Source organism: Streptomyces sp. iso_384 (assembly GCF_056172905.1).
The window spans coordinates 7868295-7970327 of record NZ_JBWBTT010000001.1 but is presented as its reverse complement, the minus strand read 5'-3'; the positions used below and the strand labels follow the sequence as shown (position 1 = coordinate 7970327).

94 protein-coding genes, 1 tRNA gene and 1 pseudogene (1 of these 96 cut by a window edge) are annotated in these 102033 nt (G+C 70.2%); 46 read left to right on the top strand and 50 right to left on the bottom strand.

Features of this window, described 5'->3' with window-relative positions:
- Window positions 1-423: 423 nt before the first annotated feature.
- From rpmH to AC0VY3_RS36175, 9 genes are all read left to right on the top strand, one after another.
- Entirely contained in the window at window positions 424-561 is a 138-nt protein-coding gene (rpmH, locus tag AC0VY3_RS36215) for a 50S ribosomal protein L34 (RefSeq protein WP_003967884.1), read from the top strand.
- 19 nt (window positions 562-580) lie between these two features.
- On the top strand, window positions 581-952 hold the full coding sequence (gene rnpA / locus AC0VY3_RS36210) for a ribonuclease P protein component (RefSeq protein WP_078611057.1): 372 nt from the start codon (window positions 581-583) through the stop codon (window positions 950-952).
- Window positions 949-1308, top strand: a complete 360-nt coding sequence (gene yidD / locus AC0VY3_RS36205; RefSeq protein WP_006125986.1) for a membrane protein insertion efficiency factor YidD — start codon at window positions 949-951, stop codon at window positions 1306-1308. Before rnpA ends, yidD begins: the two co-directional genes overlap by 4 nt.
- A gap of 3 nt (window positions 1309-1311) precedes the next feature.
- Entirely contained in the window at window positions 1312-2577 is a 1266-nt protein-coding gene (gene yidC, locus AC0VY3_RS36200) for a membrane protein insertase YidC (protein WP_103509463.1), read from the top strand.
- Between the two features lie 14 nt (window positions 2578-2591).
- Complete coding sequence (locus tag AC0VY3_RS36195) at window positions 2592-3107, top strand: Jag family protein (RefSeq protein ID WP_010060419.1); 516 nt, start codon at window positions 2592-2594, stop codon at window positions 3105-3107.
- Window positions 3108-3216: 109 nt separating this feature from the next.
- Window positions 3217-3933: a 16S rRNA (guanine(527)-N(7))-methyltransferase RsmG gene (gene rsmG / locus AC0VY3_RS36190; protein ID WP_030077245.1), complete on the top strand. Its 717-nt coding sequence runs from the start codon at window positions 3217-3219 to the stop codon at window positions 3931-3933.
- Window positions 3934-4188: 255 nt separating this feature from the next.
- Complete coding sequence (locus AC0VY3_RS36185) at window positions 4189-5265, top strand: ParA family protein (RefSeq protein ID WP_103509464.1); 1077 nt, start codon at window positions 4189-4191, stop codon at window positions 5263-5265.
- On the top strand, window positions 5262-6356 hold the full coding sequence (locus tag AC0VY3_RS36180) for a ParB/RepB/Spo0J family partition protein (RefSeq protein WP_103509466.1): 1095 nt from the start codon (window positions 5262-5264) through the stop codon (window positions 6354-6356). The genes AC0VY3_RS36185 and AC0VY3_RS36180 overlap by 4 nt, the downstream gene beginning before the upstream one ends.
- Window positions 6357-6660: 304 nt before the next feature.
- Entirely contained in the window at window positions 6661-7278 is a 618-nt protein-coding gene (locus AC0VY3_RS36175) for a GNAT family N-acetyltransferase (RefSeq protein ID WP_475551616.1), read from the top strand.
- Window positions 7279-7377: 99 nt separating this feature from the next.
- Here AC0VY3_RS36175 and trxA read toward each other — a convergent pair whose 3' ends face one another.
- From trxA to AC0VY3_RS36140, 7 genes are all read right to left on the bottom strand, one after another.
- Entirely contained in the window at window positions 7378-7710 is a 333-nt protein-coding gene (gene trxA / locus AC0VY3_RS36170; protein ID WP_030077252.1) for a thioredoxin, read from the bottom strand.
- A gap of 45 nt (window positions 7711-7755) precedes the next feature.
- Window positions 7756-8727, bottom strand: a complete 972-nt coding sequence (gene trxB / locus AC0VY3_RS36165) for a thioredoxin-disulfide reductase (protein ID WP_103509469.1) — start codon at window positions 8725-8727, stop codon at window positions 7756-7758.
- A 126-nt stretch (window positions 8728-8853) separates the two neighbouring features.
- A complete protein-coding gene (locus AC0VY3_RS36160; protein WP_475551615.1) occupies window positions 8854-9819 on the bottom strand; it encodes a hypothetical protein in 966 nt (321 codons plus the stop codon).
- A complete protein-coding gene (gene sigM / locus AC0VY3_RS36155; protein WP_475551614.1) occupies window positions 9816-10532 on the bottom strand; it encodes an RNA polymerase sigma factor SigM in 717 nt (238 codons plus the stop codon). Before sigM ends, AC0VY3_RS36160 begins: the two co-directional genes overlap by 4 nt.
- A 162-nt stretch (window positions 10533-10694) precedes the next feature.
- Window positions 10695-12425 (bottom strand): protein kinase family protein, encoded by a 1731-nt coding sequence (locus AC0VY3_RS36150; protein ID WP_475551613.1) that lies wholly within the window; start codon window positions 12423-12425, stop codon window positions 10695-10697.
- 129 nt (window positions 12426-12554) lie between these two features.
- Window positions 12555-14717, bottom strand: a complete 2163-nt coding sequence (murJ, locus tag AC0VY3_RS36145) for a murein biosynthesis integral membrane protein MurJ (RefSeq protein WP_103509474.1) — start codon at window positions 14715-14717, stop codon at window positions 12555-12557.
- 50 nt (window positions 14718-14767) lie between these two features.
- Window positions 14768-17062 carry a DUF6049 family protein gene (locus AC0VY3_RS36140; RefSeq protein ID WP_475551612.1) on the bottom strand — a complete coding sequence of 765 codons (2295 nt, stop codon included), beginning with the start codon at window positions 17060-17062 and terminating at the stop codon, window positions 14768-14770.
- A gap of 180 nt (window positions 17063-17242) precedes the next feature.
- Between AC0VY3_RS36140 and AC0VY3_RS36135 the strand changes: the two genes are divergently transcribed.
- Window positions 17243-18685 carry a CCA tRNA nucleotidyltransferase gene (locus AC0VY3_RS36135; RefSeq protein WP_103509477.1) on the top strand — a complete coding sequence of 481 codons (1443 nt, stop codon included), beginning with the start codon at window positions 17243-17245 and terminating at the stop codon, window positions 18683-18685.
- A 99-nt stretch (window positions 18686-18784) separates the two neighbouring features.
- Here the strand turns inward: AC0VY3_RS36135 and AC0VY3_RS36130 are convergent, their stop codons facing one another.
- The 3 genes from AC0VY3_RS36130 to AC0VY3_RS36120 all read right to left on the bottom strand — a co-directional run bounded on the left by AC0VY3_RS36130 (window position 18785) and on the right by AC0VY3_RS36120 (window position 22028).
- Window positions 18785-20053: an MFS transporter gene (locus tag AC0VY3_RS36130; protein WP_103509478.1), complete on the bottom strand. Its 1269-nt coding sequence runs from the start codon at window positions 20051-20053 to the stop codon at window positions 18785-18787.
- 125 nt (window positions 20054-20178) lie between these two features.
- Window positions 20179-21261 (bottom strand): inositol-3-phosphate synthase, encoded by a 1083-nt coding sequence (locus AC0VY3_RS36125; RefSeq protein ID WP_103509480.1) that lies wholly within the window; start codon window positions 21259-21261, stop codon window positions 20179-20181.
- Between the two features lie 59 nt (window positions 21262-21320).
- Window positions 21321-22028 (bottom strand): PadR family transcriptional regulator, encoded by a 708-nt coding sequence (locus AC0VY3_RS36120; RefSeq protein ID WP_475551611.1) that lies wholly within the window; start codon window positions 22026-22028, stop codon window positions 21321-21323.
- Between the two features lie 400 nt (window positions 22029-22428).
- Between AC0VY3_RS36120 and AC0VY3_RS36115 the strand changes: the two genes are divergently transcribed.
- Both AC0VY3_RS36115 and AC0VY3_RS36110 read left to right on the top strand, forming a co-directional pair.
- Complete coding sequence (locus tag AC0VY3_RS36115; protein WP_475551610.1) at window positions 22429-25191, top strand: transglycosylase domain-containing protein; 2763 nt, start codon at window positions 22429-22431, stop codon at window positions 25189-25191.
- A 136-nt stretch (window positions 25192-25327) separates the two neighbouring features.
- Complete coding sequence (locus tag AC0VY3_RS36110; RefSeq protein WP_181010841.1) at window positions 25328-26842, top strand: glycosyltransferase family 87 protein; 1515 nt, start codon at window positions 25328-25330, stop codon at window positions 26840-26842.
- Between the two features lie 30 nt (window positions 26843-26872).
- Here the strand turns inward: AC0VY3_RS36110 and AC0VY3_RS36105 are convergent, their stop codons facing one another.
- The 3 genes from AC0VY3_RS36105 to AC0VY3_RS36095 all read right to left on the bottom strand — a co-directional run bounded on the left by AC0VY3_RS36105 (window position 26873) and on the right by AC0VY3_RS36095 (window position 29583).
- Window positions 26873-27904: an alanine racemase gene (locus AC0VY3_RS36105; protein ID WP_003967862.1), complete on the bottom strand. Its 1032-nt coding sequence runs from the start codon at window positions 27902-27904 to the stop codon at window positions 26873-26875.
- A 77-nt stretch (window positions 27905-27981) separates the two neighbouring features.
- Window positions 27982-29100: a lipid II:glycine glycyltransferase FemX gene (locus tag AC0VY3_RS36100; protein WP_030077277.1), complete on the bottom strand. Its 1119-nt coding sequence runs from the start codon at window positions 29098-29100 to the stop codon at window positions 27982-27984.
- Between the two features lie 171 nt (window positions 29101-29271).
- Window positions 29272-29583, bottom strand: a complete 312-nt coding sequence (locus AC0VY3_RS36095; protein WP_164612388.1) for a hypothetical protein — start codon at window positions 29581-29583, stop codon at window positions 29272-29274.
- A gap of 329 nt (window positions 29584-29912) precedes the next feature.
- Between AC0VY3_RS36095 and rpsF the strand changes: the two genes are divergently transcribed.
- The 4 genes from rpsF (at window position 29913) to rplI (ending at window position 31650) form a co-directional block, all read left to right on the top strand.
- Window positions 29913-30203, top strand: coding sequence for a 30S ribosomal protein S6 (gene rpsF, locus AC0VY3_RS36090; RefSeq protein ID WP_018957345.1), 291 nt, complete (start codon window positions 29913-29915; stop codon window positions 30201-30203).
- Window positions 30204-30278: 75 nt separating this feature from the next.
- On the top strand, window positions 30279-30905 hold the full coding sequence (locus AC0VY3_RS36085; RefSeq protein WP_018957346.1) for a single-stranded DNA-binding protein: 627 nt from the start codon (window positions 30279-30281) through the stop codon (window positions 30903-30905).
- A gap of 43 nt (window positions 30906-30948) precedes the next feature.
- Window positions 30949-31185, top strand: a complete 237-nt coding sequence (gene rpsR / locus AC0VY3_RS36080; RefSeq protein ID WP_003967857.1) for a 30S ribosomal protein S18 — start codon at window positions 30949-30951, stop codon at window positions 31183-31185.
- 18 nt (window positions 31186-31203) lie between these two features.
- Window positions 31204-31650 carry a 50S ribosomal protein L9 gene (gene rplI / locus AC0VY3_RS36075; protein ID WP_475551609.1) on the top strand — a complete coding sequence of 149 codons (447 nt, stop codon included), beginning with the start codon at window positions 31204-31206 and terminating at the stop codon, window positions 31648-31650.
- A 162-nt stretch (window positions 31651-31812) separates the two neighbouring features.
- Here rplI and AC0VY3_RS36070 read toward each other — a convergent pair whose 3' ends face one another.
- Entirely contained in the window at window positions 31813-33150 is a 1338-nt protein-coding gene (locus AC0VY3_RS36070; RefSeq protein ID WP_475551608.1) for an MATE family efflux transporter, read from the bottom strand.
- Between the two features lie 458 nt (window positions 33151-33608).
- On the opposite strand from AC0VY3_RS36070, the gene dnaB reads away from it, so the two are divergent.
- Window positions 33609-35084 (top strand): replicative DNA helicase, encoded by a 1476-nt coding sequence (dnaB, locus tag AC0VY3_RS36065; protein ID WP_026290418.1) that lies wholly within the window; start codon window positions 33609-33611, stop codon window positions 35082-35084.
- 41 nt (window positions 35085-35125) lie between these two features.
- On the opposite strand, the gene AC0VY3_RS36060 is transcribed toward dnaB, so the two are convergent.
- Window positions 35126-35845 (bottom strand): dienelactone hydrolase family protein, encoded by a 720-nt coding sequence (locus tag AC0VY3_RS36060; protein WP_475551607.1) that lies wholly within the window; start codon window positions 35843-35845, stop codon window positions 35126-35128.
- A gap of 157 nt (window positions 35846-36002) precedes the next feature.
- On the opposite strand from AC0VY3_RS36060, the gene AC0VY3_RS36055 reads away from it, so the two are divergent.
- Entirely contained in the window at window positions 36003-36485 is a 483-nt protein-coding gene (locus tag AC0VY3_RS36055; protein ID WP_475551606.1) for a MarR family winged helix-turn-helix transcriptional regulator, read from the top strand.
- A gap of 548 nt (window positions 36486-37033) precedes the next feature.
- Window positions 37034-38410, top strand: coding sequence for a serine hydrolase domain-containing protein (locus AC0VY3_RS36050; protein ID WP_103508844.1), 1377 nt, complete (start codon window positions 37034-37036; stop codon window positions 38408-38410).
- A 97-nt stretch (window positions 38411-38507) separates the two neighbouring features.
- Here the strand turns inward: AC0VY3_RS36050 and AC0VY3_RS36045 are convergent, their stop codons facing one another.
- A complete protein-coding gene (locus tag AC0VY3_RS36045; RefSeq protein ID WP_475551605.1) occupies window positions 38508-38960 on the bottom strand; it encodes an N-acetyltransferase family protein in 453 nt (150 codons plus the stop codon).
- 53 nt (window positions 38961-39013) lie between these two features.
- Window positions 39014-39472, bottom strand: a complete 459-nt coding sequence (locus AC0VY3_RS36040; protein WP_103508842.1) for a MarR family winged helix-turn-helix transcriptional regulator — start codon at window positions 39470-39472, stop codon at window positions 39014-39016.
- Window positions 39473-39611: 139 nt separating this feature from the next.
- Between AC0VY3_RS36040 and AC0VY3_RS36035 the strand changes: the two genes are divergently transcribed.
- Window positions 39612-40823 carry an MFS transporter gene (locus AC0VY3_RS36035; RefSeq protein ID WP_475551604.1) on the top strand — a complete coding sequence of 404 codons (1212 nt, stop codon included), beginning with the start codon at window positions 39612-39614 and terminating at the stop codon, window positions 40821-40823.
- Window positions 40824-40933: 110 nt separating this feature from the next.
- Here the strand turns inward: AC0VY3_RS36035 and AC0VY3_RS36030 are convergent, their stop codons facing one another.
- From AC0VY3_RS36030 to AC0VY3_RS36010, 5 genes are all read right to left on the bottom strand, one after another.
- A complete protein-coding gene (locus tag AC0VY3_RS36030; RefSeq protein ID WP_475551603.1) occupies window positions 40934-41827 on the bottom strand; it encodes a GNAT family N-acetyltransferase in 894 nt (297 codons plus the stop codon).
- A 4-nt stretch (window positions 41828-41831) separates the two neighbouring features.
- Window positions 41832-42359 (bottom strand): DUF2269 domain-containing protein, encoded by a 528-nt coding sequence (locus AC0VY3_RS36025; RefSeq protein WP_475551602.1) that lies wholly within the window; start codon window positions 42357-42359, stop codon window positions 41832-41834.
- 119 nt (window positions 42360-42478) lie between these two features.
- Window positions 42479-42958 (bottom strand): NUDIX domain-containing protein, encoded by a 480-nt coding sequence (locus AC0VY3_RS36020; RefSeq protein ID WP_010060465.1) that lies wholly within the window; start codon window positions 42956-42958, stop codon window positions 42479-42481.
- A 44-nt stretch (window positions 42959-43002) separates the two neighbouring features.
- Window positions 43003-44127: a cystathionine gamma-lyase gene (locus tag AC0VY3_RS36015; RefSeq protein WP_475551601.1), complete on the bottom strand. Its 1125-nt coding sequence runs from the start codon at window positions 44125-44127 to the stop codon at window positions 43003-43005.
- A 109-nt stretch (window positions 44128-44236) separates the two neighbouring features.
- Window positions 44237-44614 (bottom strand): phage holin family protein, encoded by a 378-nt coding sequence (locus AC0VY3_RS36010; protein WP_030077304.1) that lies wholly within the window; start codon window positions 44612-44614, stop codon window positions 44237-44239.
- Between the two features lie 87 nt (window positions 44615-44701).
- Here AC0VY3_RS36010 and AC0VY3_RS36005 point away from each other — a divergent pair, with 87 nt between their 5' ends.
- From AC0VY3_RS36005 to AC0VY3_RS35990, 4 genes are all read left to right on the top strand, one after another.
- Window positions 44702-45019: a cupin domain-containing protein gene (locus AC0VY3_RS36005; RefSeq protein WP_030077305.1), complete on the top strand. Its 318-nt coding sequence runs from the start codon at window positions 44702-44704 to the stop codon at window positions 45017-45019.
- A gap of 159 nt (window positions 45020-45178) precedes the next feature.
- A complete protein-coding gene (locus AC0VY3_RS36000; protein WP_030077306.1) occupies window positions 45179-45391 on the top strand; it encodes a DUF5326 family protein in 213 nt (70 codons plus the stop codon).
- A gap of 441 nt (window positions 45392-45832) precedes the next feature.
- Complete coding sequence (locus tag AC0VY3_RS35995) at window positions 45833-46609, top strand: IclR family transcriptional regulator (protein ID WP_281727703.1); 777 nt, start codon at window positions 45833-45835, stop codon at window positions 46607-46609.
- Between the two features lie 101 nt (window positions 46610-46710).
- Window positions 46711-47148 carry an SsgA family sporulation/cell division regulator gene (locus tag AC0VY3_RS35990; RefSeq protein WP_030077310.1) on the top strand — a complete coding sequence of 146 codons (438 nt, stop codon included), beginning with the start codon at window positions 46711-46713 and terminating at the stop codon, window positions 47146-47148.
- A 51-nt stretch (window positions 47149-47199) separates the two neighbouring features.
- Here AC0VY3_RS35990 and AC0VY3_RS35985 read toward each other — a convergent pair whose 3' ends face one another.
- On the bottom strand, window positions 47200-48549 hold the full coding sequence (locus tag AC0VY3_RS35985; RefSeq protein ID WP_475551600.1) for a YibE/F family protein: 1350 nt from the start codon (window positions 48547-48549) through the stop codon (window positions 47200-47202).
- Between the two features lie 196 nt (window positions 48550-48745).
- Here AC0VY3_RS35985 and thiC point away from each other — a divergent pair, with 196 nt between their 5' ends.
- Window positions 48746-50536, top strand: coding sequence for a phosphomethylpyrimidine synthase ThiC (thiC, locus tag AC0VY3_RS35980; protein WP_242743292.1), 1791 nt, complete (start codon window positions 48746-48748; stop codon window positions 50534-50536).
- A gap of 319 nt (window positions 50537-50855) precedes the next feature.
- Window positions 50856-51212 carry a DUF805 domain-containing protein gene (locus AC0VY3_RS35975; protein WP_103508834.1) on the top strand — a complete coding sequence of 119 codons (357 nt, stop codon included), beginning with the start codon at window positions 50856-50858 and terminating at the stop codon, window positions 51210-51212.
- A gap of 166 nt (window positions 51213-51378) precedes the next feature.
- Here AC0VY3_RS35975 and AC0VY3_RS35970 read toward each other — a convergent pair whose 3' ends face one another.
- The 3 genes from AC0VY3_RS35970 to AC0VY3_RS35960 all read right to left on the bottom strand — a co-directional run bounded on the left by AC0VY3_RS35970 (window position 51379) and on the right by AC0VY3_RS35960 (window position 54902).
- Window positions 51379-52209: a hypothetical protein gene (locus AC0VY3_RS35970; RefSeq protein ID WP_103508833.1), complete on the bottom strand. Its 831-nt coding sequence runs from the start codon at window positions 52207-52209 to the stop codon at window positions 51379-51381.
- Between the two features lie 203 nt (window positions 52210-52412).
- On the bottom strand, window positions 52413-53615 hold the full coding sequence (locus tag AC0VY3_RS35965; protein WP_475551599.1) for a metallophosphoesterase: 1203 nt from the start codon (window positions 53613-53615) through the stop codon (window positions 52413-52415).
- A gap of 174 nt (window positions 53616-53789) precedes the next feature.
- On the bottom strand, window positions 53790-54902 hold the full coding sequence (locus AC0VY3_RS35960) for a LacI family DNA-binding transcriptional regulator (RefSeq protein WP_103508832.1): 1113 nt from the start codon (window positions 54900-54902) through the stop codon (window positions 53790-53792).
- 406 nt (window positions 54903-55308) lie between these two features.
- Here AC0VY3_RS35960 and hisC point away from each other — a divergent pair, with 406 nt between their 5' ends.
- The 5 genes from hisC (at window position 55309) to AC0VY3_RS35935 (ending at window position 64622) form a co-directional block, all read left to right on the top strand.
- On the top strand, window positions 55309-56388 hold the full coding sequence (hisC, locus tag AC0VY3_RS35955) for a histidinol-phosphate transaminase (RefSeq protein ID WP_475551598.1): 1080 nt from the start codon (window positions 55309-55311) through the stop codon (window positions 56386-56388).
- 286 nt (window positions 56389-56674) lie between these two features.
- The gene (locus AC0VY3_RS35950; RefSeq protein WP_103508830.1) at window positions 56675-58186 is read left to right on the top strand and encodes a cytochrome ubiquinol oxidase subunit I; all 1512 of its coding nucleotides are present in this window, start codon (window positions 56675-56677) and stop codon (window positions 58184-58186) included.
- A gap of 16 nt (window positions 58187-58202) precedes the next feature.
- A complete protein-coding gene (cydB, locus tag AC0VY3_RS35945; protein ID WP_103508829.1) occupies window positions 58203-59204 on the top strand; it encodes a cytochrome d ubiquinol oxidase subunit II in 1002 nt (333 codons plus the stop codon).
- 85 nt (window positions 59205-59289) lie between these two features.
- Window positions 59290-62814 carry a thiol reductant ABC exporter subunit CydD gene (gene cydD / locus AC0VY3_RS35940; protein ID WP_475551597.1) on the top strand — a complete coding sequence of 1175 codons (3525 nt, stop codon included), beginning with the start codon at window positions 59290-59292 and terminating at the stop codon, window positions 62812-62814.
- Window positions 62815-62915: 101 nt separating this feature from the next.
- Window positions 62916-64622, top strand: coding sequence for a GAF domain-containing sensor histidine kinase (locus AC0VY3_RS35935; protein WP_103508913.1), 1707 nt, complete (start codon window positions 62916-62918; stop codon window positions 64620-64622).
- Window positions 64623-64678: 56 nt separating this feature from the next.
- Here AC0VY3_RS35935 and AC0VY3_RS35930 read toward each other — a convergent pair whose 3' ends face one another.
- Window positions 64679-65536 (bottom strand): HAD hydrolase family protein, encoded by an 858-nt coding sequence (locus AC0VY3_RS35930; protein WP_103508930.1) that lies wholly within the window; start codon window positions 65534-65536, stop codon window positions 64679-64681.
- Between the two features lie 149 nt (window positions 65537-65685).
- Between AC0VY3_RS35930 and AC0VY3_RS35925 the strand changes: the two are divergent.
- Window positions 65686-65931: pseudogene (locus tag AC0VY3_RS35925) on the top strand (LLM class flavin-dependent oxidoreductase); the annotation flags it as partial.
- A 53-nt stretch (window positions 65932-65984) separates the two neighbouring features.
- On the opposite strand, the gene AC0VY3_RS35920 reads toward AC0VY3_RS35925, so the two are convergent.
- From AC0VY3_RS35920 to AC0VY3_RS35905, 4 genes are read right to left on the bottom strand one after another with little or no spacing between them, the layout of a single operon-like run.
- Window positions 65985-66377, bottom strand: coding sequence for a PIN domain-containing protein (locus tag AC0VY3_RS35920; RefSeq protein WP_103508915.1), 393 nt, complete (start codon window positions 66375-66377; stop codon window positions 65985-65987).
- Window positions 66374-66652, bottom strand: coding sequence for a hypothetical protein (locus tag AC0VY3_RS35915; protein WP_258047135.1), 279 nt, complete (start codon window positions 66650-66652; stop codon window positions 66374-66376). Before AC0VY3_RS35915 ends, AC0VY3_RS35920 begins: the two co-directional genes overlap by 4 nt.
- Before the next feature lie 49 nt (window positions 66653-66701).
- Complete coding sequence (locus AC0VY3_RS35910; protein WP_258047136.1) at window positions 66702-67907, bottom strand: hypothetical protein; 1206 nt, start codon at window positions 67905-67907, stop codon at window positions 66702-66704.
- Between the two features lie 52 nt (window positions 67908-67959).
- Complete coding sequence (locus tag AC0VY3_RS35905) at window positions 67960-68271, bottom strand: hypothetical protein (RefSeq protein ID WP_475551596.1); 312 nt, start codon at window positions 68269-68271, stop codon at window positions 67960-67962.
- A gap of 100 nt (window positions 68272-68371) precedes the next feature.
- Here AC0VY3_RS35905 and AC0VY3_RS35900 point away from each other — a divergent pair, with 100 nt between their 5' ends.
- On the top strand, window positions 68372-69265 hold the full coding sequence (locus AC0VY3_RS35900) for an LLM class flavin-dependent oxidoreductase (protein WP_103508917.1): 894 nt from the start codon (window positions 68372-68374) through the stop codon (window positions 69263-69265).
- 27 nt (window positions 69266-69292) lie between these two features.
- On the opposite strand, the gene AC0VY3_RS35895 is transcribed toward AC0VY3_RS35900, so the two are convergent.
- From AC0VY3_RS35895 to AC0VY3_RS35880, 4 genes are all read right to left on the bottom strand, one after another.
- Window positions 69293-69859 (bottom strand): RNA 2'-phosphotransferase, encoded by a 567-nt coding sequence (locus AC0VY3_RS35895; RefSeq protein WP_103508918.1) that lies wholly within the window; start codon window positions 69857-69859, stop codon window positions 69293-69295.
- A gap of 215 nt (window positions 69860-70074) precedes the next feature.
- Complete coding sequence (locus AC0VY3_RS35890; RefSeq protein ID WP_103508919.1) at window positions 70075-71016, bottom strand: MerR family transcriptional regulator; 942 nt, start codon at window positions 71014-71016, stop codon at window positions 70075-70077.
- The gene (locus AC0VY3_RS35885; protein ID WP_475551595.1) at window positions 71013-72785 is read right to left on the bottom strand and encodes an SDR family oxidoreductase; all 1773 of its coding nucleotides are present in this window, start codon (window positions 72783-72785) and stop codon (window positions 71013-71015) included. The genes AC0VY3_RS35890 and AC0VY3_RS35885 overlap by 4 nt, the downstream gene beginning before the upstream one ends.
- Window positions 72782-73651, bottom strand: coding sequence for a M24 family metallopeptidase (locus tag AC0VY3_RS35880; protein ID WP_103508921.1), 870 nt, complete (start codon window positions 73649-73651; stop codon window positions 72782-72784). The genes AC0VY3_RS35885 and AC0VY3_RS35880 overlap by 4 nt, the downstream gene beginning before the upstream one ends.
- A gap of 292 nt (window positions 73652-73943) precedes the next feature.
- On the opposite strand from AC0VY3_RS35880, the gene AC0VY3_RS35875 reads away from it, so the two are divergent.
- From AC0VY3_RS35875 to AC0VY3_RS35855, 5 genes are all read left to right on the top strand, one after another.
- Window positions 73944-74984, top strand: coding sequence for an ABC transporter ATP-binding protein (locus AC0VY3_RS35875; RefSeq protein WP_475551796.1), 1041 nt, complete (start codon window positions 73944-73946; stop codon window positions 74982-74984).
- Window positions 74974-75882 (top strand): ABC transporter permease, encoded by a 909-nt coding sequence (locus tag AC0VY3_RS35870; RefSeq protein WP_103508922.1) that lies wholly within the window; start codon window positions 74974-74976, stop codon window positions 75880-75882. Before AC0VY3_RS35875 ends, AC0VY3_RS35870 begins: the two co-directional genes overlap by 11 nt.
- A complete protein-coding gene (locus AC0VY3_RS35865) occupies window positions 75879-76790 on the top strand; it encodes an ABC transporter ATP-binding protein (protein ID WP_030077348.1) in 912 nt (303 codons plus the stop codon). The genes AC0VY3_RS35870 and AC0VY3_RS35865 overlap by 4 nt, the downstream gene beginning before the upstream one ends.
- Window positions 76791-76820: 30 nt before the next feature.
- Complete coding sequence (locus AC0VY3_RS35860) at window positions 76821-77540, top strand: ABC transporter permease (protein ID WP_103508923.1); 720 nt, start codon at window positions 76821-76823, stop codon at window positions 77538-77540.
- A gap of 335 nt (window positions 77541-77875) precedes the next feature.
- On the top strand, window positions 77876-78580 hold the full coding sequence (locus tag AC0VY3_RS35855) for a hypothetical protein (protein ID WP_242743306.1): 705 nt from the start codon (window positions 77876-77878) through the stop codon (window positions 78578-78580).
- A gap of 74 nt (window positions 78581-78654) precedes the next feature.
- On the opposite strand, the gene AC0VY3_RS35850 is transcribed toward AC0VY3_RS35855, so the two are convergent.
- The 9 genes from AC0VY3_RS35850 to AC0VY3_RS35810 all read right to left on the bottom strand — a co-directional run bounded on the left by AC0VY3_RS35850 (window position 78655) and on the right by AC0VY3_RS35810 (window position 88686).
- Complete coding sequence (locus AC0VY3_RS35850; protein ID WP_103508926.1) at window positions 78655-79470, bottom strand: HAD family hydrolase; 816 nt, start codon at window positions 79468-79470, stop codon at window positions 78655-78657.
- Complete coding sequence (serS, locus tag AC0VY3_RS35845; RefSeq protein ID WP_103508927.1) at window positions 79467-80744, bottom strand: serine--tRNA ligase; 1278 nt, start codon at window positions 80742-80744, stop codon at window positions 79467-79469. Before serS ends, AC0VY3_RS35850 begins: the two co-directional genes overlap by 4 nt.
- A gap of 636 nt (window positions 80745-81380) precedes the next feature.
- Window positions 81381-82316, bottom strand: a complete 936-nt coding sequence (gene pheA / locus AC0VY3_RS35840; RefSeq protein ID WP_103508928.1) for a prephenate dehydratase — start codon at window positions 82314-82316, stop codon at window positions 81381-81383.
- Window positions 82317-82506: 190 nt separating this feature from the next.
- A complete protein-coding gene (gene efeB / locus AC0VY3_RS35835) occupies window positions 82507-83832 on the bottom strand; it encodes an iron uptake transporter deferrochelatase/peroxidase subunit (RefSeq protein ID WP_475551594.1) in 1326 nt (441 codons plus the stop codon).
- 5 nt (window positions 83833-83837) lie between these two features.
- Window positions 83838-85748: a copper resistance CopC/CopD family protein gene (locus AC0VY3_RS35830; protein ID WP_475551593.1), complete on the bottom strand. Its 1911-nt coding sequence runs from the start codon at window positions 85746-85748 to the stop codon at window positions 83838-83840.
- A gap of 12 nt (window positions 85749-85760) precedes the next feature.
- Window positions 85761-86222, bottom strand: coding sequence for a copper chaperone PCu(A)C (locus AC0VY3_RS35825; protein WP_103511464.1), 462 nt, complete (start codon window positions 86220-86222; stop codon window positions 85761-85763).
- Window positions 86219-86878, bottom strand: coding sequence for an SCO family protein (locus AC0VY3_RS35820; RefSeq protein ID WP_103511463.1), 660 nt, complete (start codon window positions 86876-86878; stop codon window positions 86219-86221). The genes AC0VY3_RS35825 and AC0VY3_RS35820 overlap by 4 nt, the downstream gene beginning before the upstream one ends.
- A 44-nt stretch (window positions 86879-86922) precedes the next feature.
- Complete coding sequence (locus tag AC0VY3_RS35815) at window positions 86923-87669, bottom strand: YcnI family copper-binding membrane protein (RefSeq protein WP_475551592.1); 747 nt, start codon at window positions 87667-87669, stop codon at window positions 86923-86925.
- Window positions 87670-87819: 150 nt separating this feature from the next.
- Window positions 87820-88686, bottom strand: a complete 867-nt coding sequence (locus tag AC0VY3_RS35810) for a hypothetical protein (protein ID WP_475551591.1) — start codon at window positions 88684-88686, stop codon at window positions 87820-87822.
- 318 nt (window positions 88687-89004) lie between these two features.
- Between AC0VY3_RS35810 and AC0VY3_RS35805 the strand changes: the two genes are divergently transcribed.
- Window positions 89005-89493 (top strand): ATP-binding protein, encoded by a 489-nt coding sequence (locus tag AC0VY3_RS35805; RefSeq protein ID WP_103511460.1) that lies wholly within the window; start codon window positions 89005-89007, stop codon window positions 89491-89493.
- A gap of 49 nt (window positions 89494-89542) precedes the next feature.
- On the opposite strand, the gene AC0VY3_RS35800 is transcribed toward AC0VY3_RS35805, so the two are convergent.
- Both AC0VY3_RS35800 and AC0VY3_RS35795 read right to left on the bottom strand, forming a co-directional pair.
- Window positions 89543-91024: an aminopeptidase P family protein gene (locus AC0VY3_RS35800; RefSeq protein WP_103511459.1), complete on the bottom strand. Its 1482-nt coding sequence runs from the start codon at window positions 91022-91024 to the stop codon at window positions 89543-89545.
- 146 nt (window positions 91025-91170) lie between these two features.
- A complete protein-coding gene (locus AC0VY3_RS35795; protein WP_475551590.1) occupies window positions 91171-92658 on the bottom strand; it encodes a PP2C family protein-serine/threonine phosphatase in 1488 nt (495 codons plus the stop codon).
- Window positions 92659-93307: 649 nt separating this feature from the next.
- Between AC0VY3_RS35795 and AC0VY3_RS35790 the strand changes: the two genes are divergently transcribed.
- On the top strand, window positions 93308-94051 hold the full coding sequence (locus AC0VY3_RS35790; RefSeq protein WP_103511457.1) for a bifunctional DNA primase/polymerase: 744 nt from the start codon (window positions 93308-93310) through the stop codon (window positions 94049-94051).
- Between the two features lie 405 nt (window positions 94052-94456).
- Window positions 94457-94852: a hypothetical protein gene (locus tag AC0VY3_RS35785; RefSeq protein WP_475551589.1), complete on the top strand. Its 396-nt coding sequence runs from the start codon at window positions 94457-94459 to the stop codon at window positions 94850-94852.
- A 253-nt stretch (window positions 94853-95105) separates the two neighbouring features.
- Here the strand turns inward: AC0VY3_RS35785 and AC0VY3_RS35780 are convergent, their stop codons facing one another.
- The 3 genes from AC0VY3_RS35780 to AC0VY3_RS35770 all read right to left on the bottom strand — a co-directional run bounded on the left by AC0VY3_RS35780 (window position 95106) and on the right by AC0VY3_RS35770 (window position 97792).
- On the bottom strand, window positions 95106-96071 hold the full coding sequence (locus AC0VY3_RS35780; protein ID WP_103511455.1) for a DUF5926 family protein: 966 nt from the start codon (window positions 96069-96071) through the stop codon (window positions 95106-95108).
- A 116-nt stretch (window positions 96072-96187) separates the two neighbouring features.
- Window positions 96188-96865: an ATP-binding protein gene (locus AC0VY3_RS35775; RefSeq protein WP_475551588.1), complete on the bottom strand. Its 678-nt coding sequence runs from the start codon at window positions 96863-96865 to the stop codon at window positions 96188-96190.
- An 84-nt stretch (window positions 96866-96949) separates the two neighbouring features.
- Window positions 96950-97792: a glycerophosphodiester phosphodiesterase gene (locus tag AC0VY3_RS35770; RefSeq protein WP_181011029.1), complete on the bottom strand. Its 843-nt coding sequence runs from the start codon at window positions 97790-97792 to the stop codon at window positions 96950-96952.
- A gap of 201 nt (window positions 97793-97993) precedes the next feature.
- Between AC0VY3_RS35770 and AC0VY3_RS35765 the strand changes: the two genes are divergently transcribed.
- On the top strand, window positions 97994-99736 hold the full coding sequence (locus AC0VY3_RS35765) for a S1C family serine protease (protein WP_475551587.1): 1743 nt from the start codon (window positions 97994-97996) through the stop codon (window positions 99734-99736).
- An 85-nt stretch (window positions 99737-99821) separates the two neighbouring features.
- A tRNA-Ser gene (locus AC0VY3_RS35760) sits at window positions 99822-99908 on the top strand.
- A 163-nt stretch (window positions 99909-100071) separates the two neighbouring features.
- On the opposite strand, the gene AC0VY3_RS35755 is transcribed toward AC0VY3_RS35760, so the two are convergent.
- Window positions 100072-100827, bottom strand: coding sequence for a GntR family transcriptional regulator (locus AC0VY3_RS35755; RefSeq protein ID WP_475551586.1), 756 nt, complete (start codon window positions 100825-100827; stop codon window positions 100072-100074).
- A gap of 78 nt (window positions 100828-100905) precedes the next feature.
- Between AC0VY3_RS35755 and AC0VY3_RS35750 the strand changes: the two genes are divergently transcribed.
- The 3 genes from AC0VY3_RS35750 to AC0VY3_RS35740 all read left to right on the top strand — a co-directional run.
- Complete coding sequence (locus AC0VY3_RS35750; RefSeq protein WP_475551585.1) at window positions 100906-101184, top strand: hypothetical protein; 279 nt, start codon at window positions 100906-100908, stop codon at window positions 101182-101184.
- A 526-nt stretch (window positions 101185-101710) separates the two neighbouring features.
- Window positions 101711-101935 carry a hypothetical protein gene (locus AC0VY3_RS35745; protein WP_475551584.1) on the top strand — a complete coding sequence of 75 codons (225 nt, stop codon included), beginning with the start codon at window positions 101711-101713 and terminating at the stop codon, window positions 101933-101935.
- Window positions 101932-102033 carry the start of a GntR family transcriptional regulator gene (locus AC0VY3_RS35740; protein ID WP_475551583.1) on the top strand. Its footprint extends 642 nt past the window's final position, so 102 of the gene's 744 nt are visible here — the first part of the coding sequence; its start codon is at window positions 101932-101934; its stop codon lies beyond the right edge, outside the window. The genes AC0VY3_RS35745 and AC0VY3_RS35740 overlap by 4 nt, the downstream gene beginning before the upstream one ends.

Sequence of the window (102033 nt, the reverse complement as noted above, 5' to 3'; positions counted from 1 at the left end):
TCGCGGCCACACTGCGGCAAGATCGGCAGGTACATCAGCCACAAGGCACGCTCTCTCGCATGTCCCACGAATGTGTGGTTCTCGGGACGGGATGGGTCGGGTCGGGTGAGGCCCGGCAGTCGGGAAGGAAAAGAACCGGAGTTCAGCCACGGTAGTCAGGCCGACCCGCACGGTTCAAGTTGTTGTCCACAGGCTGTGCACAATGGGGGGTCGCGCGGAGCCGGTTTGACCGGATGGCGTAGCCGCGCGTACCGTGACCAGGTCGAGTTGTCGATGGCTGCTGCCGCCTGCCTCCGATGGGCAAAGATCACGATCTGTGATTGTGAAGCGGTGCACTAGGGCGTTTACGCGAGTTCCTCGTGGGCGCACGGTGACAGCCAGGCGATGTCCCGCCAAGACACGAATCATTTCTGGAGCCCCCGAGTGAGCAAGCGCACCTTCCAGCCGAACAACCGCCGTCGCGCCAAGACCCACGGCTTCCGTCTGCGCATGCGTACCCGTGCCGGCCGTGCGATCCTCGCGAACCGCCGCGGCAAGGGCCGCAGCAGCCTGTCCGCCTGATCGCTTACAGGTCCATGACGTGCTGCCTACCGAGAATCGGCTGAGGCGGCGCGAGGACTTCGCGATCGCGGTACGACGAGGACGCCGAGCCGGGCGTCCGCTACTCGTCGTCCATCTACGCAGCGGTGAAACGGACCCGCACGTGACGGGGGAGACTCTTCCCGCGCCGCGTGCGGGTTTCGTTGTCAGCAAGGCCGTGGGGGGCGCCGTCGTGCGTACCGCGGTGAAGCGGAAGCTTCGCCACCTGGTTCGCGACCGGCTGGCTCAGCTGCCCCCCGGTAGCCTTGTTGTCGTACGGGCGCTGCCCGGTGCGGGCGACGCCGACCATGCACAGCTGGCCCGAGACCTGGACGCCGCGCTGCAGCGGCTGCTGGGAGGGGGCGCGCGATGAAGTACCCGCTGCTTGCTCTCATCAAGCTGTACCAGTGGACGATCAGTCCACTCCTCGGGCCTGTCTGCCGTTATTACCCGTCGTGTTCCCACTATGGATATACGTCGATCGACAGGCACGGAGCCATCAAGGGAACCGCGCTGACAGCCTGGCGCATCCTGCGGTGCAATCCGTGGTCACCCGGCGGTGTGGATCATGTTCCGCCACGCAAGCGTCCGCGGTGGCACGAGCTGCTGCGCAATGCCCTGCGCGGCGAAAAGGGCGGGGAGTCCGCCGCTGATGTGCCGTCCGGGGGGTCGGTCTCCGAACCTCCGAGCCCGGCCGCAGAGACCTCGCCCAATGCTCAAGGAGCCTGATTAGTGGACACGATTGCCAGTCTGTTCAGCTTTATCACCACGCCTGTCTCATGGGTCATCGTTCAGTTCCACAAGGTCTATGGGGCGCTCTTCGGTGACGACTCCGGCTGGGCCTGGGGTCTGTCGATCGTGTCCCTGGTGGTGCTGATCCGGATCTGCCTGATCCCGCTCTTCGTGAAGCAGATCAAGTCGACCCGCAACATGCAGGTGCTCCAGCCGAAGATGAAGGCGATCCAGGAGCGCTACAAGAACGACAAGCAGCGCCAGTCCGAAGAGATGATGAAGCTGTACAAGGAGACGGGCACCAACCCGCTCTCCTCGTGTCTTCCCATCCTGGCGCAGTCTCCGTTCTTCTTCGCCCTCTACCACGTGCTGTCTTCCATCGCCTCGGGCAAGAAGATCGGCGCGATCAACCAGGATCTGCTGGACAGCGCGCGTCAGGCGCACATCTTCGGCGCCCCGCTGGCCGCGAAGTTCACGGACAGCGTCGAGAAGGTCACCTCGCTCGACGCTTCCCTGACGGACGTCCGGATCGTCACCGCGATCATGATCGTGCTGATGTCGGCCTCGCAGTTCTTCACCCAGCGCCAGCTGATGACGAAGAACGTCGACCTGACGGTGAAGACCCCGTACATGCAGCAGCAGAAGATGCTGATGTACATCTTCCCGGTCATCTTCGCCGTGATGGGTATCAACTTCCCCGTCGGTGTCCTCGTCTACTGGCTGACCACCAACGTCTGGACCATGGGTCAGCAGATGTACGTGATCAACCAGAACCCGACTCCGGGCAGCAAGGCGCAGGACGCCTACCTCCAGCGACTCCTCAAGAGCGTCACCTCCCACGGCGAGGTGCGCGGCCGCACCCGGCGCAAGATGGTCAAGGCGATCGTCGCCAAGGGGACGGACCGCAACGACATCGAGCGCAAGTTCGTCACCGGTCTCGGCAAGCTGGGTCTCGCGCCCCAGGAGGACGGCACGGTGGCGAAGAGCGAGACCGCCACGGCCGATGCCGAGGGCGGCCACGCGCACAAGCGTCAGCAGCCCAAGCGCCAGACCAAGGCGAAGCGCCAGACGACCGGTCACGCGACTGCGGTAGCCAAGGACACGGAGTCCGAGGCAGCCGGTTCCAAGACCTCGCTCGAGAAGCAGGACGCACCGCAGGACGACAAGCCGAAGTCGGCGGGCAAGCCCGCCTCCGGCTCCTCACGCCAAGCCAAGTCCGGACAGCGCAAGGGCCCGCAGCGGCCCAAGCACCCGTCCAAGAAGTAAGAAGGAGTCCATCCGTGACGGAAGGCACCACTTCCACGGCCGCCGCTGAGGCCGGCAGCGACACCCTGACCCGCCTGGAGCAGGAGGGCGAGATCGCGGCCGACTACCTTGAGGGACTGCTCGACATCGCCGACCTCGACGGCGACATCGACATGGACGTCGAGGCGGACCGGGCCGCGGTGTCGATCATCAGCGAATCGGCGCGCGACCTCCAGAAGCTCGTGGGCCGCGACGGTGAGGTCCTGGAGGCGCTCCAGGAGCTGACGCGGCTGGCCGTCCACCGGGAGACCGGCGACCGCAGCCGTCTGATGCTGGACATCGGCGGTTTCCGGGCCAAGAAGCGCGCGGTCCTCGCGGAGCTGGGTGCCAAGGCTGCGAACGAGGTCAAGAGCACGGGCGAGCCGGTGAAGCTGGACCCGATGACGCCGTTCGAGCGCAAGGTCGTGCACGACGCGATCGCCGCGGCCGGTCTCCGGAGCGAGTCGGAGGGCGAGGAGCCGCAGCGCTTCGTCGTCGTTCTCCCGGCCTGACCGGATCCTTGTACTGTCGGCCCCGTCTGTTCGCAGGCGGGGCCGATCTTTGTCAGCCTGATAGTCAGCCACCCACAGTGCGCTAGTGCGGTATGGAAGGACGGTCCCCGTGACGGAGGCAGCAGAGCTCCCCCAGGCACCTGCGGAGGCGCAGGCGGTGTTCGGAGAGCTCTTCCCGGAGGCTGTCCGGTACGCGGAGCTTCTTGCGGATGCCGGGGTCAAGCGAGGCCTGATCGGGCCGCGTGAGGTCCCCCGGCTGTGGGAGCGGCACCTGCTGAACTGCGCGGTGCTCTCCGAGGTCGTGCCCGAAGGCGTCACCGTGTGCGATGTGGGCTCGGGCGCGGGTCTGCCCGGGATCCCGCTGGCGCTGGTACGCCCCGATCTCAAGATCACCCTGCTGGAGCCGCTGCTGCGGCGGACGAACTTCCTCCAGGAGGTCGTCGATCTGCTCGGCCTGGACCATGTGACGGTCGTACGCGGCCGGGCCGAGGAAGTCCTCGGGACGCTTCAGCCGGTCCAGGTGGTGACCGCCCGTGCGGTGGCGCCGCTGGACCGGCTGGCGGGCTGGGGTGTGCCCCTGCTGAAGCCGTACGGGGAGATGCTGGCACTCAAGGGCGACACCGCCGAGGAGGAGCTCAACGGCGCCAGGGCAGCGCTCAGCAAGCTCGGCGTGCTGGAGACCGAGGTGCTCCATGTCGGCGAAGGTGTGGTCGATCCGCTCTCCACCGTGGTCCGTGTCGTGGTGGGCGAGAGCCCGGGCGGTGTGAGGTTCGCCGCAAAGAGGGCCAAGGCCGCTCGCACGGGGCGCACACGCAGGCGTCGCTGAGGAGCGCCGCGAACGGCGTCGCCGTCCGGTCGGGCGCTCCGGACGGTCGGCGTGCGGAGTGTCGTGGCCTGGTAGTTGCTCCGCAGGGGCATCGTGTTTCACGTGAAACGTCGCTCTCTGCTGCAGGGAATCATCGGCCGCGGTCGTGCGGCTGCCACGCCGCGCGACCGCAAGCCCGGACGGGTTGCCGAGTTGTCCACACGCACGGATTCATCCACAGAACAGCGGGCCTCGCTGGTTCACGACCCCGAAAGCATGGCAGGCTCTGTTCATTGCGAGCCTGAAGCCGAGGAGAGTGAATCCTTGCGGTCCGACGCCAACATCGCGGGACCGATGACCGACCCGGTCCCCGGTCCCCGAACCGAGTCCGTGGGTGAGGGTGTTTCACGTGAAACACCGCCGCCGATGGACGACACACCCATCGGCCGTGCCGCTCAGCTGGCGGTCGAGGCCCTCGGCCGCGCCGGCGAAGGGCTGCCCCGCCCTGACCGCACCCGCGTCATGGTGGTGGCCAACCAGAAGGGCGGGGTCGGTAAGACGACCACGACGGTCAACCTTGCCGCCTCGCTGGCCCTGCACGGTGCGCGCGTTCTGGTGGTCGACCTCGACCCGCAGGGCAACGCCTCCACGGCTCTGGGCATCGATCACCATGCCGATGTTCCCTCGATCTACGACGTCCTGGTGGAGAGCCGCCCGCTCTCCGAGGTGGTCCAGCCCGTACCGGACGTCGAGGGGCTCTTCTGCGCGCCCGCCACCATCGATCTCGCCGGTGCGGAGATCGAGCTGGTCTCGCTGGTGGCACGGGAGAGCCGCCTCCAGCGGGCCATCCAGGCGTACGAGCAGCCGCTGGACTACATCCTCATCGACTGCCCGCCCTCGCTCGGCCTGCTGACGGTGAACGCGCTGGTGGCCGGGGCCGAGGTGCTGATCCCCATTCAGTGTGAGTACTACGCGCTGGAAGGCCTGGGGCAGCTCCTGCGCAACGTCGACCTGGTGCGAGGCCATCTGAACCCGGATCTGCATGTCTCGACGATCCTGTTGACGATGTACGACGGCCGGACGAGGCTCGCCTCCCAGGTCGCCGAGGAGGTCCGTACCCACTTCGGCAAGGAGGTGCTGCGGACGAGCATCCCGCGGTCGGTGCGCATCTCGGAGGCGCCGAGCTACGGGCAGACCGTGCTGACCTACGACCCGGGGTCCAGCGGTTCGCTCTCGTACCTCGAAGCCGCCCGGGAGATCGCCCTGCGGGGCGTCGGAGTGCATTACGAGGCTCAGCACGCCCACACGAGCAGTCAGAACAGCCAGCAGAACGTTTCGGAGGGCATTCAGTGAGTGAGCGTCGTAGAGGGCTGGGGCGTGGGCTCGGTGCGCTGATCCCCGCCGCTCCCCAGGAGAAGCAGGTGTCGGCGCCCGGAGGCGGCCCGGCCGCGTCCGGTGCGGGTCCGGTGCTGACGGCGGAGCGGGGGGTGGCCGCGGCGAAGGTGACCGCGCTGCCGTCCGTCCCGGTGGTGCCGGAGCCGGCGTCCGCCCCGGAGGACCGGTCCGAGCAGGAGGCCGGAACGTCCGGCGCGTACTTCGCCGAGCTGCCGATCGGGGAGATCACCCCGAACCCCCGCCAGCCCCGTGAGGTCTTCGACGAGGACGCGCTGGCCGAGCTGGTCGTCTCCATCAAGGAGGTCGGCCTTCTCCAGCCGGTCGTCGTCCGGAAGGTGGGCCCGGGCTCCTACGAGCTCATCATGGGTGAGCGTCGGTGGAGGGCCTGCCGTGAGGCTGGCCTGGAGCGGATTCCCACCATCGTCCGCGCCACGGACGACGAGAAGCTGCTGCTGGACGCGCTGCTGGAGAACCTTCACCGGGCTCAGCTGAACCCGCTGGAGGAGGCGGCTGCGTACGACCAGTTGCTCAAGGACTTCAAGTGCACCCATGACCAGCTGGCCGACCGGATCGGCCGCTCCCGTCCGCAGGTGACGAACACGCTGAGGCTCCTGCGGCTCTCGCCGCCGGTGCAGCGCCGGGTCGCCGCGGGCGTTCTCTCGGCCGGCCACGCGCGTGCCCTGCTGTCGGTGGACGACTCCGAGGAGCAGGACCGGCTGGCCCACCGCATCGTGGCCGAGGGGCTTTCGGTGCGCGCGGTCGAGGAGATCGTGACGCTGATGGGCTCGCGTCCCGCGAGCTCTCCGAAGCCCAAGGGACCGAGGGCCGGCGGCCGTCTGTCCCCCGCCCTGACGGACCTGGCGACGCGTCTTTCGGACCGCTTCGAGACCCGGGTGAAGGTCGACCTGGGGCAGAAGAAGGGCAAGATCGTCGTCGAGTTCGCCTCGATGGAGGATCTGGACCGGATCCTCGGCAGCCTCGCCCCGGGCGAGGGCCGGGTGCTGGAGCGTCGGCTCGCCGAGACGTCCGAGGAGGACGACGAGGGCTGACCGGCGGGACCCGTGGAAGGGCGGGCCGTTGTTCCGGTGCTTACCGGAACGCGGTCCGCCCTTTGCTCTCTCTCGGTGTCCGCATCACCTCTGGGTGGATACGATGCGTTCTGGGACGGCGCATCCACGATGATCGACCTCAGAGGAGGGCGGAGGCCTTGCGAAGAGTGAGCCGCAGTCGGCTCGTCACGGTCGGTCTCGGCCTGGGCGCCGTCGGGGGATTCGTCGGCAGTCTGTTCCAGGAGCGGAGCGCGCTGGCAGCCGCACGTGATGCGGCGGGCGAAGGAAATGAGGGATCGCCGTCATGGGACGTCGGCTCGTACCACTCACCCTGGACAACCTTCCGGATCTCCCCGAGCGCTGCCGCTCGTGTGTCTTCTGGGAGCTTGACCCGGTCAGTGGGGAAGCCGCGGTAAAGGCGGGCAAGCCGGAGCTGGAGAAGGAAGCCTGGATCTCCGCGGTTCTCCTGGAGTGGGGGTCCTGCGGCCGGGTGGTCTATGTGGACGACGTTCCGGTCGGCTTCGTGCTCTACGCCCCGCCCGCGTACGTCCCCCGCTCGACGGCTTTCCCGACCAGTCCGGTCTCCCCCGATGCCGTCCAGCTGATCACCGGGCTGATCGTTCCCGAGTACCGGGGCCAGGGGTTGGGCCGTGTCATGGTGCAGACGGTGGCGAAGGACGTGCTGCGCAGAGGCTTCAAGGCGATCGAGGCGTTCGGAGACGCGCGCTCCGAGCGGGCGACATGCGTACTTCCCGCGGGTCATCTGCTGGCCGTCGGCTTCAAGACCGTGCGGCCGCATCCCGTGTACCCACGGTTGAGGCTGAATCTGCGGACGACGCTCTCCTGGAAGGAAGACGTGGAGATGGCGCTCGACAGGCTTCTGGGGGTGGTCCAGAAGGAACCGGTGTTGCGGCCGCTGTGAGGCCGGGTCGCTGTCGGCCGTGATGCGAAAACGGGCCCACCCCTTGCCAGGGGTGGGCCCGTTTCACGTGAAACATCGCGCCGGGGCGCTGCTGCTCGGTCAGGCGCTGATGAAGCCTTCGAGGTCGCGGAGGATCGCGGCCTTCGGCTTGGCGCCGACAATGGTCTTGGCGACCTCGCCGCCCTGGTACACGTTCAGGGTCGGGATGGACATCACGCCGTACTTGGCGGCGGTGGCCGGGTTCTCGTCGATGTTGAGCTTGACGATCTCGATCTGGTCGCCGTGCTCTGCCGCGATCGCCTCCAGTGAGGGGGCGATCTGGCGGCACGGGCCGCACCAGGCTGCCCAGAAGTCCACCAGAACAGGCTTGTCGCTCTTGAGGACGACGTCGTCGAAGTTGTCGTCCGTAACGTGCTTCAGGTCGCCGGCCACGGCGGCCTCCTTAGTCTTCTCGGGGTGGTGGGGTGTGGAGGAGGTTCAGACGGCCGGGGTCTTCTCCGGCTCGGCGGACTCGGCGTCGGTCAGGGCCGCGAGGAAGCGCTCGGCGTCCAGGGCGGCGGAGCAGCCGGTGCCCGCTGCCGTGATGGCCTGACGGTAGGTGTGGTCGACCACGTCTCCGGCGCCGAACACGCCGGCCAGGTTGGTGCGCGTCGAGGGCGCCTCCACCTTCAGGTAGCCCTCGTCGTCGAGCTCCAGCTGACCCTTGAAGAGTTCGGTGCGCGGGTCGTGGCCGACGGCGATGAACAGCCCGGTCACGGGGAGCTCGGACGTCTCGCCGGTCTTGGTGTTGCGCAGGGTCAGACCGGAAAGCTTCTGGTCGCCCTTGACCTCGGCGACCTCGCTGTCCCAGGCGAACTTGATCTTCGGGTCGGCGAAGGCGCGATCCTGCATGGCCTTGGAGGCACGCAGGGTGTCACGACGGTGAACGATGGTGACCGACTTCGCGAAGCGGGAGAGGAAGGTCGCCTCCTCCATCGCGGTGTCGCCGCCACCGATCACGGCGATGTCGTGGTCCTTGAAGAAGAAGCCGTCGCAGGTGGCGCACCAGGAGACGCCGCGTCCGGAGAGAGCGTCCTCGTTGGGCAGTCCGAGCTTGCGGTGCTGGGAGCCGGTCGTGACGATGACCGACTTGGCGCGGTGGACGGTGCCCGCGGTGTCGGTGACGGTCTTGATGTCACCGGTGAGGTCGACCGCGACCACGTCGTCGGGGATCAGCTCGGCGCCGAAGCGCTCGGCCTGGGCCCGCATATTGTCCATGAGCTCGGGGCCCATGATGCCGTCCTGGAAACCGGGGAAGTTCTCCACGTCGGTGGTGTTCATCAGCGCACCGCCGGCCGTGACGGCGCCCTCGAAGACCAACGGGTTCAGCGAGGCGCGGGCGGTGTACAGCGCGGCGGTGTACCCGGCCGGTCCGGAGCCGATGATGATCACATTACGGACGTCGCTCACGGGTTTCTTCCTCGTTTCTGCAGACTGCCTAACTGCCTACGGGGGTCGGTCAACGACTCTCACCCCACCCAACGGATCCTACGGCTGATGCATTCCCGAACATGCCGCGGCGGTCGCGGACGGTCTTCAGGGGCGTTTGTAGGCGCGGGTGAGCAGCAGCTGCCCGGTGGACTCCGGGGCGGCGTCCACGCAGGCAGCGGCCACGAGGTAGGCCTGTACGCGGGAGGGGTCACTCGCGTGCGGGAGGACGACGAGATAGGTGTCCGCCCCCTGGTACGTCCCCTCGTCGAGGGCGAGGGGCGGTGTGGTGCGGCCGGTGGCCTGCTGCACACACGGGGGAACAGCGACGGCAGGGGCCTTGAAGGGGCTCCTGGAGGCTTCGGCGTCGGGGGTGAGGGCCTCGCTCGTCGACTTGGTGTCCGAGCCCGGCGGCACCTTTTTCACGCCGGGGCTCTCCGCGCTCGCCTCGTCGCCGAGGAGGTCCTGCACCTGCGCTTCGAGCGTGCCGTCGTCGTAGGTGCGTGCGCGACCGTCCGCGGCGCTGACTCCGCTGTCGGCCGAGGTCTTGGCGGCATCGCCGGAGGGGGCGACGGACTGGAGGAAGAAGACGCTCATCCCGATGACCGCCGCGCCGAACGCGGTGCCGAGGACCACGGCGCGCCGACGACGGCGGGCCGGACGGCGGCCCGGTCCGGTGGCACCCGAGGACCGGCCCGCGGGGCGGTCCGGGGCGGTGCCGCCGGCGCCCACGGAAGCGGGCCCGGGTGTCGCGGTGTCGCTTGTGGTGTCTTCGATGGTCGTTGTTTCACGTGAAACAACGACCGGCTCGTCCACGGGAGCGGTGGAGCGGGCCTCCGCCGCGAGCGCCGCGTCGATGCGGGCGGCGATGTCGTCGGGCATCGGCTCGGATGCGGACATCGTTCCGAGCAGCCCGCGGATCTCCTCCAGGGAGTCCCGCACCTCCGAGCAGAGGTCGCAGCCCGCGACGTGCTGCTGGACTTCCGCCGTTCGGGAAGGGGAGAGCAGCCCCTCGGTGAGATCGGAGATCTCGGAGACCTCCGGGTGCTGAGCCGTGTCGGCCGTGGATGTCACGGGTGCCCACCTCCTCCCTTCGTAGCGGCAGGATCGCTTGCTCCTGCGTCTCTGGGGCCTGACGCAGATGGGACGGATGCTCCGGGCGTCCGGTTCCTTCCGGTGGCGTCCTTGTCCCCGTCGGGGGTCTGGCCTCCGGTTCCCGCGCGCAGATGGCGGACCAGGGGGGCCAGTCTCGCCCGGCCCCGGGCGCATCTGCTCTTCACGGTGCCGGCCGGCACCTCCAGGATGCTGGCCGCTTCCGCGACGGGGTAGCCCTGCATGTCGACGAGGACGAGGGCTGCCCGCTGCTCGGCGGGCAGCGTGGCCAGAGCTTCCCGGAGCTGGCGGTGGAGGTCCTGCCGCACGGCGGGGGCCTCGGCCGATTCGTGGGGTTCCAGGAGCTGGTCGAGGCGTTCGGCGTCGTCCACCGGGGACGTCTTGCGGGAGGCGGCCTTGCGGACCCGGTCGAGGCAGGCGTTGACGGTGATCCGGTGCAGCCAGGTGGTGACGGCGGACTGGCCTCGGAAGGTGTGGGCGGCGCGGAAGGCGGAGATCAGGGCGTCCTGCACGGCGTCGGCTGCTTCCTCCCTGTCCCCCAGGGTGCGCAGCGCCACGGCCCAGAGCCGGTCGCGGTGGCGGCGTACGAGTTCACCGAAGGCATCGGGGTCGCCCGCCACATGCCGGGCGAGCAGCTCCGAGTCGCTCGGTGCCTCGGGTGGAACGGAATCCACCGTGCTCCCCCTCCGAACCGGATCCGATGTCATGGACGAACCGCGCCCGGTGAAGCGGTGCGACGGGAAGAAGCCTGCCGTCACGGGTGTGACGGCCGCAACCCTCGGCGTCGCGGTCGCTCGGCGGGCGAACGGTCCGCCCCACAGTATCGGGGCGGTGGATCAGCCGAGGACGGAGATCTCGCTGATGCCTCCCCGGTAGCCGCCCGTTCCGTCCGACGGGAGCTCCGTGACGTGGATCAGGACGTAGCGGGTGCGGACGGGCTTGTCGAGCTTCTCCTCCAGCTTCGAACCCGCGACGGTCCGTTTGACGATCGGCTGGTCGAAGTCGGCCGTCGTGGACGGGGACGAGGCGTCCGGCGACGCGGCGAGCACGGTCGTCGTCTGCCCCTTCCGGTACATGGACACGTCGACGCCGGAGACGTCCCGCACCTTGCCGAGGTCGACGATGATTCCGCTGCCCTGCTTGCGCTGGGGGAGGTTGCCGAAGTTGGCGAAGGTCTCGTACCGCGGGGTGACCCAGGCAGTGCCGGTATCGCCGTCGATGGTCTTCGGCACATCCCGCTGCTTGATGCCGGAGCCGTCGGGCATGAACTCCGTGACCCCCGCGATGTCCAGGGGCTCGGCGGACGGCGCGGGCTTGTCGTCCTTGTTCTTGTCGTCCTCGTTCGGTTCGGAGACGCCGCTGTCGTCGGAGCCCTTGGCCCGGTCGAGCAGCGCCTCCGCGAGCTGCCAGCTGCCGAGGCCCAGAGCGGCGATGAGGAGCGCCGAGACGGTCCACTTGAGCACGCGGCCGGTGCGGCTCTGCAGGGGGGCCGGAGGGACCGGCATGACGGGCTGGGTGACCGAGGACGGGTGGGAGGACGGGCGCCCGTACGTGCCCTGCTGATAGGTCGTGCGCTGGTACGCCGGAGGCGCGGTGAACGTGGGCTCCGGGGGGAGGATGCGCGGCATGGCCGCGACGGCCTTGGCCAGCTCGTCCGGGGTGGTGCAGGGCGGTTCCTGCCGGGAGGCGGTGGCGCCGTCGTTGGCGAGCGCTCGCATGGCGAGCTCGGAGAGGCCGCGGTGAACCCCGGCCCGGACCTGGTCCGGGGCGATGAGTCCCATGCCCTTGGGCAGCCCGGAGAGCCCGTGGGCGTCGCTCCCGTACGGCCAGCGGTGGGTCAGCGCGGCGTACAGCAGGGCGCCGATGGCCTCGGTGTCCGTACGGAGGGGGCGTTCGGCGGTGATGCCGCGCAGGGCGGCGTTCACGGCGAGGCCGCGGATGCGGTACTGCCCGGTGGAGCTGCGCAGGACCGCGCCGGGGGTGAGACGCAGATGGGACAGGCCTTCGCGGTGGGCGGCGGCCATCGCCTGGGAGAGCTGGCTGACGAGCTGGTAGGCGTCGTGGGCCTCCATCGGCCCGGCGGCCAGCAGAGCGGTGAGCTCGGTGGCGTCCGGCAGCCATTCGTGGACCACGTAGACGAGGTCGTTCTCCTCGACGGCGTCCAGGACCTGGACGAAGCGGGGGTCGCCGAGCAGGGCCGAGGAGCGGGCGGCGGCCAGAACCGAGCGGGCCCGCGGGTGGTCGGCGGGCAGCAGATGGACGCCCACCGCCCGGCGGAGCTTCTCGTCGACCGCGCGCCAGCTGCTGAAGCCGTCCAGACGGGTGACGCACTCCTCCAGACGGTAGCGCCCGGCGAGTTTGTGACCGCTGTGCAGGTCGGGCGATGCAGGGACGGCCTCGGAACGCTCCCGCCCACCGCCCGTGTTCTCGGTGTCCTTGGAGCTCGCGCCCTTGGTGTCCTCGGCTTGCGCCGTTCCGTCGGTCGTGGCCTCGTCCGCCTTGGCGGTCAGCGGCTCGTCGCCGCTGTTGTCGGCCACGTCGACGGCGGCCGTGCTACGTTCCGCCACCGTCGTTCCTGCCTCCCCATCCGTTGCGCGATGCCAGCCAGCTCTGCACAGTCACGCCAATTGTGCCCACACTCCAGCGCTATGCACGACACGCGGAGTGTGGAGATGGTTGTGCGGGCGGGTGCTCATTCAGCGTCCGAGCCGTCCACGGACCATGCCGACCAGGCCGTTGACCTCTTCGATGCGCATCTTCTTCGCCGCGACGAAGAAGATGCCCAGGAGGAGGATGCCGCCGCAGATCAGTGCGGCCAGCGAGCCGAGAGCGCCGGTGCCGGCGAATTCCATGATCCCGAATCCGACGGCGCCGCCGACGAGGGCGGCGGGCACCGCGGCCATGCAGAGGCGGGCGTAGGTCCGGACGATGTGCGCGCCGTCCAGGTCGCCGCCCAGCCGCTTGCTCAGCCGGCGCCAGGCGACGCCGACACCGACCGCGTAGGCCAGCCCGTAGGAGAAGGCCATGCCGACGACGGCCCAGCGGGCGGGCAGGACGACGTAACAGAGCGCGGAGGCGGCGGCGTTGACGGCGGCCACGATGACGGTGTTGTAGAAGGGGGTCCGGGTGTCCTCGTAGGCGTAGAACCCGCGCAGCACCACGTACTGCACGGAGTACGGGATCAGACCGAGCGCGAAGGCCATGAGGATGAAGCCCATGGACCGGGCCGCCTCGGCGCCGCTGGAGGCGTACAGCAGGGTGCACATCGGCAGGCCGAGGGCGAGGAAGGTGAAGGCCACCGGCACGATGGCGACAGCCGAGTTGCGCAGCCCCTGCGAGATGTCGTCGCGGACCGCACCGGGGTCGTTGTCGTGGGCGGCGCGGGAGATGCGGGGCAGCAGCGCGGCCATGACGGAGACGGTGATGATGGCCTGCGGCATGCCCCAGATCAGCTGGGCGTTGGAGTAGGCGAGGAACCCGGTGCCGTCCTTGCCGGAGAGCTTGCCCGCCGCGGTGGCGAGCTGGGTGACGACCAGGACGCCCGCCTGGTTGGCCAGGACGAACAGCACGGTCCACTTGGCCAGCTTGACGGTCTTGCCGAGCCCGTGGCCCTTCCAGTCGAACCGGGGACGGAAGCGGAAGCCCGTCTCGCGGAGGTACGGGATCATCGCCAGCGACTGGACGACGAGGCCGAGCAGGGTGCCGATGCCGAGCAGCCGGATGCCCTCCGGCGGGATGGTGTCGACGCCCATCCGTGATTCGGCGGAGGTGCCGTAGACCCAGATGAACAGCCCGAACGTGATGATCATGACGATGTTGTTCAGGACCGGGGTCCACATCATCGCGCCGAACTTGCCGCGGGCGTTGAGGATCTGACCCATCACCACATGCACACCCATGAAGAAGATGGTGGGCAGGCAGTACCGGGCGAAGGTGACGGCCACGCTGTTGGCGGCGTCGTCGTCGGCGATCGTGTTGGACATCAGCTGGATCAGCACCGGCGCCACGAGGACCGCGGCGGCGACGATCAGGCCGAGGGCGACCATCACCAGGGTCAGGAGCCGGTTGGCGAAGGCCTCGCCGCCGTCCTCGTCGTTCTTCATGGCGCGGACGAGCTGGGGGACGAAGACCGAGTTCAGGCCGCCGCCGACGGTGAGGATGTAGATCATCGTCGGCAGGGTGTACGCGATGGTGAAGCTGTCGCCGAGCATCGCGGCGCCGAGTGCGGCGGTGATCACCAGGGACCGGACGAAGCCGGTCAGCCGGGAGACGAGGGTGCCGGCGGCCATGACCGCGCTGGACTTGAGGAGCCCGGAGACCTTGCCGCCGCCGCCCTTCCCAGGCGCGGGTGCCGGAGCCGGTTCGGGCTGGGGCGGTACCGGAGGCTTGCCCGAGCTTTCCTGGTCCCGGAAGAGGTGGGCGAAGGCGTCCGGCTCCTGCCGGTCGTCCGAGGCCTGGGTGACGAGGGCGTCGACGCCGACGAACTGCGTGGTCGCCGGGCGGTCCCCGTACGGCAGGTGCCGGGAGGGCCCCGCCGGCTCGGGGGGCGGGGTCTGGGCCCAGATGCGCGGGTCGGGGGCGTACGGGGCGGCAGGCGGCTGCTGGTAGAGCGGCGCCGGCTCCTGGTAGGTGCCGGGAGGCGGCGGCGGGTGCGCGGCGCGGTCGTAGAGCGCCTCGCCCACCGGGTCCTGGGCGGCCAGGTCCTGCGCTCGGTAGGGGTCGTCCTCGTAGGCGTGCTGGAGGTACGGGTCCGGCGGCACGGGGCCGTCCTGGCCCGCGCCCGGAGGAACCGGAGGCCCGCCCGGAGACGCTGCTCCGCCCGCGCCCTGCCCGCGGTCACCGTCGTACGGCGCGTTCATCGAAACCCCTACCTCATCGTCCCCGGCCGACCGGCCACGACAGACATCGCTCAACGGTCCACTTTCTCACCCGTTCCCGACGGGGCCCCGCTTTCCGGACCGGTGTCCGGAGTCGGGTCACTCGGCTGCTCGGGTTCGTCGCCGTCGCCGTTCGCCGTGTCGCTTGCCACGGCGCGCTTGCGGTGGCTGTACATCCTGATGCCCGCCAGCACCAGGAGCAGCAGTCCGCCGGCGATCACGAGCAGCACGGTGGGCGTGACCTCGGAGACCTTCACGGTGAAGGTCATCTCTTCGCCGTACTGGGTGCCGTCCTCGGTGTACAGCCGTGCGGTCACCTGGGCCCGGCCGTTGGCGCTGGTCGCCGTGTCGAACTTCACCGACTGGCTGTGCCCGCCGGCGATGCTGACCGGCAGTTCGGCCATGGATCCGTCGTCGTTGAACTTGAGCCTGATGTTGTCCGAGGTCAGCTTGAGAACGAGCCGGTCCACGCCCTGCACCAGCTTGTTCTGCACGGTGACCGGGATCGTCGCGCTGCGTCCGGAGAGGGTGACGTCGGACTTCTTGATGAGCTGCACCTCGGAGGTGAGGCTCTGCAGATAGTCGCGGACCGCGTCCCGGTACTGCTGCGCCTCCAGGGCCTGGCCGCGCCAGGATGTCGACATCGAACGGTTGACGGCGTTGCCGAAGGGCGTCACCACACGCTCGGGCTGGGTCAGGATCGTCTCGAAGCTGTCGAGCGAGCTCTGAGTGGTGCGGATGTCCTGGAAGGCCTGTGTCGGCAGTTCCTGGGCGCGGAGCTTCTTCGGGTAGGCGGCGGCCCGGGGGACCTTGGCGGTGGCCTTCGGGTCGGGCTTCACCTCGGCGGCGGAGACGAGGTCGAGGGGCTGCGTCCAGCGGTTGCCCGACAGGCCCTCCAGGGCGCGGGCCATCGTCTGGGCCTGTGCGGCGGTGGGCATACGCGGTGGGGCCACGACGATGCTGCGCTCGTTGTCGGGCGCCTGCTCGGTCAGCGCGAGGGTCTGGGCGAGGAACCGCTGGACCGCGAGGGTGGAGTCGCCCGCCCTCGACATGTCGCCGTCGAACAGGGTCGACAGCCGGGCGTCCGCGACGACGGCGGTGGTGCCGCCGCCGATCGGCCGCGCCGAGGTCGGCGTGTACGGAAGCCCCGCGGTCTCCCGGAAGCTGTCGCTGCGGGCGATCACGTTGTGGGCGCCCGCCGAGGTCGCCACATCGACGATGGAGGAGTCCACCGCGCCGTTCACGGGCCAGGCGAAGTCGGTGGACGGCTTCACATGGAGGATGGTCTCCACCGTGGTCGCGGCCACCGCCGAGGCGTTCTGCAGACGGCTGAGCGTTCCGGAGACGTTCTTGCCGCGGTGCGCGATGGAGGCCAGGTCCGGGTCGGCGAACGGCAGGGCGATCACCTTGCCGTCCTCCACCACCTTCTCCAGGGCGGTGAGCCACTGCTTGGCGACGTTCTGGTTCTTGCCCGGGACGGTCGTGTCACCCGACGCGACCTCGTACTTCCCGGCCATCGCCGCGACGCTCGCCAGGAGATCCGGGTCGACGACCCAGGTGACGGGGAGCCGGCTGCCCAAGGCCACCATCTGCTCCAGCCGGCCGCCGGGCGCCAGCTCCTTGGCCAGGTCGTCGTTGGCGAATACGGGGGTCTGCTGCTCGTCCGAGCGGGTCTCCGCCGTGACATGGGGAGAAGCGATCAGTGGCCAGAGGAAGGTGAGCTTCGTCCGGCTGTCGCTTGCCTCGGGCTGCCAGGGCAGGAACGAGCGCTCGATGCCCAGCACCTGCTCGTAGGGGGTGGTGGTCGTCCGGCCGGAGACCGAGACGCCGAGCTGGTAGACGCCCGGGTCGTCCAGGCCCAGCTTGTCGACGGGCACGGTGAGCGTGAAGTCCTGGCTGATCCCCTTGGCCAGCTTGGGGAACTTCACCGTGTACTTGTCCCCGACGGCGACCGGGTCGGCGCCGGGAACGTACCCGGAGCGCTTGGCGGCGTCGTCGACCTCTCCCCGGCCGGAGAGCCGGGGGCCGACCCGCAGGTCGACCTCGGCGCTGCTGATCGTCTCCTTGCCCTTGTTGGTGAGCGTTCCGGAGACGGTCAGGGTGTCGTCCTCCGTGGGAACGCTCGGGGAGAGCGTGTCCAGGGACACATCGACCGTACGGGAGCCTGTGGGGGCCTTGGCGGGCTCGGCGGCCGGGGCGGCACCGGCGGCCGGAACGGCCAGGAGACCGGCCAGCAGCGGTGCTCCCAGCACCGCGGAGGCCGTGCGCCGGAGCCACCGGCGGGCAGGGGACGGACGCGTCCCCCGGAAGTCTGCCGCCTCGGCCACGCGCCTACCCGTCCCTCTTCGTCGTCAGATGCTGTCGATCGTTCGGTCCTGCGTCCCCGCATGGTAACGAGGTGCGGCGGGCCGAAGTGCTGGGGTCCGTCGCACATGATCGCGGGTGTGCCGCAGGGTCCCCGTAAACGATGACGCCGCGGGCGGTCGGTGCACGTACCCTTTTCTGTTGTGCCGAACGCCAACGAAGAGAACGCCAGTGCCCTGAGCCAGGTGCAGCACCGCGCGGTGAGTGAGCTGCTGCGGGTGTCCCCGGTCGCCGACGACCTCGCCCGTCGATTCCAGGAGGCCGGATTCGGCCTCGCGCTGGTCGGCGGCTCGGTCCGCGACGCGCTGCTGGGCAGGCTCGGGAACGACCTGGACTTCACCACCGATGCCCGCCCCGACGATGTGCTCAAGATCGTCCGACCCTGGGCCGACTCGGTGTGGGAGGTCGGGATCGCCTTCGGCACCGTCGGTTCCCAGAAGGACGGCTACCAGATCGAGGTCACGACCTACCGGTCGGAGGCGTACGACCGGACCTCGCGCAAGCCGGAGGTCTCCTACGGCGACTCCATCGAGGATGACCTCGTGCGCCGCGACTTCACGGTCAACGCCATGGCCGTGGCCCTGCCGCAGAAGGAGTTCGTCGATCCGTACGGAGGCCTGAAGGACCTCTCGGAGCGGGTGCTGCGCACGCCGGGCACGCCCGAGGAGTCCTTCTCCGACGACCCGCTGCGCATGCTGCGCGCTGCCCGCTTCGCCGCGCAGCTCGACTTCGAGGTCGCCCCCGAGGTCGTCACCGCCATGACGGAGATGGCCGAGCGGATCGGGATCGTCTCCGCCGAGCGGGTCCGCGACGAACTCAACAAGCTGCTGCTCTCCCAGCACCCGCGCAAGGGCCTGGGACTCCTGGTCGACACGGGGCTGGCCGAGCATGTGCTTCCCGAGCTTCCCGCGCTGCGCCTGGAGAGTGACGAGCATCACCGCCACAAGGACGTCTACGAGCACTCGCTGACCGTCCTGGAGCAGGCCATCGATCTGGAGGAGAACGGCCCCGACCTCGTACTGCGCCTCGCCGCGCTGCTGCACGACATCGGCAAGCCGAGGACCCGCCGCTTCGAGAAGGACGGCAGGGTCTCCTTCCACCACCACGAGGTGGTGGGCGCGAAGATGACGAAGAAGCGCATGACCGAGCTCAAGTACTCCAACGAGCTGGTCAAGGACGTGTCGAAGCTGGTGGAGCTGCATCTGCGCTTCCACGGGTACGGCGACGGCGAGTGGACCGACTCCGCGGTGCGCCGGTACGTGCGCGACGCAGGGCCGCTGCTGGAGCGTCTCCACAAGCTCACCCGGTCGGACTGCACGACCCGGAACAAGCGCAAGGCGAACGCGCTCTCCCGCACCTACGACGGGCTGGAGGAGCGCATCGCCCTGCTGCAGGAGCAGGAGGAGCTCGACTCGATCCGCCCCGACCTGGACGGCAACGAGATCATGCAGATCCTGGAAGTCGGCCCCGGGCCGGTGATCGGCAAGGCGTACGGGTTCCTGCTGGAGCTGCGCCTGGAGCACGGGCCCATGGAACGGGAGGCCGCGGTGGCGGCGCTCAAGGAGTGGTGGGCGCGGCAGGACTGAGTCCGACAGGGTGATGTTTCACGTGAAACATCACCGGCCGGATGTGGCGAGGGGCGTTGTTTCACGTGAAACAACGCCCCTCGCCACATCCATGAGCGGCTAGCGTCGGGCATCGGTACGCCGCCAGCGGAGCATCGTCACGGCCACCACCGCGTACAGCACCGACACGACCGCCACGACGGAGACCGATCTGCCGTCCGGCGGGAGCATCAGGGCCGCCACTCCCGCGGCGCTCACGAACGCGACGTTGAAGAGCACGTCGTAGAGCGAGAAGACCCGGCCGCGGAAGGAGTCGTCGACCGAGGTCTGTACGACCGTGTCGGTCGCGATCTTCGACCCCTGGGTCACGACGCCGAGCACGAAGGCGGCGATCAGCATCGGGACGGGGGCGAAGGAGAGGCCCAGGGCGGGCACCAGGACGGCCGCCGCCCCGGCGCAGCCCACGATCCACCCGTACCGGCCGAGGAGCCCCACGGCCCACGGGGTGAGGGCGGCGGCGACGAAGAACCCCGCGCCGGACACCCCGACCGCCAGGCCGAGCAGGGCCAGCCCGTCGGACTCGGTGTCCGACCAGGCGTAGCGGCACAGCATGAGCACCATCACGGTGAGGGCGCCGTAGCAGAAGCGGATCACGGTCATCGCGGCCAGCGCCCGGGCCGCGTGGTTGCGCTGTGCCAGATGCCGCAATCCGGCGACGAGCCCGCGTGCGGTGACGGCCAGAGCCGCTCGCAACCGCAGGGGACTCCCGTCGGTGTCCGGCCCCAGCAGGGCCCGGGGCAGGCTCAGGGATGCCAGCGCGGACAGCAGGTAGAGCATCGACCCCAGCAGCACGACCGCCGCGTCGGACTCGTCGGCCACCAGCCTCACGACGAAGGCGAGTCCGCCTCCCGCGGTCGCCGCCAGAGTGCCGGCGGTCGGGGAGAGGGAGTTGGCGACGACGAGGCGGTCGGTGTCGACCACCCGGGGCAGGGCGGCGGAGAGGCCGGCCAGCACGAAACGGTTGACGGCGGTGACGCAGAGGGCCGAGGCGTAGAAGAGCCAGTCGGGCACCGAGGCGAGGATCAGGAGCGCCGTGGAGCAGGCCAGGGCTGCCCGCAGGAGGTTTCCGTAGAGGAAGACCTGGCGCCGGGGCCAGCGGTCCAGCAGCACCCCCGCGAACGGGCCGATCAGGGAGTAGGGCAGCAGGAGCACGGCCATCGCGGAGGCGATGGCGGCGGCCGAGGTCTGCTTCTCCGGGGAGAAGACGACGTACGTGGCGAGGGCGACCTGGTAGACGCCGTCGGCGGACTGCGACAGGAGCCGCACGGTGAGCAGGCGGCGGAAGTTCCGCAGGCGCAGCAGGGTGCGCAGATCACGCGCGACAGACATGGGAGCAAGCGTCACACACGTCGGGGGTCCACGGGCGGATTGCCCGGGGACCCCCGACGTGCGGCAGGAAGAGGTGAGCGTCTCCGCTCAGCACTCCGGTGTGGCTGTCGGCCGAGAAGGCCGGTTCAGCTCTCGGTCTCGCCCTTGATGAACTTCTCGACGTTCTCGCGGGCCTCGTCGTCGAAGTACTGCACGGGCGGGCTCTTCATGAAGTAGCTCGAAGCCGAGAGGATCGGGCCACCGATGCCGCGGTCCTTGGCGATCTTCGCGGCGCGGACGGCGTCGATGATGACACCGGCCGAGTTCGGGGAGTCCCACACCTCGAGCTTGTACTCCAGGTTCAGCGGAACGTCGCCGAACGCGCGGCCCTCGAGGCGCACGTACGCCCACTTGCGGTCGTCCAGCCAGGCCACGTAGTCCGAGGGGCCGATGTGGACGTTGTCCGCACCGAGCTCACGGTCACGGATCTGCGAGGTGACGGCCTGCGTCTTCGAGATCTTCTTGGACTCCAGGCGCTCACGCTCGAGCATGTTCTTGAAGTCCATGTTGCCGCCGACGTTCAGCTGCATCGTGCGGTCCAGGATGACACCGCGGTCCTCGAAGAGCTTCGCCATCACGCGGTGCGTGATGGTGGCGCCCACCTGGGACTTGATGTCGTCGCCGACGATCGGGACACCGGCCTCGGTGAACTTGTCCGCCCACTCCTTGGTGCCGGCGATGAAGACCGGGAGAGCGTTGACGAACGCGACCTTGGCGTCGATGGCGCACTGCGCGTAGAACTTCGCAGCGACCTCGGAACCGACGGGCAGGTAGCAGACGAGAACGTCGACCTGCTTGTCCTTGAGGACCTGGACGATGTCGACCGGGGCGTCCGCGGACTCCTCGATCGTCTCGCGGTAGTACTTGCCGAGACCGTCGTGGGTGTGGCCGCGCTGGACGGTCACGCCCGTGTTCGGCACGTCCGCGATCTTGATGGTGTTGTTCTCGCTGGCGCCGATGGCGTCCGCGAGGTCGAGGCCGACCTTCTTCGCGTCGACGTCGAAGGCGGCGACGAACTCGACGTCGCTGACGTGGTAATCGCCGAACTGGACGTGCATCAGACCGGGCACCTTGCCGGCCGGATCGGCGTCCTTGTAGTACTCGACGCCCTGCACCAGCGAGGCGGCGCAGTTGCCCACGCCTACGATGGCTACGCGAACCGAACCCATTCCGGTTGCTCCCTGTGTAATCGGTGTTTCCGATGAAGTCGCCGCGGAGTGCGATGACTTCACTTGGCGGTGTCGTCGGACGGATCCGGCGGGGTGTTGTCCCGATGCCGGGGCAGGCCGCCCGTCTCTCCAGGTGTGTCCTGCTGAGCGGAGCCTTCGGGTGAGGATCGTCGCCGATCCCGTCCCGACCGCTCGCTCTCGATGAGCTCGTTCAGCCAGCGCACTTCGCGCTCCACGGACTCCATGCCGTGTCGCTGCAGCTCAAGCGTGTAGTCGTCGAGTCGTTCGCGGGTGCGGGCGAGAGAGGCGCGCATCTTCTCCAGGCGCTCCTCCAGCCGGCTGCGCCGGCCTTCCAGGACCCGCATCCGCACATCGCGCTCGGTCTGACCGAAGAAGGCGAAACGTGCTGCGAAGTGCTCGTCCTCCCAGGAGTCCGGACCGGTGTGCGACAGCAGCTCCTCGAAGTGCTCCTTACCTTCTGCCGTCAACCGGTAGACGATCTTCGCCCGGCGTCCCGTCAGTGAGGAGGAGGAAGCGGTCGCGCGTCCGGTGACCGGTGTGGTGTCCGCCGCGTCACCGGCGGGCTCCTCGATCAACCAGCCGCTGGCGACCAGCGTCTTGAGGCAGGGGTAGAGGGTCCCGTAGCTGAACGCACGGAAGATCCCCAGCGAAGTGTTGAGGCGTTTGCGCAGCTCATAGCCGTGCATCGGCGATTCGCGGAGCAGGCCGAGGACGGCGAACTCAAGGATGCCGGAGCGTCGGCTCACCGGTGCCTCCTCCTTCTCCCGCTGCTTCCGTCGGCACGGTCCACCGGAATCACCGACGTACTTATGCCGTGCTGATGTATCGACTCGATACATCAGCACGATAGATCGCTCCGACCTGTTCGACAAGGGTGACCTTCGTGAACGGCGTCACATCGACAATTCCCAGGGTTCGACTTGCGTCGTTTGGGGTGAAGTTCGGCCCTAGGCGGGTTTTGACCGTGCGTAGTCTGTGCGGCATGCAGACCACCGGGAACCGCGAGACGCTCTCGCGCGTCAGTCTTCGCGGACTGCTGGATGCGCTGCGGATGAGCCTTCCGCAGTGGCTTGTCCGTAATTCGGGGGGACCGGATCTCAACTGCCGCTTCCAGGCGCTCTCGCCTGCCCGAGGAGTAGTCGTTCCATGAGCGAGCACCGTCGCAAATCGCCTCAGCCACAGGGTGGCGGGCGTGCCGCGGCCAGACGAGCCGCCCAGCAGTCGACCGGACGCCGAGCAGTCCCGTCACGCAGAGCAACTTCGGCATCACCTTCCGAATCGCCTTACGAGTCGCACGGCGGTGAGGAGCGGCAGTACGGCAGTCGCGCCGAGGCCCGCCGAGCGGCCCAGCGTGGCGGCCGACGCCGTGGCGCCGACGCCGGGGGCGCGGGCGGTGGTGGCGGCCGACGACGCGGTGGCGGCGGCGGCGGTTCGGACGGGCCGGGCGGCCGGGGGCGTGACAACGGCGGCCCCGGCAAGAAACGCTTCATCGACTACCCGCGCCACGGCAAGTACGGGTTCCGCCGCTGGGTGCCCTCGTGGAAGCTGGTGTCGGGGCTCTGTCTGGGGTTCCTCGGCTTGCTGATGGGTGTGGGGGGCATCGCTTACGCGTTGGTGGTCCCACCAAACATCAACGAGGCGGCCCAGGCGCAGAACAACGTCTACTACTGGGCCGACGGCACGCAGATGGTGGCGACCGGTGGTGCGGTCAACCGCCAGGAGCTCAAGTACGAGCAGATCCCGGTCGAGATGCGCAACGCCGTGATCTCCGCCGAGAACAAGAGCTTCGAGACCGACCGCGGCATCGACCCGATGGGCATAGGGCGCGCGCTGTACAACATGGCCACGGGCGGTGAGACCCAGGGCGGTTCGACCATCACCCAGCAGTACGTGAAGAACTCCATGCTCACCCAGGACCAGACGCTCAAGCGGAAGTTCCAGGAACTCTTCATCACGCTCAAGGTCGCCGGTGAGGAGGACAAGGAGGACGTGATGGCGGGCTACCTCAACGTCTCCTACTACGGACGCGGTGCCTCCGGGCTGCAGGCAGCGGCCCGCACGTACTACAACAAGGACGCCAACGAGCTGAACGCGAGCGAGTGCGCCTTCCTGGCCACGCTGCTCAAGGGCGCGAGCTACTACGACCCGGCCGGCGCTATCGAGATCGACAAGGTCAACGCGACCAAGGCGAAGAACACCAAGCGGGCCAAGGAACGCTGGGAGTGGATCCTCGACGAGCAGGTCAAGGACGGGCGTATGTCGGCGGCGGACCGCGCCAAGTACACGAAGTTCCCCATGCCGCTGCCGCCGAAGAAGGACGCCAAGCTGGGCGGTCAGACCGGCTATCTGGTGGATCTCGCCAAGAAGTACTTCCTCGCCAACAACGACCGGGGCATCGACGCCAAGCAGCTCGAACTGGGCGGCTACGAGATCCACACCACCTTCCAGAAGAAGAGGGTGCAGGACCTCGAAGCCGCGGTGAACAAGGTCTACAAGGCCAAGATCCGGCCCAAGGACCGCCCCGACACGGACACGCACGTCGAGTTCGGCGGGGCCTCCGTGGACGCGAAGACCGGTGCCATCATCGCCACGTACGGCGGTCAGGACGCCACCACGCACTTCAAGAACAACGCGGATGCCACGGGTGCCCAGGTCGGTTCGACGTGGAAGCCGTTCGTGCTGGCCGCGGCCATGCAGTACGGCGTGCGCGACCCGTCCGGCGGTAAGGAACAGAGCGAATCCCAGCGCACCCAGGTCTCGCCGAAGAGCATCTACAACGGCGACAACAGGCTGCGGATCAGGGACTACACGGGCAAGATCTGGCTGAATCAGGACAACGAGGAATGGCGCCAGACCAACGACGGCGGCAAGGACTACGGTGAGATCGACCTGCGGACGGCCATGGAGCAGTCCGCCAACTCCCCGTTCGTGCAGCTCGGCATGGACGTCGGAACGGACAAGGTCAAGGACGTCGCCGTCGCCTCCGGTCTGAAGGACGACACCTTCATGGCCGACGCGACCGTTCCCTCGTTCTCCATCGGCACCTCGTCGCCCAGCGCCATCCGCATGGCGGGCTCCTACGCCACCTTCGCCACGAGCGGCCAGCAGAACGACACGTACTCGGTGACCGAGGTGAAGAAGGGGGGCGAGACCGTCTTCAAGCACCAGAAGAGGACCAAGCGCGCCTTCAGCCCGGTCATCGCCGACAACGTCACGGACGTGCTGAAGAACGTCGTGGAGAACGGGACGGGCACGCCCGCCCAGCTGGAGGGCCGTGAGGTCGCGGGCAAGACCGGTACGACGGACGGCAACCGGTCCGCCTGGTTCGTCGGGTACACGCCGCAGGTCTCGACCGCCATCAGCATGTTCCGGTTCGACGACGACGAGACGAACAAGGACCGTGAGTTCCTGGAGATGTTCGGCACGGGTGGCGAGGAGAAGATCCACGGAGCCTCGTTCCCGGCCTCCATCTGGCACGACTACATGTCCCAGGCGATGAAGGGCAAGAAGGCCATCGCCTTCCCGGAGCCGAAGGACCTGGGCGATGTCGTGTGGGGCGGTGGCGCGGTCAGCCCGAGCCCGACGCCCAGTCCCACGCCTTCGGAGACGCCCTCGGAGGATCCGAGTCCGACCCCGACGCCGACGCCGACCACTCCGAGCCCGACGCCGACGCCGACCAAGTCCTGCGGCTTCTTCGACCCGAACTGCCAGGAGTCCAACGGCGGGGGTCAGAACGCCGGGGCTGACGGCGGAGGCCAGAACGGCGGAGCCGACGGCGGCGGCGACAACACCGGAGCCGACGGTGGCGGCGACAACACCGGAACCACTGACGGCAGTGACAACGGCGGCGCCCAGGGAGCCAACGGCAACCCGGGCGGAACCGGATCGATCTGGGGCACCTCCGGATAGCCGGACCGGCCGAGCACAGTGACGAGGGCCGTCGCACCACGCGGGTGCGGCGGCCCTCGTCGCGTTCCCGGTGGCCCGGCTCTCCCGCCGTGTCCCCCGAGCGGTCCTTGCCCCGGGCACAGCCCCGTACGGCAGGATGTGCGGCATGCCAAGCCCCAGCGCAGAAGACACGAGCGTGCACCAGGAACCGCCCGTCGTGCGGCCCACCGATCAGGACGAGGTCGCGGCGGCCGGCAGCGAGCTGTTCGGCGGCCGGGTGGGACGCTGGGCGCGGCTCGGCGACGGTCCGCTCACGCCGGTGCGCGTCGTCGCGCTGGTCATGATCGGGATGTTCGCCCTCGGCATGGTGCAGAAGATCCCCTGTTACGAATGGGCCTGGTTCCGCGGGGCCACCTCGCAGTACACGCACGCCTGCTACTCCGACATTCCGCACCTCTTCCTGGGGCGCGGGTTCGCCGACGGCCTGGTGCCGTACTTCGACCGGCTGAGCGGCGACATGCAGTACCTGGAGTACCCCGTGCTGACCGGGGTGTTCATGCAGGTGGCGGCCTGGCTGACACTGACGCCCGACAGCGACCCCATCCAGCAGCGCGAGCAGATGTACTGGATGGTCAACGCGGGCATGCTGATGATCTGCGCGGTCGTCATCGCCGTGTGCACCGTCCGTACGCACCGCCGCCGCCCCTGGGACGGTCTCCTGGTCGCGCTGGCCCCCGCGTTCGTCCTCACCGCGACCATCAACTGGGACCTGTTGGCCGTCGCCCTGACGGCCGCGGCGATGATGATGTGGTCCCGGGGCCGGGTGCTCGCGTTCGGCATCCTCATCGGCCTGGCGACGGCCGCCAAGCTCTACCCCGTCCTGCTGCTCGGCCCGCTCCTGGTGCTCTGCTGGCGGGCGGGCCGGTGGCGCGAGTTCGGTACGGCCCTGCTGGGCGCGGGGGCCGCCTGGCTGGTGGTGAACCTGCCGGTGATGATCTTCGCGCCCGAGGGGTGGCGGAAGTTCTACACGTTCAGCCAGGAGCGGCCCATCGACTTCGGCTCGTTCTGGCTGATCATCACCCAGCGCACCGGCAAGCCCATCGACGTGGAGACGGTCAACACCGCGTCGGTCGTCCTGATGGTGGTGTTCTGCGCGGGCATCGCGGGCCTGGCGCTGTCCGCGGCGCGCCGGCCGCGCTTCGCCCAGCTGGCGTTCCTGGTGGTGGCCGCGTTCATCCTGACGAACAAGGTCTACTCACCGCAGTACGTGCTGTGGCTGATCCCGCTGGCCGTCCTGGCCCGGCCGCGCTGGCGCGACTTCCTCATCTGGCAGGCCTGCGAGGTCATGTACTTCCTCGGGATCTGGTTCTACCTCGCGTACACCAGCGGTGGGGACGCGCACCAGGGGCTGCCGCAGGAGGGCTACCAGGTCGCGATCGCCCTGCACCTGCTCGGCACGCTGTACCTGTGCGCGCTGATCGTCCGGGACATCCTTCTGCCGGAGAAGGACCCGGTGCGCAGGGACGGGTCGGACGACCCGTCGGGCGGAGTACTCGACGGGGCTCCGGACACGTTCGTGCTGGCGCCCGAGGCCCGACCGTCCGGGCACACGGCCCCGACGGTCACGGGACCTCAGGTTGAGTGGGGCGCGACGCCCACCCGGGACGGCTGAGCCGGGGGCGGCTTCTCAGGAAGGGGCGGCTCAGCGGTCGACGAGCCGGTCGTACTGCGTGGTCGTGTGGCGCAGATGGGCGACCAGCTCGTCGCCGACGCGCGGCTCCTGGGCGTCCGAGGGCACGAACAGGATCGACACCTGCATGTGCGGCGGCTCGGCGAACCACCGCTGCTTGCCCGCCCAGACGAACGGCGACAGGTTGCGGTTGACCGTGGCCAGGCCCGCGCGGGCGACTCCCTTGGCCCGCGGCATCACGCCGTGCAGCGCCTTGGGCGCCTCCAGGCCGACCCCGTGGGACGTGCCGCCGGCCACGACGACCAGCCAGCCGTCGGACGCGGCCTTCTGCTGGCGGTAGCCGAAGCGGTCGCCCTTGACGACCGGCGTGACGTCCAGGACGGCCCCCCGGTACTCGGTGGCCTCGTGGTCGCCGAGCCAGAGCCGGGTGCCGATACGGGCGCGGAAGCGGGTCTGCGGGAACTGCTGCTGGAGCCGTGCCAGCTCCTCGGCGCGCAGATGGCTGACGAACATGGTGTGCAACGGCAGCCGGGCCGCGCGCAGCCGGTCCATCCAGCCGATGACCTCCTCGACGGCGTCGGAGCCGTCGGTGCGGTCCAGCGGCAGGTGCAGGGCGAAACCTTCGAGCCGTACGTCCTCGATCGCCGCGTGCAGCTGCCCGAGCTCCTCCTCCTTGACGCCGTGGCGCTTCATCGAGCTCATGCACTCGATGACGACGCGGGCGCCGACCAGGGCGTGCACCCCGTCGACGGAGGAGACGGACCGGATGACGCGGTCCGGCAGCGGTACGGGCTCCTCGCCGCGCCGGAACGGGGTCAGGACGAGCAGGTCGCCGCTGAACCAGTCCTTGATCCGGGCCGCTTCGTAGGTCGTCCCGACGGCGAGGGTGTCGGACCCGAAGCGGATCGTCTCGTCGGCGAGGCGCTCGTGGCCGAAGCCGTAGCCGTTGCCCTTGCAGACGGGTACGAGACCGGGGAACTGGTCGATCACGGACTTCTGGTGCGCCCGCCAGCGCGCGGTGTCGACGTAGAGGGAGAGCGCCATGGCGGCCCGGAACCTTTCTGGTGGCTGCGGTGGATCAGGGAACGAACGGGTGGTGCCGAGAGAGGTATGGAAGCCGGTCAGCGGCGCGACATGTAGATGTCGAGCGCCTTGTGGAGCAGCTTGTTGAGCGGGAAGTCCCACTCGCCGACGTACTCGACGGCCTCGCCGCCGGTGCCGACCTTGAACTGGATCAGGCCGAAGAGGTGGTCGGTCTCGTCCAGCGAGTCGCTGATCCCGCGCAGGTCGTAGACGGTCGCGCCCATCGCGTAGCTGTCGCGCAGCATGCGCCACTGCATCGCGTTCGACGGCCGGACCTCGCGCCCGATGTTGTCGGAGGCGCCGTAGGAGTACCAGACGTGTCCGCCGACGACGAGCATCGTGGCGGCGGAGAGGTTCACGCCGTTGTGGCGGGCGAAGTAGAGCCGCATCCGGTTGGGGTCCTCGGAGTTGAGGACGGTCCACATGCGCTGGAAGTACGAGAGAGGGCGCGGCCGGAAGTGGTCGCGCACGGCGGTGATCTCGTAGAGCCGCTGCCACTCGGCCAGGTCCTCGTAGCCGCCCTGGACGACCTCGACGCCGGCTTTGTCGGCCTTCTTGATGTTGCGGCGCCACAGCTGGTTGAAGCCCTTGAGGACGTCCTCCAGCGAGCGGTTGGCCAGCGGCACCTGGAAGACGTAGCGGGGCTGTACGTCACCGAATCCGGCGCCGCCGTCCTCGCCCTGCTGCCAGCCCATCTTCCGCAGCCGGTCCGCGACCTCGAAGGCGCGCGGCTCGATGTGCGTGGCCTCGACGTCGCGCAGGCGCTTCACGTCCGGGTCCTGGATGCCGGACTTGATGGCCGCGGAGTCCCATCGGCGGATGACCACCGGCGGGCCCATCTTCACGGAGAAGGCGCCCTGCTGCTTGAGGTGGGCGAGCATCGGCTGGAGCCAGTCGTCCAGGTTCGGTGCGTACCAGTTGATGACCGGGCCCTCGGGGAGGTACGCCAGGTATCGCTTGATCTTGGGCAGCTGGCGGTACAGGACGAGGCCGGCGCCGACGATCTCGCCGTTCTTGTCGAACCAGCCCAGGTTCTCCGAGCGCCATTCGGTCTTCACATCAGCCCACGCCGGGACCTGGCAGTGACTGGCCGAGGGCAGGCTCTGGATGTACGCCAGATGCTGCTCTCGGCTGATGGTCCTCAGGGTCAGGCTCATGCGGGGCGCTCCTCGGCAGGTGTGTCCCCATCGGTCAGGGGCTCCGGCTCTCGCGCCGAAGCCTACTGTGACCGAGGACCGCCCGGCCTGGCCCCGGGGGCAGGAACGTACGACTGACCGGGGCGGGCGCCCGGGCACCCGCACCGGTCCGTGCTCCGGCCGGTGGTCCGGTCAGGTGATCACGCCGCCGAAGAGGCCGCCGTGGGCCATGCCGAGGAAGAAGCCGACGGCCGACGCACCGAGTCCGATGACCAGGCCGAACCGCTCGCCGGTCGTCCTGGAGACGTACATCCCGTATCCACCGGTCAGGATGCCGACCAGCCCGGCCCACGAGCTGATCAGGTGCAGGTGGTGGAACATCGCCGTCACGAAGGCGAGAGCGCCCAGCACGAGGGTCACGGCGAGCAGGGTGTCCTGGAGCGGGTGCGGCTTGCCGTCCGTCGCGAAGAGCGAGCCGGTGGCGGGGCGAATGGTCTGTGCCATGGAGTACCTCCTGGCCGGACGGATGGGCGGTGGATCCAGCGCCTCCCGCACCGCGCGGGTGTAGCGCCTCTCACACCGCATCTGTCTCGATTGTGCCCTCTGAGCTCCTGATTTCAACCGGAAGCCGGTCTACGGGTAGTCTGTACGGTCTGCACCGGTGTCTGCCCAGGCCAGCACGGCGAGCCTCTACCCGAACCCCACTCCGGGATCGTTCGGGAGCGGATTGTCAGTGCCGGATGTTTTCCTCGGGAACGCCGTTGCGACACGCATCACGACCCTCCTGCCACGGAACGACCGTGGCCGCTGAGTCCAAAGGAGGTGGGTTCCACATGCGTCACTACGAGGTGATGGTCATCCTCGACCCCGATCTCGAGGAGCGAGCAGTCTCCCCGCTGATCGAGAACTTCCTCTCCGTCGTCCGTGAGGGCGACGGAAAGGTGGAGAAGGTCGACACCTGGGGCCGTCGTCGGCTCGCCTACGAGATCAAGAAGAAGCCCGAGGGCATCTACTCGGTCATCGACCTGCAGGCCGAGCCTGCGGTCGTCAAGGAGCTCGACCGCCAGATGAACCTGAACGAGTCGGTCCTCCGGACCAAGGTCCTCCGTCCCGAGATCCACTGAGCATCTAGCTCAGCGGTTTTCGGGTCCGAGTAGCAGTAAGCAGCCAGAAGCAATCCCCGCCGAGAGGTTCACCCAATGGCAGGCGAGACCGTCATCACGGTCGTCGGCAATCTCGTCGACGACCCCGAGCTGCGCTTCACCCCGTCCGGTGCGGCGGTCGCGAAGTTCCGTGTCGCGTCCACTCCCCGCATCTTCGACCGGCAGACCAATGAGTGGAAGGACGGCGAAGGCCTGTTCCTCACCTGCTCGGTCTGGCGTCAGGCGGCGGAGAACGTCGCGGAGTCGCTTCAGCGAGGCATGCGCGTCGTCGTGCAGGGCCGGCTGAAGCAGCGGTCCTACGAGGACCGTGAGGGCGTCAAGCGCACGGTCTACGAGCTGGACGTCGAGGAAGTCGGCCCCAGCCTCAAGAACGCCACGGCCAAGGTCACCAAGACCACCGGTCGCGGTGGTCAGGGCGGCCAGGGTGGATACGGCGGCGGCCAGCAGGGCGGCGGCAACTGGGGCGGCGGTCCCGGTGGCGGTGGCCAGCAGGGCGGCGGCGGTGCACCCGCCGACGACCCGTGGGCGACCGGCGCACCGGCAGGCGGCCAGGGCGGCGGGGGACAGCAGGGCGGCGGAGGCGGCTGGGGCGGAAGCTCCGGCGGTTCCGGCGGCTCCGGCGGTGCCTCTGGCGGCGGCTACTCGGACGAGCCTCCCTTCTAGGGCTGCTCGTACCCCCACTTCTTGATCACACAGGAGAAACACCATGGCGAAGCCGCCTGTGCGCAAGCCTAAGAAGAAGGTCTGCGCGTTCTGCAAGGACAAGACCCAGTACGTGGACTACAAGGACACGAACATGCTGCGGAAGTTCATTTCCGACCGCGGCAAGATCCGTGCCCGCCGCGTCACCGGCAACTGCACGCAGCACCAGCGTGACGTCGCCACGGCTGTCAAGAACAGCCGTGAGATGGCGCTGCTGCCCTACACGTCCACCGCGCGATAAGGGAAGGGTGACAAGAGCATGAAGATCATCCTCACCCACGAGGTCTCCGGCCTCGGCACCGCCGGCGACGTCGTCGACGTCAAGGACGGGTACGCCCGTAACTACCTGGTTCCGCGTGGCTTCGCCATTCGCTGGACCAAGGGCGGCGAGAAGGACGTGGCGCAGATCCGCCGCGCCCGCAAGATCCACGAGATCGCGACGATCGAGCAGGCCAACGAGATCAAGGCCAAGCTCGAGGGCGTGAAGGTCCGTCTGGCTGTTCGCTCCGGCGACGCCGGCCGTCTCTTCGGCTCGGTCACCCCGGCCGACGTCGCTGCGGCGATCAAGGCTGCCGGTGGTCCCGACGTCGACAAGCGTCGCGTCGAGCTCGGCTCGCCGATCAAGATGCTCGGCGGACACCAGGTGTCCGTCCGTCTGCACCCCGAGGTCGCAGCGAAGCTCGGCGTCGAGGTCGTTGCTGCCTAAGGGCAGAATTCAGCTGAGTCAGTGAAGGGCCGCACCCGTTGGGTGCGGCCCTTCACCGTGTTCCGGGGCCGCGGTGTTTCACGTGAAACACCGCGGACGTTTACGTGAAACGGGCGGCCTGTTTCACGTGAAACAAGCCGCCCGCGCCGCGAAGCGTAAGGATCAGCGCGTGGCGCCGGTGACGATCCACCGGCCCGATCGAGTGCGCAGCCAGAGCGTGATGAGGCGGACGGCCATCATCAGCGTCATCGCCCACCAGAGCGCGGTGAGCCCGCCGCCGAGTGTGGGCACCAGGAGCGCGACGGGAGCGAAGACGGCGAGCGTCACCAGCATCGCCCAGGCGAGATAGCGTCCGTCACCGGCTCCCATCAGTACGCCGTCCAGGACGAAGACCACTCCGGCGATCGGCTGGGAGACCGCCACGACCAGGAGCGCGGGGAGCAGGGTGTCCTTCACCGAGGGGTCGCTCGTGAAGAGCGGGATGAACAGGGGCCGGGCGAGCACGATGAGGACGCCGAGCACGATGCCGCAGCCGATGCCCCATTCGACCATGCGGCGGCAGGCCTCGCGTGCGCCCTTTTCGTCGTCCGCCCCCAGATAGCGGCCGATGATCGCCTGCCCCGCGATGGCGATGGCGTCGAGTGCGAAGGCGGTCAGGCTCCAGAGGGAAAGGATGATCTGGTGCGCGGCGATGTCGACGTCACCGAGCCGGGCGGCGACGGCGGTGGCGATCATCAGGACGGCGCGCAAGGACAGGGTCCGGACCAGCAGGGGGACGCCGGCCCGTGCGCTGGCCCTGATGCCGGCCGCGTCGGGGCGCAGGGAGGCGCCGTGCCTCCGGGCTCCGCGGACCACCACGACGAGGTAGACGGCGGCCATACCGACCTGGGCGATCACCGTTCCCCACGCGGATCCGGCGATGCCGAGCCCGGCACCGTAGACGAGGGTCACATTGAGGGCGGCGTTCGCCGTGAAACCGCCGATGGCGACGTACAGCGGGGTGCGGGTGTCCTGGAGGCCGCGCAGTACGCCGGTGGCGGCGAGCACGACGAGCATGGCCGGGATGCCGAGGATGGAGATCCTCAGATACGTGATGGCGTACGGGGCCGCGGTGTCGGACGCGCCGAAGACGTCGATGAGCCAGGGGGCCGTCGGTACCGCGAGGGCGACGACGGCGACTCCGAGCAGCAGGGCGAGCCAGATGCCGTCCATGCCCTGCCGGATTGCGGCGGGCAGATCGCCCGCCCCGACGCGACGGGCGACGGCCGCCGTGGTCGCGTAGGCGAGGAAGACGAAGATGCTCACGGCAGTCATCAGAAGGGCTGCGGCGATGCCGAGCCCGGCCAGTTGCGGGGTGCCGAGGTGGCCGACGACGGCGCTGTCGACCATCACGAACAGGGGCTCGGCGACGAGCGCGCCGAAGGCCGGCACGGCAAGGGCGAAGATCTCGCGGTCGTGTCGTCGGCGGCCGTTCTTCGAGGTCGCGGGGGCCTTGGTCATGGGGGTCAATCTAATCTTCCACAGGTAAGAGATGCAATCGCTTCTTGGCCCTTACTTCTGACCGGGCGGAGCTCTCCCTCCCGCGCTGTTTGCGGTGATCTTGAAATGAGGGCGAAAGTTTTTCTCCCCCACAGTCGGTGGATGGAGAAGGCGCAGGTCAGAGTGGTTACGCCGAGGTCGCTATGAGTTTGTCCACAGTACTGTCCCCCGTTCCGTGCACAGGTTCGGCGGGGTTCTCCACAACATCTGGTCCGTCGTCCACATGCCCTGTGGATAACCAGATTGGCTGACGGTGCGGAGGGGCCTACCGTAGTGCGGCGCCCGCACTCCGTTCCGGCACCGGAATCCACCGAACCAGACGCGCCGGAAGTGGAGTCGGGCGACCTGTTTGTCGGTGCCGTGCCGTAAGAAAGAGTGGCACGGCTAGGTCCGCGATGCGGACGGGAGGAGGCGGCCCGGTGAGCATTCCCGAGCCTTTGGACGACCCCTGGACCGAGACCGGTCCCGGGGACCGTCTGCCTGTCTCCCGCCAGCGTCGCGGGGACCGCAAGGGGCGTGAGGACCGCCACGACCGGGGTTCGGACGAGGCCTGGGAAGGCGGTTCCCCCGGGTTCGAGCGGGTGCCGCCGCAGGATCTCGACGCCGAGCAGTCGGTCCTCGGCGGCATGCTGCTGTCCAAGGACGCCATCGCGGACGTCGTGGAGATCATCAAGGGGCACGACTTCTACCGCCCCGCCCACGAGACCGTCTACACGGCGATCCTCGACCTCTACGCCAAGGGCGAGCCAGCCGACCCGATCACCGTCGCCGCCGAGCTGGTCAAGCGCGGGGAGATCACCAAGGTCGGCGGAGCTCCGTATCTGCACACCCTGGTGCAGTCCGTCCCCACCGCGGCCAACGCCTCGTACTACGCGGAGATCGTCCACGAGCGGGCGGTACTCCGGCGGCTGGTCGAGGCGGGCACGAAGATCACGCAGATGGGATACGCGGCAGACGGGGACGTCGACGAGATCGTCAACTCCGCGCAGGCCGAGATCTACGCGGTCACCGAGCAGCGCACCAGCGAGGACTACCTCCCGCTCGGCGACATCATGGAGGGCGCGCTCGACGAGATCGAGGCCATCGGCTCGCGCAGCGGCGAGATGACCGGTGTGCCGACGGGTTTCACGGACCTCGACGCCCTGACCAACGGCATGCACCCCGGCCAGATGATCGTCATCGCGGCCCGCCCCGCCATGGGCAAGTCCACGCTGGCGCTGGACTTCGCGCGTGCCGCGTCGATCAAGAACAACCTGCCCAGCGTCATCTTCTCCCTCGAAATGGGCCGCAACGAGATCGCGATGCGTCTGCTGTCGGCCGAGGCGCGGGTGGCCCTGCACCACATGCGGTCCGGCACGATGACGGACGAGGACTGGACGCGGCTCGCGCGCCGGATGCCCGAGGTCTCCGCCGCCCCGCTCTACATCGACGACTCCCCCAACCTGTCGATGATGGAGATCCGCGCGAAGTGCCGCCGGCTCAAGCAGCGCAACGACATCAAGCTCGTGATCATCGACTATCTGCAGCTGATGCAGGCCGGTGGCTCGAAGCGGTCCGAGAGCCGCCAGCAGGAGGTCTCGGACATGTCCCGAAACCTGAAGCTGCTGGCCAAGGAGCTGGAGGTGCCGGTGATCGCGCTCTCGCAGCTGAACCGTGGCCCCGAGCAGCGCACGGACAAGAAACCGATGGTGTCCGACCTGCGTGAGTCCGGCTCCATCGAGCAGGACGCCGACATGGTTATCCTGCTCCACCGCGAGGACGCGTACGAGAAGGAGTCACCGCGCGCGGGCGAGGCCGACATCATCGTCGGCAAGCACCGTAACGGTCCGACGGCCACCATCACCGTGGCCTTCCAGGGGCACTACTCCCGCTTCGTGGACATGGCGCAGACCTGACCGACGCAGGCGCGGGCCTGCGCCGGACGCGCCCGGAGCCGTCAGCCGTGCGGCAGGGTGCGGGCGAGGAGGGGAAGCAGTCGGTCCCAGTGGCGGCGCAGTCCGGCCGGGGCGAAGGCGTCGGTGTCGGACATGGTGAAGCCGTGGACGGTGTCCGGGTAGATCTCGGAGGTGTAGTCGATGCCCGCCGCGTCCAGGGACCGGTTGAGCTCGCCGAGTGCCTCGGGCGTGATGTCCGTGGCGGCGTGGCCGAAGTGGACCTCGGCGGTGAGGCGGCGCAGGCTGTCGGGCCCGTCGGCGGCGACGGGGGCGTGGAACGCGGCGAGGGCGGCCACCTGTCCTGGGCGGGCCGTGGCGGTGCGGGTCGCCAGGAGGCCGCCGATGCAGTAGCCGGTCACCGCGACCGGTCCGGCCGCCGCTTCGGGCTGATCCGCGAGGAAGCCGAGGTAGGCGTCGGCGTCGCGCAGGACGCGTTCGGTGGTGTGCGCCTCGATCAGGGGCATCAGCCGGCCGATGAGCGCGGGCCGGTCCTCCTCCCCGATGTGCTCGGGAAGGTCGGCGACCGGTGTCGGCCCGTGCCGGTAGAAGAAGTTGGGGACGAGCACGTAGTACCCGTGCCCGGCCAGTTCCCGGGCCATCTCCCGCACGACGGGCCGGATGCCGAAGGCGTCCGCGTACATCAGGACCCCCGGATGCCGCTCGCCGTGGTCGGGATGGGCGGCGAAGGCGTCGGCCAGGCCGTCCGCGGTGGGGATCTGCACGTTCTTGGTGGGAATGGCGGATCTTCCTTCCTGGGAGTTCGCCGGTCCGGCGTCTGTGCCGCGAACGTTTGTCGGGTTAACGTTAGTGACACCAACGGTTTCGGCGCGAGCGAACGTACAGCGTCGGTCGGCCCTGCGCAAGGAGTGAGCACACGTCATGGGCGGAGCCGAGAACGTGGGCGTTCCCGAGGACGGCACCGCCCGGACGCCCGAAAGGCTCCGTCGGCGGCCGAGCCGACTGCTGTCGCAGCTGACCGTGCGGTCGGACCGGCTGATCGGCGACGGGCTGGTTCGGGTCGACGCGCGCAAGTGGCACTATGCGGTGCTCGCCTCGCTGGAGGAGTACGGGCCGGGCAGCCAGGCCGAGTTGAGCAAGCGTTCCGGTATCCACCGGAGCGACATGGTCGGCGTGCTCAACGAACTGGCCGAGCGCGGCCTCGTCGAGCGGGTGCCCGATCCCGAGGACCGCCGCCGCAACGTCATCACGATCTCCGCCCCCGGCCGCCGGCGCCTGAGCCTGCTGGACGGCGCCCTGGACGGTCTGGAGGGCGAACTGCTCGCGCCGCTGAGCCCGTCCGAACGCGACCAGCTCGTCCGGTTCCTCACCCGCCTGCTGGACCACCACACCGGGGCCTCCTGACCACGCGTCGAGGAGCGCTCGTACGGGCGGCCATGACCAGGAGGACTCCGCCCGAGCCGGAACGCCGCGCGGTGTACGTGTCCCGGCGGCGGCCTGCCTTTCCCGACTTCGGTGGCCCTGGCCGTCGGCACCGTACCTCGTGGACGCCGTGCGCGAGTATCCGGACGGCTGGGGTCTCGCCCTTCGACGCGCGGGACATGAACGCCTCGCAGCGGCTCCTCATCGGGGATCACTGGGGCGACTGGCTGGCCGGCGACTGCCCGGCCCCTGCTCGTCCGCGGCAGCCGCAGTACGGTCCTGAGCGCCGAGCACGCGAGGAGCATGGCGGCACGGCGTCGGCGTACCCGGCTCGTGGAGCTTCCGGCCGGGCACACCGTCCATGAGACCGTCCCGGTGGAATTCGCCGGGGCCGTCAGGGGGTTTCTCGGCTCGCTGTGAAGGTGCCGGGTGCCCACCGGTGCGCTGCGCCCGGCGCCCAGGGCGCGGAAGACCTCGACTCCGGGTAAAAGGGTTCGTCAAGGGGCGTGCCGTCAGGTAGGGGTTGGACCATGACTTCCATCGACGAAGAGCTGCTTCCCACCACCCGGCGTGCCCTGGTGCACCGTATCGCCGTCGCGCAGCGGGACGGCCGTGCGCCGTCCGTCGTGGCCGCGGTGCGGCGCCAGGGGCGTACGGTCTGGAGCGGGGCGCGTACGTGCGTCGAGGGGCATGCTCCCGACGCCGATACGCAGTACCGGATCGGGTCGATCACCAAGACGTTCACGGCCGTTCTGGTGCTGCGACTGCGGGACGAGGGCCTGATCGACCTGGACGATCCCCTGGAGAAGCACCTTCCCGGCACGGGCGCGGGCGGGGTGACCGTCTACCAGCTGCTGGGCCACACCGCGGGGCTGGGTGCCGAGACACCCGCGCCCTGGTGGGAGCGGACGCCCGGCAGCCTGCGGCCCGAGCTCGCCGATGTGCTGGGGGACCGGCCGCAGATGCATCCGGCCGGGCACCGCCATCACTACTCCAACCCGGGTTACACCCTGCTCGGTTCGCTGGTCGAAGCCGTACGCGGAGTCTCCTGGGAGGAGGCGCTGCGCCGCGAGGTCCTGGAACCGCTGGGTATGCACCGGACGACGGCCGGGCCGGTGGCGCCGCACGCGGGCGGCTGGGCCGTCCACCCCTGGGCCGACGTCATGCTGAGCGAGCCCTCCGAGGACCTCGGGATCATGGCGCCCGCCGGGCAGCTCTGGTCCACCACGGCGGACCTGCTGCGGTTCGCCGCCTTCCTGACCGAGGGCGACGAACGGGTCCTGTCGGCCTCCTCCGTGCGGGAGATGCGGACGCCGGCCGCGCCGGTCGAGACGGGCGGCAGTGGGTACGGTCTCGGGCTCCAGGTCGTCGGGGGCGAAGGGCGCGTGCTCTTCGGGCATTCCGGATCGCTTCCCGGGTTCGTCGCCGGCCTCTGGGTCTGCGCGGAGGAGGATGTGGCGGCGGTGGTTCTCGCGAACGCCACCTCCGGGCTGCCCGCGGCGACGGTGGCCGCCGAACTGCTGGGGATCGTCGTCGAGGCCGAGCCGCGGATCCCGGACCCCTGGCGTCCGCTGCCCGAGGTGGACGACGAACTGCTCGCGCTGACCGGGATCTGGCACTGGGGCACCAGCACGTTCACGCTGACGCTCGCGGGGGACCGGGGGCTGCAGCTCACACCGCTGGGCGGCAAGGGGCGCGGCGCGGCCTTCACCTATCGGCCGGACGGCACCTGGACGGGCCAGAACGACTACTACGCGGGGGAGACGCTGCGTGTCGTCCGCCGGGCCGACGGTTCGGTGGACCACCTCGACCTCGGCTCGTTCGTCTTCACCCGGGAGCCCTACGAGGCCGGGGCGGCCGTGCCCGGCGGTGTGGACGCGGAGGGCTGGCGCGGGCTCGGCGGCTGAGTTACGGGCCGGGGAGCGGCCGAGCGGCTTCGGGCGATGGTGCGTCCCCTGGGGGCGGGTGGGTGTTTCACGTGAAACACCCACCCGCCCGCCCTCGTCAGAGCGCCAGCTTGAAGCCGACATGGCTGGCCGTGAAGCCGAGCCGCTCGTAGAAGCGGTGTGCGTCCTCGCGGGTGACATCCGAGGTCAGCTGCACCAACTTGCAGTTCTGGCGGCGGGATTCGTCCACCGCCCACTGGATGAGCTGGGTGCCGAGGCCGCTGCCGCGCTCGTCGCCATGGATACGGACGCCCTCGATGATCGAGCGGGTCGCGCCACGGCGGGACAGCCCCGGGACGATGGTCAGCTGCAGGGTGCCGACGACCCGGTCCTCGCGAACGGCGACGACCACATGCTGGTTCGGGTCGTCGGCCAGCCGCTGGAATGCTTCCCGGTACGGGGTGAGGTCGTCCGGGGACTCGCGCTGTGCGCCCAGAGGGTCATCGGCGAGCATCGTGACCACCGCGGCCAGGTCGTCCGGGGCGACGGGGCGTATTTCGAGATCACTCATGATCGGCATCCTAGGCGGACGGTCCCGGGTGGCGTCCCGTCGATCGGGACCGGTCAGACCGGAACCTTCAGCTCCTCGACCGCCCTGACCAGAGGGGCGAGCTCCGGGTTCTCCGCCGCTTCGTCCAAGGCCGTCCGCAAGGCGCCGTCGTTCGTCGGCCGGGCGGCCTCCAGCAGTGTGAGCCCGGCCTCGGTGACGTCGGTGTAGATGCCCCGGCGGTCGGTGTCGCACAGATAGCGGGTCAGCAGCCCACGGTCCTCGAGCCGGGTGACGAGCCGGGTGGTTGCGCTCTGGCTGAGGACGACGGCGTCGGCGACCTGCTTCATCTGCAGATGCCCGCCGGTGCCGTTGTGCTGCCGGCTCAACACGTCGAGCAGCGAGTACTCGCGTGCGCTCAGCCCGTGGCCGGCCTGGAGGGCCCGCTCGATCCGGGCCTCGATCTTCCCGTGGAGCAGCGAGAGCGCGCACCAGCTCTGGGCGATGGCGGTCAGGGCGGGGTCGGTCGCTGTCATGTCTCTCTCCTCCGGGCGGGAGCTGCGTGACTCCAGGATAGAGGACGCCTGCAATAGCCCGCGCTTGCAATTAACAAGCGTCTGCAATTATTGTGGACGCTCGTAAGGCGCAGACGCAATATTCAGAGAAGGTGAACCCATGCCGCTCGCGCTCCTCGCTCTCGCCATCGGGGCATTCGGGATCGGAACGACCGAGTTCGTGATCATGGGGTTGCTCCCCGAGGTCGCCGGTGACTTCCAGGTCTCGATCCCGACCGCAGGCTTCCTGGTGACCGGCTACGCGCTCGGTGTGGTCCTCGGCGCCCCGCTGATGACGCTGCTCGGCACCCGCGTCACCCGTAAGCGCATGCTGATGCTCCTCATGGGGCTGTTCATCGTGGGCAACGTGGTGTCCGCGCTCGCCCCCGTATTCGGCGTCATGCTCGCCGGACGGGTGATCGCCTCCCTCGCCCACGGTGCGTTCTTCGGCATCGGCTCGGTGGTCGCGGCCGATCTGGTCGCCCCGCAGAAGAAGGCCGGGGCCATCGCGATGATGTTCACCGGGCTCACCGTCGCCAACGTCGTCGGCGTTCCGCTCGGCACGTACCTCGGACAGACCGCGGGCTGGCGGACCACGTTCCTCGTCGTCGCCGCTCTCGGCGTCGTGGGCCTGCTCGGCGTCGCCAGGCTCGTCCCGGACCAGCCCAGGCCGGAGGGCGTGCGCATCCGCCACGAGCTGGCCGCGTTCCGCAACGTCCAGGTCCTGCTGGCGATGGCCATGACCGTCCTGGGTTTCGGCGGAGTCTTCGCCGCGATCACCTACATCACCCCGATGATGACCGAGGTCGCCGGATACTCCGCCTCGTCCGTCACCTGGCTGCTGGTCCTCTTCGGCCTCGGCATGGTGGGCGGCAACCTGATCGGCGGCAAGCTCGCCGACCGCCACCTGATGCCCCTGCTGTACGTCTCGCTCGGCGCGCTCGCCGTGGTCCTCGGCCTGTTCACCGTGACCGCCCACGACAAGTTCACCGCGGCCGTCAGCATCGTCCTGATCGGCGCCCTGGGCTTCGCGACCGTACCGCCGCTGCAGAAGCGGGTCCTCGACCAGGCGTCGGGCGCGCCGACGCTGGCCTCCGCCGTCAACATCGGGGCCTTCAACCTCGGCAACGCCCTCTCCGCCTGGCTCGGCGGCCTCGTGATCGCGGCCGGTCTCGGCTACACCGCCCCCAACTGGGTCGGCGCCGTGCTCGCGGCGTCCGCGCTGGTCCTGGCCGTGCTCTCCAGCCTGCTGGAGCGCCGGGACACCGGCAGGGGCCGGATCGTCGCCGGGAGCAGCCCCGAACCGGCCGCCGCAACGGCGGCCCGGCGCTGAGCTCCGCGCCCCGCGGAGCAGCCGGACCGTGAAACAGCCGGCTCGAAAGCACCCGCACCACCACCACGCATCAGCCGCGCCACCCACGAGGGCGGCGCGGCTGTTCCGTGTCAGCCCGTCGCGACGGTGAGCGGAGAGAACCTGCGGGCGGCGTCGCCCGGCAGGTCCGGGAGGCCGTACGTCATCACGGTGGTCCAGGAGAGAGGCTCAAGACCGTGCTCCGCCAGCCAGCCGAGCAGTTCCTTGTGCCGGCCGTCGATGTCGGCCCGCAGCGGCCGGTCCGTCGTCCCGGCCAGGGCCGAGACCAGAGCCTGCGCGGTGGCCGTGTCCCTTGCCACCAGCGGCCCGACCACCGCGGCGTGCCCGCTCGGCCAGAGCGCCGCGTAACCGACCAGCTCACCGTGGACCTCGGCGACCTGGAGCCGGTCGGAGAAGGCGGGCAGCCGGGCGAGGAGATGGGTCCGGTCGGCGCCGAACACGGGGAGGTCGAGCCGGACCATCGCCTGCAGATCGTCCGCAGCGGCCGGGCGGGTGGTCACGGACGGGCGGGAGGGAGCGGCCGAGAGGGAGCCGCCGGGCCGGGGAGCCACGAAACGGCCACCGACGCGTTCGGCCCGGCCCACGGGGGAGAAGCCGAGGCCTTCGTAGAGCGGACGTCCCTGCTCGGTGGCGTACAGCGCGAGCGGGCTGTCCCCCACCGCGTCCATCACGTGCCGCATGAGCCGCCGGGCGAGCCCCTGACCTCCGTAGCGCCCGGCGACGAGCAGCATGCCCACCGCGGTGAGGTCGGATCCGTACGGCGTGGTCAGGCAGGTTGCGGCCAGGCCCTTGCCGTCCGGGGCGTCGATCCCGTACCCGGTGCCGGCCGAGAGGAGCAGCCCCCACCGGTGTTCGTCGCGCGGCCAGCCGCGGTCCTCGCAGAGATCCGCGCAGGAGACCAGATCTCCCCGGTTCAGGCGCCGGATCGGCAGGTCGACGAGGGAGCGGGGCGATGGGCTGTGCATGGGGTCAGGCTGTCTGACGGGGAGACGGCGCGTCCACCGATTTCGCGGAACTGGCCGAGATCCGCAGCCGCCTGCCGCGCCGGGTGAGCCCCCAGGGCTTCAGCACCGAGATCGCGGTGATGAAGAGATAGGTGGCCGTGGCCACCGACGGCGCGATCACGAGGTCGATGTCGACCACCTCGTCGGCGACCGCCGCGTCGATGCCGGGGCGCAGGGAGAAGAGCGACAGTCCGGTGGTGATCAGGGTCAGCCAGAATTTGATCCACACCCAGCGGTGCCGGGCCAGACCCCACGGCGTGCCCAGCGCCAGCACCAGGCCACTCACCAGGGAGAGCAGCGCCACCGGGACCACCAGCCAGTCACCGAAGACCTTCATGGCGCGGGTGACGGCACTCGCGGTGGCCGGGTCCCCGGTGAGGAAGGCGGTGAGGCCGAGCGTCAGCAGACCCACGGTCAGACCGAGCCAGCTGACGGAGACGGCGACATGGGCGACGAGGACCCCTCGGCGTACGGGGCGCTTGAGTGGTTTCACGTGAAACACGATGCCGAGCCGGGCGCCCCGGGTCGTCCGGCGCCGGGAGTATCCACGCGTACCGGGCGGGGAGTACGCACCCCGGCCGGTACGAGGGCGCTTGCCCGAGGTGGCGGAGGTCAGCCCAGGTCGGGGGCGTGCATCGCCCGTACGCCTTCGATGTTGCCGTCCAGATAGTGCCGCAGCGACAGCGGTACGAGGTGCACGGCCGCGATCCCGACACGGCTGAACGGCACCCGGACGATCTCGTACTCCCCGGTGGGCTCGTCGATCTCCGGTCCGTGCCGCAGCGAGACGTCCATCGACGCCAGCCGGCAGACGAAGAAATGCTGGACCTTCACCCCTGTCACGCCGCCGTCCGCGATGTGCTCCACGGTGTCGACGAAGCACGGGACCACGTCGACGATCTTGGCGCCGAGCTCCTCGTCGACCTCGCGGTGCAGCGCGTCGACGACAGTGGCGTCCTCCGGCTCGACCCCGCCGCCGGGCGTGAGCCAGTACGGATCGACTCCCGGCTTCGTGCGCTTGATCAGGATGAGATCGTCGCCGTCGAGCAGGACGGCGCGTGCGGTGCGCTTGACCACAGGACGTTCGGTCATGGCAAGAGAGTGGCCCGTGGAGGGCCGTCTGAAACTCCTCCGGCCTACCGGACCGCCGTGTCCAGCGCCTGTTCGACGTCGGCGAGCAGGTCCTCGGGGTCCTCCGCGCCGACCGAGAAGCGGATGAAGCCCTCCGCCACGGCGTCGCCGCCCCAGCGGCCCCGGCGCTCCGCGGTGGACCGGACGCCGCCGAAGCTCGTCGCGTCGTCGACCAGGCGCAGCGCCGAGAGGAAGCGCTCCGCGGTCTCCCGGTCGGTCAGCTCGAAGGAGACCACGGAGCCGAAGCGCCGCATCTGGCGTGCGGCGACGGCGTACGACGGGTCGGTGGGCAGGCCCGGGTACCGCAGGCCGGTGACCTCCGGGCGCTTGGCCAGCGCCTCGGCGAGGGCGAGTGCGGTGGTGCACTGCCGGTCGATGCGCAGTTGGAGGGTGGACAGCGAGCGGTGGGCGAGCCAGGCCTCCATCGGCCCGGGGATCGCCCCGACGACCTTGCGCCAGCGCCGTACGTCCGCCGTCAGCCGGGGGTCGCGGCAGGTCACATGGCCGAGCAGGATGTCGCCGTGCCCGGTCATGCCCTTGGTGTCGCTGGCGACCGAGAAGTCGGCGCCCAGCGCCAGCGGGCGCTGGCCGATCGGGGTGGCCAGGGTGTTGTCGACGGCGACCAGGGCGCCCGCCGCGTGCGCGGCCTCCACCAGCCGCGGGATGTCGCAGACGTCCAGGCCCGGGTTGGACGGGCTCTCGATCCACAGCAGCTTCGCGCCGGTCAGCAGGGCCAGCTGGGCGTCGCCGCCGGTCGGCGCGGTCCGGACCTCGACCCCGTACGCCGCCAACTGCTCCCGTACGAGCGGCAGCGCCTGGTAGCCGTCGTCGGGCAGGACGACGGCGTCGCCCGAGCGGACCTGGGAGAGCAGCACCGCGGTGATCGCCGCCATGCCCGAGGCGAACACCGTCGTGCCCACCTCCTCATCGGGAGCCTCCAGCTCGCCGATGGCCCGCTCCAGGTGGGTCCAGGTCGGGTTGGTCTCCCGGCCGTAGGTGTAGGGGCCCACCGGGTCGCCGGAGAGATGGAAGTGCGCGGCGAAGACCGGGCCGGGCAGGGTCGGTTCGAACTGCTCCGGTTCAGGAAGCCCGGCGCGTACCGCGCGCGTTCCGTCGCCCATGGTGCTCATGCTGCTCCTTCACTGCATTCCCCGGCTGGTGGATCCGCTGGTGGACCGGTGTGCTCCGCACTCTCTCAGAGGCCCCGGAGCGGACCTCCGCCAGATCCCGGTACCGGTATCAGTCCTCGTCGGGCAGGACGACATTGAGCGCCCAGGACACGACCGAGATGATCAGCCCGCCGAGCACAGCCGTCCAGAACCCCTCGACGTGGAAGCTGAGGTCGAACACGCCGGCCAGCCAGGAGGTCAGCAGGAGCATCAGGGCGTTGACCACCAGCGTGATCAACCCCAGCGTCAGGATGAACAAGGGGAACGTCAGCAGCTGGACCACCGGCTTCACCAGGAAGTTCACCAGGCCGAAGATCAGCGCGACGAGGATCAGGGTGAGGACCTTGCGGCCGGTGCTGCCACCCTCCAGCGTGATGTTGCCGATCAGCCAGATGGCAACGGCCAGCGCACCCGCGTTGGCGATCGTCTTGACTACGAAATTCTTCATGTGTCTGATCGTGGCAGACATGATCGGTGGTGGACACCGGCAGCACGGATACAGCCGACAGCGTGGGCACAAGGGGCGGGACGGGCCATGAAGGCATTCAGACTGGACGAGCTGGAGGCGGAGCGCGCCGCCAACGACGGCGCCTATCTGCAGTTCGTGCGGGAGCGCAACATGTCCGTCGGTCTGTACGCCCTGGACGCGGGCGAACTCGATCCGCAGCAGCCCCACCAGCAGGACGAGGTCTACTTCGTCGTCAGCGGGCGGGCGGCGATCACGGTGGGGATGGAGACGACGCAGGTCGGCAGGGGGAGCGTGGTCTATGTGCCCGCGGGGGTGGCCCACAAGTTCCATCACATCACCGAGGACCTGAGGGTCATGGTCGTCTTCTCGCCGCCGGAGGGCTGAGGTCGCGGAGGGCTGAGGCCGTCGGCCCCGGAGGGCCCGTTCTCGGGGATCCCTAGGGGCTGGATCAGGGGTCTTCAAGGGCTGCCGACCACCCACCGGGGGCCCTCGCGCCTTTAGCATCGAGGCAAGGACTACAGAGACGAGGTAGAGGCGATGGCCGTGCGGGAGATATTCGCGGGAATGCCCTGGTGGGTGAAGTGGATCGCGGTGCCCGTCATTGCGATCTTCGTGTTCGGCGGTCTGATCGCCAGCGTGGTCGGCTTCGTGATCAGCCTGCTCTTCAAGGTGCTGGTCTTCGTCGTCGTGGTCGGCGGTCTGATCTTCGTCGTCCGCAAGTTCATGTCGTCGTCGTCCTCGCGCGGTGACTGGTAGAACACGGATCCCGGGCCGGCGCGGGGGCCGGCCTGTTCCGTCCGGCCCGGCCGGCCCGGTTCCGAAGAGCGTGGCCGGCCCGGTTCCGAAGAGCGTGGCCGGCCCGGTTCCGAAGAGCGTGGCGCGGTCAGCGTCCCGGGAGCATTAGCCCAGCAGAGCTAAGTCCCGGAAGAAACCACCCGTCTGTCGCAGGCGGCCGATACAGTGGCACATCGCTGCCGCCATCCGGAATGTGACCTTCCGTCACCACATCGATCGCCTGATCGGTCCTGGGTACGACAGTCCGGTCGTTGGCCTCCGATCGCCGGCGCCCGGACCGGTCCTCGCCGGTCACGGGTCACCGGATCTCCGGTCCCCTCCGGTCCTCAGGATCGCGGCAGGCCCGTGGGGGCGGCCCCCACGGGAGGGCCGACGGCCCGTCACCATGCCTGGGGGTGACCTTTGACCACGGCATCGAGCACCGCTGTCCCGACGTTGATCGGTTCGGTTCAGCGGGCGTTGAGACTGCTGGAGGCTGTGGGCGCCCATCGGGACGGGGCTCCCGCCAAGCAACTGGCACGTGAGGCGGGGCTTCCGCTGCCGACCGCCTACCACCTGCTGCGGACCCTCACCCACGAGGGCTATCTCCGCCGCGAGAACGGTGTCTTCCTCTTCGGCGCGGCCGCCGAGAACCTGACCGCCGCCCCTGGCGTCCGGAGCCGACCGCGCCCCACGTCCGTCGCCGACTCCCTCGGCCACTGGCGCGACGCCATCGGTGCCCCGGTGTACTGCGCCGTCTACTGCGACGGCGAGATCGAGCTCATCGCGGTCGCGGACGCCCCCGACACCCCGGCGGTGGAGGAGTGGGCCTCGTTCCGGGAGACCGCCCACGCGCACGCCATCGGCCAGTGTCTGCTCGCCCAGCTCGACGAGCGGGCCCGCGAGGACCACCTCGACCGGCACCCGGTGCGCCCTCTCACCCGTTACTCAGTGCGAGATCGCGCCACACTTCTGGAGCGGCTGCGCACCCTCCGACGAGGTGAACCGGTCATCGAACGCCAGGAGTACGCACTGGGGACCGTGTGCGCCGCGATTCCCGTCACGGCCGGTGCCACCATTGCGGCGATGGCCATTTCCGTACCCCTGGAGCGGGAAGATCGGTTGCTGCCCGCAGTCGAACAGCTACGTGGCGAAGTCGCCAGCCTCTTGCGTTCGTTCGTGTTCTCTATCAGTATCTGAAAAATCACTCCTTGTGATCTGCTATCGCGTGCACCACGATGGCGTCAATAGGGCCATGGGGGATCATTCCTGGCCAGTTTCATCTACTGCGGGGTTGAACGATGCGCGAGTCGGTTCAAGCAGAGGTCATGATGAGCTTCCTCGTCTCCGAGGAGCTCTCGTTCCGTATTCCGGTGGAGCTCCGGTACGAGGTCGGCGATCCGTACGCCATCCGTATGACGTTCCACCTGCCCGGCGATGCCCCTGTGACCTGGGCGTTCGGCCGCGAACTGCTGCTGGACGGGCTCAACAGCCCGAGCGGCGACGGCGATGTGCACATCGGGCCGACCGAGCCCGAGGGCCTCGGCGATGTGCACATCCGGCTCCAGGTCGGCGCGGACCGTGCGCTGTTCCGGGCGGGTACGGCGCCACTGGTGGCGTTCCTCGACCGGACGGACAAGCTCGTGCCGCTCGGTCAGGAGCACACGCAGGGTGACTTCGACGGGAATCTGGAGGACGCGCTCGGCCGCATCCTCGCCGAGGAGCAGAACGCCGGCTGACCGGGTGGGTACAGCCGACGGTCCGTCATCCTGTCCTGCGCCGCCGGCCCGTCATGACTTCTTGCGCCGACGGCCCCGGCCGCTCCGCGCGGGCGCGGCCGTAGCCGTCTGCGCGCCGCCGGACCCCGGGCGGTCCGCGGAGACGACCAGCGCGGCGAGCACCGTGGTCACCGGCACCGAGGCGACCAGGCCGATCGACCCGACCAGCGTGCGGACGATCTCCTCGGCGACCAGCTCGCTGTTGGCCACCGTCCCCACACTGCTCTGGGCGATGGAGAAGAGCAGCAGCAGCGGCAGCGCCGCGCCCGCGTACGCCAGCACCAGGGTGTTGACCACCGAGGCGATGTGGTCCCTCCCGATGCGGATACCTGCCCGGTACAGCCCCTTCCAACCCATCTCCGGATCCGCCTGGTGCAGTTCCCAGACGGCGGAGGTCTGGGTGACCGTCACATCGTCGAGCACCCCGAGCGAACCGATGATGACGCCGGCCAGCAGCAGACCGCTCATATCGATGTCCGGGTAGAGACCGTGGATGAGGCCGGTGTTGTCGTCGGTGTTGCCGCTGAGGCTCGCCCAGCCGATGAACAGGGAGCCCAGCAGCCCGATCAGCAACAGCGAGATCAGCGTGCCGACGACCGCGACCGAGGTACGGGCCGTCACCCCGTGGCAGAGATAGAGCGCCGCCAGCATGATCGCGCTGGCCCCGATCACCGCTACGACCAGCGGGTTCGAGCCCTGCAGGATCGCCGGCAGGATGAACAGGGTCAGCACGGCGAACGACACGGCCAGCGCCACCAGCGCCATCACCCCGCGCATCCTGCCCACCAGGACCACCGCCAGCGCGAAGATCCCGGCCAGCACCGCCATCGGGACCTTCCGGTCCACGTCGGTCACGGAGTACTGGAGGTCGCGCGGTGCGTCGGGGGCGTACGCCACGACCACGCCCTGACCCTCCTTCAGCTGTCGGGGCGCGTCCGGCTGGACCACCTCGACGAACGTGCGGCCCTTGTCGTCGCCGCTGGTCACCTCGATGGTGGCCTTCGCGCACTCCCCCTCCTGCTCGTTGACGGCCTCCCGGCCGGAGGGCGTGGACGTGTCACCGGTCGGGGGCACCTGCGCGGCGTTGACGTCCGCGCAGTCGACCTTGACCACCTGGACGACCTTGCCGTCCTGGGTCTGCCGGTCGAATCCGACACCGGTGCGCTCGTGGTCGGGCGCGCCGCCGGGCCAGAACGCGATCAGGCCGACGACGACCGCCGTCGCGAAGGGGATCACCACGGCGGCGATGATCTTGCGCAGGTGTTGGGAGACCGGCGCGGCGGGTCCGTGGCTGTGGGTGTGGCCGTGGCTGTGGCCCTGGGGCGGCGGCTGGGGTGCGGGGTCGCTTTGGGGGGAGGTCACGGGGCGATCATCGCAAGAACGGGTGGGCCCTCTGGTCAGCTCGCCGGAAAGGACGCTAGCGTGGAGGCACCTTTGCACACGCGGGAGCTCGGAGCACCGGGCTGAGAGGGCGCTGATCGCCGTACATCCGTACGGGACACGCTGCGCCGACCGCCGAACCTGTTACCGGGTAATGCCGGCGTAGGGAGTAGGTCTCATGACCACATCGGACGCACGCACGCCTGCCTCGAAACAGATCGCCGAGAACCAGGGCGACGAGGCAGAGAAGTCCATCGGCTGGCACAAGGGGTACGTCCAGGGCTCGCGCCCGGATCTCCGGGTGCCGGTCCGACAGGTGCACCTCACCAACGGCAAGGACGTGACGCTGTACGACACGTCGGGGCCGTACACCGATCCCGGCATCGACACCGATGTCCGCCGCGGCCTCGCGCCCCTGCGGGAGAACTGGATCATCGCCCGCGGTGACACCGCGGAGTACGCGGGCCGGCCGGCCCGCCCCGAGGACGACGGGCTCAAGCACACCTCGCCGCGCGGCGGACTGCGCAACCTCGACGCGGTGTTCCCCGGCCGGCCGCGCCAGCCGCGCCGCAGCCGCGACGGACGTCCCGTCACCCAGCTCGCGTACGCCCGCCGGGGGGAGATCACCCCGGAGATGGAGTACGTGGCGATCCGGGAGAACGTCGAGGCCGAGGTCGTCCGTGAGGAGATCGCGGCGGGCCGTGCCGTACTGCCGGCCAACGTCAACCACCCCGAGATCGAGCCGATGATCATCGGCAAGCGGTTCCTGGTGAAGGTCAACGCCAACATCGGCAACTCGGCCGTCACCTCCTCCATCGAGGAGGAGGTGGACAAGATGACCTGGGCGACGAAGTGGGGCGCCGACACGGTCATGGACCTGTCCACCGGCCGCAACATCCACACCACCCGGGAATGGGTGCTGCGCAACTCCCCCGTGCCGATCGGCACCGTCCCGCTCTACCAGGCCCTGGAGAAGGTCGACGGCCGGGCCGAGGAGCTGACCTGGGAGATCTACAAGGACACCGTCATCGAGCAGGCCGAGCAGGGCGTGGACTACATGACGGTGCACGCCGGCGTGCGCCTGCCGTACGTCCCGCTGACGGCCCGTCGCAAGACCGGCATCGTCTCGCGCGGCGGATCGATCATGGCGGCCTGGTGTCTGGCGCACCACAAGGAGTCCTTCCTCTACGAGCACTTCGAGGAGCTCTGCGAGATCCTCGCGACGTACGACGTCACCTACTCGCTGGGTGACGGACTGCGTCCCGGGTCGATCGCGGACGCCAACGACGAGGCGCAGTTCGCGGAGCTGCGCACGCTCGGCGAGCTGAACACGATCGCCAAGCGGTTCGGTGTCCAGACCATGATCGAGGGTCCCGGGCATGTTCCGATGCACAAGATCAAGGAGAACATCGACCTCCAGCAGGAGATCTGCGAGGAGGCGCCGTTCTACACGCTCGGCCCGCTGACCACGGACGTCGCCCCGGCGTACGACCACATCACCTCGGGCATCGGCGCCGCGATGATCGCCTGGTGGGGCACGGCGATGCTCTGCTACGTCACGCCCAAGGAGCACCTGGGGCTGCCCAACCGGGACGACGTGAAGACCGGCGTGATCACCTACAAGATCGCCGCCCATGCGGCCGACCTCGCCAAGGGGCACCCGGGCGCGCAGGAGTGGGACGACGCGCTGTCCGACGCGCGGTTCGAGTTCCGGTGGGAGGACCAGTTCAACCTGGCTCTCGACCCCGACACGGCACGGGAGTTCCACGACGAGACGCTCCCCGCCGAGCCCGCGAAGACGGCGCACTTCTGCTCGATGTGCGGGCCGAAGTTCTGCTCGATGAAGATCTCCCAGGACATCCGGCGTCAGCACGGCGGTTCGCAGGAGGAGATCGAGCAGGGCATGGCCGAGAAGTCGAAGGAGTTCGCGGCCGCGGGCAACCGGGTCTACCTGCCCATCGCCGACTGACCTGATCCCGCACCCTGGCAGATCAGGTGGGCCCGGCGGCCGAGTCCGGTACGCCGGGCCCACCGCCGTCGGGTCCGCCTTTGCGGGGCCGCCTCCGCCCGTTCCGCACCTTAAGAGTAACTAAAGCTGGTTCGCTGCTGTTTGGCATGATTAGCCGCCTTGTTAAGCGACAGTATGGACACAGTCGTGTGGCAGCTGGATGTACGTTTGACCGTCGGCTCACGTGCGCTTGACCCTTTCCTTATCCGTGGCTTACTTTCCGGCTTGCTTGGCTGAAATTGGTGCGCCCTCGGAACGGGGGCCCGGGGAGGGAAACACAGTGAACTGGTACCTGGACGTACTCAAGAACTACGCAGGCTTCAGCGGACGCGCGCGCCGCAAGGAGTACTGGATGTTCGTGCTCTTCAACTTCATCATCGGTGTCGTTCTGTCGGTCATCGGCACCGCGATAGACACGCAGATCCCGTACTTCATCTACATCGTCGCGGTCATCGTCCCGTCGCTGGCGGTCCTGGTGCGCCGGCTGCACGACACCGGCCGCTCGGGCTGGTGGTTCTTCATCGCGTTCGTCCCGCTGGTCGGCGGCATCGTCCTGCTCGTCTTCCTCGCCTCGGAGGGCAAGCCGGAGACGAACCAGTACGGCGTCAACCCGAAGCTGGCTCCGCAGGCCATCTGATCCACCGCTCCGGTCCGTCCGGAGCGTCTCCCCGGGCCGGGCGCGGCACTTGTCGCCCCGGCCCGCGGTGCGTCCGGAGCCGGAAGCGCAGCCGGACCTCGGAGGAGGGTGCGCAAGCGGAGCCGGAGCCGAACCGTAGGCGGAAGGCGGTCCGGGCCACCGCCCGTCAGTCCGGGCGGTGTTCGGGGCCGCCGAAGTCCGGGCTGGTGAAATCGGGGCTGGTGAAGGTCGGCCGGGGGCCGGCCCCCGGTCCGTCGTCCGGGCCCGAGAAGTCCGGCCTGCTGTAGCCCACCTTCGGGATGCGGTTGGGCGAACGGTGCGGGGTCCGTGCGGCGGGTCCCGCGGTGGGGTCGGCCAGGGCGTCGCGGAGGAACGGGAGGATGCCGCGCTCCAGCAGGGCGTGGCGCCAGGCCTCCCGGGCGCGTGCGACCTCCTCCGGGAGCTCCTGTTCCTCGTCCTCGGCGGCCAGGGACGTCGTGCTGTTGCGGAGCGCGGTGACGAGCAGTCCGACGGCCGCGACCAGGATCGCGGCGGCGGCGACCGCCGCGAAGAACCACCCGGCGGCGACCATCGAGTCGCCGAAGGCCACCGAGGGGCTGACCGCCTTCAGCAGATAGCCGACGAGCAGGAAGATGACGGCCGCGGTACCGGCCAGCAGCGGGGTCAGGACCGTGACGACCGCGCCTATGCCGGCCCCCGCTCCGGCCGCCGTGCTCTGCGGCCCGTCCACGGCCGGGATCCCGTCGGCCGCTTCGGCGTTCGCCGCCCGGCGCAGTTCGTCCCGGGCCTCGACGTAGTGCTCGTACTCGGTGGCCGCGGCCGCGGTGATCAGCGCCGTGGCGCTGAGCGCCATGGTGCGCAGTTGTTCGGTGTTGAGCCGGTCACCGACGCCCTCCAGGTCCGGGCGTTCATGAGCGTGGCGCAGTGCGTCGCCCAGGATCCGCTCGTACTCGGGTCCGTCCTCGGCCAGCAGGTGCGGAGCGCTTGTCATCTGCATCCCCCGATGCTCCGTCGGTGCCCGGCTGCCCGCGTGGACCGGGCGATCGGGCGGAAACGGAGGAGAGCCTGCCACTGATACGCCGATGGTAGAGCGCTCACGGCACGGGGTGACAGTGTGTTTCCAGAATTGGGCCCGGTGACGGGTCCGGTGATCGGCGAGGTCGGCGCAGGCGGAACCTGAAGCGCCTTCCCCGTCGACGGTCAGGCATGCAGGGGGAGTTGAACCACCAGCAGCTTTCCGGCCATGGTCACTCCGCCGTCCATGGCGATGGCGAGGCCGTCCGCGTACACGTGCGGGCCGTTGATCACGGGGCCCGATGCGTCCTCGCCGTCCTCCGTGCCGACCTCGCCCAGGAGATACGGAATAGGGCTGTGACCATGGACGATGCGCTGTCCGCCGTACGTCGCCATCAGCTCGCGCACCGCGTCGGCGCCACCCTCGTCCCGGAAGGCGAACCGCTTGGTCAGCTTGCGGAAGAGGTCCCAGCACTCGTCCGCGTCGTTACGCGTGAGAATGGCCGTGATCGTGTCGTTGACGTCCTCGATGGTGGATCCGTAGTCGAGGTAGGCCGTCGTGTCGGAGTGCATCAGCAGATGCCCGTCCTCCTCGACGACCGCGTCGAGCCGGGACATCCACTGGAGGTGGACGTCCTGGAGGCGCTCCATATCGGTCTTCTGGCCGCCGTTGAGCAGCCAGGCGGCCTGGAAGGTGGCGGTGCCGGCCCCGGAGTTGACGGGGGTGTCGGCGAACCGCTTGGCGCCGAGCAGCAGCAGCTCGTGGTTGCCCATCAGGGCCTTGCAGTAGCCGCCGGCCGCCGCCGCCTCGGCGGAGAGCCGCATGACGAGGTCGATGACCCCGATGCCGTCCGGACCGCGGTCGGTGAAGTCGCCGAGGAACCACAGCCGGGCGTTGCCAGCGGCCCAGTTTCCGTCGGCGTCGATGAGGCCCTGCTCGCCCAGGGCGGCCAGCAGTTCGTCCAGATAGCCGTGGACGTCGCCGACGACGAAGAGCGGGCCGGGACCGTCCTCGGGCACGGCGGCCGGCTCGACGACGGTCTGCACCTGGACCGTGTCGCCGCGCCGGATGACCGGGAGGTCCCGCTCGGTCGGTGTGTAGCCTTCCGGCTGCTCGTCGCCCACGACGGCGTTGCCGGGATGCGGCGGCCGGGGCGGCGCGGGAGCCCGCGGCGGTACGGAGACACCGGGCGCCGGCGGCACGGAACCGGCAGGAGCTACGGGAGCGCCCGGTGCCGACGGGTTCGGGTCCGGCGCACGGGGCGGCACCGGGGAAGGAGGTGTCACCTGTGCCTGTGGTGGCACGGGTGTCTGCGCATACGGCGGAACCCGGAAGTCACGCAACGTCGCCGTCCGAACCACGGGTTCCTGACCGGCCCCCTGAGTCATCGACCCCTCCACCACCGTCGCGCCGCCGTACACCTGACGGGCCCTGCCTGGTAGAGGTGGTCCGCGGTGTCGTGCGCCCATCATAGGAATGCGGATCGATCTGTGTGACGCACCAGGGGTGGTGAATCCGGGCGCACGCACGGTTCACCGGCCGATTGGTCCGAAAAGAGCCGATCAATCCCCGCTGGGGGAGCGCGGCGCGCTGACCGTGGTGCGTGGTGGACGGCGTTGCGAGGAGGTCCGGACGATGAGCTCCGTCGGTATGACCTGCTCCACCGGCCCGTCGTGCTCGACCCCTTCGATGGCGTCGATGAGGAGCTGGACGACGGCCGTGCCGATGTGGCGCGGCTTCAGCGAGAGCGTCGTGATGGGCGGCTCGGTGGCCGCGTACACGGTGGACTCGCTGCAGCAGACCAGCAGCAGGTCCTCGGGGACCCGCAGTCCGTAGCGGCGGGCCGCCGCGAGGAGGTCGGTGCCGTTGGGGTCGAAGAGCCCGTAGACCGCGTCGGGGCGGTCCGGGCGGGCGAGCAGCCGGTCGGCGGCGACCGCCCCCGCGCAGGGGTCGTGGGCCGGGTAGGACTCGTAGACGGGATCCTGGCCGACCCGCTCGCACCAGTGGAGGTAGGCGGTGGTGGACAGCCGGGTGTACGTGTCGGTGGTGTTGCCGGTCAGCAGGCCGATACGGCGGGCTCCGGCGGCGGCGAGATGGTCGAGGAGGTCGAGTACCGCGGCCCGGTGGTCGTTGTCGACCCAGGCGGTGACGGGGAGCGTCCCGGCCGGGCGGCCGTCCGAGACGACCGGCAGGCCCTGGCGGACGAGTTCGGTGACGACCGGGTCCTGGTCGGAGGGGTCGATGACGACGGTCCCGTCGAGCGCGACGTTCGACCAGACGTCGTGCCGGGAGGTGGCGGGAAGGATGACGAGGGCGTAGCCGCGGGCGAGCGCCGCGGAGGTCGCGGCTCTCGCCATCTCCGCGAAGTACGCGAATTCGGTGAAGGTGAAAGGTTCATTCCCGTACGTGGTCACGGTCAGGCCGATCAGCCCCGACTTGCCCGTACGGAGGGTTCGGGCCGCGGCGGACGGGCGGTAGCCCAGGCGCTCGGCGACCTCGCGGACATGGCGGCGGGTGGCGTCCGGGAGCCTGCCCTTGCCGTTGAGCGCGTCGGAGACCGTCGTGATCGAGACTCCGGCCGCGGCGGCCACATCACGGATCCCCGCCCGTCCCGGCCGGCCGCTGCGCCGGGGTGTCTCCGTCCGGCTCACCTGGTGCTTCCCTGCTGCTGTCATGGCGAGCCGATAGTAGGGCTCCGAGGGGTGGTCGGTCCGGTCGCATTTGCGCACGTTGACAGGCACGTTTCTGCAAGGTCACTGTCTATCAGACTCCTTTGAATACAAGGGAGTTGGGTGCCCATGCATGCGTGCTTCAGGTGCTGGCGGGTGGCAGCCTGCCGAATGTGCGATGTCTCGAAGAGGTCTCAACTCACCACTTCGGGGGACGCGCGCCACGGCGTGAGCCACCGGCGCGCGCCGGACCGGGCTGCGCTCCCCCGGGCGGAGGCCCCGGACCGGCCCCCGCGCGAGGCCCCATTCCCGGGCACTGCGGTCGATTTCCCGCTCGGGCCATTCGCAGTGGGGCCCAATCCTCATAAGGTGTGCAGTATTGCTGTGAACGGACGGTCGAGGAGGACCTGCGGTGAGCGAGACGAGCCCCAAGCTGCGCGCCGAGCTGGACGGCGTTCCCGCCTATGTGCCGGGGAAGCCGGCGGCGGCCGGTGGACCGGTCGCGTACAAGCTGTCCTCCAACGAGAATCCTTATCCGCCGCTGCCGGGCGTCCTGGAGTCGGCGCTCGCCGCCGCGGGGAACTTCAACCGCTACCCGGACATGGCGTGCACCGGCCTGATGAACGAGCTGGCCGACCGTTTCGGTGTGCCGCTCTCGCACCTCGCCACCGGAACAGGCTCCGTGGGCGTGGCGCAGCAGCTGCTCCAGGCCACCTCCGGGCCCGGCGACGAGGTCATCTACGCCTGGCGGTCCTTCGAGGCGTACCCGATCATCACCCAGGTCAGCGGCGCGACCTCGGTCAAGGTCCCGCTGACCGGCGGCGATGTGCACGACCTCGACGCGATGGCGGACGCGATCACCGACCGGACCCGGCTGATCTTCGTCTGCAACCCCAACAACCCCACCGGCACGGTGGTGCGCCGGGCCGAGCTGGAACGGTTCCTCGACCGGGTGCCGGGCGATGTGCTGGTGGTGCTCGACGAGGCATACAAGGAGTTCATCCGCGACGCCGAGGTGCCGGACGGCATCGAGATCTACCGGGACCGGCCCAATGTGGCGGTGCTGCGGACCTTCTCCAAGGCGTACGGTCTGGCCGGGCTGCGGGTCGGCTTCGCGGTGGCCCACGAGCCGGTGGCCGCCGCGCTGCGCAAGACCGCTGTCCCCTTCGGTGTGAGCCAGCTCGCCCAGGACGCGGCGGTGGCCTCGCTCCGCGCCGAGGACGAGCTGCTGGGGCGGGTCGGCTCGCTGGTGGCCGAGCGCACCCGGGTGAGCGCGGAGCTGGTGCGTCAGGGCTGGACGGTGCCGGAGTCGCACGCGAACTTCGTCTGGCTGCGGCTCGGCGAGCGGACCCTCGACTTCGCGGCGGCCTGTGAGCGGGCCGGCGTGGTCGTGCGGCCGTTCGCGGGCGAGGGCGTGCGGGTCTCGATCGGCGAGGACGAGGGCAACGACCTGTTCCTGAAGGCGGCGGAGGCGTTCCGCGCGGAGCTGTAGCCGCCGGGCGCGCGAGGCGGTTCCTCGCGCGCGGCGGCACTGTACGGCCGGGTGGCCCCGGACCTCGATCGACGAGGTCCGGGGCCCTTCGCGTGGGCGGCGGGAGCCGAGCGCACGGGCTGGGGCCGAAAAGGGGTACCCCCGGCGAAGACTCCGAAAGTGTGTGCGCCATAATTGCTTGTGAATGTGAACGCGTTCACAAGCGTGCCCTGCTTCCTCCCGTAATCGGTGGGACCAAAGGGGCATAGTGCCGGTTCGACCACGGCGATGTAAGGAGACTGACGACGTGGACCTAGCTCTGGCGCCGGAGACCCTGGCGCGATGGCAGTTCGGCATTACCACCGTCTACCACTTCCTCTTCGTCCCCCTGACGATCTCGCTCGCCGCGCTCACCGCCGGCCTGCAGACCGCCTGGGTGCGGACGGAGAACGAGAAGTACCTCAGGGCGACCAAGTTCTGGGGCAAGCTGTTCCTGATCAACATCGCCATGGGCGTCGTCACGGGCATCGTCCAGGAGTTCCAGTTCGGCATGAACTGGTCCGACTACTCGCGCTTCGTCGGCGACATCTTCGGCGCTCCGCTCGCCTTCGAGGCGCTGATCGCCTTCTTCTTCGAGTCCACCTTCATCGGGCTGTGGATCTTCGGCTGGGACAAGCTGCCGAAGAAGATCCACCTCGCCTGCATGTGGATGGTCTCGATCGGCACGATCCTCTCCGCGTACTTCATCCTGGCGGCCAACTCCTGGATGCAGCACCCGGTCGGCTACCGGATCAACGAGGAGCGCGGCCGCGCCGAGCTCACCGACTTCTGGCGGGTGCTCACCCAGGACACCGCGGTCACCCAGTTCTTCCACACCATCACGGCGGCGTTCCTGGTCGGCGGAGCCTTCATGGTCGGCATCGCCGCGTTCCACCTGGCGCGCAAGAAGCACATCCCGGTGATGCGGACCTCGCTGCGGCTGGGGCTGATCACCGTGGTGGTCGCCGGACTGCTCACCGCCGTCAGCGGCGACAGCCTCGCCAAGGTCATGTTCCGGCAGCAGCCGATGAAGATGGCCGCCGCCGAGGCGCTGTGGGACGGTCAGGAGCAGGCGCCGTTCTCGATCTTCGCCTACGGGGACGTCAGCAAGGGCCACAACTCCGTGGAGATCTCGCTCCCCGGGATACTGTCCTTCCTCGCCAACAACGACCCGAACTCCTATGTCCCCGGCATCAACGACATCAACAAGGACTCGCAGGAGAAGTACGGGCCCGGCGACTACCGCCCCAACATCCCGGTCGCGTTCTGGAGCTTCCGCTGGATGATCGGCTTCGGGATGGCCTCCTTCGGCCTCGGTCTGCTGGGGCTCTGGCTGACCCGGAAGAAGTTCCTGCTGCCACCGGCACTGCGGACCGGTGAGGACGAGGTGCCGCATCTGGTCCTGTTCCGGAACAAGGCGCTGAGCCCGAGGCTCACCAAGCTCTACTGGCTCGTCGCGCTCTGGACGCTGCTCTTCCCGCTGATCGCCAACTCCTGGGGCTGGATCTTCACCGAGACGGGCCGGCAGCCCTGGGTGGTCTACGGGGTGCTCCAGACCCGTGCCGGGGTCTCCCCCGGTGTCTCGCAGGGCGAGGTGCTCACCTCGATGATCGTCTTCACCCTGCTCTACGCGGTGCTCGCCGTGATCGAGGTGAAGCTGCTCGTGAAGTACATCAAGGCCGGGCCGCCGGACCTCACCGAGGACGACCTGAACCCGCCCACGAAGATCGGCGGCCACGACGAAGACGACGCCGACCGGCCGATGGCCTTCTCGTACTGAGCACAGGAGCTGAGAGATGGAACTCCACGACGTCTGGTTCGTGCTCATCGCCGTCCTCTGGACCGGCTACTTCTTCCTGGAGGGATTCGACTTCGGCATCGGGGTCCTCACCAAGCTGCTGGCCCGCGACCGCAAGGAGCGCCGGGTCCTGATCAACACGATCGGGCCCGTCTGGGACGGCAACGAGGTCTGGCTGCTCACCGCGGGCGGCGCGACCTTCGCCGCCTTCCCCGAGTGGTACGCCACCCTCTTCTCCGGCTTCTATCTGCCGCTGCTGATCATCCTGTTCTGCCTGATCGTGCGGGGCGTCGCCTTCGAGTACCGCGCCAAGCGGCCCGAGGAGCGGTGGCAGACGAACTGGGAGACCGCGATCTTCTGGACCTCGCTGATCCCCGCGGTGCTGTGGGGCGTGGCGTTCGGGAACATCGTGCGGGGCGTGAAGATCGACGCCGACATGGAGTACGTCGGCAACTTCTGGGACCTTCTCAACCCGTACGCGGTCCTCGGCGGCCTGGTCACGCTCACCCTCTTCACCTTCCACGGGGCGGTGTTCGCCGGTCTCAAGACGGCGGGCGACATCCGGGCCCGGGCCCGCGCCCTGGCGCTGAAGCTCGGTCCGGTCACCGCGGTGCTCGCGCTGGGATTCCTGCTCTGGACCCAGGTCGAGAACGGGGACGGCTGGAGCCTGGGCGCCCTGGTCGTGGCGGTGGTGGCGCTCCTGGCCGCGATCGGGGCCATCGCCAAGGGCCGTGAGGGCTGGTCGTTCGCGTTCTCGGGCGTGACGATCGCGGCGGCGGTCGCGATGCTCTTCCTGACGCTCTTCCCGAACGTCATGCCGTCCTCGCTGAACGACGCCTGGAACCTCACGGTCACCAACGCCTCGTCCAGCCCGTACACGCTCAAGATCATGACCTGGTGCGCGGGCATCGCCACGCCCATCGTGCTGCTCTACCAGAGCTGGACCTACTGGGTCTTCCGCAAGCGCATCGGCACCCAGCACATCGCCGACGCGCACTGACTCCGGTGAGCTGCCGCGGGCCTCGCGGCTCTCGGCAGCTCTCGATCCCGCAGAGCTCACCGACCCCGCCGGGGGGATGTTTCACGTGAAACCGATCGATCCGCGTCTGCTCCACCACGCACGGGCCACCCGCCTCTTCCTGGCGGCCGTGGTGGCTCTCGGCCTGGTCGGCGCCCTGTTGGTGATCGCCCAGGCGATGCTCATCGCCGAGATCGTGGTGGGCGGTTTCGAGGACGGGCTCACGGTCACCGCGCTGCGCACCCCTCTCCTGCTGCTCGCCGCCGTCGCGCTAGGGCGGGCCGTGGTCGCCTGGCTCACCGAGCTGGCGGCCCATCGCGCCAGCGCGGCCGTCAAGTCCGAACTGCGAGGCCGGCTTCTGGAGCGGGCCTCGCGACTGGGCCCCGACTGGCTGAGCGGACAGCGCACCGGTTCGCTCGTCGCGCTGGCGACCCGGGGGATCGACGCGCTCGACGACTACTTCGCCCGCTACCTCCCGCAGCTCGGCCTCGCGGTCGTCGTGCCGGTGGCGGTGCTCGCCCGGATCGTCACCGAGGACTGGGTGTCGGCGGCGATCATCGTCGTCACGCTGCCGCTCATCCCGCTGTTCATGATCCTGATCGGCTGGGCCACCCAGTCCCGGATGGACCGGCAGTGGCAGCTGCTGTCCCGGCTCTCCGGACACTTCCTGGACGTCGTCGCCGGGCTGCCGACCCTGAAGGTCTTCGGGCGGGCCAAGGCCCAGGCCGCGTCGATCCGCACCATCACCTCCGACTACCGCCGGGCCACCCTGCGCACCCTGCGGATCGCCTTCCTCTCCTCCTTCGCCCTGGAGCTCCTGGCGACACTGTCGGTGGCCCTGGTCGCCGTCACCATCGGCATGCGGCTCGTTCACGGCGAACTCGACCTCTACACCGGCCTCGTGGTCCTCATCCTGGCCCCGGAGGCGTATCTGCCGATCCGCCAGGTCGGGGCGCAGTACCACGCGGCGGCCGAGGGCCTCTCGGCCGCCGAGGAGATCTTCGCGGTCCTGGAGACCGAACCCCGCGCCCCGGGCGCCGAGGACGTCCCGGACACGCTGCGCCTGGAGCTGGCGGACGTGACCGTACGCCACGAGGGCCGCGCCGGACCGTCGCTGGACGCCGCGTCGCTCACCGTGGAGCCGGGGGAGACCGTCGCCCTGGTCGGCCCGAGCGGGGTCGGCAAGTCCACCCTGCTGAACGTGGTCCTCGGGTTCGCCGTACCCGACGAGGGACGCGTCCGGGTCGGGGGCCGGGACCTCGCGGAGCTGGACCCGGACCGCTGGCGGAGCCGGATCGCCTGGGTCCCCCAGCGGCCCCACCTCTTCGCGGACACGATCGCCGAGAACGTCCGCCTCGCCCGGCCCGACGCCGACGACGAGGCGGTTCTCGCGGCGCTGCGGGACGCGGGCGCGTACGACTTCGTCGCGGCACTGCCCGACGGGATGGGGACGGCGCTCGGCGAGGACGGCGCCGGGCTCTCCGCGGGCCAGCGCCAGCGTCTCGCCCTGGCCCGGGCGTTCCTCGCCGACCGGCCGGTCCTGCTGCTGGACGAGCCGACCGCGAGCCTGGACGGCGAGAGCGAGGCGGGCATCGTCGACGCCGTACGGCGGCTGGCCACCGGACGGACCGTGCTTCTGGTCGTCCACCGCCCGGCGCTGCTGGCGGTCGCCGACCGGGTGGTGACGCTGGAGCCGCGTACGGGAGCCCCCGCGGAGCCGTACGTGAAGGCGCTCGCGGGCGCAGCGGTCCCGTGGCCCGCCGTGCCCGAGCCCCCCGCCGGGGATGAACTCCCGGACGCGCGAGGGGCGGAGGCCCTCGACCCCCTGGGGACGACCGGCAGCCGCACCGGACGGGTGCTCGCCCGGGTCCGTGCGTCCGCCGGGGCGCAGCGCGGCCGGCTGACCCTGGCCCTGCTGCTCGGCAGCCTGGCCGTCGGGTCGGCGGTGGGGCTCATGGCGGTCTCCGGCTGGCTGATCTCCCGCGCCTCCGAACAGCCGCCGGTGATGTACCTGATGATGGCCGTCACCGCGACCCGCGCCTTCGGCATCGGACGGGCGATCTTCCGCTACGCCGAGCGGCTCGTCTCGCACGACGCCGTGCTGAAGCTCCTCGCCGACCTGCGGGTCTCCGTCTACCGGGGCCTCGAACGCATCGCCCCCGCCGGACTGCGCACCACCCGGCGCGGCGATCTGCTGTCCCGGCTCGTCGCCGATGTGGACGCGCTCCAGGACTACTGGCTGCGCTGGCTGCTGCCCGCCGGTACGGCCCTCGTGGTGGGTACCGCGGCCGCCGGGTTCACCGGCTGGCTGCTCCCGGCGGCGGGCGTGATCCTGGCCGTCGGGCTGCTGGTCGCCGGGGTCGGCGTGCCGCTCGTCAGCGGCGCCTGCGCCCGCCGTACGGAGCGTCAGCTCGCGCCCGCCCGCGCCGCCCTGGCCACCCGGGTCGCCGACCTCCTCGGCTCCACCGCGGAGCTGACCGTCGCGGGAGCGCTGCCCGCCCGGCAGGCGCGGCTGCGTACGGCCGACCGGCTGCTGACCCGGATCGCCTCCCGCGCGGCCGCGGCGACGGCGCTCGGCGGCGGTCTGTCCGCCCTGGTCTGCGGGCTCACCGTGGTGGCCGCCGCGGCCGTCGCCGTCCCCGCCGTGCACGACGGCCGGCTGTCCGGTGTCGCGCTCGCCGTGGTGGTGCTGACCCCGCTGGCCGCCTTCGAGGCCGTCACCGGGCTGCCGCTCGCCGTGCAGTACCGTCGGCGCGTCGCCCGGAGCGCGGAGCGGGTGTTCGAGGTGCTGGACGCCCCCGTGCCCGTACGCGAGCCCGAGAGCCCCGCCGAGGAGCCCGCCTCCCCCTTCCCGCTGGAGGTACGGGGGCTGAGCGCCCGCTACCCGGGTGCGGCGCGGGACGCCCTGTCCTCGCTCGACCTGACGCTGACGCCCGGACGGCGCATCGCGGTCGTGGGCCCTTCCGGTTCGGGCAAGACGACGCTCGCCCAGGTCCTCCTGCGCTTCCTGGACACCTCGGCGGGGACGTACCGGCTCGGCGGAGTCGAGGCGGCCGCGCTGGAGTCGGACACGGTCCGGCGTTCGGTGGGGCTGTGCGCCCAGGGCGCGCACGTCTTCGACAGCACGATCCGTGAGAATCTGCGCCTGGCCCGGCCCGGGGCGACCGACCCCGAACTGCGCGACGCGCTCTCCCGGGCCCGGCTGCTGGAGTGGGTGGCGGCCCTGCCGCAGGGGCTCGACACCTCGGTGGGCGAGCACGGCGCACGGCTCTCCGGCGGCCAGCGCCAGCGCCTCGCCCTGGCCCGCGCGCTGCTCGCCGACTTCCCCGTTCTCGTCCTGGACGAGCCGGCCGAACACCTCGACCTGCCGACCGCCGACGCTCTGACCGCCGATCTGCTGGACGCGACCCGGGGCCGTGCGACGGTCCTGATCACCCACCGGCTGACCGGCCTGGAGGTGGTCGACGAGGTGTTGGTGCTGGACGCGGGCCGGGTCGTGCAGCGCGGACCGTACGCCGAACTCGCCGCCGAGGACGGGCCGCTGCGCCGGATGCTGGAGCGCGAGAGGGAGACGGTGGGGACGGGGGTGTGAGGCCGTGGGCGACGCGAACCGGGCCCCTCACGGCAACATTCTCCGGTCATCGCACGCATTCTCGACTTTCGCCCCTTATCGCCACTAACTAGGCTCGGGCCATGGCAGAGCCCGATCCGAAGGACTCCCTCGACGCCGCCACCCGGGCCACTCGCAGCCTCCAGGGGCTGTCCACCGAGCTGACCGCGCGGGTGCCGCAGCTCCTGGAGGCGATGCGTTCGGTCGGCGCGGGGCTGGAACTGCACTCCACCCTGGACCGGATCTGCGAGACGGCCGCCGAGCTCGCCCACGCCCGGTACGCCGCGATCGGCGTCGTCGACGAGCTGGGCGAGGGCCTCTCGGACTTCGTCACGTACGGCGTTCCGCAGGAGATGGCCGAGGCGATCGGGCGGCGGCCCGACGGCCACCGGGGCCTGCTCGGCGCGCTGATCCACGACCCCGACCCGGTCCGTCTGGCCGACCTGTCCACCGACCCCAGGTCCGCCGGATTCCCGGCCGGGCACCCTCGGATGCGCAGCTTCCTGGGGGTGCCCATCCGGGTCCAGGGGGAGATCTTCGGCAACCTCTATCTGACCGAGAAGCGGCACGGCGCGGAGTTCAGCGACTACGACCTCCACATGGTCCGGGTGCTCGCCACGGAGGCCGGGATCGCCATCGGCAACGCCCGGCTGTACGAGGCGGCGCGGCAGCGGGAGCACTGGATCGACGGCTCGGTCGCGGTGACCACGGCGCTCCTGTCGGGCGGGGACGCGGACGAGGCGCTGTCCGTGGTCGCCGAACAGGCCCGCCGGCTCGCCGACTCCGCCGCCGGGATCGTGCTGCTGCCCACCGGGGAGGGCGGTCTGGAGATCGTCGCCGTGTCGTCCGACGACCCCTCGTCCTCGCTCGGCGTGATCATTCCGCCCCGAAGCGCGGTGGTGGCGAAACTGCTCGCGGGCGAGGCGGTGTTCATCGACGACTCGGCCACCGACAGCCGGATGATCACCAGACTGGCCGACCGGTTCGGGCCCAGCATGATGCTGCCGCTGCACAGCGGCGGCCGGGTGCTCGGCGCGCTGGCCACCCCCCGGTCCCGGGGCGCGCGCCCGTTCACGGAGAGCGAGCGGACACTCGCCACCCAGTTCGCCTCCCAGGCGGCGCTCGCGCTGATGATGGCCGAGGCGCAGCGGGACCGGGAGCGGCTCGCGGTGTACGAGGACCGTGACCGGATCGCCCGCGACCTCCACGATCTGGTCATCCAGCGGCTGTTCGCCACCGGGATGATGCTGGAGAGCGCCCAGCGCCGGTCGGTGGTGCCCGAGGTGCGGACCGGGGTCGGCCGGGCGGTCGACGAGCTGGACGTGACGATCCAGGAGATCCGTACGGCCATCTTCGCCCTCCAGCAGGAACCGGCCGAGGCCCCGTCGGGGCTGCGCACCCGCGTCCTGCGGGAGATCAACATGGCGGCCGTCCCGCTCGGCTTCAAACCCTCGCACCGCTTCCTGGGGCCGGTGGACTCGCTCGTCGGCGAGCTGACCGGAAAGAACCTGGTCGCCGCGTTGCGCGAGGCCCTCTCCAACGCGTTCCGGCACGCGGGGGCGTCGCTGATCGATGTGGTCGTCGACGCGACGGTGACCCTGCCGGACGGGCGGGCGGCGGTGCGTCTCTCGGTCGCCGACGACGGGGTGGGCATCCCGGAGGACGGCCGGCGCAGCGGACTGCGCAACCTGGCCCGCCGAGCCGAGTCGCTGGGCGGGTCGAGCCGGATCGAACCGGGGATCGGGGAGGGGGGCGGCGGTACGACGGTGGTGTGGGAGGCACCGTTGTGAGGACGGTGGAGCGGGTTCCCCGGCCCGGTCTGCCGAAAGGTTTCAGCAGAGTCGTTTCAGCGGGTTTCTGTTAGGCCGGCGAGGATCCGCTCGATGACGAGGGCCACCCCGTCCTCCTCGTTGGTGGCGGTCCGTCCGGAGGCGGCGGCCACCGCGTCGGGATGGGCGTTGCCCATCGCGAAGGAGGCCCCGGCCCAGCGGAGCATCTCGATGTCGTTGGGCATGTCGCCGAAGGCGACCACCTCGGCGGGCGCGATGCCGCGCTCGGCACAGCAGGCGGCGAGCGTGGTGGCCTTGGAGACGCCGAGCCCGCTGACCTCCAGGAGCGCGGAGGGGCTGGACCGGGTGAAGGCGGCCCGGTCGCCGGCGGCGGTGCGGGCCAGGCCGAGGAAGGCGTCGGGCGCCAGCTCGGTGTGGTGGGCCAGCAGCTTGATCACCGGCGCGCCGACGCCCGGGGCGTCCTCGTGCAGCAGCTTCTCGGCGACGGCCACCGTGGCGCCCGGGTCCAGGTGGAAGGGCGGGTAGGCCGGCTCGTAGTTGATGCCGGTGGTCATCTCGACGGCGAAGGAGGTGCCGGGGGCCGCCTCGCGCAGGCTGCGCACGACGTGCAGGGCGGCGCCGCGTTCCAGCGGCCGCACGGAGAGCAGGTCGCCGTCGGTCCGCAGATCGGTGACCACGGCGCCGTTGGCGCAGATCGCCGTTCCATGGCTCTGGACGTGGTCCCGTACGACGTCCATCCAGCGGGCCGGCCTGCCGGTGACGAAGAAGACCTCGATCCCGGCCTCCTCGGCCGCCGCGAGGGCCGCGACCGTACGCGCGGACAGCGTCTTGTCGTCGCGCAGCAGGGTGCCGTCGAGGTCGGTGGCGATCAGCCGGGTCACGGCGGGGAGAGGCGCATCGGTCACTGAGGTCACCGGGCCATTCTCGCCCACGAAGGCGCACGGGCGTGCGGAGGGGCGCACATCTGAGTGCAAACGCCCCTGAGCTGCGGAACATTCCTCCGGCATATGTCACAGGTCATCGGGGCGTCGACGGGCCCACGCACGGCCGTAGGCTCGTGGGCATGAACCTCCGCCTGAGCACCGTGATCCTGCCCGTCCACCGCTGGCACGAGGGCGGTCGTGACCGCTGGCAGCGCGCGGAGGAGCTGGGCTTCCACACCGCCTACACCTATGACCACCTGTCCTGGCGGAGCTTCCGGGACGGCCCGTGGTTCGGCGCGCTGCCCACGCTCACGGCCGCGGCGACGGCCACCGAACGCCTGCGGCTGGGCACCCTCGTGACCTCGGTCAAGCCTCGTTGGCCTATCGCGTGCTGACCTGCGGAAACGCAACAAGGATGCAGGAAGGGCCGACGCCGCGCTCAGATCGGTTCGACGGCGATGCGGGGGAGGCAGAGTCGGCGGAGGTCGTCCGTGTCGCTCGTGATCACAGTAACGTCGCCGTGTTCCATGTGGGCCGTGGCCGCGAGCATCGCATCAATGGCGTACTTGTGGCCGTGCAGGCTTTCCGCGGCGAGCAGTCTGCTTGCCGCACGTGCGATCTCCTCCGTGACAGGGCGCACCTTGGCCAGGGAAGCGGCATGGTCGAACGCCGCCTGCGGCACCTTCGGGTCGCGCGCCTCCACCAGCGTGGCGGCACTCGTCACGACGAGCAGGTCCAGTCTGCGGGCGACGTCCAGCCATACGGTCATGTCGCGGTGCCGACGGGAGAGCTTGGAGAGGGCCTCGCTGTCGAGAACGAGAGTCCCGCTCATGCGGCGTCTGGAGCGGACTCACCGCGGTGGGCGGCATGGTGGGCGCGGATGCGCTCGGCCTTGTCCGACACCTCGGCAGGGTCGACAGGGCCATGCTCCGCTTCAGCGGTGGCGATGTACTCGTCGATGGCCTCGCGCTGGAGCTGCCGCTGTACGGCCTCCTCGATATAGGAGGAGACGCCTTGCTTGCCAGCGCGCGCGCGGATCGCCTCCAGGGTCTCGGCTCGCAGGGAAACGCTGGTGACTCGGGTCTTGCCGGGGCGAGGCGTGTCCATAGGGGGAGTGTAGTACATGGCCTATTAACTGGTCGCCGCTCCACAGTGACTAACGGCTGCCGGCAGCGAGCCTGCTGAGGCGATCGCTGATGACGGAGACGCCCGGACGAGGCTCTTTCGCGTAGTACCAGGGCTTCCGTCGGCGCAGCAGCGTCTCGCCGTGCTCGCGCCAGGTGAACCCGGGTTTCCGCAGGAGCTTCCGGAATACCTCGTCAGCGGCCTGCGGGTGAGCGGCGGCCAGACGGCGGATCGGCAGTGGCGTGATCGACTCCTCGCGCAGGTATGTGCGCAGCAGGCCCTGGTGCCGGCTGCGGCCCACCAGAGTGGGGTCTGCGAAGAGGTCCCGCAGCATCCCGTAGTCGGCGTAGAAGTTGAGTCCGTCGACCTGGTCGTAGATGACGCCGATGGTGTCCGAGTCCGCCAGTTCTGACGGCAGCTCGAAGAAGGGCAGGTCCAGGCCGGGGAGCCGCCTGCGCCGGGCTCGACCGGGCTGTGCGGCGACGGCTGCCTCTTGGCGGTGGCGGTAGTAGGCGTTGAGGAGGTCCTCGGCTTCGGCAGGCGGAAGGACCAGTTCGTCGCCGCCGCAGAACTCGACGAACGCGGCCCGGTCCTCGCGCATCCGCTGCCACCCCTGCTCGATCTTTTCAGGGTTGCGGAAGACCAGTTCAGGTTGGTGCGTAGCCAGTTGCAGGGCTGCATGGGCGATCTCGGCGGCGCTGGACCTGGGGTAGCTCGTCATCGCCCCGGACACCAACCACGCCCCGCCGGCCGAGTGGACAGGCACCAGGCAGGTATGGAGGAATCCACCCTTGGACACGCCGCGGAACGCCGCCCGCCCGACGTTCGAGTACGTGCGGTACTCCAGGTCGTCGACAAGGTTCAGCAGGATGACGGCATCCCCATCCTTGCGCCGGATCTCGAAGACGCCCTCGACCGGGTCACACCAGCCGAGCAGCATCTCCCGGTCGGCCGCGGTCAGGTCCTTCCGGCCGGCGACGAACCGGTCCACCACGGTCGAACCGTCCGGCAGGCGGTACCGCAGGATGAAGTGGTCGGTGATCCGGATCGCCTCGCCCTCGTCCAAGTGCCGTTCAGGCCCGGCGGCCTCCAGCAGGAGGGGTGTCAACCACCGGTCGAAGCGGGCACTCTGCGCGAAGGCGACCAGCCGCCCTTTCAATTCGGCGCTGCGCTCGATGAGATCGTTCAGCGACGGTTCACCAGCATGCAGATCCGTGCCTTGTACGGGCTCAGCCACGTTCAACCCTTTCGTGCGAGCCAGTTCCGCGTGAAGTGAGAGGTGTCCGGCCTCAGCCGGCCCAGTGACGGTACGCCTCGACCCACTCCACCCCCTTGGGCGCCGGGTCAGGCGGCGGCAGCTCCAGGATTCCGATCGACTGCCGCACACGGCCATGCGAGCACAAGGCGACGATCCTGTCGTCGGGCGTGAGGTCGACGCCGCGCACCGTCACCTCGACGCCGAGAACCGTGGTGGTGAAGGGCACGGCGAGGTTCTCCTCGAGCATGGTGAACAGACCGGTCCGCTGTTCGTCCTCGCCGCAGGCGTCCACCGTCGCCTCTTCGATCATGGCCTCAAGCTCGGCCCTGTCCAACGTGCCCACGACGCCACGGTAGCGGCCCCATAGCGACGTCGAAGCGGCTTCCTGAATCTGCTCCGTCGGCATATCCGTGGCAGCGGGAGGCCCGCGTATCGTCGGGGTCATGCGTCTGAGCACGGTGATCCTCCCCATCCACCGATGGGCACAAGGACAGAAGACCTGGCGGCGGGCCGAAGAACTCGGGTTCCACGCCGCGTATACGTACGACCACCTGTCGTGGAGGTCGTTCCGGGACGGGCCGTGGTTCGGGGCGGTCCCCACGCTGACGGCGGCAGCGACAGTAACGGAGAGTATGCGATTGGGTACTCTCGTCACCTCGCCGAACTTCCGCCACCCGGTGACGCTGGCCAAGGAGCTGATCTCCCTGGACGACATCTCGGGCGGCCGGATCACCCTCGGCATCGGCGCCGGGGGCAACGGCTTCGACGCCACCGCGCTGGGCCAGGAGGCCTGGACCCCGCGCGAACGGGCCGACCGCTTCGCGGAGTTCGTGCCGCTCCTGGACCGGCTGCTCACCGAGGGCGCGGTGACCGAGCGCGGGGCGCACTACGCCGCGGAGGAGGCCCGCAACATCCCCGGCTGCGTCCAGCGCCCCCGGCTGCCCTTCGCGGTCGCCGCGACCGGGCCGCGCGGTCTGCGGCTGGCCGCCCGCCACGGGCAGGCCTGGGTCACCACCGGCGACCCCAAGCTGTACGAGAGCGGCACCCCGGAGGAGTCACGGGCCGCGCTGCGGGCGCAGAACGAGAAGTTCACGGCGGCCTGCGCGGAGATCGGCCGGGACGCCGCCGAGCCGGACCGGATCCTGCTGACCGGTTTCACGCCGGACCGCACCGCCCCGCTGGAGTCCGTGGAGGCCTTCGTCGACTTCGCGGGGCGCCATGCGGAGCTGGGCTTCACCGAGATCGTCGTCCACGCCCCGATCCCGGACTCCGACTTCGACGTCGACCCGAAGGTCTTCGAGCGCATCGCGACCGAGGCGCCCGCGCAACTGGCGTGACCCGTACGGTTCCTGCCGCTGCGGCCCTCAGCCGCGCAGGAGCAGGAACTGAGGCGGTACGGCGTCGGCGAGCCAGACCCCGTTGGCGGTGACCCGGAAGACATGGCCGACGCGGTGCATCGCGCCCGCGTCCACGGTGAGGACGAGGGGGCGGCCCCGGCGGGCGCCGACCCGGGTGGCCGTCTCCCGGTCGGGCGAGAGGTGGACGTGGTGGCGGGCCATGGGGCGCAGGCCCTCGGCCCGGATCGCGTCCATCACCCGGGCGACCGTGCCGTGGTAGAGGTACGCGGGCGGCTCGGCCGGCGGCAGGTCCAGGTCGACGGTGACGGTGTGGCCCTGGTTGGCGCGGATACGGTCTGCCCCGGTGCCGCCCGCCGCGCCGCCCTCGATGGTGAAGCGGCGCTTGTCGTTGGCGGCGACGACGTGGTCGAGCTCGGCGCGGGAGAAGGCGAACCCGTGCCGAGCCGCGGCGCGCAGAAGCTCCTCGACCGGCACCCAGCCGTTCTCGTCGAGGGTGAGGCCGATGCGTTCCGGCTGGTGCCGCAGATGCTTCGAGAGGTACTTGGACACCTTGACGGTGCGACGTTCGTCCATGGCGTCAGAGTGCCCGTGGCGAGCTGATCGGTGCATCCGCATTTCGCCTCGTCGCCTCGTCGCCTCGTCGCCTCGTCGGTTCTTCGGTTCTTCGGCTTTTCAGCTCCTCGTTCTTCTGTGATTCCTCGGTTCTTCTCCTTCAACAGGTTTGATCCACAGTCAACTTGAGTTATCCACAGGGTATTTAGCGATTCTGTGGACAACAGCCTTGAGATTTAGGGGCTTTCGCCAACATTGCCCTCTTTGGCGTGAGTTGTCGCGAGGTGGTCCAACGTGCGTGCCTGCACCTCTCGTTCGGTGGCCGCCGTGATGAACTCCGCCAGCCGGTCCGCGCCGACCAGATCCTGTACGGCCTGTGTCGTCCGGGCCGGCAGCAGCACGGGGCGGGTCGCGTCCTCGGTGATCGTGCTCCCCTCCGCCCCGAGGTGGTGGTGCAGATGACGGGTGGCGAACGTCCGCATGGCACGGGCCAGTTCGGCGTCCACGGTCTGCTGGGCGAGGGGCCTCAGCCGGCGCACCAGGGCAGCCGCCTCGGCCGCGGCCGCGTCGGTGGGTGGCAGATGGCCGAGATAGCGGGCGAAGACGTGCTCGGTGGTGAACTCCAGGAATCGGGACGCTATGTGTTCCACCTGGCCGCGAAGCTCCCGCAGATGACCCGAGATTGCCGTCAGCGGCACCCCGGCCGCATACAACTCGACTGCGACGGCGAGCTCTTGCGGGCTGGGTACGAGGAACTCGTCGTCCCGGCCCGGCACGCGCTCCAGCACGCCGAGCTCCACCGCCTCGGCGATGGCCTCGTCGTCCTGTCGGCCGCCGAACCGCGCGTCCAGCTCCCGGCGGCTGATCCGGTCGGCCTCCTCGTCCGTCCACGGGCCGTGCACCTCCGCGACGAGCCCGAGCACCCCGCCGAGCCCCCGCCCCGCGTCCCACGCCTCCAGCAACTCCTTGATGCTGGCCAGGGTGTAGCCCCGGTCGAGCAGGTCCGCGATCTGCCGCAGCCGGGTCAGATGGGTCTCCCGGTACACATTGGCCCGCCCGCGCCGCTCGGGCGTCGGGAGCAGCCCCCGGTCCTGGTAGGCGCGGATCGTGCGCACCGTGGCCCCGCTGGCGTGGGCCAGGTCCTCGATGCGGTACTCGGCGGCCGCGGCGCCGGTCACAGCGGAGGCTTCAGCCGGGCGACGGACCGCAGGGCCCCGGGGCTCAGCCGGGACAGCAGCCTGGCCCCGCGCGCCTCCGGGGTCACCGGCACCACGGCCTGGTTGCGCACGACCGCCCGCAGGATCGCGTCGGCCACCTTCTCCGGCGGGTAGTTGCGGCGTCCGTAGAACCGGCTCGTCCGCTTCTGCAACCGCTCCTCCTCCGCCGCGTCGGCCCCCGCGAAACGTGTGGTGGCGGTGATGTTGGTGTTGACGATGCCGGGGCATATCGCGGTGACCCCGATCGACTTCTCCGCCAGCTCGGCCCGCAGACACTCGCTGAGCATCAGCACGGCCGCCTTCGACGTGCTGTACGCGGGCAGCGCGCGGGAGGGCTGGAAGGCCGCGGCCGAGGCAGTGTTGACGATGTGGCCGCCCTGGCCGCGGTCCGCCATCTGCTTGCCGAAGATCCGGCAGCCGTGGATGACGCCCCACAGATTGACGTCGAGGACCTTCTTCCACTCCTCGCTGGTGGTCTCCAGGAAGGAGCCGGAGAGCCCGATCCCGGCGTTGTTGACCAGGACGTCGACGATGCCGTACTCGGCGGCGACCCGGGCGGCGAGCTTCTCCATCGCCGCCTCGTCGCTGACGTCGACCGCCTCGCCCCAGGCCGCGGGCGCCCCGATCAGCCGCGCCATCTCGGCGGTCCGGGCGGCCCCTTCCGCGTCGCGGTCCACGGCCACGATCCGGGCGCCCGCCTCGGCGAACGCGAACGCCGTGGCCCGCCCGATCCCCGAGGCCGCGCCCGTCACCAGGACCAGCTGACCGCCGAACCGCTGCGCATAGGGGCTCTTGGCCGCCGGCTGCTGCACGGGTGCGCCGTCCCGCCCGGCGGACTCGTTGGCGGTGACGAACTCGTCGATCCAGGAGGCCAGCTGGTCCGGGCGGGTGCGGGGCACCCAGTGCTTGGCCGGGATCGAGCGGCGTACCAGCGCGGGAACCCAGTCCTCAAGACCGTCGTAGAGCCGCTCCGAGAGGAAGGAGTCCCCGGTAGGCGTGATCAGCTGGACCGGTGCGTGGGCGTAGGCGTCCGCGCGGGGCCTGCTGAGGCGGGCGCGGACGTTGTCGCGGTAGAGCCAGGCCCCGTGTGCCGCGTCGTTCGGCAGGGAGGCGGTGGGGTAGTCGCCCGCGGGCACCTTCTCCAGCCGCTCCAGGATCCGGGGCCACCGCCTGCCGAGCGGACCGCGCCAGGCCAGCTCCGGCAGGACCGGCGTATGGAGCATGTACACATACCAGGACTTGGCGCCCTGGCCGAGGAGTTGGCCGACCCTGCGCGGGGTGGGGCGGGACATCCGGCGTTTGATCCAGTGCCCGAAGTGGTCCAGGGACGGACCGGACATCGAGGTGAAGGAGGCGATCCTGCCCTCGGTCCGGCCGACCGTGACGAACTCCCAGGCCTGTACGGACCCCCAGTCGTGACCGACCACGTGCACCGGCCGGTCCGGGCTGACCGTGTCGATCACGGCGAGGAAGTCGTCCGTCAGCTTCTCCAGGGTGAAGCCGCCGCGCAGCGGTTTCGGGGCGGTGGACCTGCCGTGCCCCCGCACGTCGTACAGCACCACGTGCCACTGCTCGGCCAGCCGGGCGGCGACGTCCGACCAGACCTCCTTGCTGTCCGGATAGCCGTGGACCAGCACCACGGTCGGCCGGCCCGCGTCGCCCAGCTCGGCGACACACAGCTCGACGCCCCCCGTGACCACGCGTCGCTCACGTGCTTGGGACAGATTCACGCCGCCACCTTCTCCTCGGCCCAGCGCCGCACGTGCGGCAGATCGTCGTCCAGCCAGAAAGCGGTCTGCTCGGGGTCCTTGGAGTCGGTGACGACCAGGATCTCCTCGAACTTCGCGCCCGTACCCCGGAATCCGAGGTGGGGTTCGACCGCCCACAGGCCCGGCTGCGGCGGGTGGTCGGAGAAGCGGTAGGGGCTCCACAGCGGCGACCAGCCGTCCCGGTGACCGTGCAGGGCGTCGCTCAGCAGCCCCTTGAGGGACTGCGTGCCGAAGCCGAACACCCGGGGCGACCAACGGCGTTCGGCGACGCGGTCGACCTTGTGGGCGATCACGCCGAAGGGGTAGGCCCGGTGTCTGTTCGCGTACCCCTGCGCGGTCATGAGGCGTTCGACGTTCTCGTAGATCTCGCGCAAGGAGCGGCGCTCGCGCACCTCCCGCAGGATCAGCGCGCGGTGGGCCTCCAGGTCGGCCAGCAGCTTGTCGTGCAGCGGATTGAGTCCGAGGCACCCCGAATACCCGACATCGGCGGTGAACCCCTTGTACACCGGGGCCATGTCGAGGATGAACGGCATCCCCGGCTCCAGCTTCCGGTCGGTCGGAAAGAACTGCAGCGGCACCCTGAACCCGGCGAACGCCGTACGGTCGCCGAACCATGCGAACGGCAGGTGGAACCAGTCACGCACACCGCGCTCGCGCAGCCACACGCGCTGCATCCGGGCCGCCTCGCGCTCGGTCACCCCCGACCGCAGCTGACCGGCGACCGCCTCCGCGCAGGCGTAGGCCAGGCGTTGGACTTCTCTGAACCCCCGCAGTTCCCGGGCGAGGTCGCCCCGCACCGCCGAGGTCGTGCCGGTCAGGCCCGCCATGCCAGTCGTTCCCGTCATGCCACCGTCCGTTCCCTGCCGTGTGCGGTACGTGCCCGTAACGTGACACTGATGAATGTGACAATGTCCGGCGGCTGCGTCAAGGGGTGTGCACGGCCTGTGGACAACGGCCTGTGGACAACGCCGGCTCCGCGGCGGGTCCATGGCGCCTCCCCCTACGGGCGTGTACGCCTGGAGTCTGACGCGGATCCAGCCGTCAGGGCTGACGACCTCTGTGGTCCGCGCCACTAACGTCTCTTCCGTGACAGCCGTAATCGCTACCGAAGCCCTGAGCATGCGGTTCCCCCGGGTGACCGCGCTTGACCGGCTCACGTTGGACATCGGACCGGGTGTGACCGGTCTGGTGGGTTCCAACGGAGCCGGCAAGTCCACACTGATCAAGATCCTGCTGGGTCTCTCCCCCGCCACCGAAGGCCGGGCCGCAGTGCTCGGGCTCGACGTCGCGACCAGCGGCGCCGCCATCCGGGAACGGGTGGGGTACATGCCCGAGCACGACTGCCTGCCGCCCGACGTCTCGGCCACCGAGTTCGTCGTGCACATGGCTCGCATGTCGGGGCTGCCGCCCACGGCGGCCCGCGAGCGCACGGCCGACACCCTGCGCCACGTCGGCCTCTACGAGGAGCGCTACCGCCCGATCGGCGGCTACTCGACCGGCATGAAGCAGCGGGTGAAGCTGGCCCAGGCCCTCGTCCACGACCCCCAGCTGGTCCTGCTCGACGAGCCGACCAACGGTCTGGACCCGGTCGGCCGGGACGAGATGCTCGGCCTGATCCGCCGGATCCACACCGACTTCGGCATCTCCGTGCTGGTGACCTCGCATCTGCTGGGCGAGCTGGAACGCACCTGCGACCACGTCGTCGTCATCGACGGCGGAACGCTCCTGCGCTCCAGTTCCACCAGTGACTTCACCCAGACCACCGCGACCCTCGCGGTCGAGGTGACGGACAGCGACACCCACCCCGACGGCACCGGCGCACTGCGCAAGGCCCTCACCGACGCCGGGGTCACGCTCATCGGCCTCGACGGGATCGACACCCAGGGGCTGCCGGGCGCGGGCCACATCCTGCTGATCGAGGCGGTGGGCGAGGAGACGTACGACCTGGTGCGCGACAGCGTCGCCGGGCTCGGGCTCGGCCTGGTCCGCATGGAACAGCGCCGCCACCACATCGCCGAGGTCTTCCGTACCGAACAGGACGCGGCGCACGCCGCCGTCCCGGCCGCCGTCGGCTCCGTACAACAGGCCACGCAACAGGCCGTACCGCAGCCCGCTCAGCAGGTCGTCCAGCAGAAGGGAAGCGGTCGCGATGAGCGCTGAGACCAAGGCCGCGGCCGGGCGCGAGGCCTCCCGGATCCACAACATCGGCTACCGCTCCTACGACGGGCCGCGGCTCGGCCGGGCCTACGCCCGCCGCTCCCTGTTCTCGCAGACCCTGCGGGGCTCCTTCGGACTGGGCCGTTCCGCCAAGTCCAAGGTGCTGCCCATGCTGCTGTTCGGCGTGATGGCGCTGGTCGCGGCGATCCTGGTGGCGGTCTCCATGGCCGCGCCGGACGCCACCAAGCTGGTGGTCAAGTACACCTCGTACGCGATCTACCTCCAGGCCGTCATCGGCCTGTTCATCGCCGCCCAGGCACCGCAGGCGGTCTCCAGGGACCTCCGCTTCAAGACCGTGCCGCTGTACTTCTCGCGGCCCATCGAACGCGCCGACTACGTGCTCGCGAAGTTCGCCGCCACCGCGACCGCGCTCTTCATCCTCACCGGCGCACCGCTGCTCATCCTCTATGTGGGCTCGCTGCTCGCGAAGTTCGACTTCGCCGACCAGACCATGTGGTTCGGCCAGGGACTGGTGTCGGTGGCGCTGCTGTCCGTGCTGTTCGCCGGGCTCGGCCTCGTGATGGCCGCCCTGACCCCGCGGCGCGGCTTCGGCGTCGCCGCGGTGATCGCCCTCCTGACCATCACCTACGGCGCCGTCTCCACGATTCAGGCCATCGCCTGGGAGACCGGGTCGGAAGGCGCCGTGCAGTGGCTCGGCCTGTTCTCGCCGATCACGCTGATCGACGGCATCCAGACCGCGTTCCTCGGCGCGACCTCCGCCTTCCCCGGAGGGGAAGGCCCGGGGGCCGGCACCGGTGTGGTCTACCTGTTCGCTGTTCTCGCGCTCGTCGCCGGCTCGTACGCCGTCCTGATGCGCCGCTACCGGAGGGCCGGGCTGTGACCACCATCGAGATCGACCACACCTCGCGCTGGTTCGGCAATGTGGTCGCCGTCAACGACGTCTCCATGACCGTGGGGCCCGGCGTCACCGGACTCCTCGGCCCGAACGGCGCCGGAAAATCCACTCTCATCAACATGATGGGCGGATTCCTCGCCCCCTCGACGGGGAAGGTCACGCTCGACGGACGGCCGATCTGGCGCAACGAGGCCGTCTACAAGGAGATCGGCATCGTCCCGGAGCGGGAGGGGATGTACGACTTCCTCACCGGCAAGGAGTTCGTCGTCGCCAACGCCGAACTCCAGGGTCTGGGCGGGGCCGAGGCGCAGAAGGCGCTCGCCACGGTGCAGATGGAGTACGCGCAGGACCGCAAGATCTCCACGTACAGCAAGGGCATGCGCCAGCGCGTGAAGATGGCGTCCGCGCTGGTCCACGAACCCTCGGTGCTGCTGCTGGACGAGCCGTTCAACGGCATGGACCCGCGCCAGCGGATGCAGCTGATGGAGCTGCTGCGGCGGATGGGGGCCGAGGGGCGCACGGTTCTGTTCTCCTCCCACATCCTCGAAGAGGTCGAGCAGCTGGCCTCGCACATCGAGGTGATCGTGGCGGGCCGGCACGCCGCGTCCGGCGACTTCCGGAAGATCCGCCGGCTGATGAAGGACCGGCCGCACCGCTATCTGGTGCGCTCCAGCGACGACCGGGCCCTGGCGGCCGCGCTCATCGCCGACCCGTCCACAGCCGGCATCGAGGTCGACCTGACCGAGAAGGCGCTGCGCATCCAGGCCGTCGACTTCGGGCGGTTCACCGAACTGCTCCCGAAGGTGGCCCGTGAGCAGGGCATCCGGCTGCTCACCGTCTCACCGTCCGACGAGTCCCTCGAATCGGTCTTTTCCTACCTCGTAGCGGCCTGAGTAGTGGCCTGAAAGGAGCTGTGCACCGTCATGTACGACCCCACAGTCGCCCGGCTCACCTACCGGGCCCTGCTCGGCCGGCGCCGGGCCGCCATCCTGTTCGTCCTGCCCGCGCTGCTGCTGGTCATCGCCGCGGCCGTGCGCATGTTCGCCGGGGCCGATGACCAGGTCGCCTCGAACGTCCTCGGCGGTTTCGCCATCGCCACGATGGTGCCGCTGATCGGCGTGATCGCGGGCACCGGGGCGATCGGCCCCGAGATCGACGACGGCTCGATCGTCTACCTGCTCGCCAAGCCGGTGAAGCGGCCCACGATCATCTTCACCAAGCTGATCGTGGCCATTGCGGTGACCATGGTGTTCTCCGCCCTGCCGACGCTGCTCGCGGGCCTGATCCTCAACGGCAACGGCCAGCAGATCGCCGTCGCCTACACGATCGCGGCGCTGGTCGCCTCGATCGCGTACAGCGCCCTGTTCCTGCTGCTCGGCACGGTCAGCCGGCACGCGGTCGTCCTAGGCCTGGTCTACGCCCTGGTCTGGGAGGCCCTCTTCGGCAGCCTGGTGGCCGGTGCGCGGACGCTCAGCGTCCAGCAGTGGTCGCTCGCGGTCGCCCAGAAGGTCGCGGGCGAGGGCGCGGTGACCTCGGAGGTCGGCCTGCCGCTCGCCACGGTGCTGCTGGTCGCGGTCACGGTCGCCGCCACCTGGTATGCGGGCCAGAAGCTGCGGGTGCTGAAGCTGGCGGGCGAGGAGTGAGGCTTCCGGCCTGAGTGCCTGAGTGCCTGAGTGCCTGAGAGCCTGAGAGCGCGTACGCCCGGACGACCCCCGCCCTTCCTGAAGAGGGCGGGGGTCGTCGTATGACCGGACAGGTGTGCGCGTAACCGTACGTTTATCGGGTCGTTGGGCAGGGTGCGTGGAGGCAACTGGAATCCGTGGCGTCGTAGCGATCGTGAAATCGGGGAGTGCCGGCGCCGGGTGAGGCTCAGCCCGCCGGACCGGTCATCGAGTGAGTGGCAACCGTGAGCGTCCTCCACCCCTGAAGCCCGGGGTGTGGGCCGTCCTCGTCATTCCCTCGTACGAAAGGCACACCCATGCCCACGGAAGTCGCCCTGCTCGAATCGCGCGCGCTGCGCGGCGAGCAGATGGGGCGCGTCGACGTCCTCGACAAGGTGAAGAGCCTTGTCATGCTCCCGGACGGAATTCACGTTCGCACAGAGGACGTGGCTCGTTACTTCGAAGTATCCACAGAGGTCGTGAAGAAGGTGACGCAGCGGCACCGGGCGGAGGTCGAGGAGAACGGCCTCACCCTGCTGCGCGGCGCTGAGCTGCGAGTCTTCCATAGGGACATGTTGTCCCTATGGGAGGGAGAGGGGTGGGAAGGTTATCCACAGGCAGTCACGCAGCTGACCCTCTACACCCGCCGAACCGTCCTCAACATCGCGATGCTTCTTCGCGACAGCGACATCGCTCGCTGCGTGCGCACCTACCTCCTCGACGCCGAGGAGGAGCTGCGCACGCAGTACGCCTCCCTCGACCAGCGCGTCACGCGCATCGAGAGCTGCCTCACCGGCGTCGGCAGTGCGCTGCAGGAGCTGGGGCCGGTGCTGATGCGGATGTCGGAGCGGCTCGACAGCCTCGACCGGAAGGTGGAGATGACGCACCAGGTGGTCGGGGCGATGAGCCTGCGGCTGACGGACGTGCAGCAGGACGTCGTGCGGATGGACGGGCGGATGGACGCCTTCGCCGGGCAGCTGAAGGATCTGCGCCGCCGTAACGGGCCGCGCGGGCAGCGCTGAGCGAAGCGGCCCCGACACCGTGGGTACGGTGCCGGGGCCGCTGTCGCGCTGTCGGGGCGCAGGGACTGGACGTCCTACCGGACGGCCGCCGTGCGGAGCAGTTCCTCCAGCACCACCGCGATGCCGTCGTCCTCGTTGGACGCCGTGATCTCGTGGGCGACGGCCTTCAGGTCGTCGTGGGCGTTGGCCATGGCGACGCCGTGGTGGGCCCAGCCGAACATCGGGATGTCGTTCGGCATGTCACCGAAGGCGATCGTGTCGGCGGCCTTCACGCCGAGGCGGCGGGCGGCCAGCGAAAGGCCGGTCGCCTTGCTCAGGCCCAGCGGCAGGATCTCGACCACGCCGGCCCCGGCCATGACCACGTCGACCAGGCTGCCGACGGCCGAACGCGCCGCGAACGCCAGCGCGTCGTCGTCCAGTTCCGGATGCTGTATGTAGACCTTGTTGAGCGGGGCGGTCCACATCTCGGAGGCGTCGTCCACGAAGAGGTACGGCAGCGGCCCCTCCTGGACCCGGTAGCCGGGCCCCACCAGCACCTCGCCCTCCAGCCCGTCGCGGCTGGCCGCCAGGTGCAGCGGGCCCACCTCCGCCTCGATCTTGGAGAGCGCGAGACCGGCGAGCTGCCGGTCCAGGGTCAGCGAGGTCAGCAGCTTGTGCTCGCCCGCGTGGTAGACCTGCGCGCCCTGACCGCAGACCGCGAGCCCCTCGTAACCGAGATCGTCCAGGATGTGCCGGGTCCAGGGGACCGCGCGTCCGGTGACGATGATGTGCGCGGCGCCGGCCGCGGTGGCGGCGGCCAGTGCCTCGCGGGTGCGCTCGGAGACCGTGTCGTCCTCGCGCAGCAGCGTGCCGTCGAGGTCGGTCGCGACGAGCTTGTAGGGGAAGGTCACTTGGCGACCGGTTCCAGGACCTCGCGTCCGCCCAGGTACGGACGGAGCATCTCGGGCACCCGGACCGAGCCGTCGGGGAGCTGGTGGTTCTCCAGGATCGCCACGATCGTGCGCGGTACGGCGCAGAGCGTGCCGTTCAGCGTGGCCAGCGGCTGGACCTTCTTGCCCTCGCGCATCCGGACGGACAGGCGGCGGGCCTGGAAGCCGTCGCAGTTGGACGCGGAGGTCAGCTCGCGGTACTTGCCCTGCGTCGGGATCCACGCCTCGCAGTCGAACTTCCGCGAGGCGGAGGCGCCGAGGTCACCGGTGGCGACGTCGATCACCTGGAAGGGCAGTTCGAGGGCGGTGAGCCACTGCTTCTCCCACTCCAGGAGCCTGCGGTGCTCGGCCTCGGCGTCCGCCGGGTCGACGTACGAGAACATCTCGACCTTGTCGAACTGGTGGACGCGGAAGATTCCGCGGGTGTCCTTGCCGTACGTGCCGGCCTCGCGGCGGAAGCACGGGGAGAACCCGGCGTACCGCAGGGGCAGCTTGTCGGCGTCGATGATCTCGTCCATGTGGTACGCGGCGAGGGGGACCTCGGAGGTGCCGACCAGGTAGTAGTCGTCCTTCTCCAGGTGGTACACGTTCTCCGACGCCTGGCCGAGGAAGCCGGTGCCCTCCATGGCGCGCGGGCGGACCAGCGCGGGGGTCAGCATCGGGACGAAGCCGGCCTCGGTGGCCTGGGCGATCGCCGCGTTGACGAGGGCGAGCTCCAGGAGCGCGCCGACGCCCGTGAGGTAGTAGAACCGCGAGCCGGAGACCTTGGCCCCGCGCTCCATGTCGATGGCGCCGAGCGCCTCGCCGAGCTCCAGGTGGTCCTTGGGCTCGAAGCCCTCGGCGCCGAAGTCGCGGATGGTGCCGTGGGTCTCCAGGACGACGAAGTCCTCCTCGCCGCCGACCGGCACGTCCTCGTGGACGATGTTGCCGAGCTGGAGCAGCAGCCGCTTGGCGTCCGCGTCGGCCTCGCCCTGGGCGGCGTCGGCCGCCTTGACGTCGGCCTTGAGCTGTTCGGCCTTCTTGAGGAGCTCGGTGCGCTCCTCGGGGGTGGCCTTGGGGATCAGCTTGCCGAGCGACTTCTGCTCGGCGCGGAGTTCGTCGAAGCGGACGCCGGACGACCTGCGCAGCTCGTCGGCGGAGAGCAGGGCGTCGACGAGGTCGACGTCCTCTCCACGGGCGCGCTGGGAGGCGCGAACACGGTCGGGGTCCTCACGAAGCAGGCGAAGGTCAATCACCCCCCCAGGCTACCGGTGCGCGGTTCTCGCACTCGAACCGATATTGCCGAGCGTGTCACTATGACCGAATTGCCGGAATTGATATTTCTGAGGGGGAATCGTGGACGGCGGCGGTGCCGGAGTGGGGGGAAGGGCCGTCAATAACGGTGGTTAACTCCCCTGAACAGGGCAGAAGGTGCGGCTTGCCTTGACGTACCGGCCTTGACCGGGGCGGGAGTTGGGGGCGCGTCGGCCGCTGTTGTCCACAGGGAGGGCGATGTCGGAATAGTTATCCACAGGCTGTGTGGAAGTTCTGTGGATGCCGGAGGGCATTGTTCCGGAAGTCGGGCGAAGGCCCACGGAATCTCCGGCCAAACCCGTTCCGCGCACTCATTCGGGTGGGAATTCGCCACTTCAAAGAGTTGATCAAGGTAATTGAGGTGACACGCGGCGACTCGCGTCGCCTCGCGGATCTGTGGACGGCTCTGGGGCGACTGGGTTGATTTGTCGACGATGTCGCATTGCAGTGTCGACTTGTCCCCAGGGTGAGCCCCCTTCCTGTGGATAACTCTCCGGAGTGCGTGACTATCCGTAGATCGCACCGCTGCGGAGCGCGCAAGAAGGTCGCCCCGGAGCCCGGCTACCGGAGGACTTCCGTCAGATCCGGCCGTCCTGGCTGCGCGCCAGCCAGTCGGAGGCTTCGGTGAACGCGGCGTCCGATGTGCCCGCCCGCAGCGGCCGCACCTCGTCCGGCGAGACGCCCGCCCGCGGGTAGGAACCGAGGAACCGCACCTTCGGGCTGATCCGCTTCAGCCCCATCAGGGCCTCCCCGACCCGCCGGTCCGCGATGTGCCCCTCCGCGTCCACGGCGAAGCAGTAGTTGCCGATGCCCTCACCGGTCGGGCGGGACTGGATCAGCATCAGGTTGACGCCGCGCACCGCGAACTCCTGGAGCAGCTCCAGCAGCGCGCCGGGGTGGTCGTCGCCGAGCCAGATCACCACGGAGGTCTTGTCCGCGCCGGTCGGTGCGGAGGGCCGGGCCGGTCGGCCCACCAGGACGAAGCGGGTCTGGGCGTTCTCCGCGTCATGGATCTCCGTCACCAGCGGCTCCAGGCCGTAGGTGGCGGCGGCGAACTCACCGGCGAACGCGGCGTCGTACCGCCCCTCCTGGACCAGCCGGGCCCCGTCCGCGTTGGACGCCGCCGACTCCCACAGGGCGCCCGGCAGGTTCTCCGCCATCCAGTTGCGCACCTGCGGCTGGGCGGCCGGGTGGGCGGTGACCGTCTTGACGTCCGACAGCTTGGTCCCGGGCCGTACCAGCAGCGCGAAGGTGATGGAGAGCAGCACCTCGCGGTAGATCATCAGCGGTTCCCCGCCGGCCAGCTCGTCCAGCGTCGCGGTGATGCCGCCCTCGACGGAGTTCTCGATCGGCACGAGCGCCGCCGCCGCCTCGCCGTTGCGTACGGCGTCCAGGGCGGCCGGCACGGACACCATCGGGACGAGTTCCCGGGTGGCGGCTTCCGGGAGCGTACGGAGGGCGACCTCGGTGAAGGTGCCTTCGGGGCCGAGATAGGCGTAGCGCGTGGCTGACATACGGTCACCCTAATGCGCCTCGCGAGGCCCGCCGCGCTGTCTCAGAATGCGGGCCCGAACCTCCCGGAGTGCCCCACGACTCCAGCAGCCGCTGCCCCACCACCCGCCACCGCACGGCCGACCCGCTCCAGCTCGCCGTCCACCGCCTGGCCTGGGACGAACTGCAGCGCGGCCCCACGCACTCGCCGCTCTACGACTCCAGCAGCCGCTGCCCGACGTACTCGCCCTCCGCCGCCCCGCCCGGGACCGCGAACACCCCGCTCGCCTCGTGCCGGAGGAACGGTGACAGCGCGTCGCCCCGGTCGAGCTTCCGCTGCACCGGTACGAAGCCCCGGAACGGGTCCGCCTGCCAGCAGACGAACAGCAGCCCGGCATCCGGGGTGCCGTCCTCCGCGATGCCGTCGTGGTACGAGAACGGGCGGCGCAGCATGGCGGCCCCGCCGTTCTTCTCGGGTGAGGAGATCCGGGCGTGGGCGTTGTCGGGGATCACGAGCCGGCCGTCCGGGCCCGCCTTGTCGAGGTCCATCTCCGTGGTCTCGGTGCCCCCGCTCAGCGGCGCCCCGTCCGCCTTGCGCCGCCCGATGACCCGCTCCTGGCGCTCCACCGGAAGCTTCTCCCAGTCGTCCAGGAGCATCCGGATCCGGCGGACGACGGCGTACGAACCGCCCTCCATCCACTCCTGCGGCTTCCCGGGGGAGGCGGGGACGAACACGCGCCGGTCGAAGTCCTCGTCGGCGGGCTTCGGGTTGCCGGTCCCGTCGATCTGGCCCATCAGGTTGCGGGCGGTCATCGGCCGGGCGGTGGTGCCGGGGGTGCGGTTGAAGCCGTTCATCTGCCACCGCACCCGTGCCGTGCCCGCGGCCTCCTTCTGGAGGGCCCGCAGCGCGTGGAAGGCGACCAGCGCGTCGTCCGCGCCGATCTGCGCCCACAGATCGCCGTTGGACCGCTTGGCGTCGAGTGCGTCGGCGGAGAACGCGGGCAGCGGGTCGAGCGCCGCGGGCAGCCGGTCGGCCAGACCCGTACGCGCGAAGAACGTACGGCCGAAGCCGAAGGTGACGGTCAGGGAGGACGGCCCGGCGTCCAGGGCGATCCCGGTGTCGTGCCCGGGGCCGTCCGGGCCGCCCGCCGCCGGGCGGCCCGCCATCAGCTCCTTCGCCACCGCGGACCAGCGCCGCAGCAGCGCCGCCGCCTCCTTGCGCCCCGCGCCCGCCACCAGGTCGAAGGCGACGAGATGGCCCCGGGCCTGAAGCGGAGTGGTGATCCCCGGTTGATGTTTCCCGTGAAACATCGCCTCGGTCGCCCCGACGGTCGTCAGCGCGGCCGGCTCCTCGGGGCGGGTGGCGGCGTACCCGGCGGCCCCGCCTCCGGCTCCCAGCACCAGCCCGGTGGCGCCCGCCGCGCCCGCGGTGCCCAGCAGCCGCCGCCGCGATACGCCGGTGGCGGCGGCACCGTCGCCGCCGCCCGGGGAGACGGTCGTGGCGGTCCCGTCCGGGGCCTGCTTCCTGATCTTGCTCACCGTGCTCAGCCGATCTTCGCGTTCTTGTCGATGGTGACCTGGTCGATGTCCGACGTCCGTACCGTCACGTCGATCTTCCAGTCCCCGGCCATCGGAATCTGTACCCCGCTCGCCGACCAGTGCCCCTCCGCCAGCCGGTCCGGGACGACCGGCAGTGGGCCGATGTCCTTCGACTCCAGGGTCAGGGCCAGCTTCAGCTCGGGGACGTCCATCGGCTTGCCGTCGCTGCCGTCGATCCACACATGCAGATCGTTGGAGCCGGTGCCGCCGGGTTCGATGTCGATCCGGACGGTGCCCTTGCCGTTCTGGCCGCCGGTGTCGAACGGCATGCTCAGGTTGACCGGTCCCCCGGCGGCGGGAGCGCTCGCGGACGGGGCGCCGCCCGCGGCCTCCTCCTCCGTACGGCCCGGTTCGGTGGACGTCAGCATGGTGGTGACGGCCAGCAGGACGACGGCGACGGCGGCCTCGGCCAGCACCGAGCGGCGCAGTCCGGAGCGCTCCGGGTCGGCGTCCCGTATCCGCTTCTTCTTCGTCGCGGTCACGACGGCCCGCTGCCGGGCCAGTTGCGCGGCGCGCTCGGGGTCGACATCGGCTGAGGTGCTTTCGGACTCGGGCACCTCCTCGGAAGCCTCTTCCGAAGCGGCCGCCGGGTCCGTCAGCCGCCCCGTCCAGCGCCGCGAGAACCAGGCGACCGCGAGCAGGACGCCGATCAGCGCCACCTTGAGGATCAGCAGCTGCCCGTAGCGCGTCCCGGTCAGCGCCGACCAGGAGCCGACCTGCCGCCAGGACTGGTAGATCCCGGTCGCCGCCAGGACCACGACGCTGGTGAACGCGACCGCGGAGAAGCGTCGTACGGCGGCGCTCCCGATGTCCGGGGTCCGGTACAGCGCCACCAGCAGCGAGGCGAGTCCGCCGAGCCAGGCGGCGATGGCCAGCAGATGCGCCACGTCCACCGGCATGGCGATCGACGTCTGGATGCCGGTCGAGGCGTGTTCGGACATCGCCCAGGTGGCGGCGATGCCCGCCGCGACCACGCCGCCGCCGACCGCGAGGCCGAAGGTGAGGTCCTTCTTCTCGCGCTCGTCCTCGCGCCGGGCGTATGTGCCGAACAGCACGGCGATGAAGAGCGCGGCGGCGCCCAGCAGCAGGAGGCGGGAGACGAGGGCGGCGCCGGGCTTGGTGTCCAGGACGGACTGCAGTCCGGCGAGGTCGAAGGCGTCGGCGAACTTCCCGCTGCCGGTGTACGGATGGCGCAGCAGCAGCATGGCGAGGGTCGTCGCGGTCAGTGTGAGCCAGCCGCGGACCACGAGCCGCTGCATCGGCAGGGCGGCCGCGCCGCGCTGCCAGCAGATCAGGACGAACGCGCCGCCGCCGACGAGCAGGACGAATCCGGCGTACGCGGCGTAGCGCGCGATGTCGTAGACGACGCCGACCGGGCCGCCGCCCGCCTCCTGGGTGGGCACCGCGACCGTGGTCTCGGACGGGGCGCCGATGGAGAACGTGAAGGCGCCGGAGATCGGATGGCTGTCGGCCGAGACGGCCTGCCAGGCGACCGTGTAGGTGCCGTCCGGCAGACCGGAGTGGAGCGCGACGCCGTAGCGGACGGTGCCGCCCTCGGAGAGGTCCTTCGGCTCGGCCTCGGTGTCGGCGCGCTTGCCGCTGGGGTCGAGGACCCGGATGGAGTCGTCGCCCACGGCGATGGCCTCGGAGAAGCTGAGGGTGACCTCCTTGGGCGCGGTGCCCACCACCGCCCCGTCCTGCGGGTCGCTCCCGGTGAGGGCGGCGTGCGCGGACGCCGGGCCCGCGCCGGCCAGCAGCAGCCCGAACACCAGGCTGATCAGCGCGGCGAGGAGCGCGGCGGCGGCGACAGGCCGTCGTGTCGGGGACGGTCCGGGGTACGGGGCGGTGGCAGACATCGCTTCAGTCCCTCACTGCTTCTTCGGGTTGTGGGTGGTTTCCTTCACCGGCAGGTCGACCGTGATGGGGTCGGCCTTCTCGAAGTGCAGCTCGACGGAGACCTTCTCGCCCTGCTTGGGCTTCTGCTTGAGCTTCATGAACATGATGTGGTTGCCACCGCGTTCGAGATCGAGCTCGCCGTTCGCGGGCACCTCGAACGAGGAGACCTCGCGCATCTTCTGGTTCTTCGTCTCGTGGATCGTGACGTCGTCGGAGAGCGGACTGGTCACCGAGGTGAGCCGGTCCCCGGTACCGCCGCTGTTCTGCACGACGAGGAATCCGGCGGCCATGTCGCTGACCGGCTGGGGCATGAACGCGCCGGTGACCTTCAGCTCCGGCTCGCTGCCCGACCCGCTGTCCGACGAGCATCCGGCCAGCGTCAGCCCCGTGGTGAGGGCGAGGACGCCGGCGAGAGCCGTGCGGCGGCGGTTCACGGGGTCTCCCCCTTGATCAGCTTGGGGAGGTCCTTGGTGTACTCCTCGGCGGTGGTGTCCTCGCCGTAGAGCACGTACCCCTCGTCCGTCTTCGGGGAGAAGGCGATGACCTGGGCGCCGTGCATCGAGACGACGGTGCCGTCCTTCTCCTTCTTCGGCGCGTCGATGCCGATGCCGATCTGCCGCGCCCCGGCCTGGATGGTCGGGAAGTCGCCGGTGAGGCCGGTGAAGGTGGGGTCCTGGGCGGAGAGCCACTTGCCGAGCGAGGCGGGGGTGTCGCGCTCGGGGTCGGTGGTGACGAAGACGACCCGGAGCTTGTCCTGGTCGGCCTTGGGCAGCTCCCGCTTGGCGAGGGAGATGTTGCTCATGGTCAGCGGGCAGACGTCGGGGCAGTTCGTGTAGCCGAAGTAGATGAGGGTCGGCTTGCCCTTGGTCGCCTCGCGGAGGTCGTACTCCTTGCCGCGGGTGTCGGTGAGGACGAGGTTCGGCTTGGTGAACGGCTGGTCGAGGACGGTCGCGGCCTTGTCCTGCGGCGCGGCGCTGACGTCGGCGACGGCCGAGGAGCCCGCCTTGTCGTCACCGGAGCCGCAGGCGGAGAGGGCCAGTGCGGCCGCGGCGGCGAACGCCACGGCCGTCACTGCTTTTCTGTTGCGCATGGAAGAGGTGTCCTGAACGTGGTGCGGGTGAGGGATTCGGCCGGTCAGGCCGAGCGGCGGCGTCCGGCGAGCACGCCGAACGCGACACCGGCGACACCGATGACGATGCCGATGATGCCCAGGGTGCGGGCGGTGGTGTCGCTGGAGGAGGAGGACGCGGCGGTGCTGCTCTCCTTGGCCGAGGCCTCGGTGTCGGCGGCCTTGTGGTCGTCGGCCTCCTTGGCGTCGTCGGCCGCGCCGCCGTGGTGGTCGTCGGAGGCGGCGGTCAGCTTCAGGACCGGGGCCGGGCTGTCGGGCTCTTCGCCGCCCGCCGTGGGCTCCTCGATCCAGCGGACGACTTCCTTGTTGTCGTACGTCTGGATCGCCTTGAAGACGAGCTGGTCGGCGTCCTCGGGAAGTGCGCCGACGGAGACCGGGAACTGCTGGAAGTAGCCGGGGGCGATCTCGCTGTCGTCAGCGGTCCAGGTCACCTTGGAGACGGCCTCGGTGATCTTCTTGCCGTGCACTTCGAGGGGCTTGTCGATCTTGCTCTTGTCGATCTTGATCTTCCAGCCCGGAACGGCCTGCGGGGTGACGGAGGAGAGCGGGTGGTCGGCCGGGAAGTTCACTTCGAGCTTCACCGTCGAGGCCTGGTCGCGCTCGTTGGGGACCTTGAAGTTGAGCGTGGCGTATCCGCCCTTGGCGGCCTCGCCCACCGGCTGGACGCTGACGTGGGCGGCGGCCGGGCCGGCGATCAGCAGGACGGTGGACGCGGCGACGCCGCCGGCGAGGGCGATACGGGAAAGCTTCATGGCAGGAATCTCCACAGGGAAACGGAACACGGTGGTCCGGCGCGCGGATGCGCGGCGGCATCGCGACACCTCGCGGTGCGGTTCCGCGCGGGAGTCCGCGTGCACAGCAACGTGCGCGAACGGCCCGCGAGGCCCGGTGGAGGCGTCGCGTCAGGCTGCGAGGGCGTACGGGACCGGCGGCCCGCGCCTGATCACCAGGTGTTGCAGAGGGTCTCCGGCGGCCGGTACGGGTACGTCGTCGGAGTGCCGGGGAACGCGCTGCCCGGCCATGAGCTGCTCGCGTGCCCCGGCCCGCAGCGCGCGGACGAGGGCGAGCGCGGCCCGCAGGGACCGCAGCCGGGCCCCGGCCGCCAGCGCCTGGGCGCTGTGGGCGGAGAGCCGGGCCAGCCCGAAGAGGGCGATCTCGCCGCGGCGCAGCAGCCAGCCGGTGGCGAGCGCGGCGAGGACGTGGGCCAGGAACATCGGCAGGCTCGGCAGCATCGCGGAGACCGCGGCGCAGACCTGCTCGATGCCGGATGCGCCGTCTGTGGCCGCCGACGCGGCGTTCGCCGCTCCGGCTCCGCCGCCTGCCGCGAGATGGTCGTGGGACCCCGCGAGCGTCGACGGGTCGATGCCCGCGGAGGAGACGATGCGATGGGCGTCGGCCGCGTTCAGCCCTGCCGGCGCCTCACCGCACACGAGGCCGGCGGCGAACCGGATGAGCGGGTTGTCGCCGCCCGTGGACATGCCGTCGGCGGCCGGGGTCCTGCCGTGGCTGCCGTACGCGAAGAGCACATGCAGGAGGATCTGTCCGCCGGCCAGCGCGCCCACGATCCCCGCGAGGGAACGTTCCCGTCCGGCGAGGACGGCGGCGACGGCGAGGACGCCGAGGAATCCGGCGAGCAGGGTCCACGCGGGGACGGCCGTTCCGGCGGCGAACGCGTGCCCGGCCGCGGACAGCACGACGCAGACCGCGGTGAACACCGCGGCCCTCATGAGCCGCAGACCGGCTCCGGCGCGTGCGAGAGGCGTGGACATGGCCGGGACATCATCGCACTGCACCCCCCTCGTCCGTACGGCAGGTCCGGAAGATCAGGCTCCGTCCGCAACCGTGCTTGTTGCGCCTGTTCGCGGGGGATGTAACGGACCGGGGGCGCACACACCGCACCGGCCGGACGCGCCCCCCGGGCCACCGGGACGCGCCCTCCGGAGCCCTGCGGCCGGGCGGGTCCATACACCGGGCGGCCGAATATCCACATCCGCCGAATGAGGGCTCTCCCACCCGATCCGTGCTTACGAAGTGCCGAGGGCGGCAATACGTATCGATACGTCGAGCCGCAGCCAGGAGGCTGAAAGATGAGCATCTGGTGGTCTCTCCATTTGCGGCGCGAGGCTGCGAGCGTGCCGCTCGCCCGTCGTTTTCTGCTCGGCACCATGGAAACCGCGGGGGTGGATCCGGACATCTCCTTCGACCTGTCGGTCGCGCTCAGCGAGGCCTGTGCGAACGCCGTCGAACACGGCGGCGACCGGACGGCTCTCGGGGAGCCCGGGGATTCCGGGTGGGGACGTCCTGCAGCGGACTCCGGGCAGTACCGGGTCACGGCCTATCTGGACGGCGAGAAATGCCGTATCGAGGTCAGCGACTCGGGGCCGGGCTTTCCCGCCCGGCGCGCGCTTCGCCCAGCCGCGCATTCCCCGCAGAACGAAGCCGAGAGCGGCCGGGGTCTCGACCTCATCCAGCAGCTTTCCGACCACGTCCAGTTCGGCAACCGGCCGGGCCGCGGCGCGGTGGTGAGCTTCGACAAGGTCCTGAAATGGCGCGAGGGCGCGCTGCTCACGGTGTAGTGAGCAGCGCGCCCTCGGCGCTGGTGCGCGTGCGGATACGCGTCCGGGGTCAGCCCTTCAGCCGGGCCATCCAGGCCTCGACCTCGTCCGCCCGGCGGGGCAGCTTGTCGGAGAGGTTCCGGTTGCCGTCCTCGGTGACGAGGATGTCGTCCTCGATCCGGACGCCGATGCCCCGGTACTCCTCGGGCACGGTCAGGTCGTCGGCCTGGAAGTAGAGACCGGGCTCGACCGTCAGGCAGACGCCCGGCTCCAGCGTGCCGTTGACGTACGTCTCGGTGCGCGCGGCGGCGCAGTCGTGGACGTCCATGCCGAGCATGTGGCCGGTGCCGTGCAGGGTCCAGCGGCGCTGGAGGCCCAGCTCCAGCACCTTGTCCACGGACAGGTCGCCGAGCAGACCCCACTCGACGAGCTTCTCTGCGAGCACGCGCTGCGCGGCGTCGTGGAAGTCGCGGTAGTCGGCGCCGGGCTTCACGGCGGCGATGCCCGCCTCCTGGGCCTCGTACACCGCGTCGTAGATCTTGCGCTGCAACGGCGAGAACGTGCCGTTGATCGGCAGGGTGCGCGTCACGTCGGCGGTGTAGAGGTCGTTGGTCTCCACGCCGGCGTCCAGGAGCAGCAGCTCGCCCGCGCGGACGGCGCCGTCGTTGCGGACCCAGTGCAGGGTGGTGGCGTGCGGACCGGCGGCGCAGATCGAGCCGTAGCCGATGTCGTTGCCCTCGATGCGGGCGCGCAGGAAGAACGTGCCCTCGATGAAGCGCTCGCTGGTCGCCTCGGCCTTGTCGAGGCTCTTCACGACGTCCTCGAAGCCGCGCGCGGTGGCGTCGCACGCCTTCTGCAGCTCGGCGATCTCGAAGGCGTCCTTCACGAGGCGGGCCTCGGAGAGGTGGACGCGCAGCTCCTCGTCGCGCTCCGCGGTCACCTTGTCGGTGAGCGCGGCCTCGATGGAGGCGTCGTGGCCGCGCACGTTACGGACCGGGCCGGTGGCCTCGGTCAGCGCGGCGGCCAGCTCGCGGACGTCCTTCGCGGGGATGCCCAGCAGCTGCTCGGCCTCGGTGAGGGAGTTGCGGCGGCCCACCCACAGCTCGCCCTGGCCGTCGAGCCAGAACTCGCCGTTCTCCCGGTTGGAGCGCGGCAGCAGGTAGATGGTGGCCTCGTGGCCGGTGTCGCCGGTCGGCTCCAGGACGAGCACGCCGTCCTGGGTCTGGTCACCGGTGAGGTACGCGTACTCGGTGGAGGCGCGGAAGGCGTACTCGGTGTCGTTGGAGCGGGTCTTCAGGTTGCCCGCGGGAATGACCAGGCGCTCGCCGGGGAAGCGGGCTGAGAGCGCGGCGCGCCGGGCGGCGGTGTGCTCGGCCTGGGCGATCGGCTGGAGGTCGTGCAGTTCCGTGTCGGCCCAGCCCGACTTCATGTTGTCGGCGAGCTCGTCGGAGACGGCCGGGTACAGGCCGTTCTTCCGCTGCTTGACCGGTTCCGCCGTTTCGTTCTCTTCGGTCTCCTGCTCCGGGTTCTCCGGAATGAGCTCCTCAGACACGATTTGTCTCTCCTTGATACGACACTGGACCATCACCCATCGTACGGGCGTACGGAAGGGGGCCCAGGGCCGAAGGACCTGTTACCGGAGAGAGCTGTCGACACCGGTGAAGGCGGGCGGTCGAGGTGGGCGGCCGAGCCGGTCGGTCAGTCGAAGTGGGCGGCGAGGATCACGACGTCCTCGGCGGAATCGGTCCGGTCGAGGCCGTCGGGGAGCATCGTGCGCAGGACGTGATCGGCGACGCCCGCAGGATCGTTCCGGCCCGCCTTCGGGACGGAAGCGGCGGCGGAGTGCAGCCGGGCGAAGGCGCGGTCCATCGGGTCCCCGGTGCGGCGCAGCAGCCCGTCCGTGTAGAGCAGCACCGTTTCTCCGGGCGCGGGGCTGAACTCCACGCTCGGCGCCTCCCAGCAGGCGAGCATCCCCAGCGGGGCGGAGAGCGTGGTCTCGACGAACTCGCAGCGCCGCTCGCCCAGCACCAGCGGCGGGGTGTGCCCGGCCCCGGCCAGCACGACCTTGCGGGCAGCGGGCTCGCAGTAGGCGAACAGGGCGGTCGCGGTCCGCGCGGGTTCGGTGAGCCGCAGCAGCAGTTCCAGGTCGGAGAGTACGGCGACGGGGTCCTCGCCCTCCATCACGGCGTACGCCCGCAGGCTGGCGCGCAGCCGGCCCATGGCGGCCATGGCGCTCGGCCCGGATCCGCCGACGGAGCCGACGGCGAGGCCGAGCGCGCGGTCGGGCAGCGGCAGCGCGTCGTACCAGTCGCCGCCGCCCCGGGGGCCGGTGCGGTGCCGGGCGGCGAGCTGGACGCCGGAGATCCGGGGCAGCCGGCTGGGCAGCAGCTCCTCGGCGACTGCGGCGACGTCCGCGCGGGCCCGCTCCAGCTCGATCAGCCGGGCCAGGTGCTCGGTGGCGTAGCGGGCGTAGAGGCCGGCGAGGTGGCGCTGTTTCTGTGCGGGCTCGGCCGGTTCGTCGTAGAGCCAGACGGCCGCGCCGAGACGGCCGGCCGCCTCGGAGAAGAGCGGGAGGGCGTAGCTCGCGGCGTAACCGAGCCGGACGGCCACCTCGCGGTGCCGGGGATCCAGGTCCTGCTCGCCGAGCAGGTCGGGGCTGGCGACCCCGTCGGCGGTGCCCGGCGCGCCGTCGAGGACGCGGCCGAGGGCGGTGGCCGCGCGGGGCACGGTCTCGATGTGTCCGAGCTCGGCGTGGGAGAGGCCGAGGCCGAGGGTGGCGGAAGGGCCTTCGCCGTGCGCCGGTTCCAGAGCGAGAAGCCCGCGGCGGGCGCCGACGAGGGCGGCTCCGGCGCGCAGCAGCTCGTTCAGGGCATCGTCGAGGGTGCTCGTACCGGCCAGCCGCTCGGTGAGTTCGTGGAGGGTGGTGAGGTCCGAGACCCAGCCCGCCAGCCGGTCCTGGATGAAGGCTCCGGGCGGTCCCGGGACCTCCGTCAGAGGAGCGGGAGTGTGCGTTGAAACCGGATCCTCTGGATCGATTCCAGCCACTTTCGGCAGGTGTGGGGCGCTCATGGCAGCCAGCTTTCCGACCGGTGCGATTCGTCGAATAGCATCGCAAACCCCCATGTGATTCTGCGCCACTATCAATGCATCCACATGTACACGCACAAGTAACCCGATGTCCAGCATTGTCCCTTCGGGAGCCGGGCGATTCGTGCCCTCCCAGTGTCGGTTAACTTGGCCAAAAAATGCACCCTATGGACGCTATTTACGATCGACTGGGGCTGCTCAACAGGGGTACCTCCGGGGTCAAGTCGCCGGAGGAGCGTCATTCCGGGCATGCTGGGTACGTAAACGGTGATGCGCGGGTGCGGTTGTGATCGCCAAGGAACCCGGCAGCGGGTTCCGGCGTCCTTACCCGTGAAGGTGACGCCCCGCCCCGGACGGCGGGGTTCCCACCGGCGACGGCGGGCGAGGCAGATGCCACCCTCGCCCAGCGACCGCCGGCCCGGCTCGACCCGCTCGGTTCGACCCGCACGACTCCGCCAGGGCAGCACGACCCGCTCGGTCAGTTCGATCCGCTCGGTCCGTTCGGCCCCGTTCGGTTCGACTCCGCTCGACTCTGCTCGATTCGGCTCTGTTCCACCCCAGATCGGTTCTTGATCGGTTCTATTCGGATCGGTTCCACTCGGCTCGGCTCGGCTCACGCTCGGTATCGACGGCACGCCCGTACCGCAGAACTGATGAGCACGTACGCACAGCGAAGAGATACGCACGTGGTGTCACGCACGCGTGCTGTCATGTGGACTCGGCGTTCAACGGAAAGGAACGAGCGCTCATGCGCGAGATCCTCGGAAGGCGACGCAGGCTCCGGCTCCGGCGCAAGGAGGGGACCGCCCGGCTCGACGCGGCCCTGACCTGCGCCACCGTATGGCAATGGCCCGTGGTCCCCGGAGTGGGGACGGCGCGGGCCAACCCGGACGGCGAGAGCGGCGGCCTCGGCTGCGCCTGCCCCGAACCCGACTGCGCCGTACCGGGCGCACACCCCTTCGAGCCCGGCCTGCTGGCGGCCACCACGGACGAGCGCATGGTGCGCTGGTGGTGGGCCAACCGCCCCGCCGCGCCCGTGATGCTGGCGACCGGCGGCCGGGCGCCCTGCGCGGTGAGCCTGCCCGCCGTGGCCGCCGCCAGAGCGCTGAGCGCCCTCGACGTCCTCGGCATGCGGCTCGGCCCCGTGGTGGCGACGCCCACCCGATGGTCGCTGCTGGTGGCCCCGTACTCCCTGGAACGGCTCGGCGAACTGCTGTACGCGAAGGACTGGGTGCCCAGCTCGCTCCGGTTCCACGGCGAGGGCGGCTACCTCGTCCTGCCGCCGTCCCGTACCGGCGCGGGCCAGGTCCGCTGGGAACGGCCCCCCGCACCGCTCGGCGCCTCCGCCGCCGCCCCGGTGTCCCGAGGGCGGACGAAGGGCGAGGCCCCGGCGGCCGCGGCGCCCTGGCTCCCGGACGTCGAAGCGGTCCTGGACGCCCTGGTCGAGGCGAGCACCGGCGCCCCGGGCGGCGGTAGCCGGCTCGCCCACTGACGCCTCGGGACCGGAAGGGCAGGTGTCCGGCTCACTCGAACGGGTGTGAGCCGGACCGGATCCGCGGTAAACGGGTGCCGGGCGGCCCGGCGGCGCGCATTCTGCCGATATCGTCGCCCCGTCCTCAGGAATTCCGCGCAGTCGCCAGGTGGGGCCACCATGAATCTCCGCATGATCGGTCTCACGGGAGCCGTGGTGTTCGGGTGTCTCGTCCCGCTGGTCGCTTCCGCGGATCCCGTCGTCGACCCGTCCTTTGACCCGGCCTTTGGTCCATCCGCTGCACCGGCCGACGCGAAATCATCTGGCGGATCGCCAGAAATGCTCAGGCCAAAGGTTTCTGATGGTCTATCCGGCGAAGGCACTGCCGACGCGCATTCTTCGACCTTGCCGAAATCGCCGTCGAGAATGAGCGCGGAAGCCGGTTCACCGCCCGAGTTTGATCGTACGGGCGCGGTGGCGCGGTGCGGCCCCGAGCTGGTCGCACCGGAGGGCGTCGAGGCGCAGACCTGTGTGATGACCCAGGACGGCGAGAGCTGGGCGCGTACGTACTACCGGAACGCGACCGGTGAGGAACTCCGGTCCGTCCTCACGCTGATGGGCCCGGCCGGACGGACCGTGCAGCTGCACTGCGCGCCGGCCGCGCACGACGAGCCCGGTGTCTGCGAGACGCCGCGCATCCCCACCTCGGGCGCGTTGCGGTCCACGACGGCGGTCGCGGAGTTCATGGGCGCGGGGCCGGCGGACGAGGTGCCGCTGCTGCTGCGCGCCGGATCCGAGCGTGCACCGCGCGCCGAGGACTGACCGGGGCGGGCCAAGAGGGGTGCGAGGGGGGCGTACGGTCGCCGCGCCCGGGGGTGTCTACAGGGCGGGCCGCAGCCGGAAACGAGGACGCCCGGTCGCTGGCGACGGGGGATGCACCAGCGACCGGGCTTCTAGAACCGTAACAAGAGATCTGCCGTTCGCAAATTCGATCTCGCCTGTAGGGACGCCGATTTACTTACGAGTACGGCGAGTTGTGACGCGGGTCACCGTCTGCGGCGCCCGGTCGTCACTGTCAGCTGAGGGTCACCTGGCGGTTGGTGAGACCGCCCCGGGCGCGGCGTTCCTCGGCGGTGAGCGGGGCGTCGGACGCGAGCGCCGTCGCCAGTCGCTCGGCGAACGCGACGGCGGGCTTCTCGCACGCCTCGGCGCCCATCGAGCTCGGCAGGTCCCAGACGGGGACGACGAGCCCGTGCGCCCGGAACGAGCCGACCAGACGGGTGTCGTCGCCGAGCGAGGAGGTGCCCGCGGCGTGCAGCCGGGCGAGCGCGTCGAGGAGCTGCTCCTCGGGGTGCGGCATGACCCAGCGCAGATGGTTCTTCTCCGGGGTCTCGCACCAGTACGCGGCGTCGACTCCGGACAGCAGGGTCGTCGGGATCGCGGCGGCGTTCGCGCGCTCCAGCGATGCGGACACCTCCGGCGTGGCGTTCTCCGCGTCCGGCACCCAGAACTCGAACCCGGAGTGCACGTCCGGCTCGAAAGCGGCGTCCGGGGCGAGGAGGTCCTGGAGGCGCGGACCGTCGGCCGGTACGCGGCGGGCGGCGACCGGGGAGCCGGGCTCGGCCTCCAGGGCGCGCTGGAGGGTGTCCGCGAGGTCGCGGCTGAGGTCACCGGAGGAGGTGTCGTTCTGCAGGGCGAGCAGGACGGAACCGTCGTCGCGGCGCAGCGCGGGCCAGGCCATCGGCAGAACCGTGGCGAGCGTCACCGACGGAACTCCCTCGGGCAGCCCGTCCTTGAGGGTCAGCTCGACCGTGGCGGCGGGCACCAGCTCGCGCAGCGCGACCCAGTCGCACTCGCCCGCGAGTCCCTCGAAGGGGCGGTGCACGAGCTCGGTCACGGCCTGGGCGGCGGCGCGTCCGTGACACGCCTTGTAACGACGGCCCGATCCGCACGGGCAGGGCTCACGGGCCCCGACGACCGGAATCTCACCGTCCTTGAGCTGCTGCTTCCCGGCCTTGGACTGAGGGCGCTTCTTGGCCATGGTGGGCATTCTCCCGATTGCGACAGTGCGGACTCGGCGCGAGCCTAGCCGCCCGGGGAGCCCTGCCCCGCCCACGTACGCGCGGAGCCCTGTGCGCTCCGGCTGTGCGCCGGCTCTCAGCCCACGTCGTCGAAGGCCTCGGAGAAGTCCAGGCCCTCGAACCCGGTGAGCCCGCCGGCCCCGTTCGCACGCACGCCGTTCGCGTCGGAGCCGTTCCCATTGCTGCTGCTGCTGCTGCCGCTGCCGCTGCCGCCGATGCCGGGCGGCTTCTTCGCGGAAACCAGGGCCCAGACGGTGACTTCGCCGGAGGAGTCGTCCCGTACGCCCCACTCCTGGGCCAGGGCGCTGATGATGTTGAGCCCCCGGCCGCCGCGTGCCGTCACCGAAGGGGTGGACGGAACCGGCCTGGTCGGGCCTCCGCCGTCCGTGACCTCCACGGTGAGCGCGCCGCCGGTGTCCACCCGCCAGGCGGCGCGGATGTCGCCGTCGCCGACGTCGGTCTGCCGGCCGAGCGGCCTGCCGTGCCGGCAGGCGTTGCTGAGAAGTTCGGAAAGGATCAGAACAGCGTCGTCGACGACCGCGTCCGACACCCCGTTGCCGCGCAACTGCTCACGCATCCGGTGTCGTGCCTGCCCCACGCCGGCAGGGCCATGAGGAATGGCCATGCTCGACGACGCGGGCACCTCTTGTGCCACCACCAACGCCACCCCCGAGACCTCCTTTGCCCCACGCCACGGGTTGGATGCCCCACGGGGCTGGACCGGAAACCGGCCAATGCGCTGCCGGTGACGCACTCGTAACGATCGGACGCGCAGCGAATGCGCCGGTGCACACCCCGTAACGGCCGAGGTCGGAGGCTTGGCGGGCCCTTATCCGTACTAAATGCGGCCGAGTTGGGACAGAACCTGCTTCGGGCGGTTGGTGATGATCGCCTCGACGCCGAGTTCGGCGCACAGCTCGACGTCGGCCGGTTCGTTCACGGTCCACACGTGCACCCGGTGCCCCGCCCGGTGCAGCCGTTCGATGTATCCGGGGTGGCCGCGCACGATCCGCATGCCGGGCCCCGCGATCCGGGCCCCGGCGGGCAGCCGCCCGTCGCGCATCCGGGGCGAGACGAACTGCATCAGATAGACCGTGGGCAGCGTCGGCGCGGCCGCCTGGACGCGGTGGAGGGAGCGGGCGGAGAAGCTCATGACGCGGATGGGCGAGGGGGAGGGGTCGTCGGCGGGCGGATCGGCCAGCCCGAAGCGGTTCAGCAGCTGCAGCAGCCGCTCCTCGACCTGTCCGGCCCACCGGGTGGGGTGCTTCGTCTCGATGGCCAGCTGCAGTTGCCGCCCGGTGGCCCGTACCTCGGTGAAGAGCTCCAGCAGCCGTTCCAGGGTGAGTACGGAGGTGAGCTCGCCCGGCACCGGATCCCAGTCGGGCGACTCCTCGCGGTCCTTCCAGGAGCCGAAGTCGAGGGCGGCGAGGTCGGCGAGCTCCAGGGCCGACACGGCGCCGCGTCCGTTGGACGTACGGTTCACCCGCCGGTCGTGGACGCAGACGAGCTGGCCGTCGGCGGTGAGCCGGACATCGCATTCCAGTGCGTCGGCACCGTCCTCGATCGCCTTGCGGTAGGCGGCCAGGGTGTGCTCGGGGGCGTCGTCGGAGGCCCCGCGGTGGGCGATGACCTGGATGGAGGTGTGCGCGCTGCGCTGCCGTGCGTGGGTCACCCGCGCCATGGTGTCACCGCCGCGGGGGTGGCTGAGCACATGTCACCCTGGAGGTCTGTTTTGTCGGATGTAAAGATTGGTGTGCGGATGCACAGGTCCTGCTTACAGTGGCCCGACGTGTTGTGGGAAAAGCTGACCGTAGACACGTGCACAGCGGATTTCTTGCCGAACGCCGACTGGATGCCGAGTGGAACCGAGGAGTAAAGAGCTGTGAGCACCGAGAACGAGGGCAACGAGGACCACGCGGTACCGGCCGTGCCGCCCGTTCCGTCAGCACCTCCCGTGCCGGCCGACACTCCTGAACAGGCGACCGGCAGAGCCACGCCGCCGCCGCCGGCGGCCCCGGCCCCGGCCGCAGCCCAGGACGTCACGCACGGGACGGCACCCGAGACGGCGCCCGACCCCGCGCAGGACACCGCACGCCTTCCCGTGCACGAGACCGACGCGCCGGAGACCACCCCGCGCGCCCCCGGTGCGGGCGTCCCGGCGCACGCCGAAGCGCCGCGCCACAACCCCACGCACCAGGGCGCTCCGGCCGCCCCAGCGTCTCCGGCCGCCCCCGCGTACGCCCAGGGCGCGCACCCGACGCCGCCGCAGCCGCCGCAGCATTCCCCGTACGGTGCGGCACCCGAGTACGGCGCGACGTCCGAACTCCCCGCGGGCGCCGCCTCATGGCCGCCGCCCCCGCCCGCGGTCCCGTCGTACGCCGGCGGGGACGCCGGTCATGCGTCCGGTCACGCGTCCGGCGGAATCGGCAACGGCAGCGGCCACGGCCCGGTCTGGGGCGCTCCGGTCCCGCCCGGCACGGACCCCGCGGGCGGCAAGAACGGCAAGAGCCGGGCCGGCGGTCTGGTGGCGGCCGTGGCCGTGGCCGCGCTCGTCGCGGGCGGCATCGGCGGCGCCCTCGGCTACTGGGCGGCCGACCGCAACGACAACGGCTCCTCCGGCAACTCGACGACCATCTCGGCGTCGGACACCCCGAGGGACCTGAAGCGTCCGGCGGGCACGGTGGCCGGAGTCGCGGCGAAGGCGCTCCCCAGCGTGGTCACCATCGACGCGCAGGGCGGCGACGGCGAGGGCGGCACGGGCACCGGCTTCGTGTACGACAAGGAAGGCCACATCCTCACCAACAACCACGTGGTGGCCTCCGCCGCGGAGTCCGGCGAACTGTCGGCGACCTTCTCCGACGGAAAGAAGTACGCCGCCGAGGTGGTCGGCCGGGCGCAGGGCTACGACGTGGCGGTCCTGAAGCTGAAGAACCCGCCCGCGGGCCTGACGCCGCTCCCGCTCGGCAACTCGGAGAGCGTGGCGGTCGGCGACTCGACGATCGCGATCGGCGCGCCGTTCGGCCTGTCCAACACGGTCACCACGGGCATCATCAGCGCGAAGAACCGCCCGGTGGCCTCCGGGGACGGCCAGAGCAACAAGAACTCCTACATGAGCGCCCTGCAGACCGACGCCTCGATCAACCCGGGCAACTCCGGCGGCCCGCTGCTGGACGCGACGGGCGCGGTCATCGGCATCAACTCCGCGATCCAGTCGACCGGCGGCGGCCTCGGCCAGTCCCAGGCCGGCTCCATCGGCCTCGGCTTCGCGATCCCGATCAACCAGGCCAAGAACGTCGCCGAGCAGCTGATCAAGACCGGCAAGCCGGTCTACCCGGTGATCGGCGCGACGGTGACGATGGAGGAGAAGACGGGCGGCGCGGCCATCTCCGCGGAGGGCGCGGGCGGCACCCCCGCCGTCACCCCGGACGGCCCGGCGGCCAAGGCGGGCCTCAGGGCGGGCGACGTGATCACGAAGTTCAACGACACCGTGATCGACAGCGGCCCGACCCTGATCGGCGAGATCTGGACCCGCAAGCCGGGCGAGAAGGTCACCCTGACGTACGAGCGCGACGGCAAGACGGCCACGGCCGAAGTCACCCTGGGCCAGCGCGAGGGCGACAGCTGACCGGCTAGGCTGTCCCACGCGTCGACCGGTCCCACCCGGGCCTGACGGCCCATCGGCTTGCACAGCGACGGGACCGCCGACGCGGGGTGGGTTGCCCGAGCGGCCTAAGGGAACGGTCTTGAAAACCGTCGTGGCAGCGATGTCACCGTGGGTTCAAATCCCACACCCACCGCAGGCGAGAGGCCCCCGACCAGTACGTATGGTCGGGGGCCTTCGCCATGCCCGCTCCCTGCCGGGCACCGCTGTTCCCCCTGGTTTCCCGCTCTGTCGGGCACGGAAGGGGCACGCGGGGGGCACGGCTGGGGCACGGCTTTGGAGCTGCCGGGGTCGGATCGTCAGCGGTTGATCGGGATCTCGTAGACGATCTCGCAGTGCGCTGCGGGCACCACGATGTCCGCTGTCTCCACGGGGCGGCCGTCGTCGCTGTAGTACGTCCGCCGGATGTGCGTCACGAGTGCGGCTTTCTGGATGCCGAGTAGCGATGCTTCTTCGGCGGTCGCGTGCCTGGGTTCGGGCTGCTCCACCGCGTGGCTGATGGTGACTCCGATCTCGGCCATGCGGTTCACGACCCCGGCCCCCGCGTGGGGCCCTCCCTCGGGGAGAACGACGAGGGTTTCGCCAGTGACGGCGTACGGCTCCCAACTCGTCGACAACTGGACTGGCTTCCCGTCCGCAAGGAACTCGTACGTCGTCCGCACGCACAGCTCGCCCTCGGCGATCCCGAGCCGCGTCGCGATCTCCGCCGGGGCAGGCACCTTCGCGTCGGTCCGGCTCTCCCAGTCGCTCTGTAGGCGAAGGGCCTTCATGTCCTGGCGGAACGGGGATCCGCTGGGCTGCTCACGCGCCGACGACCGGACGACTCTCACGCGCTCCCGGGGCTCGGCGACGTAGGTCCCCGATCCGGCCCGGCCTTCCAGCACGCCTTGGGAGATCAGCAACTCCTGTGCCCTGCGCACCACGTTCTCGCCCACGCCGCACTCCTGGCCGATCTGGGCACGGGATGGGAGGCGGTCGCCCGGTTCCCAGACGTGCTCCGCGATGCGCTGCCGGAGTTCGTCGGCGATCCGGAGGTACGGCGGTTGCTCAGACATATGGAAAATCTAGTCCACTAGCTCTAATCTAGTTAACTAGCTTCACTGAAAGTGACCGCTGGCAACGGAGGGTGCGCTGTGTCCGCTTCGGAAGTCACCGCGGCGGCCATCGCCGCCCGCTTGTCTGCCGCTGGCCTCCGCCCGCGCGTGGAGGAGGACACCCAGTTCACGACGGTCGAGGCAGAAGTACCGGACACGCTCTCCGCCGACTCATGGCGGGAGGTCCTGGACGCGGTGGCCGATGCCGATCGATTCGGGCTCGCGGCCACCAGCTTGAACGGCCGCACCTTATGGGCGGTCGTACGTAAAACGGTCCCCACGACAGGCGACGTCGGGGGACCGGGCTATCAGCGATAGGAGCTGAACAGCATGCTCAACCGTATCCGCCGAGCCATCTCGCGCACCAGAGCGCGGTGCTTCCCCAACGGTCGGCACCGCCGCCCCTTAACGCCCTCCCGGCCTCTGGTCCCTCTCACCTGCCCCGCGCCCGCTGACGCTTCGGCCGTCGGCCTTGGGAGGGCTCCGGTCGGCACGGTCCACCGGTACCCGCTGAGGGGAGAGGACGTCGAGCTTGTCCGTCCGTACCTGCTGGCGTGGGAAGAGCAGCGGGCACGGACGCGCACGGTACTCGTCGCCCCGCACCTGCCGACCGATGCCTGGTCGGGTTTCGCGGGGGCCCGATGATGCCTTCTCGCCGACAACCGCACCCAACGGGCACGGCTTCCGTCCCCTACCGCTCTATCGCCTGCTGGATCGGGACGCACCATTCCTGCATCGAGCCGTCCCCGCCTGCGACGACGGACGACGTGCCGGTGATCTACGAGGTGTGCATCTGCCCGTGCCACTCGACCTCCGACCCGTCTTTCTCCGTGCAGGTGGTGGCATGAGGGTCCCGGCCCCCGGCGGTGCACTGGTTTACCCCGTCGAAGTCACTGCGGCCACCGTGCAGCGCGGCGACATCATCCAACTCGGCGGTCAGGCCTGCCGAGTGAACGACCTCTTCCAGCTCCCCCAGGGGGCCAAGCAACTGGTCTTCGAGTCGGGCGAACTGCTGGCCATACACGCCCGCACCCGGCTCACCGCCCTGCGACTGCTGAGAAGGCGGTGACCCGCTCCGTGCACCGACGCCATCACGACATCGCCGACGACCTACGCCACCAGATCACAACGGGCAGCATCAAGCCTGGCGAACGCCTCCCGTCCGAA

Coding starts and splice junctions, on each gene's coding strand:
- yidD (WP_006125986.1), top strand. CDS start 949: ATGAAGTACCCGCTGCTTGCTCTCATCAAGCTGTACCAGTGGACGATC.
- AC0VY3_RS36185 (WP_103509464.1), top strand. CDS start 4,189: ATGGCAGGCTCTGTTCATTGCGAGCCTGAAGCCGAGGAGAGTGAATCC.
- AC0VY3_RS36175 (WP_475551616.1), top strand. CDS start 6,661: ATGGGACGTCGGCTCGTACCACTCACCCTGGACAACCTTCCGGATCTC.
- murJ (WP_103509474.1), bottom strand. CDS start 14,717: ATGAACGCGCCGTACGACGGTGACCGCGGGCAGGGCGCGGGCGGAGCA.
- AC0VY3_RS36130 (WP_103509478.1), bottom strand. CDS start 20,053: ATGTCTGTCGCGCGTGATCTGCGCACCCTGCTGCGCCTGCGGAACTTC.
- AC0VY3_RS36125 (WP_103509480.1), bottom strand. CDS start 21,261: ATGGGTTCGGTTCGCGTAGCCATCGTAGGCGTGGGCAACTGCGCCGCC.
- AC0VY3_RS36115 (WP_475551610.1), top strand. CDS start 22,429: ATGAGCGAGCACCGTCGCAAATCGCCTCAGCCACAGGGTGGCGGGCGT.
- AC0VY3_RS36110 (WP_181010841.1), top strand. CDS start 25,328: ATGTGCGGCATGCCAAGCCCCAGCGCAGAAGACACGAGCGTGCACCAG.
- AC0VY3_RS36105 (WP_003967862.1), bottom strand. CDS start 27,904: ATGGCGCTCTCCCTCTACGTCGACACCGCGCGCTGGCGGGCGCACCAG.
- AC0VY3_RS36100 (WP_030077277.1), bottom strand. CDS start 29,100: ATGAGCCTGACCCTGAGGACCATCAGCCGAGAGCAGCATCTGGCGTAC.
- AC0VY3_RS36095 (WP_164612388.1), bottom strand. CDS start 29,583: ATGGCACAGACCATTCGCCCCGCCACCGGCTCGCTCTTCGCGACGGAC.
- rpsF (WP_018957345.1), top strand. CDS start 29,913: ATGCGTCACTACGAGGTGATGGTCATCCTCGACCCCGATCTCGAGGAG.
- AC0VY3_RS36085 (WP_018957346.1), top strand. CDS start 30,279: ATGGCAGGCGAGACCGTCATCACGGTCGTCGGCAATCTCGTCGACGAC.
- rpsR (WP_003967857.1), top strand. CDS start 30,949: ATGGCGAAGCCGCCTGTGCGCAAGCCTAAGAAGAAGGTCTGCGCGTTC.
- rplI (WP_475551609.1), top strand. CDS start 31,204: ATGAAGATCATCCTCACCCACGAGGTCTCCGGCCTCGGCACCGCCGGC.
- AC0VY3_RS36070 (WP_475551608.1), bottom strand. CDS start 33,150: ATGACCAAGGCCCCCGCGACCTCGAAGAACGGCCGCCGACGACACGAC.
- AC0VY3_RS36055 (WP_475551606.1), top strand. CDS start 36,003: ATGGGCGGAGCCGAGAACGTGGGCGTTCCCGAGGACGGCACCGCCCGG.
- AC0VY3_RS36050 (WP_103508844.1), top strand. CDS start 37,034: ATGACTTCCATCGACGAAGAGCTGCTTCCCACCACCCGGCGTGCCCTG.
- AC0VY3_RS36045 (WP_475551605.1), bottom strand. CDS start 38,960: ATGAGTGATCTCGAAATACGCCCCGTCGCCCCGGACGACCTGGCCGCG.
- AC0VY3_RS36040 (WP_103508842.1), bottom strand. CDS start 39,472: ATGACAGCGACCGACCCCGCCCTGACCGCCATCGCCCAGAGCTGGTGC.
- AC0VY3_RS36035 (WP_475551604.1), top strand. CDS start 39,612: ATGCCGCTCGCGCTCCTCGCTCTCGCCATCGGGGCATTCGGGATCGGA.
- AC0VY3_RS36030 (WP_475551603.1), bottom strand. CDS start 41,827: ATGCACAGCCCATCGCCCCGCTCCCTCGTCGACCTGCCGATCCGGCGC.
- AC0VY3_RS36020 (WP_010060465.1), bottom strand. CDS start 42,958: ATGACCGAACGTCCTGTGGTCAAGCGCACCGCACGCGCCGTCCTGCTC.
- AC0VY3_RS36015 (WP_475551601.1), bottom strand. CDS start 44,127: ATGAGCACCATGGGCGACGGAACGCGCGCGGTACGCGCCGGGCTTCCT.
- AC0VY3_RS36010 (WP_030077304.1), bottom strand. CDS start 44,614: ATGAAGAATTTCGTAGTCAAGACGATCGCCAACGCGGGTGCGCTGGCC.
- AC0VY3_RS36005 (WP_030077305.1), top strand. CDS start 44,702: ATGAAGGCATTCAGACTGGACGAGCTGGAGGCGGAGCGCGCCGCCAAC.
- AC0VY3_RS35990 (WP_030077310.1), top strand. CDS start 46,711: ATGCGCGAGTCGGTTCAAGCAGAGGTCATGATGAGCTTCCTCGTCTCC.
- thiC (WP_242743292.1), top strand. CDS start 48,746: ATGACCACATCGGACGCACGCACGCCTGCCTCGAAACAGATCGCCGAG.
- AC0VY3_RS35970 (WP_103508833.1), bottom strand. CDS start 52,209: ATGCAGATGACAAGCGCTCCGCACCTGCTGGCCGAGGACGGACCCGAG.
- AC0VY3_RS35965 (WP_475551599.1), bottom strand. CDS start 53,615: ATGACTCAGGGGGCCGGTCAGGAACCCGTGGTTCGGACGGCGACGTTG.
- AC0VY3_RS35960 (WP_103508832.1), bottom strand. CDS start 54,902: ATGACAGCAGCAGGGAAGCACCAGGTGAGCCGGACGGAGACACCCCGG.
- cydB (WP_103508829.1), top strand. CDS start 58,203: ATGGAACTCCACGACGTCTGGTTCGTGCTCATCGCCGTCCTCTGGACC.
- AC0VY3_RS35935 (WP_103508913.1), top strand. CDS start 62,916: ATGGCAGAGCCCGATCCGAAGGACTCCCTCGACGCCGCCACCCGGGCC.
- AC0VY3_RS35920 (WP_103508915.1), bottom strand. CDS start 66,377: ATGAGCGGGACTCTCGTTCTCGACAGCGAGGCCCTCTCCAAGCTCTCC.
- AC0VY3_RS35915 (WP_258047135.1), bottom strand. CDS start 66,652: ATGGACACGCCTCGCCCCGGCAAGACCCGAGTCACCAGCGTTTCCCTG.
- AC0VY3_RS35900 (WP_103508917.1), top strand. CDS start 68,372: ATGCGTCTGAGCACGGTGATCCTCCCCATCCACCGATGGGCACAAGGA.
- AC0VY3_RS35895 (WP_103508918.1), bottom strand. CDS start 69,859: ATGGACGAACGTCGCACCGTCAAGGTGTCCAAGTACCTCTCGAAGCAT.
- AC0VY3_RS35880 (WP_103508921.1), bottom strand. CDS start 73,651: ATGGCGGGCCTGACCGGCACGACCTCGGCGGTGCGGGGCGACCTCGCC.
- AC0VY3_RS35875 (WP_475551796.1), top strand. CDS start 73,944: ATGCGGTTCCCCCGGGTGACCGCGCTTGACCGGCTCACGTTGGACATC.
- AC0VY3_RS35870 (WP_103508922.1), top strand. CDS start 74,974: ATGAGCGCTGAGACCAAGGCCGCGGCCGGGCGCGAGGCCTCCCGGATC.
- AC0VY3_RS35860 (WP_103508923.1), top strand. CDS start 76,821: ATGTACGACCCCACAGTCGCCCGGCTCACCTACCGGGCCCTGCTCGGC.
- AC0VY3_RS35855 (WP_242743306.1), top strand. CDS start 77,876: ATGCCCACGGAAGTCGCCCTGCTCGAATCGCGCGCGCTGCGCGGCGAG.
- pheA (WP_103508928.1), bottom strand. CDS start 82,316: ATGTCAGCCACGCGCTACGCCTATCTCGGCCCCGAAGGCACCTTCACC.
- AC0VY3_RS35830 (WP_475551593.1), bottom strand. CDS start 85,748: ATGTCTGCCACCGCCCCGTACCCCGGACCGTCCCCGACACGACGGCCT.
- AC0VY3_RS35820 (WP_103511463.1), bottom strand. CDS start 86,878: ATGCGCAACAGAAAAGCAGTGACGGCCGTGGCGTTCGCCGCCGCGGCC.
- AC0VY3_RS35815 (WP_475551592.1), bottom strand. CDS start 87,669: ATGAAGCTTTCCCGTATCGCCCTCGCCGGCGGCGTCGCCGCGTCCACC.
- AC0VY3_RS35810 (WP_475551591.1), bottom strand. CDS start 88,686: ATGTCCACGCCTCTCGCACGCGCCGGAGCCGGTCTGCGGCTCATGAGG.
- AC0VY3_RS35805 (WP_103511460.1), top strand. CDS start 89,005: ATGAGCATCTGGTGGTCTCTCCATTTGCGGCGCGAGGCTGCGAGCGTG.
- AC0VY3_RS35795 (WP_475551590.1), bottom strand. CDS start 92,658: ATGCTGGACATCGGGTTACTTGTGCGTGTACATGTGGATGCATTGATA.
- AC0VY3_RS35790 (WP_103511457.1), top strand. CDS start 93,308: ATGCGCGAGATCCTCGGAAGGCGACGCAGGCTCCGGCTCCGGCGCAAG.
- AC0VY3_RS35785 (WP_475551589.1), top strand. CDS start 94,457: ATGAGCGCGGAAGCCGGTTCACCGCCCGAGTTTGATCGTACGGGCGCG.
- AC0VY3_RS35780 (WP_103511455.1), bottom strand. CDS start 96,071: ATGGCCAAGAAGCGCCCTCAGTCCAAGGCCGGGAAGCAGCAGCTCAAG.
- AC0VY3_RS35770 (WP_181011029.1), bottom strand. CDS start 97,792: ATGGCGCGGGTGACCCACGCACGGCAGCGCAGCGCGCACACCTCCATC.
- AC0VY3_RS35755 (WP_475551586.1), bottom strand. CDS start 100,827: ATGTCTGAGCAACCGCCGTACCTCCGGATCGCCGACGAACTCCGGCAG.
- AC0VY3_RS35745 (WP_475551584.1), top strand. CDS start 101,711: ATGAGGGTCCCGGCCCCCGGCGGTGCACTGGTTTACCCCGTCGAAGTC.